Origin of the sequence: Gloeomargarita sp. SRBZ-1_bins_9 (assembly GCA_039794565.1) — a bacterium.
Taxonomy (GTDB): Bacteria; Cyanobacteriota; Cyanobacteriia; order Gloeomargaritales; family Gloeomargaritaceae; genus Gloeomargarita.
The window spans coordinates 1-112,773 of the sequence record JAUQVX010000004.1; the positions used below are offsets into that span (position 1 = coordinate 1).

General features: G+C 59.5%; 108 protein-coding genes, 3 tRNA genes, 1 other RNA gene, 1 pseudogene and 1 riboswitch (1 of these 114 only partly in view). Of the genes and pseudogenes, 50 read left to right on the forward strand and 63 right to left on the reverse strand.

The window, feature by feature from the left end; all coding sequences use genetic code 11:
- Window positions 1–360 (reverse strand): hypothetical protein (locus tag Q6L55_05310; protein ID MEN9258134.1); only part of this gene is annotated, 360 nt, incomplete at its 3' end.
- A gap of 160 nt (window positions 361–520) precedes the next feature.
- Between Q6L55_05310 and Q6L55_05315 the strand changes: the two genes are divergently transcribed.
- Window positions 521–1,738: an ABC transporter permease gene (locus Q6L55_05315; GenBank protein MEN9258135.1), complete on the forward strand. Its 1,218-nt coding sequence runs from the start codon at window positions 521–523 to the stop codon at window positions 1,736–1,738.
- Between the two features lie 3 nt (window positions 1,739–1,741).
- Window positions 1,742–2,461, forward strand: a complete 720-nt coding sequence (locus Q6L55_05320; GenBank protein ID MEN9258136.1) for an ABC transporter ATP-binding protein — start codon at window positions 1,742–1,744, stop codon at window positions 2,459–2,461.
- A gap of 74 nt (window positions 2,462–2,535) precedes the next feature.
- On the opposite strand, the gene Q6L55_05325 is transcribed toward Q6L55_05320, so the two are convergent.
- Both Q6L55_05325 and metE read right to left on the reverse strand, forming a co-directional pair.
- Window positions 2,536–2,949: a hypothetical protein gene (locus Q6L55_05325; protein ID MEN9258137.1), complete on the reverse strand. Its 414-nt coding sequence runs from the start codon at window positions 2,947–2,949 to the stop codon at window positions 2,536–2,538.
- Window positions 2,949–5,210: a 5-methyltetrahydropteroyltriglutamate--homocysteine S-methyltransferase gene (gene metE / locus Q6L55_05330; protein ID MEN9258138.1), complete on the reverse strand. Its 2,262-nt coding sequence runs from the start codon at window positions 5,208–5,210 to the stop codon at window positions 2,949–2,951. Before metE ends, Q6L55_05325 begins: the two co-directional genes overlap by 1 nt.
- 251 nt (window positions 5,211–5,461) lie before the next feature.
- A riboswitch (cobalamin riboswitch) is annotated at window positions 5,462–5,610 on the reverse strand.
- Window positions 5,611–5,700: 90 nt separating this feature from the next.
- On the opposite strand from metE, the gene Q6L55_05335 reads away from it, so the two are divergent.
- Window positions 5,701–6,645 carry an aldo/keto reductase gene (locus Q6L55_05335; protein ID MEN9258139.1) on the forward strand — a complete coding sequence of 315 codons (945 nt, stop codon included), beginning with the start codon at window positions 5,701–5,703 and terminating at the stop codon, window positions 6,643–6,645.
- A gap of 8 nt (window positions 6,646–6,653) precedes the next feature.
- On the opposite strand, the gene malQ is transcribed toward Q6L55_05335, so the two are convergent.
- Window positions 6,654–8,249, reverse strand: coding sequence for a 4-alpha-glucanotransferase (gene malQ, locus Q6L55_05340; protein MEN9258140.1), 1,596 nt, complete (start codon window positions 8,247–8,249; stop codon window positions 6,654–6,656).
- A 58-nt stretch (window positions 8,250–8,307) separates the two neighbouring features.
- Here malQ and Q6L55_05345 point away from each other — a divergent pair, with 58 nt between their 5' ends.
- Window positions 8,308–8,652, forward strand: a complete 345-nt coding sequence (locus Q6L55_05345) for a ferredoxin-thioredoxin reductase catalytic domain-containing protein (GenBank protein ID MEN9258141.1) — start codon at window positions 8,308–8,310, stop codon at window positions 8,650–8,652.
- Here Q6L55_05345 and Q6L55_05350 read toward each other — a convergent pair.
- Window positions 8,649–9,203, reverse strand: coding sequence for an SRPBCC family protein (locus Q6L55_05350; protein MEN9258142.1), 555 nt, complete (start codon window positions 9,201–9,203; stop codon window positions 8,649–8,651). The two genes, Q6L55_05345 and Q6L55_05350, sit on opposite strands and share 4 nt — an antisense overlap.
- 25 nt (window positions 9,204–9,228) lie before the next feature.
- A complete protein-coding gene (locus Q6L55_05355; protein ID MEN9258143.1) occupies window positions 9,229–9,942 on the reverse strand; it encodes a TIGR01548 family HAD-type hydrolase in 714 nt (237 codons plus the stop codon).
- 94 nt (window positions 9,943–10,036) lie between these two features.
- On the opposite strand from Q6L55_05355, the gene Q6L55_05360 reads away from it, so the two are divergent.
- The 6 genes from Q6L55_05360 (at window position 10,037) to Q6L55_05385 (ending at window position 13,717) form a co-directional block, all read left to right on the forward strand.
- Window positions 10,037–10,342: a 30S ribosomal protein PSRP-3 gene (locus Q6L55_05360; GenBank protein ID MEN9258144.1), complete on the forward strand. Its 306-nt coding sequence runs from the start codon at window positions 10,037–10,039 to the stop codon at window positions 10,340–10,342.
- A 58-nt stretch (window positions 10,343–10,400) separates the two neighbouring features.
- On the forward strand, window positions 10,401–11,363 hold the full coding sequence (locus tag Q6L55_05365) for a hypothetical protein (protein MEN9258145.1): 963 nt from the start codon (window positions 10,401–10,403) through the stop codon (window positions 11,361–11,363).
- Window positions 11,364–11,380: 17 nt separating this feature from the next.
- Window positions 11,381–11,848 carry a hypothetical protein gene (locus Q6L55_05370; GenBank protein MEN9258146.1) on the forward strand — a complete coding sequence of 156 codons (468 nt, stop codon included), beginning with the start codon at window positions 11,381–11,383 and terminating at the stop codon, window positions 11,846–11,848.
- A gap of 3 nt (window positions 11,849–11,851) precedes the next feature.
- Complete coding sequence (gene recF / locus Q6L55_05375) at window positions 11,852–12,952, forward strand: DNA replication/repair protein RecF (GenBank protein ID MEN9258147.1); 1,101 nt, start codon at window positions 11,852–11,854, stop codon at window positions 12,950–12,952.
- 40 nt (window positions 12,953–12,992) lie between these two features.
- Window positions 12,993–13,064 (forward strand) — tRNA-Asn (locus Q6L55_05380).
- 188 nt (window positions 13,065–13,252) lie between these two features.
- Window positions 13,253–13,717 (forward strand): protease complex subunit PrcB family protein, encoded by a 465-nt coding sequence (locus tag Q6L55_05385; GenBank protein MEN9258148.1) that lies wholly within the window; start codon window positions 13,253–13,255, stop codon window positions 13,715–13,717.
- Here the strand turns inward: Q6L55_05385 and Q6L55_05390 are convergent.
- From Q6L55_05390 to Q6L55_05400, 3 genes are read right to left on the reverse strand one after another with little or no spacing between them, the layout of a single operon-like run.
- Window positions 13,714–15,027, reverse strand: coding sequence for a DUF3084 domain-containing protein (locus Q6L55_05390; protein ID MEN9258149.1), 1,314 nt, complete (start codon window positions 15,025–15,027; stop codon window positions 13,714–13,716). The genes Q6L55_05385 and Q6L55_05390 overlap by 4 nt on opposite strands.
- A gap of 3 nt (window positions 15,028–15,030) precedes the next feature.
- Window positions 15,031–17,031: an NAD-dependent DNA ligase LigA gene (gene ligA, locus Q6L55_05395; protein MEN9258150.1), complete on the reverse strand. Its 2,001-nt coding sequence runs from the start codon at window positions 17,029–17,031 to the stop codon at window positions 15,031–15,033.
- Between the two features lie 37 nt (window positions 17,032–17,068).
- On the reverse strand, window positions 17,069–17,770 hold the full coding sequence (locus Q6L55_05400; protein MEN9258151.1) for an MnmC family methyltransferase: 702 nt from the start codon (window positions 17,768–17,770) through the stop codon (window positions 17,069–17,071).
- Between the two features lie 39 nt (window positions 17,771–17,809).
- Between Q6L55_05400 and prfA the strand changes: the two genes are divergently transcribed.
- Window positions 17,810–18,919 carry a peptide chain release factor 1 gene (gene prfA, locus Q6L55_05405; GenBank protein MEN9258152.1) on the forward strand — a complete coding sequence of 370 codons (1,110 nt, stop codon included), beginning with the start codon at window positions 17,810–17,812 and terminating at the stop codon, window positions 18,917–18,919.
- Here the strand turns inward: prfA and Q6L55_05410 are convergent.
- Window positions 18,916–19,926 carry a DUF389 domain-containing protein gene (locus Q6L55_05410; GenBank protein ID MEN9258153.1) on the reverse strand — a complete coding sequence of 337 codons (1,011 nt, stop codon included), beginning with the start codon at window positions 19,924–19,926 and terminating at the stop codon, window positions 18,916–18,918. The genes prfA and Q6L55_05410 overlap by 4 nt on opposite strands.
- A 44-nt stretch (window positions 19,927–19,970) precedes the next feature.
- Between Q6L55_05410 and Q6L55_05415 the strand changes: the two genes are divergently transcribed.
- Complete coding sequence (locus Q6L55_05415; protein MEN9258154.1) at window positions 19,971–20,384, forward strand: hypothetical protein; 414 nt, start codon at window positions 19,971–19,973, stop codon at window positions 20,382–20,384.
- Here Q6L55_05415 and Q6L55_05420 read toward each other — a convergent pair.
- Window positions 20,371–21,024, reverse strand: a complete 654-nt coding sequence (locus Q6L55_05420) for a RibD family protein (GenBank protein ID MEN9258155.1) — start codon at window positions 21,022–21,024, stop codon at window positions 20,371–20,373. The genes Q6L55_05415 and Q6L55_05420 overlap by 14 nt on opposite strands.
- 43 nt (window positions 21,025–21,067) lie before the next feature.
- On the opposite strand from Q6L55_05420, the gene Q6L55_05425 reads away from it, so the two are divergent.
- A complete protein-coding gene (locus Q6L55_05425) occupies window positions 21,068–22,861 on the forward strand; it encodes a proline--tRNA ligase (protein ID MEN9258156.1) in 1,794 nt (597 codons plus the stop codon).
- Here Q6L55_05425 and ileS read toward each other — a convergent pair.
- From ileS to Q6L55_05455, 6 genes are all read right to left on the reverse strand, one after another.
- Window positions 22,858–25,671, reverse strand: a complete 2,814-nt coding sequence (gene ileS / locus Q6L55_05430) for an isoleucine--tRNA ligase (GenBank protein MEN9258157.1) — start codon at window positions 25,669–25,671, stop codon at window positions 22,858–22,860. The two genes, Q6L55_05425 and ileS, sit on opposite strands and share 4 nt — an antisense overlap.
- Window positions 25,672–26,294: 623 nt before the next feature.
- Window positions 26,295–28,553, reverse strand: a complete 2,259-nt coding sequence (locus Q6L55_05435) for an EAL domain-containing protein (protein MEN9258158.1) — start codon at window positions 28,551–28,553, stop codon at window positions 26,295–26,297.
- Window positions 28,529–30,022 carry a PAS domain S-box protein gene (locus Q6L55_05440; GenBank protein ID MEN9258159.1) on the reverse strand — a complete coding sequence of 498 codons (1,494 nt, stop codon included), beginning with the start codon at window positions 30,020–30,022 and terminating at the stop codon, window positions 28,529–28,531. Before Q6L55_05440 ends, Q6L55_05435 begins: the two co-directional genes overlap by 25 nt.
- Window positions 30,023–30,090: 68 nt before the next feature.
- Window positions 30,091–31,134 (reverse strand): GDP-mannose 4,6-dehydratase, encoded by a 1,044-nt coding sequence (gene gmd / locus Q6L55_05445; GenBank protein MEN9258160.1) that lies wholly within the window; start codon window positions 31,132–31,134, stop codon window positions 30,091–30,093.
- Window positions 31,135–31,140: 6 nt separating this feature from the next.
- The gene (gene moeB / locus Q6L55_05450; protein MEN9258161.1) at window positions 31,141–32,301 is read right to left on the reverse strand and encodes a molybdopterin-synthase adenylyltransferase MoeB; all 1,161 of its coding nucleotides are present in this window, start codon (window positions 32,299–32,301) and stop codon (window positions 31,141–31,143) included.
- A 40-nt stretch (window positions 32,302–32,341) separates the two neighbouring features.
- Window positions 32,342–32,485 carry a DUF3285 domain-containing protein gene (locus Q6L55_05455; protein ID MEN9258162.1) on the reverse strand — a complete coding sequence of 48 codons (144 nt, stop codon included), beginning with the start codon at window positions 32,483–32,485 and terminating at the stop codon, window positions 32,342–32,344.
- Window positions 32,486–32,617: 132 nt separating this feature from the next.
- Here Q6L55_05455 and Q6L55_05460 point away from each other — a divergent pair, with 132 nt between their 5' ends.
- The 3 genes from Q6L55_05460 to Q6L55_05470 are packed head-to-tail and all read left to right on the forward strand — an operon-like array spanning window position 32,618 to window position 33,539.
- On the forward strand, window positions 32,618–32,815 hold the full coding sequence (locus Q6L55_05460; protein MEN9258163.1) for a DUF2997 domain-containing protein: 198 nt from the start codon (window positions 32,618–32,620) through the stop codon (window positions 32,813–32,815).
- Between the two features lie 11 nt (window positions 32,816–32,826).
- The gene (locus Q6L55_05465; GenBank protein ID MEN9258164.1) at window positions 32,827–33,213 is read left to right on the forward strand and encodes a DUF1257 domain-containing protein; all 387 of its coding nucleotides are present in this window, start codon (window positions 32,827–32,829) and stop codon (window positions 33,211–33,213) included.
- Window positions 33,213–33,539, forward strand: a complete 327-nt coding sequence (locus tag Q6L55_05470) for a ferredoxin (GenBank protein MEN9258165.1) — start codon at window positions 33,213–33,215, stop codon at window positions 33,537–33,539. The genes Q6L55_05465 and Q6L55_05470 overlap by 1 nt, the downstream gene beginning before the upstream one ends.
- Here the strand turns inward: Q6L55_05470 and Q6L55_05475 are convergent.
- On the reverse strand, window positions 33,536–34,564 hold the full coding sequence (locus tag Q6L55_05475) for an ABC transporter permease (GenBank protein ID MEN9258166.1): 1,029 nt from the start codon (window positions 34,562–34,564) through the stop codon (window positions 33,536–33,538). The genes Q6L55_05470 and Q6L55_05475 overlap by 4 nt on opposite strands.
- A 57-nt stretch (window positions 34,565–34,621) precedes the next feature.
- Between Q6L55_05475 and Q6L55_05480 the strand changes: the two genes are divergently transcribed.
- On the forward strand, window positions 34,622–35,008 hold the full coding sequence (locus Q6L55_05480) for a DUF4346 domain-containing protein (GenBank protein MEN9258167.1): 387 nt from the start codon (window positions 34,622–34,624) through the stop codon (window positions 35,006–35,008).
- Window positions 34,995–35,684, forward strand: a complete 690-nt coding sequence (gene surE, locus Q6L55_05485; protein ID MEN9258168.1) for a 5'/3'-nucleotidase SurE — start codon at window positions 34,995–34,997, stop codon at window positions 35,682–35,684. Before Q6L55_05480 ends, surE begins: the two co-directional genes overlap by 14 nt.
- On the opposite strand, the gene glgP is transcribed toward surE, so the two are convergent.
- Genes glgP through Q6L55_05505 form a run of 4 tightly spaced genes read right to left on the reverse strand, consistent with a single transcriptional unit; the run spans window position 35,681 to window position 40,701 of the window.
- Entirely contained in the window at window positions 35,681–38,236 is a 2,556-nt protein-coding gene (gene glgP, locus Q6L55_05490) for an alpha-glucan family phosphorylase (GenBank protein MEN9258169.1), read from the reverse strand. The genes surE and glgP overlap by 4 nt on opposite strands.
- Before the next feature lie 46 nt (window positions 38,237–38,282).
- Window positions 38,283–39,122: a metal ABC transporter permease gene (locus Q6L55_05495; GenBank protein ID MEN9258170.1), complete on the reverse strand. Its 840-nt coding sequence runs from the start codon at window positions 39,120–39,122 to the stop codon at window positions 38,283–38,285.
- Window positions 39,110–39,808, reverse strand: coding sequence for a metal ABC transporter ATP-binding protein (locus Q6L55_05500; protein MEN9258171.1), 699 nt, complete (start codon window positions 39,806–39,808; stop codon window positions 39,110–39,112). The genes Q6L55_05495 and Q6L55_05500 overlap by 13 nt, the downstream gene beginning before the upstream one ends.
- Entirely contained in the window at window positions 39,805–40,701 is an 897-nt protein-coding gene (locus Q6L55_05505; GenBank protein ID MEN9258172.1) for a metal ABC transporter substrate-binding protein, read from the reverse strand. The genes Q6L55_05500 and Q6L55_05505 overlap by 4 nt, the downstream gene beginning before the upstream one ends.
- A 123-nt stretch (window positions 40,702–40,824) precedes the next feature.
- Between Q6L55_05505 and Q6L55_05510 the strand changes: the two genes are divergently transcribed.
- Window positions 40,825–41,880, forward strand: coding sequence for a branched-chain amino acid ABC transporter permease (locus Q6L55_05510; protein MEN9258173.1), 1,056 nt, complete (start codon window positions 40,825–40,827; stop codon window positions 41,878–41,880).
- A gap of 27 nt (window positions 41,881–41,907) precedes the next feature.
- Here Q6L55_05510 and prfB read toward each other — a convergent pair.
- Window positions 41,908–42,948, reverse strand: a pseudogene (prfB, locus tag Q6L55_05515) (peptide chain release factor 2).
- Between the two features lie 165 nt (window positions 42,949–43,113).
- On the opposite strand from prfB, the gene Q6L55_05520 reads away from it, so the two are divergent.
- From Q6L55_05520 to bchM, 3 genes are all read left to right on the forward strand, one after another.
- Window positions 43,114–43,198 (forward strand) — tRNA-Tyr (locus Q6L55_05520).
- A 4-nt stretch (window positions 43,199–43,202) separates the two neighbouring features.
- A tRNA-Thr gene (locus Q6L55_05525) sits at window positions 43,203–43,274 on the forward strand.
- A gap of 45 nt (window positions 43,275–43,319) precedes the next feature.
- On the forward strand, window positions 43,320–44,033 hold the full coding sequence (gene bchM / locus Q6L55_05530) for a magnesium protoporphyrin IX methyltransferase (GenBank protein ID MEN9258174.1): 714 nt from the start codon (window positions 43,320–43,322) through the stop codon (window positions 44,031–44,033).
- Here the strand turns inward: bchM and tpiA are convergent.
- The gene (gene tpiA, locus Q6L55_05535; protein ID MEN9258175.1) at window positions 44,011–44,790 is read right to left on the reverse strand and encodes a triose-phosphate isomerase; all 780 of its coding nucleotides are present in this window, start codon (window positions 44,788–44,790) and stop codon (window positions 44,011–44,013) included. The genes bchM and tpiA overlap by 23 nt on opposite strands.
- An 83-nt stretch (window positions 44,791–44,873) precedes the next feature.
- Between tpiA and Q6L55_05540 the strand changes: the two genes are divergently transcribed.
- Complete coding sequence (locus Q6L55_05540; GenBank protein MEN9258176.1) at window positions 44,874–45,353, forward strand: phosphomannose isomerase type II C-terminal cupin domain; 480 nt, start codon at window positions 44,874–44,876, stop codon at window positions 45,351–45,353.
- Between the two features lie 101 nt (window positions 45,354–45,454).
- Window positions 45,455–45,856, forward strand: coding sequence for a SaoD/DsrE family protein (locus Q6L55_05545; GenBank protein ID MEN9258177.1), 402 nt, complete (start codon window positions 45,455–45,457; stop codon window positions 45,854–45,856).
- A gap of 217 nt (window positions 45,857–46,073) precedes the next feature.
- On the opposite strand, the gene Q6L55_05550 is transcribed toward Q6L55_05545, so the two are convergent.
- The 7 genes from Q6L55_05550 to apcB form a co-directional block, all read right to left on the reverse strand.
- Window positions 46,074–47,348 (reverse strand): hypothetical protein, encoded by a 1,275-nt coding sequence (locus Q6L55_05550; protein MEN9258178.1) that lies wholly within the window; start codon window positions 47,346–47,348, stop codon window positions 46,074–46,076.
- A gap of 467 nt (window positions 47,349–47,815) precedes the next feature.
- Window positions 47,816–48,508, reverse strand: coding sequence for an NnrU family protein (locus Q6L55_05555; protein ID MEN9258179.1), 693 nt, complete (start codon window positions 48,506–48,508; stop codon window positions 47,816–47,818).
- A gap of 6 nt (window positions 48,509–48,514) precedes the next feature.
- Window positions 48,515–49,810, reverse strand: coding sequence for a S41 family peptidase (locus Q6L55_05560; GenBank protein MEN9258180.1), 1,296 nt, complete (start codon window positions 49,808–49,810; stop codon window positions 48,515–48,517).
- Complete coding sequence (gene ispG / locus Q6L55_05565; protein ID MEN9258181.1) at window positions 49,807–51,054, reverse strand: (E)-4-hydroxy-3-methylbut-2-enyl-diphosphate synthase; 1,248 nt, start codon at window positions 51,052–51,054, stop codon at window positions 49,807–49,809. Before ispG ends, Q6L55_05560 begins: the two co-directional genes overlap by 4 nt.
- Window positions 51,055–51,118: 64 nt before the next feature.
- On the reverse strand, window positions 51,119–51,493 hold the full coding sequence (locus tag Q6L55_05570) for a VOC family protein (protein ID MEN9258182.1): 375 nt from the start codon (window positions 51,491–51,493) through the stop codon (window positions 51,119–51,121).
- Window positions 51,494–51,512: 19 nt separating this feature from the next.
- Window positions 51,513–52,334, reverse strand: coding sequence for a TlyA family RNA methyltransferase (locus Q6L55_05575; GenBank protein ID MEN9258183.1), 822 nt, complete (start codon window positions 52,332–52,334; stop codon window positions 51,513–51,515).
- Between the two features lie 4 nt (window positions 52,335–52,338).
- Entirely contained in the window at window positions 52,339–52,884 is a 546-nt protein-coding gene (gene apcB, locus Q6L55_05580) for an allophycocyanin subunit beta (GenBank protein ID MEN9258184.1), read from the reverse strand.
- 152 nt (window positions 52,885–53,036) lie between these two features.
- On the opposite strand from apcB, the gene glnA reads away from it, so the two are divergent.
- The gene (gene glnA / locus Q6L55_05585) at window positions 53,037–54,458 is read left to right on the forward strand and encodes a type I glutamate--ammonia ligase (protein ID MEN9258185.1); all 1,422 of its coding nucleotides are present in this window, start codon (window positions 53,037–53,039) and stop codon (window positions 54,456–54,458) included.
- A gap of 70 nt (window positions 54,459–54,528) precedes the next feature.
- On the opposite strand, the gene ruvA is transcribed toward glnA, so the two are convergent.
- Both ruvA and Q6L55_05595 read right to left on the reverse strand, forming a co-directional pair.
- Entirely contained in the window at window positions 54,529–55,131 is a 603-nt protein-coding gene (gene ruvA / locus Q6L55_05590; GenBank protein MEN9258186.1) for a Holliday junction branch migration protein RuvA, read from the reverse strand.
- The gene (locus Q6L55_05595; protein ID MEN9258187.1) at window positions 55,128–55,685 is read right to left on the reverse strand and encodes a chromophore lyase CpcT/CpeT; all 558 of its coding nucleotides are present in this window, start codon (window positions 55,683–55,685) and stop codon (window positions 55,128–55,130) included. The genes ruvA and Q6L55_05595 overlap by 4 nt, the downstream gene beginning before the upstream one ends.
- 75 nt (window positions 55,686–55,760) lie before the next feature.
- Here Q6L55_05595 and Q6L55_05600 point away from each other — a divergent pair, with 75 nt between their 5' ends.
- Window positions 55,761–57,713 carry a DICT sensory domain-containing protein gene (locus Q6L55_05600; protein ID MEN9258188.1) on the forward strand — a complete coding sequence of 651 codons (1,953 nt, stop codon included), beginning with the start codon at window positions 55,761–55,763 and terminating at the stop codon, window positions 57,711–57,713.
- Here Q6L55_05600 and Q6L55_05605 read toward each other — a convergent pair.
- Together Q6L55_05605 and Q6L55_05610 are read right to left on the reverse strand one after the other, a co-directional pair.
- Window positions 57,689–58,861, reverse strand: coding sequence for an ATP phosphoribosyltransferase regulatory subunit (locus Q6L55_05605; protein ID MEN9258189.1), 1,173 nt, complete (start codon window positions 58,859–58,861; stop codon window positions 57,689–57,691). The genes Q6L55_05600 and Q6L55_05605 overlap by 25 nt on opposite strands.
- A complete protein-coding gene (locus tag Q6L55_05610; protein MEN9258190.1) occupies window positions 58,858–59,760 on the reverse strand; it encodes a tetratricopeptide repeat protein in 903 nt (300 codons plus the stop codon). The genes Q6L55_05605 and Q6L55_05610 overlap by 4 nt, the downstream gene beginning before the upstream one ends.
- 83 nt (window positions 59,761–59,843) lie before the next feature.
- Between Q6L55_05610 and Q6L55_05615 the strand changes: the two genes are divergently transcribed.
- Together Q6L55_05615 and Q6L55_05620 are read left to right on the forward strand one after the other, a co-directional pair.
- Window positions 59,844–60,707, forward strand: a complete 864-nt coding sequence (locus Q6L55_05615; protein ID MEN9258191.1) for a PhzF family phenazine biosynthesis protein — start codon at window positions 59,844–59,846, stop codon at window positions 60,705–60,707.
- A 5-nt stretch (window positions 60,708–60,712) separates the two neighbouring features.
- The gene (locus Q6L55_05620; GenBank protein ID MEN9258192.1) at window positions 60,713–61,111 is read left to right on the forward strand and encodes a DUF4189 domain-containing protein; all 399 of its coding nucleotides are present in this window, start codon (window positions 60,713–60,715) and stop codon (window positions 61,109–61,111) included.
- On the opposite strand, the gene dnaN is transcribed toward Q6L55_05620, so the two are convergent.
- From dnaN to Q6L55_05650, 6 genes are all read right to left on the reverse strand, one after another.
- Entirely contained in the window at window positions 61,108–62,256 is a 1,149-nt protein-coding gene (dnaN, locus tag Q6L55_05625) for a DNA polymerase III subunit beta (GenBank protein ID MEN9258193.1), read from the reverse strand. The two genes, Q6L55_05620 and dnaN, sit on opposite strands and share 4 nt — an antisense overlap.
- Window positions 62,257–62,597: 341 nt before the next feature.
- The gene (thiO, locus tag Q6L55_05630; protein MEN9258194.1) at window positions 62,598–63,686 is read right to left on the reverse strand and encodes a glycine oxidase ThiO; all 1,089 of its coding nucleotides are present in this window, start codon (window positions 63,684–63,686) and stop codon (window positions 62,598–62,600) included.
- Between the two features lie 234 nt (window positions 63,687–63,920).
- Window positions 63,921–64,454 carry a type IV pilin-like G/H family protein gene (locus tag Q6L55_05635; protein MEN9258195.1) on the reverse strand — a complete coding sequence of 178 codons (534 nt, stop codon included), beginning with the start codon at window positions 64,452–64,454 and terminating at the stop codon, window positions 63,921–63,923.
- A 196-nt stretch (window positions 64,455–64,650) separates the two neighbouring features.
- Window positions 64,651–65,211 (reverse strand): L-threonylcarbamoyladenylate synthase, encoded by a 561-nt coding sequence (locus tag Q6L55_05640; GenBank protein MEN9258196.1) that lies wholly within the window; start codon window positions 65,209–65,211, stop codon window positions 64,651–64,653.
- The gene (gene prmC / locus Q6L55_05645) at window positions 65,212–66,057 is read right to left on the reverse strand and encodes a peptide chain release factor N(5)-glutamine methyltransferase (GenBank protein ID MEN9258197.1); all 846 of its coding nucleotides are present in this window, start codon (window positions 66,055–66,057) and stop codon (window positions 65,212–65,214) included.
- A complete protein-coding gene (locus Q6L55_05650; GenBank protein MEN9258198.1) occupies window positions 66,054–66,866 on the reverse strand; it encodes a Tic22 family protein in 813 nt (270 codons plus the stop codon). Before Q6L55_05650 ends, prmC begins: the two co-directional genes overlap by 4 nt.
- Window positions 66,867–67,015: 149 nt before the next feature.
- Here Q6L55_05650 and pheT point away from each other — a divergent pair, with 149 nt between their 5' ends.
- Genes pheT through Q6L55_05670 form a run of 4 tightly spaced genes read left to right on the forward strand, consistent with a single transcriptional unit; the run spans window position 67,016 to window position 73,832 of the window.
- Window positions 67,016–69,391 carry a phenylalanine--tRNA ligase subunit beta gene (gene pheT / locus Q6L55_05655; GenBank protein MEN9258199.1) on the forward strand — a complete coding sequence of 792 codons (2,376 nt, stop codon included), beginning with the start codon at window positions 67,016–67,018 and terminating at the stop codon, window positions 69,389–69,391.
- On the forward strand, window positions 69,391–70,548 hold the full coding sequence (locus Q6L55_05660) for a glycosyltransferase family 4 protein (GenBank protein ID MEN9258200.1): 1,158 nt from the start codon (window positions 69,391–69,393) through the stop codon (window positions 70,546–70,548). Before pheT ends, Q6L55_05660 begins: the two co-directional genes overlap by 1 nt.
- 8 nt (window positions 70,549–70,556) lie before the next feature.
- Window positions 70,557–72,902 (forward strand): EAL domain-containing protein, encoded by a 2,346-nt coding sequence (locus Q6L55_05665; protein MEN9258201.1) that lies wholly within the window; start codon window positions 70,557–70,559, stop codon window positions 72,900–72,902.
- Window positions 72,903–72,905: 3 nt separating this feature from the next.
- Window positions 72,906–73,832 (forward strand): NAD(+) kinase, encoded by a 927-nt coding sequence (locus tag Q6L55_05670; GenBank protein MEN9258202.1) that lies wholly within the window; start codon window positions 72,906–72,908, stop codon window positions 73,830–73,832.
- Here the strand turns inward: Q6L55_05670 and Q6L55_05675 are convergent.
- From Q6L55_05675 to murQ, 3 genes are read right to left on the reverse strand one after another with little or no spacing between them, the layout of a single operon-like run.
- A complete protein-coding gene (locus tag Q6L55_05675) occupies window positions 73,827–74,408 on the reverse strand; it encodes a pseudouridine synthase (GenBank protein ID MEN9258203.1) in 582 nt (193 codons plus the stop codon). The two genes, Q6L55_05670 and Q6L55_05675, sit on opposite strands and share 6 nt — an antisense overlap.
- Window positions 74,409–74,411: 3 nt before the next feature.
- Window positions 74,412–75,545 carry an anhydro-N-acetylmuramic acid kinase gene (locus Q6L55_05680; GenBank protein ID MEN9258204.1) on the reverse strand — a complete coding sequence of 378 codons (1,134 nt, stop codon included), beginning with the start codon at window positions 75,543–75,545 and terminating at the stop codon, window positions 74,412–74,414.
- Complete coding sequence (murQ, locus tag Q6L55_05685; protein MEN9258205.1) at window positions 75,529–76,437, reverse strand: N-acetylmuramic acid 6-phosphate etherase; 909 nt, start codon at window positions 76,435–76,437, stop codon at window positions 75,529–75,531. Before murQ ends, Q6L55_05680 begins: the two co-directional genes overlap by 17 nt.
- A 60-nt stretch (window positions 76,438–76,497) precedes the next feature.
- On the opposite strand from murQ, the gene Q6L55_05690 reads away from it, so the two are divergent.
- Together Q6L55_05690 and Q6L55_05695 are read left to right on the forward strand one after the other, a co-directional pair.
- Complete coding sequence (locus Q6L55_05690) at window positions 76,498–78,057, forward strand: FAD-binding domain-containing protein (protein MEN9258206.1); 1,560 nt, start codon at window positions 76,498–76,500, stop codon at window positions 78,055–78,057.
- A gap of 28 nt (window positions 78,058–78,085) precedes the next feature.
- The gene (locus Q6L55_05695) at window positions 78,086–78,298 is read left to right on the forward strand and encodes a hypothetical protein (GenBank protein ID MEN9258207.1); all 213 of its coding nucleotides are present in this window, start codon (window positions 78,086–78,088) and stop codon (window positions 78,296–78,298) included.
- Here the strand turns inward: Q6L55_05695 and Q6L55_05700 are convergent.
- The 3 genes from Q6L55_05700 to Q6L55_05710 form a co-directional block, all read right to left on the reverse strand.
- Window positions 78,284–78,541 carry a hypothetical protein gene (locus Q6L55_05700; GenBank protein MEN9258208.1) on the reverse strand — a complete coding sequence of 86 codons (258 nt, stop codon included), beginning with the start codon at window positions 78,539–78,541 and terminating at the stop codon, window positions 78,284–78,286. The two genes, Q6L55_05695 and Q6L55_05700, sit on opposite strands and share 15 nt — an antisense overlap.
- Before the next feature lie 174 nt (window positions 78,542–78,715).
- Window positions 78,716–79,279, reverse strand: a complete 564-nt coding sequence (locus Q6L55_05705; GenBank protein MEN9258209.1) for a rhodanese-like domain-containing protein — start codon at window positions 79,277–79,279, stop codon at window positions 78,716–78,718.
- A gap of 23 nt (window positions 79,280–79,302) precedes the next feature.
- Entirely contained in the window at window positions 79,303–79,995 is a 693-nt protein-coding gene (locus Q6L55_05710; GenBank protein ID MEN9258210.1) for an MBL fold metallo-hydrolase, read from the reverse strand.
- Between the two features lie 113 nt (window positions 79,996–80,108).
- Here Q6L55_05710 and Q6L55_05715 point away from each other — a divergent pair, with 113 nt between their 5' ends.
- Entirely contained in the window at window positions 80,109–80,441 is a 333-nt protein-coding gene (locus Q6L55_05715; GenBank protein ID MEN9258211.1) for a metalloregulator ArsR/SmtB family transcription factor, read from the forward strand.
- On the opposite strand, the gene pth is transcribed toward Q6L55_05715, so the two are convergent.
- Both pth and nrdJ read right to left on the reverse strand, forming a co-directional pair.
- Window positions 80,438–81,013 (reverse strand): aminoacyl-tRNA hydrolase, encoded by a 576-nt coding sequence (gene pth / locus Q6L55_05720; GenBank protein MEN9258212.1) that lies wholly within the window; start codon window positions 81,011–81,013, stop codon window positions 80,438–80,440. The two genes, Q6L55_05715 and pth, sit on opposite strands and share 4 nt — an antisense overlap.
- Before the next feature lie 2 nt (window positions 81,014–81,015).
- A complete protein-coding gene (gene nrdJ, locus Q6L55_05725; GenBank protein MEN9258213.1) occupies window positions 81,016–82,194 on the reverse strand; it encodes a ribonucleoside-triphosphate reductase, adenosylcobalamin-dependent in 1,179 nt (392 codons plus the stop codon).
- Window positions 82,195–82,302: 108 nt separating this feature from the next.
- On the opposite strand from nrdJ, the gene Q6L55_05730 reads away from it, so the two are divergent.
- From Q6L55_05730 to Q6L55_05760, 7 genes are all read left to right on the forward strand, one after another.
- Entirely contained in the window at window positions 82,303–82,509 is a 207-nt protein-coding gene (locus tag Q6L55_05730) for a hypothetical protein (protein ID MEN9258214.1), read from the forward strand.
- 36 nt (window positions 82,510–82,545) lie between these two features.
- Complete coding sequence (locus tag Q6L55_05735) at window positions 82,546–83,181, forward strand: DUF3318 domain-containing protein (protein MEN9258215.1); 636 nt, start codon at window positions 82,546–82,548, stop codon at window positions 83,179–83,181.
- A gap of 104 nt (window positions 83,182–83,285) precedes the next feature.
- Entirely contained in the window at window positions 83,286–84,041 is a 756-nt protein-coding gene (locus tag Q6L55_05740; protein ID MEN9258216.1) for a response regulator transcription factor, read from the forward strand.
- A 13-nt stretch (window positions 84,042–84,054) separates the two neighbouring features.
- The gene (locus tag Q6L55_05745; protein ID MEN9258217.1) at window positions 84,055–84,618 is read left to right on the forward strand and encodes a photosystem I assembly protein Ycf4; all 564 of its coding nucleotides are present in this window, start codon (window positions 84,055–84,057) and stop codon (window positions 84,616–84,618) included.
- The gene (locus Q6L55_05750; protein ID MEN9258218.1) at window positions 84,618–85,343 is read left to right on the forward strand and encodes a peptidylprolyl isomerase; all 726 of its coding nucleotides are present in this window, start codon (window positions 84,618–84,620) and stop codon (window positions 85,341–85,343) included. The genes Q6L55_05745 and Q6L55_05750 overlap by 1 nt, the downstream gene beginning before the upstream one ends.
- A gap of 1 nt (window position 85,344) precedes the next feature.
- Entirely contained in the window at window positions 85,345–85,680 is a 336-nt protein-coding gene (locus tag Q6L55_05755; GenBank protein MEN9258219.1) for a hypothetical protein, read from the forward strand.
- Window positions 85,681–85,820: 140 nt separating this feature from the next.
- Window positions 85,821–87,062 carry an LCP family protein gene (locus tag Q6L55_05760; GenBank protein MEN9258220.1) on the forward strand — a complete coding sequence of 414 codons (1,242 nt, stop codon included), beginning with the start codon at window positions 85,821–85,823 and terminating at the stop codon, window positions 87,060–87,062.
- Here the strand turns inward: Q6L55_05760 and Q6L55_05765 are convergent.
- The 6 genes from Q6L55_05765 to Q6L55_05790 form a co-directional block, all read right to left on the reverse strand.
- Complete coding sequence (locus tag Q6L55_05765) at window positions 87,059–88,972, reverse strand: right-handed parallel beta-helix repeat-containing protein (GenBank protein MEN9258221.1); 1,914 nt, start codon at window positions 88,970–88,972, stop codon at window positions 87,059–87,061. The genes Q6L55_05760 and Q6L55_05765 overlap by 4 nt on opposite strands.
- On the reverse strand, window positions 88,956–89,498 hold the full coding sequence (locus Q6L55_05770) for a hypothetical protein (protein ID MEN9258222.1): 543 nt from the start codon (window positions 89,496–89,498) through the stop codon (window positions 88,956–88,958). The genes Q6L55_05765 and Q6L55_05770 overlap by 17 nt, the downstream gene beginning before the upstream one ends.
- Before the next feature lie 294 nt (window positions 89,499–89,792).
- Window positions 89,793–90,998, reverse strand: coding sequence for an ABC transporter permease (locus Q6L55_05775; protein ID MEN9258223.1), 1,206 nt, complete (start codon window positions 90,996–90,998; stop codon window positions 89,793–89,795).
- A 47-nt stretch (window positions 90,999–91,045) separates the two neighbouring features.
- Complete coding sequence (locus Q6L55_05780; protein ID MEN9258224.1) at window positions 91,046–92,344, reverse strand: efflux RND transporter periplasmic adaptor subunit; 1,299 nt, start codon at window positions 92,342–92,344, stop codon at window positions 91,046–91,048.
- A gap of 75 nt (window positions 92,345–92,419) precedes the next feature.
- On the reverse strand, window positions 92,420–92,890 hold the full coding sequence (locus Q6L55_05785; protein MEN9258225.1) for a zf-HC2 domain-containing protein: 471 nt from the start codon (window positions 92,888–92,890) through the stop codon (window positions 92,420–92,422).
- A gap of 39 nt (window positions 92,891–92,929) precedes the next feature.
- Complete coding sequence (locus Q6L55_05790; GenBank protein ID MEN9258226.1) at window positions 92,930–93,562, reverse strand: sigma-70 family RNA polymerase sigma factor; 633 nt, start codon at window positions 93,560–93,562, stop codon at window positions 92,930–92,932.
- Window positions 93,563–93,624: 62 nt separating this feature from the next.
- Here Q6L55_05790 and Q6L55_05795 point away from each other — a divergent pair, with 62 nt between their 5' ends.
- The 3 genes from Q6L55_05795 to Q6L55_05805 all read left to right on the forward strand — a co-directional run bounded on the left by Q6L55_05795 (window position 93,625) and on the right by Q6L55_05805 (window position 99,488).
- Complete coding sequence (locus tag Q6L55_05795; GenBank protein ID MEN9258227.1) at window positions 93,625–95,040, forward strand: phospholipase D-like domain-containing protein; 1,416 nt, start codon at window positions 93,625–93,627, stop codon at window positions 95,038–95,040.
- Between the two features lie 130 nt (window positions 95,041–95,170).
- A complete protein-coding gene (locus Q6L55_05800; GenBank protein MEN9258228.1) occupies window positions 95,171–97,189 on the forward strand; it encodes a cellulose biosynthesis cyclic di-GMP-binding regulatory protein BcsB in 2,019 nt (672 codons plus the stop codon).
- Between the two features lie 4 nt (window positions 97,190–97,193).
- Window positions 97,194–99,488, forward strand: coding sequence for a glycosyltransferase (locus Q6L55_05805; protein ID MEN9258229.1), 2,295 nt, complete (start codon window positions 97,194–97,196; stop codon window positions 99,486–99,488).
- Here Q6L55_05805 and Q6L55_05810 read toward each other — a convergent pair.
- The gene (locus Q6L55_05810) at window positions 99,453–100,361 is read right to left on the reverse strand and encodes an AEC family transporter (protein ID MEN9258230.1); all 909 of its coding nucleotides are present in this window, start codon (window positions 100,359–100,361) and stop codon (window positions 99,453–99,455) included. The two genes, Q6L55_05805 and Q6L55_05810, sit on opposite strands and share 36 nt — an antisense overlap.
- A 137-nt stretch (window positions 100,362–100,498) precedes the next feature.
- On the opposite strand from Q6L55_05810, the gene Q6L55_05815 reads away from it, so the two are divergent.
- On the forward strand, window positions 100,499–100,960 hold the full coding sequence (locus Q6L55_05815; protein MEN9258231.1) for an Hsp20/alpha crystallin family protein: 462 nt from the start codon (window positions 100,499–100,501) through the stop codon (window positions 100,958–100,960).
- Between the two features lie 404 nt (window positions 100,961–101,364).
- Entirely contained in the window at window positions 101,365–102,627 is a 1,263-nt protein-coding gene (locus tag Q6L55_05820) for a competence/damage-inducible protein A (GenBank protein MEN9258232.1), read from the forward strand.
- Here Q6L55_05820 and Q6L55_05825 read toward each other — a convergent pair.
- The 3 genes from Q6L55_05825 to ssrA all read right to left on the reverse strand — a co-directional run bounded on the left by Q6L55_05825 (window position 102,598) and on the right by ssrA (window position 104,974).
- Window positions 102,598–103,890, reverse strand: a complete 1,293-nt coding sequence (locus Q6L55_05825; protein ID MEN9258233.1) for a cobyrinate a,c-diamide synthase — start codon at window positions 103,888–103,890, stop codon at window positions 102,598–102,600. The genes Q6L55_05820 and Q6L55_05825 overlap by 30 nt on opposite strands.
- A complete protein-coding gene (gene sixA, locus Q6L55_05830; GenBank protein MEN9258234.1) occupies window positions 103,891–104,385 on the reverse strand; it encodes a phosphohistidine phosphatase SixA in 495 nt (164 codons plus the stop codon). It lies immediately after the preceding gene.
- Between the two features lie 204 nt (window positions 104,386–104,589).
- Window positions 104,590–104,974, reverse strand: a transfer-messenger RNA (tmRNA) gene (ssrA, locus tag Q6L55_05835).
- Between the two features lie 103 nt (window positions 104,975–105,077).
- Here ssrA and Q6L55_05840 point away from each other — a divergent pair.
- Both Q6L55_05840 and trpE read left to right on the forward strand, forming a co-directional pair.
- Window positions 105,078–106,337 carry a PrsW family glutamic-type intramembrane protease gene (locus tag Q6L55_05840; GenBank protein MEN9258235.1) on the forward strand — a complete coding sequence of 420 codons (1,260 nt, stop codon included), beginning with the start codon at window positions 105,078–105,080 and terminating at the stop codon, window positions 106,335–106,337.
- A complete protein-coding gene (gene trpE / locus Q6L55_05845; GenBank protein ID MEN9258236.1) occupies window positions 106,334–107,803 on the forward strand; it encodes an anthranilate synthase component I in 1,470 nt (489 codons plus the stop codon). Before Q6L55_05840 ends, trpE begins: the two co-directional genes overlap by 4 nt.
- Here the strand turns inward: trpE and Q6L55_05850 are convergent.
- On the reverse strand, window positions 107,800–110,277 hold the full coding sequence (locus Q6L55_05850; protein MEN9258237.1) for a sigma 54-interacting transcriptional regulator: 2,478 nt from the start codon (window positions 110,275–110,277) through the stop codon (window positions 107,800–107,802). The genes trpE and Q6L55_05850 overlap by 4 nt on opposite strands.
- 64 nt (window positions 110,278–110,341) lie before the next feature.
- Here Q6L55_05850 and thpR point away from each other — a divergent pair, with 64 nt between their 5' ends.
- Window positions 110,342–110,926: an RNA 2',3'-cyclic phosphodiesterase gene (thpR, locus tag Q6L55_05855; protein ID MEN9258238.1), complete on the forward strand. Its 585-nt coding sequence runs from the start codon at window positions 110,342–110,344 to the stop codon at window positions 110,924–110,926.
- Here the strand turns inward: thpR and Q6L55_05860 are convergent.
- The 3 genes in view from Q6L55_05860 to Q6L55_05870 are tightly spaced (at most 60 nt apart) and all read right to left on the reverse strand, a layout consistent with a single transcriptional unit that may run on beyond the window.
- Window positions 110,916–112,019: a WD40 repeat domain-containing protein gene (locus tag Q6L55_05860; protein ID MEN9258239.1), complete on the reverse strand. Its 1,104-nt coding sequence runs from the start codon at window positions 112,017–112,019 to the stop codon at window positions 110,916–110,918. The two genes, thpR and Q6L55_05860, sit on opposite strands and share 11 nt — an antisense overlap.
- Window positions 112,020–112,079: 60 nt before the next feature.
- Window positions 112,080–112,475 (reverse strand): hypothetical protein, encoded by a 396-nt coding sequence (locus tag Q6L55_05865; GenBank protein ID MEN9258240.1) that lies wholly within the window; start codon window positions 112,473–112,475, stop codon window positions 112,080–112,082.
- Between the two features lie 2 nt (window positions 112,476–112,477).
- A protein-coding gene (locus Q6L55_05870; protein ID MEN9258241.1) for a hypothetical protein crosses the window boundary here: on the reverse strand, window positions 112,478–112,773 show its 3' end. The gene runs 619 nt beyond the window's last position; only the last 296 of its 915 coding nucleotides appear in the window; its start codon lies off the right edge, out of view — the gene reads right to left on this strand; it ends in the stop codon at window positions 112,478–112,480.

A 112,773-nucleotide genomic window follows, 5' to 3' on the forward strand; every position in this document is an offset into this window, starting at 1 on the left:
GGCCGCTTTTTGACCAATGGCAGGATTGCCCCCGGCCCCTAACCCCCGGGTCAGTTTTTGCCCAATTTGCAGCCGTTTGGCACTGGGTGAACAGTGATGGAGCGCCTGGGCATCGGTATTAATAATCCAAAACTCCACCCCCGTCAAATGGCTGTGAATCATGCGATTAACCGCGTTGCCACCGCCGCCCCCCACGCCGATAACCTTAATCCGGGCCAGGTTGCTAGGTACAATTTCGTTACTGTAAGTCACCGGTTCGCCCTGATGTGTCGGCATAGGATGTACATCCCCATTGGCCAATCGGGTTTCGTTAACGAGGGTGGCGTCATGGGCTGGTTGGTTGTCCTCCTGGATGGACATGCTCTCCCTACCGGTAGGTCGCCGCTCTAGTTGGTCAGAACCACCGTATTTATCCCTAACATATTAGAGGGTCTCTGGAAAAAAAGAAACTTCCCTATGGTTTTTTCCCTCCTTCCTGACCCCCTCACCTGCATTGTACTGATTTTGGGGTGCACCGCCGATGGACCTGCGTGAATCGTTTGCCATGGCCACCCGCACCCTGGTCGCCCACCGTTTGCGCAGCTTCCTGACGGTGCTGGGGATCGTGATCGGCAATGCCGCCGTTATCGCCATGGTGGGGGTGGGCCAGGCCGCCCAGCGCTACACCGCCGAACAATTGGCTTCCCTGGGGACCAACGTGTTGTTTGTGGTACCAGGGCGAGAGGATGCCCGCCGACGGGGGATTGAACCACCGGCCACCCTCACCTGGGAAGATGCCCAAGCCATCGCCACCCAAGTCCCCACCGTGCGCTGGGTAGCCCCCCAAATCAACGACAGCACCCTGGCGAGTTTTGGCAACCGTACCACCCCCACGACCCTGATCGGCACTGTGCCCGACTTTTTCCGGGTGCAAGATTTTGCCCTGCAACAGGGCCGGTTTTTTCAGGAACTGGATGTGCAACGGCAGGCCCGGGTGGTGGTGCTGGGGAGCGATCTGGCTGCTAAACTTTTCGGGGACCGATCGCCTGTGGGAGAGCGTATCCGGCTGCGGAACTTGAGCTTTGAAGTGATCGGGGTACTGGCACCCAAGGGGGCGTTTTTGGGAACCAACCGGGATGACGCGGCCTACATTCCCTTGACGACCATGGCCTATCAACTCACGGGTCGCCGGTCCCCCTATGGATTAACGGTGGCGTTTATTGCCGTTTCCGCCCGGGATGAAACCAGCGTGAGGGCGGCCCAGTTTCAAATCACCAACCTGTTGCGCCGACGCCATCAAATTGTGGACGAGGATGACTTCTACATCCGCACCCAGAAGGAAGCAGTGGCCATTGCCGGGAATATCACGGGGGTGCTGACGATCCTGTTGGCGGCGACAGCGGGAATTTCCCTATTGGTGGGGGGCATCGGCATTATGAACATCATGCTGGTGTCCGTGACCGAGCGCACCCAGGAAATCGGTTTGCGCAAGGCGGTGGGGGCCACGGAAGGGGACATTCTCCAGCAGTTTTTACTGGAAGCGATGGTGCTAGCGGTGGCCGGCGGGGTGTTGGGAACGCTGGTGGGCACAGCGGGCGTCCTGGGGATCGGGTTGGTCACTCCCCTGCAAACCCGGGTGTCCTGGGAAGCGGTGCTCCTGGCGGTGGGGGTTTCGGGGACGATCGGGCTGGTGTTCGGCGTGGCCCCGGCGCAACGGGCGGCCCAACTGGATCCCATTGTCGCTTTGCGGAGCACCTAAACCATGAAAGCGCCCCTGATTCGGCTGCTGAATGTGAGCAAGGTCTATGGGCTGGGGGAAAACCAGGTCCAGGCGCTGCACAACGTGTCCCTAGAGATTCAGCCGGGGGAGTACTGCGCGATTATGGGGGCGTCGGGTTCGGGCAAGTCCACCGCCATGAACATCATCGGTTGTCTGGACCGGCCCACCGCCGGCGATTACTATTTACAGGGAGAAAACGTGGCCCGTTGTTCCTCAACGGAATTGGCCTACATCCGTAACCGGCAAATCGGGTTTGTGTTTCAACAGTTTCACCTACTGCCCCAGCTAACCGCCCTGGAAAATGTGATGTTGCCCTTGATCTATGCCGGCGTCCCCCCCCGAGAACGGCAACAACGGGCGCGCTTGGCCCTGGAACAGGTGGGTCTGGGGCATCGCCTGCACAACAAACCCAACCAACTGTCGGGGGGGCAACAACAGCGGGTGGCGATCGCTCGGGCCATGGTGAACCATCCGGCTTTGCTCCTGGCCGACGAACCCACCGGCGCCTTGGATTCCCGCACCAGCCAAGAGGTGATGGATTTGTTTGCCGCATTGCACCAGCAGGGAGTCACGATTGTCATAGTCACCCACGAAGCGGACATCGCCCGTCGCGCCGAACGGATCATCTGGTTTCGCGATGGTCAGGTCTTGCACGACCACCTGCACCCCGACGATATTCACCAGGCCATCCGGGCCATGTAGTACAGGAACAATACGGACAACCGCCCCCAGCTAAGGCCCAGCAGTCCAGTTTCCCACCCTAACCAACCCCATGGTTAATCCGGCAAGCGGCAAGAGATGAGGTGAAATTCCTCTTCCCGGCGCGCTAGTTCGGCGTAGCACCGGGGGGGCGGCACCGGCAGGTTTTGCAGGTAAAAGAAGGTGGCCTGGGCACCCGCTTCCAGAAACAGCACCACCTCCCTAGTAGGGTCGTAGTGGTCCACCACCTGCAAAAAATGGGCCAGCCAGAATTGGTGGGACAGCAGGGGCATATCTGGGGTGACCAGCCAGGCCCGCAACAGGGGCAACAGCCGCGACCGGGGCACAAAGTAGGTGGGGCAATCCTCCCCCTGGCTGCGGTTGAGGGTGCAAATGACGGCCCCGCGCCCGATCTGGAGAAACCCCGCCCAGGCGTTATACCCCAGCACCAGGTGATTGGTGGTGATAAACCGGGCGTGCCCATCCCCCATCACTGGCTGGACCCCTGTACCTGCGCCCGGAGCTGTTGCGCCGCCGCCACCATGTTTTTCAGGGCGGGGATGACCTCCTCCCACCGGCGGGTTTTCAGGCCACAGTCGGGATTCACCCAGATTTGCTCCGCCGGCAGGTGGGCCAAGCCCTGTTGCAGCAGTTGCACCATCTGCTCGGTGGGGGGAATCGCTGGGCTGTGGACATCATAGACCCCGTTACCCACCTGGTGCCGGTAGCCCCCCGCCACGATCTGCATCAGGGTCTGGTTGTTGCTGCGGCTGTTTTCAATGGACAGAACATCCGCGTCCAGGCGTTGGATGTGCTCGATGATGTCCCCAAATTCCGAATAGCACATGTGGGTGTGGATTTGGGTTTCCGGACGGGCCACCCCGGCTGCCAGGCGAAAAGCATCCACCGCCCAGGTGAGATACTCATCCCACCGCTCCGGTTTCAGGGGCAGTCCTTCCCGCAGCGCCGGTTCGTCAATTTGGATCATGCGGGCACCCGCCGCCTCCAAATCTGCCACCTCGTCCCGCAGCGCCAAAGCTATCTGGAACGCCTGTTCCCGGCGGGAAATATCCGGACGGGGGAACGACCAATTCAACATGGTCACAGGTCCAGTGAGCATTCCTTTAACCGGTTTGCTCGTCAGGGACTGGGCCACTTGAAACTCCCGCACCGTCATGGGCTGGGTCCGGGCAATATCGCCGTAGATAATTGGGGGACGTACACAGCGGCTGCCGTAGCTTTGCACCCAGCCGTGCTCAGTCAAGGCAAACCCCGACAGTCGCTGGGCAAAAAATTCCACCATGTCCGTGCGCTCAAACTCCCCATGCACCAGCACATCCAGGCCAATCTCCTCCTGGTAGCGGATGCACTTGGCAATTTCGGCATCAATGGCCGCCTCGTACTCCGCCTGGGTGATCTGCCCCCGCTTAAGCTTCACCCGCAATTGACGCACCTCAGGCGTTTGGGGAAACGAACCAATGGTCGTTGTGGGCAAGGGGGGCAAAACCGGCTGGCGCGCCTTGCGTTCCTCGTAAGGCAAGGGCCGGCTAAAGTCGCTGGGTTTCAGGTTTTGCAGGCGCTCACGCACCCCTGGATTGACCGGGCGAAAACCCTCAAAGACTTGCCACCGTTGGTTTATGGCTTGGAGTTCTTTTTCCGCCTGGGTCTCCCCCTGTAACGCCTGGGCCAGCAACCGCACCTCCCCCAACTTTTGTTGGGCAAAACTCAACACCTGGTGCAAGGGCGTCGGGAGTTGAGTTTCCAGGTCCACGTCGTAGGGCACAAACTGTAGGGACGCCGACGGTTGCACCCGCAGTCGGGGAGCAAGGGATTGGAGGGTGCGCAGGGTTGCGATCACCGCCTCCGGGGAAATGGCCCAGACATTACGGGCGTCCACCACCCCGGCCCCTAGCACCTTGTCACCGGGGAAGCCGTACTGCTGTACCAGGGCCAGATTGTTTCCCCGGGTGAAATCCAAACTGAGGCCCGCCACCGGTAGTTGCACCACCCAGGGATAGGCGCTCCCCAGGTCGTCAAAGTAGGTCACCAGGTGGATGGGTAACCCCACTTGCGCCAGGGTCTGGTAGGTGGTTTGGTAGAAGGATTGATACCGGTCGGCATCTCCTAGTACCAACGCTGGTTCGTGGATTTGCACCTCCACCACCCCCAGGCGTTGCAGTTCCTCCAATAGGGAGACATAGCGCGGGGTGAGTTCCCCCAGCAACACCGCCAGGTCCACCGTTGTGCGACTCAAACGCACCAGGGTTAAGGGTCCCAACACCAGGGGCACCGCCCGTTGCCCCAACACCGTTTGCGCCCGTTGGACAGTGGTCAAAAAGTCACTGAAATCCGCTGGTTGCAGAGGAACAGTGATTTCTGGGACCAGGTAGTGGTAGTTGGTATCGAACCACTTGGTCATCTCCAGGGCCGGAACCCCCATTTGCCCCCGCGCCATGGCGAAATAGCGATCCAATCCCGCCCAATGCCGGAACCGTTCCGGGACAATGCCGAACCGCAGACTCCAGTCCAGCACCCCATCGTACAGGCTCATGTCGCCCACCCCGATGCGGTCAATCCCGGCAGCCTGTTGGGTTTGCCAGTTTTGCTGTTCAATCGCCTGCGCCGCCTGATACAGGCCCGATTCGTCCAACTGCCCTTGCCAAAAGGCTTCCAGGGCCTTTTTCAGTTCCCGCTGTTTGCCGATGCGGGGATACCCCAATGTCGCCGTTTGTACAGCTGTCCCCTGAGTCATCGTTCTCCCATCCTCTTGCCCAAAAACGACTCAATTTGCCCGGTTCCCCTGCCGACTAGCCCCCAATGCAGGGTCATTCCCAGGACAAACAAAAATCAACCGAGGCCACCTACGGCATTGGCCCCTAAACAGCCTCGATGTCAGCCGGTTTTACCATCACCCACGGGCCCGACACCGGTTCGGTTGTGGACAATCCTGACGCTGAGTAACCATCATCTGTACCTCGCAGACTAGGGTGGACAAACAAACGCCTCCAAGGGAGACGCATCGGCGGGCATCCTGACTGAGCAACCTCTCTAGGTTGGCATCACAGTTGCGGGACAGCGCCGGATTCGCACCGGACTTTCCCCCTTGCGTCTGATGGCTGGCCCCCATCAGAACCGACTAGCCACGACTATAGCACAGGCCACCACCCCCTTTCGGGCGTAATCTCCCGTTACAGATTGTTGAGTTTTGTTATACTGGGGGCCAAGGTCTGGCGGGGTGAGCGATGGCCGGGGAAACGCAGACTGCTTGTCGCCTAGGGCAGACGGAGGTACAGGTAAGTCCCTTGGGGGTGGGCACCTGGGCCTGGGGGGATACCCTGTTTTGGGACTACGGCAAGCAGTACAGCGACCAGGATTTGGCAGCAGCCTACCGGGCCAGTATTGAAGCGGGCGTCACCTTTTTTGACACGGCGGAGGTCTATGGGCTAGGGCGGTCGGAGCAACTGTTGGGGAAATTTGTACGCGAAACCGGGCGAGCCGCGGTGATTGCCACCAAGTTCATGCCCTTTCCCTGGCGGTTGTGGCCCCAGACGCTCTTGGATGCCCTACGGGCCAGTATTCAGCGGTTAGGGGTGGACTGGGTGGACCTGTATCAAATTCACTGGCCGGTGCATTTCCCGGTTTCCCTGGCCGGTTGGATGCAGGCCCTGGCGGACGCGGTAGCCCTAGGGTTGACCCGGGCAGTGGGGGTTTCCAACTACTCCCTGGTGCAGATGCAGGAGGCCTGGCGGGTGTTGGCCGACCGGGGGGTACCTCTTGCCAGCAACCAGGTGGAGTACAGCTTGGTGTGCCGGGCACCGGAGCGCAGTGGTCTGTTGCAGCGCTGTCAGGAACTGGGGATTACCCTGATTGCCTACAGTCCCTTGGGCATGGGGTTGCTCACCGGCAAGTACACGGTGGACCATCCTCCCCCTAAAGCCCGCGGGTTGCGTTTCCACCGGGAGCGGTTGCGGCAGGTGCAACCCCTACAGGGGTTACTACGGGAAATCGGCCAGCAGTACGGCAAAACCCCGGCCCAAGTGGCCTTGAATTGGGTGATTTGCAAAGGGGCACTACCCATCCCCGGGGCCAAAAATGCCCGCCAGGCCCAGGAAAATGCGGGGGCCTTGGGGTGGCGTTTGAGCGATGACGATGTGCGGGCGTTGGACCAGGCCAGCCCCAATTGGTGAGGACCGCTTCACTCGACCGCCGCTGGTTCAGGCCACTTGTGGTGGGCACGGCCATAGGTGCGGGTAAGGTGGGCCAATTTGGCGGCCAGCTCAGGGGTGAGACAGTCGGCGGTGCAACGCCATTCCCAATTGCCTCCCGTGGCCCCGGGCGCGTTCATGCGACCTTCGGGACCCAACCCCAGCACATCCTGAAACGGAATAATGCACCAGCGGGCTACGGACATCATCGCCAGGCGAATGAAATCCCAATGGATGCCCTGGGCGCTCAGGTGCCCCAAATAGCGAATCACCCGCCGTTGCGTTTCCCCATCCAACGTCTCATACCAGGCGACCGTGGTGGGGTTGTCGTGGGTGCCGGTGTAAACCACGCAGTTGGCCGTGAAATTGTAGGTCAAAAAGGGGTTATCCGGGTTGCCATCAAATCCAAATTGCAACACTTTAGTACCGGGCAGGGCAAAAGCATCCCGCAGAGCCTCCACCTCTGGGGTAATCACCCCCAAATCCTCCACGATGATGGGCAAATCCCCCAACTCCCGCTGCAACGTGCGCAACAGCTCCGCCCCTGGCGCCGGCACCCATTCCCCGTGGATGGCTGTGGTTTCCCCCTGGGGCACCCGCCAAAAGGACTCCAAACCCCGGAAGTGGTCAATGCGCACCACATCCACCAGTTGTAATAGATGCCGGAATCGTTGCACCCACCAGGCAAAACCAGTTGCCGCCAACACCTCCCAGTTATAGACCGGGTTGCCCCACAGTTGCCCCGTTTCCGTGAAGTAATCCGGGGGCACCCCCGCCATAAAGGTCACCTGGCCCGTCTCCCGGTCCACGGCAAACAACTCTGGGTGCGCCCACACATCCGCACTGTCATGGGCCACATAGATGGGTAAATCGCCGATAATGCGCACCTGCCGGTCATGGGCATACTGGCGCAGGGCCTGCCACTGATCCCAGAACAGGTACTGCAAAAAGGTATGGAATTCCTGGGCCGGTCGCACCTGGGCCTGCCAGTGGGCCAACGCCTGGGGTTCCCGCCTGGCCAGGGCCGGCTCCCACTCATACCACGGTTGCCCCCCGTGGGTCTCCTTCAGGGCCATAAACAAGCTAAAGTCTGCGAGCCAGTGGGCCTGTTGTTCGGCAAACGCCTGCAAAGCGGCCATGGCAGCGGCATCCTGCTGGAAGTAGTGCCAGGCTAACCGGAGCAAGGGCATTTTTTGCAGATAGGCCGCATCGTAATCCACCCGCCGGCTGGCCGTAGGGGGAGGGGACAGGTCCTTCGGCAACCATCCCCGCTCCTGCAAGGGTTCTAGGCTGATTAACAGGGGATTGCCCGCCATCGCCGAATAGGACAGGTAGGGGGAATTGCCGTAACCCGTTGGCCCCAGGGGCAAAATCTGCCACAGGCGCTGCTCGGCTTCCGCCAAAAAGTCAATCCACCGACGGCTGGCCGAACCCAAATCCCCAATCCCCCACCCCCCCGGCAAGGAGGTCGGATGGAGCAAAATACCGCTGCACCGAGGCCAGGTCATGGTGACCCATGTAAATAAACATTTCAATCTTACCCCGCCGGTCGGGCAATTTCTGGCGCGTCGCCCAATTCCTGGCACAATAAATGTAAACAGCGCTTATTGCTCTGATAAGTTCTGTGACCTAGCAACCCATTGGATGACGACCATGACGACGACAACGACCAACACCCTGGAGACCATGCGCAAATTTGCGGAAACCTATGCCCAGCGGACGGGAACCTACTTTTGTGTTGATTTGGGCGTGACGGCGACGGTGATCCAGGGGCTGGCCAAGCACAAGGAGGAATTGGGGGCGCCCCTGTGTCCCTGCCGCCACTATGAAGATAAGGAGGCGGAAGCCAAGCAAGGGTTCTGGAATTGTCCCTGTGTACCCATGCGGGAACGGAAGGAATGCCACTGCATGCTGTTTTTGACCCCTGACCATGATTTTGCCGGCACTGCCCAGACGATTGACCCGGAATTTTTGGCCAATCACGCTTAACCAGCAGGCCCCTTACCGGTGCTCAGGTACTGATTGGGCCAAGCCATTTCCACTTGTCGGCGGATGGCCAGCAAGTTGACCGTCACTCCCCGTTGAATCTTGTTTTCAACTAACCGCACCGGCAATCCCAGGCGTGGTCGTAGGTGGACGCTGTAAATGAGCTGGGTAGCCTGGGGCTGGGGCTGCAATTCCCACGCGCCGCGAAATGTCACAAAGTCCCCCTCAACCGCGTGAAAGTCAATGCGTTCTGGGTAATGTTCCTCGATGTCCAGCACCACCCGGGCGCGAAAGGAGCATTTCAAGAAGCGCTGGGCGCCGATTTGTTCGAGGCGAATTTTGCCCGGGGGATGGGGCAGCCGCCGGCTGAGGACCAGACTGGGGACAAAGTCGGCCAACCGCTCGTAATCGGTCAGGACCTGCCAGATTGGTTCAACGGGGGCGGGAATGGCGGTCACGGCGCGAATGCTGCGGTCCCAGGGGCTTAGTCGCACCACCTCAACCCTGACATCCCCATCCCCTGGCTGAGTCGTCGATATGGCTGCTTCCTCCATCCCCCCATCAGCCCAGATCCCCCTGCTAAGTTAGCACAACGGTCGGCGTGAGGTGGGCCAGCCGGGGTAACACCACCTGGGCGCCATGGCGTTGCAGGGTCTGGGTGTAGTCATCCGTATCCTGCACATGGGGAGGGAGAATACCGACGGCGATCCAGCGGTAGGCCGGGGCTGCCCGTCGCGCCCGCTCCACGGTCAACATGTCGGCTACCGTGTCCCCCGCATACACAACCGTTGTTCCTGGTGGGCAGCGCCATTGGTCAACCAAGGTAATCAAGCCCGTGGGGTCCGGTTTGGCCGGCGCATCCTCCATCGCCACTAAAGGGGCAGCCAATATGCCCAACCGCGCCAGGGCGTAGGCCGCTTCCCGCCGGGGCGCACCGCTAAAAAAACCCCATCGCCAGCCCTGGGCCTCCCAAGCCCCAAAGTAGTCCGCCGTGACCAGCAAGCGCTCCTGGGTAATCAAACCGGTCGGTTCCGCCCCGTCGCCCCAGTACAGGCTTTGAAAGTATTGGGTAATTTTCGAGATAGGGACGCTGATGCCCCGCCGGCGCAGCAGTTCTTGGGTGGCTTCCCAGTCATTGTTCCAGTAGCCCTCGCTTTTGAGCCGGTCAATGTCTGCCAGGCTGGGCCAGTAACGGCCTTGGGAGAAATGGGCGACCGTTGCCTGTATGGCTCGCCGGTAGGACTGACTCACATCCCGAATCACGCCGTCAATGTCGCAGACAAGTACCCCCACCCGGCCCCAGTGCCCGCACCAATGGCTAAAATTGAAGTGAATGAGCTATTCTAAACAAGCTAGCACAAATCATTCATTTCGGGAGGTGTAGCTCTTGAAATTTCAGTTGAAAGCGCTCTGGCTCCAGAAGGATGTGGGGATAGCAGTGGACCAAATTGTGGGCACCGGCAGCAGCCCCTTGACCTGTTATTTTTTCTGGCCGCGGGACAACGCCTGGGAGCAGTTGAAAAATGAGCTGGATGCCAAATCCTGGATTCCCGAAGCGGATAAAATAGAGCTGTTGAACCAAGCCACCGAACTGATCAACTATTGGGAGGAAGGCCGGGCCAATAATCGCCCTCACACCCTGCAGGAAGCCCAAGCTCGCTTTCCCCACATTGTCTTTGCCGGCAGTAATTAAACGGCTGGGTTGGTTCGGTTCCTCACCCCTGTTGTGAACCTATTTGTTGAGGTGTGTGATGACCACGGCTACCCAGGAAGCATGGTTGCCGAGGACCCTGCTGGGGGCTTTGGCCTGTTTGGATGTGGATGTGGAGCAGGAGTTGGGCCGTTGGCGGGAGGATCGCCAGCGTTGGGGACCCGGTTGGTGGGCTCAGTTCCTGGCTGACCATCCCACGCCGCCGCCGGAAACGGCCTGGACCTTTCCCCCCGCCGCGGAGGCTGATCCGACCGTTGTCGATCAAAGCGGCATGGAACTGGATAGGCCGGCCGGTGAACCCGTAGCGCCCCCAGGCCCAGATTTGGCTCCGGTCAACGCCAGCATGGTTGCGCCGCCGGATCAGGTTTCCCGTCCGGTTGAGGAGGGGTCAGGTGCTGCAGGGGAGGTCACGGAGTTGGCGTCTCGGCCTTCCTGGTCTGAGCGGTTGAACCGGGTATTTGCTCGCCGCCAAGCCGAGGGGGGTTCGAGCATGGTGGACCCCTGGGCGGAGATGTTCTCGGCATCTTTCCATCAGCCGAATCGGGCCCGGGGTTTACGACAACCCGTACTGGGTTTTGCGATTGGAGTGACGCTGGCGACCTTGGGCACGATAGCCGTTCTGGGGGTTGGGCAGCGGTCACGTACACCGGAACCGACGGCCCCGACTTTGAGTGTCCCGGCTCCCCCGCCGGAAAGTGCTGTTTTGCCATCGCCGGTGCCCAATTTGGCCCACAAGGAGCTGCCGGATTTGAGTGCTGTGCCGACGGCCAGTCCCCCTGCTACCCCTAAATCCTCGACGAATCCGGGCTTGTATTACGTGGTGATGGATTATGAAAATGAGCAGAGTCTTCTGCAGGCGCAGCGGGTGGTGCCGGAGGCGTTTGTGTGGCAATTCGATACGGGACTGAAGGTGCAGTTGGGGGCCTTTGAGCTGCGTGACCAGGCGGAGGCTTTTGTGGCAGACTTAAAGGCGAAAGGGTTGCAGGCCCGTGTTTATCCCTAAGAGTAAGAGGTGCGGCGGTGAAGTGGTGGCCCTGGGGCGGTACTCCCCATCCCGAGCAGCGGTTGGACCAGTGGTTGAGCCGGTTGCAGCGGCAGTTGCGGCAAGTTAAGCGGGCGGTGGCGGTGGTGGTGGCGACCCAACGGCGGTTGCGGCGGCAGTTGCAGCGTGCCCGTTCGCCGGAAATACGCCAAGAATTGCGGCAGGCCCTGGTCCATCAAAGTCATCATTGCCGTCGCCTGCAGCAACAACTGTGGGCCTTGGAACAGGAGGTGCAAGCGTTGCAGGCGCGCCAGGAAATGCTCACCGCCCGGATGTCAACGGCAGAGGCCCGCAAAGCTTTGCATGACCTGCGCCAGCACATTACGGAGGGCCGTTTACCCCACTTGCTGCAGGATACGGAAGACCTGGTGAATCGGTTGGAGGCGGAAGTGGAACTCCTCGACCACAGCTTGGGGGAATGCCTGCCGCCGGTGGCCGGTCGTTGAGCGGTGTATTTGCAATCGCTGCACCTGCACCATTTTCGCAACTATACCGACCAGGTGGTGACCTTCCAGGGTCAGCAGACGATTCTCATCGGGGATAATGCCCAGGGCAAGTCCAATTTACTGGAGGCGATTGTCCTGTTGGCGACTTTACATTCCCCTCGGGTGCAGCGGGACGCGGATCTGGTGCAAATGGGGCAAGCCCTGGCCCAGATTGAGGGATATATCCTGCGGCAACCGGACCCGGTGGAGCTGACCCTGGTGTTGCGGGCTTCGGGACGGCGCACCCTGGCGGTGAATCAACGGGTCCAGCGGCGACAGGTGGATTTTTGGGGATATTTACGGGCGGTTTTTTTTTCCTGTCTGGACCTGGAACTGGTGCGGGGCAGCCCTGGTCAACGGCGGGATTGGTTAGACCACATCCTGGTGCAACTGGAACCCCTGTATAGCCAGCTCCTGCAGGACTACCAGCGGGTGGTGCGACAACGGAATGCCCTGTTACGGCAAGAAACCGTCACGCCGGCCCAATTGGCCCCCTGGGATGAGCTACTGGTGCAGACCGGCGCCCGTTTGATGCATCGTCGTGCCCAGTTGATAGACCGACTCCAGCCCTTGGTCCAGACCTGGCACCAGCGGATTAGTCAAGCCGGTGAACAGCTCACTGTGGCCTATGCCCCGGCCGTGGCGGTGCGGGAGGGGGCAAGGATCCAGGAAGAATTCCGGCGGCAACTGGCAGCCAAGGCGATGGTGGAACGCCTCCAGAAGACGACGTTGGTGGGACCTCACCGGGACGAGGTCATTTTTACCTTAAACGGTCAGTTGGCCCGTCATTATGCCTCGCAAGGGCAGCAACGTACCCTGGTCTTGGCCTTGAAATTGGCGGAACTGGAACTGCTGGAAAAGGCTTTTGGGGAAACGCCCCTGTTGTTGCTGGACGATGTGCTGGCGGAACTGGACCCCAAGCGACAACGGCATCTGCTGGCGGTCATTGCCGACCGGGTGCAGACCATCATCACCACAACGGATTTAGACCGTTTTGAACCACCCTGGTTGACCCAAGCTCAGCAACTGCTGGTCCAACAGGGACGCATCTATCCTCGGGGGTAATTGTCTAACCCGGCCTGGGTTGTGTAAGATAAAAAAGCTTTCCTCAGTAGCTCAGCGGTAGAGCGGTCGGCTGTTAACCGATTGGTCCCTGGTTCGAATCCAGGCTGAGGAGTGTGGCAAGCCTTGCTAATGCCCTCGGGAGCCAAAGCGGCAGTAGGGCGGGCGATGGCACGGGTGCGGGGTGCGGCCTAAGGAACTTCCGGCGGGGGAAGGGGTCAGTGGCTATAACCGACAACCCTTGCCAATTCAGCAGGTGTAGCGATGCGATGGATCCAGTCAGTGCTTTTCTTTGGTGGTCGCGTGGGGGTCACCTGGTCCCTGCTTTTGACGGTTCCCACCCGGTCTGTTCCGTTTCAGGTGCTGAATTTGGGTCCGCCCCCCGTGACCAAACGCTGGACCCGCCAACCCCAAGTGTGGGTCTTCACCAGTGACCAGGCCTGGCAACAGTTCTGGGGAGGCCATCGGGGGATCGACCACAACGGGCAACCCCCGGCAGCACCCCCTGTGGATTTCCGACGGCAGGCGGTCATTGGGTTAACGGTCGGTGCTCGTCCGACAGGGGGTTACGGCCTGAAAATTGACCGGATTGAACGGGCAACCGGCAACCGGGGGGTGTATTGGAGGGTGCATTACACGGAGTCGGTGCCCGGCCCGAACTGTCTGGTGACCCAGGCCATCACCACGCCAACTGTGTTCATTGCCGTCCAACCCCCTGTTCCCCAGGTGCAACTCCGGGGGCGCACGGTCACCATATCCTGTCGTTAACCGGATCGCAGCACCACCTGCCCGTTTTGCACCGCCACCAGTTGGATGTCTAGGGGTCCGGCGGTATAAATGGGGCGGCGGGTCACGGACTGTACGTACACTACCCCCTTGAGGTTTTGCAATTGCTCCACAAACTGCACCAGGGCCACCTGGCTAAAAGAACCGACTTTGTTGGTCAGGGGGTCGGCCAGGATGCCGCTTTGGCGGGCGCGGACATTGGAGGCCAGGAATAAACGGTCGAGTTGATTGACAATGGCCACTTCGTCGCTGTTGTCCAGGTCAATGGGGATTTGGGCCACCACCGCCCCGGCGGGAAAAATCAACTGGTTGGGGGTGACGTCAGTAAAGACTTCCACTTCCGGTTCGCCGCTGGAGTAGTTGGCTGCCGCCAGTACCCGCACCACGTAGTCCCGCCCGGTGCTCAGGGTGTTGACCAGGTTGTTGAATTCTGTACTACTGATGCGGATGCGGGGGCCCCTAAAGGGCAGTTGGGACGAATGGAGACAGGCTTCTACCTGGCCTTGCCGCTGTCCCAAGCACCCCGCCACGCGACTGGCCTCCTGTAGGGTTTGTTGCACCACCTGCCGGGCTAACTCGGTGTTGGTAATCGAGCGCACGGTGGCCGTTGCCAGGACCTGTTCCCGCCGGATGGCCACATTGCCCTGGCGCAACTGCCCCACCTCCTGTTCCAAACGACCCCGCACTTGCTCCAGTTGGGTGATGCTGGCTTGCAATTGTTGCCCCTGGCGTTGCAGCCGTTCCGCTTGTAGGCGGGCTTGGGCCACCTGGGTTTGGGCCTGGTGCAGTTGGGCTTGCAGTTGGGCGCGGTCCTTTTTGAGTTCGGCAATTTGGGCTTCTAGAACGCGGGATTCCTGTTCAGCGCTGGCCAGTTTCGCCAGAGCTTGCTGGTAGTTGCGATTCACCTGCGCCAGTTTGGCTTCGATGGCCTGAACATTGCGCTCAGCGGCTTGCAATTGGGCTTGAGTGCGGGCCAGTTGTTGTCGAGCGGCCTCCAGTTCCGCCTGGGCTTCGTCCTTTTGCCGTTGCACCCGTTTCAGTTCAGATTGAATCTGGTTAAGCCGAAATAACCCATCCCGCAACTGCTGGTCGGCAGCAAGCAAAATCCCCAACGTAGTGGCGGAAATTACCCCCCCAGTGGCGATGGTTACCAGTACGGCGGTGGTGCGGGGCCGCAACTTGAACAAACTCAGCCGCGCCTTGCCCACCCGGGTGCCGATGCGGTCCCCCAATGCCGCAATCAGCCCTCCCAGCAGCAAAATGACAATGACCAGGGTGTAACCGGCCACCACAATTCACCCCTCGCCGACCAGGGCCAGCAATTCCGCTTCGCTGAGTAAAGGAATGCCCAACGCCTGTGCTTTTTCCAGCTTAGCACCTGCCTCCTCGCCCACGACGACGTAATCGGTATGGCGGGATACACTACCGGCTACTTTACCCCCTGCTTGTTCGATGAGGGCCTGGGCTTGGCTACGGGTCAAATGGGGGAGTTTTCCCGTCAAGACGAACACTTTGCCCCTCAGGGGGCCGGTCGTAGGCGTTGACCGCTGGCCGAGTTGTAAACCCGCCTGGCGTAATCGCTCCAGCAGCGCCTGATGGTCCGGGTCCTGGAACCACTCCCGCACCGCCTGGGCAATTTCCGGACCGATCCCGTCTATGGCGCACAGGTCCTCTAGGGTGGCCTGCTGCAACCGCTCGGCGCTGGGAAAATGGTCGGCCAGGAGTTCAGCCGTGGCCAGCCCCACATGGCGAATCCCCAGCCCATAGAGCACACGGGGCCAAGGTTTTTGCCGGGAAGCGTCAATGGCAGACACTAAATTGCTGGCAGACTTTTCCCCCCAGCCTGGGAGGCACTGCAACTGTTGGACTGTGAGGTCATAGAGATCCGCTACACTTTGCACCCAGCCCTGTTGCACCAGTTGTTGCGCCGCCTTTTCCCCCAGCCCGCGAATATCCAACGCATCCCGGCTGGCCCAGTGGATCACCTGCTCGCGCACAATGCCGGGACAACGGGGATTGACACAGCGGGTGGCGGCTTCGTCGGGCGCTTGCACCACCGGCTGACCGCACTCCGGACAGTGGGTGGGAAACCGGTAGGGTTGGGCATCGGCGGGTCGCAGCTCGGTCAATACCTCGACCACTTCCGGGATGATGTCCCCCGCTTTGCGCACCACCACCCGGTCGCCGATGTGGATGTCCAGCTCCTGAATCCGTTGGGCGTTGTGGAGGGTGGCGCGGGTCACTTGGGTGCCGGCTAAACGCACGGGCGTCAGTTCGGCCACCGGTGTCAAGGTTCCTGTACGGCCCACTTGCACCGTCACACCCACCAGGGTGGCCACCGCCGTCTCCGGAGGAAATTTCCAGGCAATGGCCCAGCGCGGCGACTTTTGCGTATAGCCCAACCGGGTTTGCATGGCCCCGTGATTGAGCTTGACCACTACCCCATCTGTTCCATAGGACAGCTCGGACCGTTTTGCCGTCCAGGTCTGGTAGTAGCGGGCTACGGCCTCCAGGTCGCTACACACCTGAAAGTGAGGATTGATGCGAAACCCCCAGGTGGCCAGTTGCCATAGCACGTCCTTCTGCGTGGGCAGGTCCACCCCTTGACCCACCCCGTAGGCAAAGAAATCCAAACGGCGCTGGGCGACAATGCGGGGGTCAAGTTGGCGGAGGGTCCCGGCGGCAGCATTGCGGGGATTGGCAAAAGGAGGTTCGCCCTGGGCCTGGCGTTGGCGGTTCAATTCCTCAAAGACGGGGCGGGGTAAAAAGGCTTCGCCGCGAATTTCTACCCTCTCTGGCGGGTTATCGGTCAGCAGGCGTAAGGGAATGCTCCGAATGGTGCGCACGTTGGCGGTGATGTCTTCACCCGTGACCCCGTCCCCCCGGGTGGCTCCCCAAACCAACAGCCCCCGTTCGTAGTAGAGATTCAAGGCCAGACCGTCAATTTTCAGTTCGCAGATATAGAGGTCTTCCGGGAGGGGGTCAGGCCAGAGTTTGCGCCAGCGTTCCTCCCAGGTCTGCATATCTGCCAATTCAAAGGCGTTGTCCAGGCTGTAGAGGGGAGTAGGGTGCGTTATGGGAGGAAAACCCTCGCTGGGCTGGTCGCCAACGCGCTGCGTAGGACTGTCGGGGGTGATCCATTGGGGGTATTGGGTTTCCAGTTCCACCAGTTCCCGGTAGAGCTGGTCGTAGACCTCGTCCGGCAGGATGGGGTCATCCAAAACGTAGTAGGCATGGGCAGCCCGCTGGAGCAGTTCCCGCAACTGTTGCATCCGTTGTTGCGCTACCTCAGGCATACAAGGTAATTCCCCCTGCTGTGCCGTTGTTTTTATCCTACTCACCCCGCAGCGCCCAGGTGCACTCCTTTTTACCCCCGAATCCCGCCCGCCGCTGCACCCAAAATCCACAGGCGGTCAAGGCCCGCTTCAGGTTCCCGGTGCTGGCGTAGGTGCTGAACAGACAAAAGGGAGCAGCATAGTGCCGAATCAACTGGGTCAAAAAGCCTTCCTGCCACAAATCCGGCGAGGTTTTGGCGCTGTAGGCGTCGAATAAAATGCCGTGAATTTGTCCTTGCCAGGCGGGGAGCACCTCCACGGCGGCGTGCAGCTCTAGGGCCTGTGGCAGCCACCGGCGCACCCGGGGCATCTGTTGGGGATAATCCCGGTGAAATTGGGCATCCCGCAGGCGATAGAGACCGTCGAGGGGGGTCGGCTGCCCCTGGGACCACTGTCGGAAGTTCTCCCGCCAGTAAGTTTCGGCCTCAAAGCTGAGGATGCGGCAGGTGTCACTGCGGCCTAACCGCAGCCATTCGCAGGCAATCAGGACTTCGATATAGCCCAGGCCCAGGCCCACGACCAAAAAACGGGGATGTTGGCAGCGGGCCAGCACCGCCCGAATTGCCTCCCCATAGACGTATTGGGTTTCCTGATAGGCCCCGCCCCGATGGTGCATACATTCCTGCTGGGGGCTGGTCAGGTCGCGGATAGTGGGGCTGCCATCGGCGGTCAGGACCAGGGCAAACCGCTGGGTCTCCATGGGTTAGAATGAGTAAACGCCGAGCAGCATTTCCATCCTATGGCAGAAGCCTACCTGCTGGAGAAACTCAAGGCCATTGAGAGCACCTATCAGGATTTAGACCGGCAACTGGCGGACCCGGCGGTGGTGAGCAACCCCCAGGAGTTGCAGCGCATTAGCAAGGCCCGGGCCACGATGGAACCGATCGTCAGTACGTTTCACGCCTGGAAGGCCACCCAGCGAGAACTGCTCGACGCCCAGCAGCTCTACCGGGAATCGGCCCGCGACCCGGAATTTCAGGCCGTTGTTCAGCAGGAGGTGGAAGTGCTGAGCCAGCGCCTGGCCCAACTGGAACAGGAATTGAAAATCCTGCTGCTCCCCCAGGACCCCAACGACGAGAAAAACATCATGCTGGAAATCCGGGCGGGGGCTGGCGGAGATGAGGCAGGCATTTGGGCCGGTGACCTGATGCGTATGTACACCCGTTATGCCGAGCGCCAGGGGTGGAAAGTGCGGCTGGTGAGCGAATCGCCGGCGGAAGCGGGGGGCTTCAAGGAAGTAGTGCTGGAAATCGAAGGGGACCGGGTCTATAGCAAGCTGAAATTTGAGGCGGGAACCCACCGGGTGCAGCGGGTGCCAGTAACGGAAGCGGCCGGCCGGGTGCATACCTCTACGGCAACGGTGGCGGTGATGCCGGAGGTGGACGAGGTGACGGTGGAAATCAACCCCAACGACATCGAAATCACCACGGCCCGGTCGGGGGGCGCCGGTGGGCAAAACGTCAACAAAGTCGAAACAGCGGTGCATTTGTTCCACAAGCCGACGGGGATTCACATCCACTGTCAAGAAGAGCGCAGCCAACACAAAAACAAAGAACGGGCCTTACAACTCCTGCGGGCCAAACTCTATGACATGCAATTGCAGGCCCAACAGGAATCGGTGAGTTCCCTGCGGCGTTCCCAGGTGGGGACGGGTGCCCGTTCGGAAAAAATTCGCACCTACAACTACAAAGACAACCGGGTAACAGACCACCGCCTGAACCAGAACTTTGAACTGGACCGGGTGCTAGAGGGGGAACTGGAGGCCATCATCGAAGCCTGTATAGTCAAAGACCAGCAGGAACGGTTGGCGGCCTTGGCGGCTGAGAGTGTCAATGGGGGGAGCAGTTAGTTGACGGGGCTATCCACAACGGCCACTCCGTCCGAGCGCACTTCCGTCACCGCGTTGACGTCAAGCACCAGCACAAACCGCTGTCCCATCTTACGCGCTAGAAACTCCTCCAGCAATTTCACCTGGTAGGGCGTAATGGTCTCCGGCGTCCGCACCGTTAAATGGGTTTCCGGTGGGTTTTTGTACCAGTCGGTGCGAATCCGCAGCAATTCCACCCTTTGAAACGTCACCGTTCCCCGCAGGAGGGCCCGGCGAATGGCCGCTTCCAGGCGGTTTTGGCGGGTCAGTTCCCAGAAACTCATCCCCAGGGGAATCAGCAACAGGCTGGTTAAAAAGGTGGCGACCGACAGCACCCGGCGAGCCTTGTACCAGGGGGTATAACCGGCCAGGACAAAAGCCACCATACAGGCCAACGCAATACCCAACAAATTGGTCAGAAACAGCAAAAAGGCTCCCCAACTCAAGCGCCAGTCGGCTTGGGAAAGGCCCAGCCCCACCACACAAATCGGCGGCATCAGGGCGACAGCAATCGCCGTTCCCGGCAGCGTGGGCGACACCTTGGGTTCTATACGCGCGTAACCGCAGATACCGCCGGCAGCTATGGCAATCCCCAAGTCCAAAAGATTCGGGGTTGAGCGGGCAAGAATTTCACTGCCAAACTGGGGCAAACTGACAATGATGCCGATGAACCAAGACAGTCCCACCGCCAACAGGAACCCTACCCCCAGCGAGACAACAGCTTTGCGAAACAGGAGCACATCCCCGGTCAAAGCCCCAAAGGCCAGACCCCGGATAGGCATCATCAAGGGCGCCACTACCATCGCTCCGATAATGACGGCAGCGCTATTGGTGAGCAACCCCAGGGTGGCAATCACACAGGAGCCGATCACCAGCACCACGTAGGGGCCATCCAGTACCGATTCGGCGTACACCTCCTGGCGAATGGCCTGCAACTCCTCGATCTCCGCCAGGGTACGCGGGCCGTGCCATCGCTGGAACCAGGACATGGTCACCTTCCCTCCGTTTGTTGCCTTATGATAGAGCAAATGCGATGGAACCAGCGATGCGGGTGTGGGCAGAGATTGCACGGCTTTTGGCACCTCCGGGGTATAAGCGCTTAGCCAGCCAAGTTGTTCGGCGCCTGACGACACCACCGTCCCCTAAGCCATTCCCAGAATCCCTAATTCGTGACCAACTGGCCCGCACCATCCCCGGTAGCCAGACCGAAGTACCTACCCCCTATGGCCGTATTGACATCCTCACCCCCACAGAAATCATCGAGGTCAAGCGGGCCAGCCAGTGGAAACAGGCCATTGGGCAGGTGCAAATCTACGCCCGGGCTTATCCCCATCACCGGCTGCGCATTCACCTCTTTGGCCCGGTTAAAAACAAGAAACTCATTCGCCAAACCTGCCGAGACCAGGGCATCCGTTGTACTTTTGCAGAAGAGATCACGGGTATTTGACCCGGTAGTGCAGAAATAACTCCTGGTCTACGCGTTCACAAGTGAGCAACTCCAGGGCAAGGGGCTGGGGCAAGCCAGGGCCATCCACGAGGGTTGGGGCCGTCGCACCGCCTACCAACAGGGGGCACAGAGTCAGCCACAGGTCGTCAATGACCCCGGCAGCGAGTAAATCCGCCAATAACTCGCCCCCCCCCAGCACAGCAATGCGGCGCAACCCCAGGGCAGCAAATTCCGCCAGCAGCGCCAGCCAGGTCTGATCCCACCACACCCGGGCAAAGACTGGCTCTGTCTGCCACCGCTGCGCCCCCAGTTGGGTCGTCACCAACCAACGTGCCAAGGGTTGTCGAAAAAAGGCCATATCCCGGTCTAGGTCACCGCTGCGACTGCAAATGATGTGTAGGGTTTGCGGGGGTTTTCCCTGACGTTGGCGCCAAGCTAACAGGGCTTCGTTGTGAACCAACATGCCACTGCCATAGGCCCGCAACGTTTGAGCGCCCATGAGGACTGCATCGCTGTGGGCCACTTGGCGTTCCAGGTGCGCCCGGTCGGCGGGAGAACCAAAGTGAGCCGCACCCCGCTGTACATCGGCAATTTTGCCGTCTGCCGTCATAGCCAGAACTGCCGTCATCTGGGGGCGCATGGGGTACGTTAAGATAGAAAGCCATATTGATTCTAGGGAATCTATGCGTTGCTCGCGGCTGTTGCTGGTGACCCTACGCGAGGACCCGGCAGAAGCAGAAATTATCAGCCACAAATTGCTCCTGCGGGCAGGGTACATCCGGCGGGTCAGTGCGGGGATTTATGTGTATTTGCCGTTGATGTGGCGGGTGCTGCAAAAGATCATGCAGATTGTGCGGGAAGAAATGGATGCCGCCGGCGCGCAGGAATGCCTATTACCCCAGTTGCAACCCGCCAGTTTGTGGCAAGAATCGGGGCGCTGGGAAACCTATACCAAGGGCGAAGGGATTATGTTTACCCTGACGGACCGGCAACAGCGGGAAATGGGCCTGGGACCAACCCACGAAGAAGTGATCACCGATGTCGCCCGCCAATTGATCCGCTCCTACCGGCAATTGCCCCTGAACCTCTATCAGATCCAGACCAAGTTTCGGGATGAAATTCGCCCTCGTTTTGGCCTGATGCGGGGCCGGGAATTCATTATGAAGGACGCCTATTCCTTCGATGCTGATGAGGAAGGCATGCGCCGGTCCTATGAGAAGATGTACCACGCTTACTGCCGTATTTTGGAGCGGTGTGGGTTGGCGTACCGCCCGGTGCAAGCCGACAGTGGGGCGATTGGGGGTTCCGCTTCCCAAGAATTTATGGTCCTAGCGCCAGCGGGGGAAGACGAGGTGCTCTATACCCCAGATGGCCAGTACGCCGCCAACGTGGAAAAAGCGGTTTCCCTGCCCCCTGACCCGGCGCCCTCCCCCTTTACCCAGGCCGAACAAAGATACACCCCCCATACCCCAACCATCGAAGCCCTGTGCGCCTACCTGAATTGCTCACCCACCCAAGTCGTCAAAAATGTGATGTATCAGGCCATTTTGGACACGGGACTTGTGGTGCTGGTGCTGGTGAGTATACGCGGCGACCAGGAGGTCAATGCGGTGAAATTGACCAACGAAATCACGCGCCGGGCACCGACTCTGGGGGGACAGCGGGTTTTGAAGCTGATGCCGGCCGAGCAAGACCATCCAGACGCCTGGGCAGCTCAACCGTTGCCCTGGGGTTACATCGGACCGGACCTACCCGATACCTACCTCAAAAAAGACCCCAACATTTACCCCCACTTCCTACGTTTGCTGGACCAAACCGTGGCACCCCTCAAAAACTTTGTCACCGGCGCCAATCGGGTGGATTATCACTGGGTGGGGGCCAACTGGGGTCAGGAATTTCCGGCCATCACGGCTACCGTAGATGTGCGCAAAGCCCAGGCGGGTGACCGCGCCCTCCATGACCCCCAGCAAACCCTGCACAGCGCCCGCGCCATCGAAGTCGGACATATTTTTCAACTGGGCACCAAGTATTCTGCCGCCATGGGCGCCACCTACACCAACGAGCAAGGGCAGGAAGTTCCCCTAGTCATGGGGTGTTATGGCCTGGGGGTCTCCCGCTTGGCCCAAGCCGCCGTTGAACAATCCCACGACAGCGATGGCATGATTTGGCCGCCCGCCATTGCTCCATATCTGGTGATCATCTCCGTACCCAACATGCAGGATGCGCACCAGGTCGCCGTCGCCGAAAAGCTCTACCAGGACCTGCAAAAAGCCGGGATGGACGTACTGCTGGATGACCGACCCGAGCGCGCCGGTGTGAAATTCAAAGACGCCGATTTGATTGGCATCCCCTACCGGGTGGTACCGGGGCGTTCCCTGGCCAACAACCAAGTAGAAATCATTACCCGCAAGGACCACGCGACAGAATTGGTGGCCCTGGAAAACGTTATCACCTTTTTCCAGACCCGACGCCCCTAGAATTGCCCGGCCAGCGCCTGGACACACCGTTCGCAAAGCTCGGGATGTTGGGGGTCCTGGCCCACCCGCTCCGAGTAATTCCAACAGCGTTGACACTTGCGCCCGGCCGCCGGTTGCATCTCCACCTGCCAGCGCTGCCCCGGTTCACCCGGCTCCACCCGCACCTGCGACACCAGGAATAAATAGCACAGTTCGTCCACGCCGTTGCTGGGGGTATTGAGCGCCTGCAAGCGGGCCAACCATTCCGGGTCGCCAACCCGCAGGATGATCTGCGCCTCCAACGACGAGCCGATGGTTTTTGCCGCCCGCGCCCCCTCCAACACCCGATTCACCTCCGCCCGCAGGTCCCGCCACTGCTCCCAGACCTGGGCCAATTCCGGTTGCCGCCACTGCTCCGGCACCTCCGGCCAACGGGTCAAAAACACCGATTTTGCCCCCGGGTCATAGGGCATAAATTGCCAAATGTCCTCGGCCAAATGACACAAAACCGGCGCAATGAGCTTGGCTAATGTCTCCAGCGTTATCGCCAGCACCGTTTGACAACTGCGCCGCCGGTAACCCTTGGGCGTACTGATATACAGCCGGTCCTTGGCAATATCCAAGTAAAAACTGGACAAATCCACCACACAAAAATTCTGGATCGTCTGGAAAAAGCGATAGAACTCGTACTGGGCAAACGCCTGGGTCACCGTTTCCACCACCTCCGCCAACCGGTGCAGCAGGTAGCGGTCCAACGCCGGCAACTCACCGTAGGCCATCGCCTCCGTCCGGGGGTCAAAGTCGTAAAGATTCCCCAGCAGAAAACGGGCCGTATTGCGAATCTTGCGGTAGATGTCCGCCATTTGGTTGAGAATAGTGCGACCCAAAGGCACATCATCAGCGTAGTTGACCGAAGCCACCCACAGGCGCAACACATCCGCACCGTAGGCCGGTTCCGTTTGGGGATTTTTGCCGCCGTTGATCACCACCAGCGGGTCCACCACATTCCCCAGGGACTTGCTCATCTTGCGCCCCTGCTCATCCAGGACAAAACCGTGGGTGAGCACCTGTTTATAGGGGGCCTTTCCCCGCACCGCCACCGAGGTCAGCAAGCTGGACTGGAACCATCCCCGGTGCTGGTCCGAACCTTCCAGATACAAATCCGCCTGGTCCGCCAATCCCCGCGCCTGCAACACCGCTGCCCAGGATGACCCCGAATCAAACCAGACATCCATCGTGTCGGTGCCCTTGCGGTAGGTGCGCCCATTGTGGCGATAGGCCGGGGGCAGCAACTCCTCCACCGGTGCCGTCCACCAAATGTCCGAACCGTGCTGGCGAATCAAGTCCCGCACATGGGCAATCGTCTCCCCATTCAGCAGGGGTTCATCCGTTTCCATGTCATAGAAAACCGGGATGGGCACCCCCCAGGCCCGCTGTCGCGAAATGCACCAGTCCGTCCGCTCTTGCACCATAGCTGTGATGCGGTTTTCCCCCTGGGGCGGAATCCACCGGACCTGGCGAATCGCCTGCAACGCCAACTCCCGAAACCCACTCACCGAAGCGAACCACTGGGCCGTCGCCCGGAAAATTGTGGGTTTTTTAGTGCGCCAGTCGTAGGGGTATTTGTGGGTGTAGGGTTCATGCTTAACCAGCAGTCCCCTTTGCCGCAGCGCCTCGATAATCGCCTGGTTACCCTCCTGGAGTACAAACAGTCCGGCGAACTCCCCCGCCTCTGGGGTAAAGCACCCGGCTTCATCCACCGGCGACAGCAAGGGCAACCCGTACTTTTGCCCCACCTGATAGTCCTCCAGACCATGCCCCGGCGCCGTGTGCACCAGTCCCGTCCCCGACTCCACCGTGACATGCTCCCCCAACACCACCACGCCCTGCCGGTCAAACAGGGGATGTTGGTAGTGGCAAAACTCCAGCACCTTGCCCGGAAACCTGCGCGTTACGGTCACCTCCTGCCCCACCACCCCCTGCCATTTCTCCACCAGCGCCGCCGCCACGATTACCGGGGGATAGGACCCACTGGTGACCACGGCATAGGTGACCTCTGGATGCACCGCCACCGCCAGATTCCCCGGCAACGTCCAGGGCGTCGTCGTCCAGATGGCCAGGTATGGCCTTTCCCCATCCCCCACTGCCGCTTGGGCTGCCGGCGTCAATTCCGTCAGGGGCATCAGGGCATAGATACTAGGGGACACATGGCCATCGGGATACTCCAATTCCGCCTCCGCCAGGGCCGTGCGCGAACTGGGACTCCAATGCACCGGTTTCAGGCCCCGATAGATATACCCCTTGAGCGCCATTTGCCCAAACACCTCGACCTGGGCCGCTTCATAGGCCGGGTCCAGCGTCAGATAGGCCTGCTCCCAATCCCCCCAGACCCCACAACGCTGAAAACTCCGTTTCTGGCGCTCCACCGCCTCCAGGGCATAAGCTTTCGCCTTCTGGCGCAGTTCGATGGGTGTGAGTTTTTGCCGTACCTCGGCGGGCAACTCCTGCAACACCTTCAGTTCAATGGGCAATCCGTGGCAATCCCAACCCGGCACAAAGGGCGTGGAATACCCCCGTAGCCGATAGAACTTGTTAATGATGTCCTTGAGGATTTTGTTGAGTGTGGTGCCCATGTGAATATCCCCGTTGGCGTAGGGGGGGCCATCGTGCAGGACAAAGGTGGGGGCCTGGGGGTCTTGCGCCTGGGGAATCCCTTCCCGTTGCCAAAAGGCTTGAATCTCCGGTTCCCGCACCGTGGCATTGGCCCGCATGGGAAAGTTCGTCTGCGGCAGATTCAGCGTGTGTTTGTAATCCCCCCCCAGTTCGGTCATAGGCCCTGCTGCTGATCACTCAACATCTTTTCATTCTAACGAGGGGCGGGTCCCCCTGGTCAGGGATAAAAATGCTCCGCAGCACCGATCCCTCAGAATCTCCTGGCCATTGGCCCTGGATGCCCCCCACAAATGCCATATTTTCACCTCTGAACCAAACCATTAAATATTTGCATATTTCTTTCAGGAAGAAATCAACTCTCGGCAAAAACTACCGGTGCAAAGGAGGTTCAACCATGGGCAAATGGTCAAGAGATTATTAGCTATAGGCACTACTAGCAGCGCCAACCAGTTTATCCCAGGGGAGTTCCCCTTGTGCCCTGCGTTATTTCAGTCTTGAACCCCAGAAAGAAATTGCTGGTCTGTGGGTCGAGCCTGGTCAGTATTGGGTTTATGTGGGGGGGGAACGCTCACCCAACAGTTGGCGCAAATCAGGACCCTATTGACTAGGTGGTGAAAGTTTATCCCGATGGCCCAGCCGGCGTCCGTCCTTTCCGGAAGGCGGCTGCCTTACGCTATGCCCATGGCTCATTCCAGCGGATTTTTTCGGTCACCCTCTGCCCCAACTAACTTTTGTAGCTGGGAATACGAAATTGCCGCGTCACTGGCGCTATTGTATTGCTCTAGCGTAAGCTATTCCAACCCTCCGATTGACGATCTGGTGTGGTCCCTGTGGGGGCCTTTTTTGTTTCCAGCGCGAATCGGGCCGTTAATTCCCCTGCTGGCAAGGGGGGACCTACCCAATAGCCCTGTAAGCCATCACAACCCCAATCCTGGAGAAGGTGAGCCTGTTGTTGCGTTTCCACCCCAACGGCAATGGTGCACATGCCTAAACTCTGGGCCAACAGGACCGTGGCCTGCACCAGCAGTTGCGCGTGGGTTAGTTTGGTCAAGGGGGCGATGATGGCCGGATGGAACTTCAACGTTTTGACCCAGGATAGGCACCCTTGAGCTGTTGCTCCCCCACCCCAGCCATGGATGCTGAGGCCGATGCCCAGGTCCTGGATGCTTTGCAACCAGCGGGGGTCCGCTTGCATCATGACCTCCTCGTTCATTTCCAACTGCAACTGCTGGGGAGGGAATCCGGCGCCCTTGAGTAGGTCTGCTAAGCGAGCGGCAAAATCGGCCTGCTGGAGGGAACAGGTTGATAAATTGACAAACAGCATCCACTCTGCCGGCCACTGCTGCATTTGGGTCACAGCTGTGGTCAACACCCACCAGTCTAATTCCCCCAGCAGCCCCGCCGCCGCCACATCCCCTAAGAAGGAGTCCGGCGCCAAAATCCCTTGTTGGGGGTGATACCAACGGACCAGCGCCTCCACCCCTAACACCCGCCCATCGGCAACGGTCACCACCGGCTGATAGTGCACTTGCAATTGTCCCTCCGCCAAGGCAGTGCGAATGGCCGAATCGGTAGGGGCGGAACGGTACATGTCCGTCGTAAACACCACCCACTGGGATCGGCCTTGATTTTTCGCTTGGTACATGGCCTTATCCGCATCCTGCAACATTTGCTCCGGGGTTTCGTAGTGGGGATGGCCGTAAACGACACCCATGCTGGCCTGCACGGCAACCATCTGCCCCGCTAGCGTTAGGGGTTGGGCAATGATCTGTTGCAACTGGGTCAAGCGGCCGGGCAACTGTTCAGGGGTCAAAGCATGGAGGATCAGGGCAAACTCATCCCCCCCGAGACGGGCCACCATATCCCCTGTCGGTAGGGCAGACTGCAACCGCCGGGCAATGGTGACGAGTAATTCATCGCCATACAAATGCCCCAGGCGGTCATTAATTTCCTTGAAGCGGTCGAGGTCCAGGAAAACTAGGACAAAGGGTGGATACCTCCCCTGTTGGCAGTGGGCCAGGGCCTGGAGCAGGCGTTCCAAAAACAACCGGCGATTGGGCAAACCTGTGAGCGGATCATGGAACGCCTTGTGTAGCAGTTGCACTTCGACTAATTTTTTCTCGGTGATGTCCCGGCCAATCCCCTGGATTTCCTGCAACCCTCCTTGACCATCGAAAAAACCCTGTACTGTCCATTCGTACCACTGCTCCGGCAGACCCACCAGCCGACATTCCAGGGTGAAGGTAGGCCGATCGGGGGTTAACGACCGCAAGTGGGCTAAAAACCGTTGTTGGTCTTCTGCACAAAATGGGTGGACAAAGGGGCGGTGCAATAACTGGGCTTCGCTGCGTCCGGCATAGCGACAAAAGGCCGGATTGACAAAAGTTAACTCCCCATCTGCCCTGGCCCGATAAATCAACTCCGTTTGATGGGTCACCACCGTGCGCAGGCATTCTTCCCTAGCTTGCAGCGTCTGGAGCAGATGCATTTGATCGGTGATATCCAGGGATACTCCCACCACCCGCGCCGGTTGTCCCTCGCCGTCACGCAATAACTGACTGATGGACTGCAACCACCGCCAGTTACCATCAGCGGTGCGCACCCGGTACCGCTCCTTGGCCTTATCTCGCTCCCCCCGCAAATACTGCTGCCGAATGCGAAGCAGCTGGGGCAGGTCCTCAGGATGAACCAGCTGCAGGGGCGCTGAACCGGTTAATCGCATGGTCTGGGGTTCGTCAGGGGGGTACAAACCAGGGTCATGGGTGTAACGGGTAATTTCCATGATGTCCTTGGCTACATCCCACTCCCAGATGAGGAGTCCCGCCGTCTGGGCCGCTAGTTTCAAGCGGGTTTCACTTTCCTGGAGGGATTGCTGGGCCACCACCTGATCCGTCAAGTCCACCAGTTGGGACAAGAACAGGAGGGGTCTCCCAGCCGAGTCCCGAGCAATGGCCACCTTACTCAGGCGAATGTAGCGCAGGTCCTGGGACGGCAGTTGCAGGCGCAGTTCCAGGGTCAGCTGGGGAATTTTGCCGGCCAACAAACGGTTATTAGCGGTGACATACCATACCGCCCCCGATCCTCAGGATGGATAAAGTGAACGCACTCCTCCGACAGCAGCGACGCGGTATCTTGGCGGAGCAATTGCCCCATCGCCGCATTCACCCGCAGAAAGCGCCCCTCCGTGTCTGTGATGGACATGGGGATGGGGGAACGCTCAAAAGCCAACTGGAACTGCTCCAGACTCTGGCGCAACGCCCGGTTAATTCGCCACTTTTCCGTCACATCCTGGACCGTTATGTACAGCAGCCGCTGACCTCGGATCACCAGGGCTTGACCGTAGCAGGCCAGATGCAGTAATCCGCCGTCCCGGTGCCACACCCGCAACTCCTCGGGGACCCGGTCCACACATCCCTGTATCCAGCGCTGGTAGGCTCGGCGTAGCTTGCGACGGTCGGCCGCATGGACCAAACGCAGCAAACCTTTAGGCGATAGGCGGAGCAATTCCGTCCGGCTGTAACCCAGGATGTGGCACAGGGCCGTATTCACCAACCGCACCCGCCGGTCCTGAAAAATAGCCATCCCCAGGGGTACCGCTTCCAAGAAAACCTGGTCATCGTTTTTGGGCCGCACCGCACTTTGCAGTAACCGTCGCCCCTGCCAGGTCAACACCCGCGCCGTAATTTCCACAGGGATCACCTGTCCATCCCGTCGTTGCATCCGCGCCGATACTGCCATAGTCCCCCCGGCCTGCACCCACTGGCAGAAATCACGCTGGGCCGTCGCCTGTTCCCAGGGGGGATGACACTCCCACTGGCAACGGCCTATCAGCTCCGCCGGGGGATAGCCCAGTAACGCCTCCAGCTGGGGATTGACCTCCAGAATTTCCCCCGTCTGGGCATCACTGAGCAAAATCCCATCGCTGGCCGACGCGAACAGATGCCGGTATTTCGCCTCAGTTTCCCCCAACGCCCGTCTCAGGTGCCATTGCCGCAGCGCTTGGGCCACCGCGGTCCCCACCGAAGCCAGTAGGTGAGCTTCCGTTGTCTGCCACTGGCGCACCTGGACGCAATCGTCAAACCCGATGAACCCGTACAACTCTTCACCCGCTAGCAGGGGCACCACCAGGATACTCACAATGCCCTGCATCGCCAGACAGTCCCGCTCCGGTGGGGGGAAATCGGCCACAGCGCCGTAAATTGCCTGCCCCCGCTGTAGGGTCGCCAGCCAGTGGTCAAAGCCATTAGCCCGGTAATCAAAATTCTGTAACTGGGCATTATGGCGCTCTGGCTTGATTCCCGGCGCGCACCATTCCGCCACCTGGGATGCCAGCACCTGTCCCTGGCCCCCCCAATGATGCTCAAAAATATACACCCGTGACACCCCCACCGTTTCCCCCAGCACCTGGAGAATGGGGTCATACAAAAGGCGGGGGTTTTCGGCAGCCAGCAACCAATTTTGGATTTGGACAATGGCCCGTAATGCCGCTTCCGAGGACTGGTGGTGCATCAGGGGGAGGGCTAGACCTTGTCAACCGTTATTGGTTGCACGATAGCACAGACGGATACTGCCCGGCCTTAATCGCTCAACCCTGGCAGGTACACCCGGTGACCGGCAGCCCTGAGGGTTAACTCCTGGCGCGCCAATTCCAAATCATGTTCCACCATCATCCGCACCAGTTGGGGAAACGTGCAGCGCGGTTGCCAGCCCAATCTCTCCCGGGCCTTGGTGGCATCCCCCAACAGGTGGTCCACCTCCGTTGGCCGGAAATACCGGGTGTCAATTTTGACATAATCCCGCCAGTCCAGCCCCACCAGGCCAAAGGCCGCTTCTAAAAACTCCTGCACCGAATGGGCTTCCCCCGTGGCAATCACGTAGTCATCCGGCTCCGGCTGCTGCAACATCAGCCACATGGCCTCTACGTAGTCCCCCGCAAACCCCCAGTCTCGCTTGGCCGCCAAATTGCCCAAATACAACGCCTGTTGCAACCCCACCTTGATCCGCCCCACCGCCCGGGTAATTTTGCGCGTTACGAAGGTTTCCCCCCGGCGCGGGCTTTCGTGGTTAAACAAAATGCCATTGCAAATAAACATCCCGTAGGCCTCCCGGTAGTTGACGCAGAACCAGTAGGCCGCCACCTTGGCCACGGCGTAGGGACTACGGGGATAAAACGGCGTTTTTTCATGCTGCGGCGGTGGCGAGGCCCCGAACATTTCCGACGAACCCGCCTGGTAAAACTTCACCCGTCGCCCTGAGGTCTGCTCGTAGTCCCGCACCGCCTCCAGCAGACGCAACGTACCCGTGGCCACCGCATCCGCCGTGTACTCCGGTTGGGCAAACGACACCTTCACGTGGGATTGTGCCCCCAAGTTGTAGACCTCATCGGGCTGGACCAGCTCCAACACGCGGCGTAGGCCCGTGCCATCCGTCAAATCCCCGTAGTGCAAAAACAGGCGCGCCTGGGGGTCATGGGGGTCCCGATACAGATGGTCAATCCGGCTGGTGTTAAAAAGGGACGCCCGCCGGACAATCCCATGCACCACATAGCCCTTCTGGAGCAAAAACTCCGCCAGGTAAGAACCATCCTGACCCGTAATCCCCGTAATCAGCGCTTTTTTCATCCCCTGCTAGTACTGCGGCACAGTCGGGTCAATCTCCCGGCTCCAGGCCAGAATCCCGCCTTTGACGTTCATCCCCACCCGGCCCGTTTTTTGCTTGATCAAATGCAGGGCCTTCAAGGACCGACCACCCGACTTGCAATGCACCACCAATTGCTGGTCCTCCCGCCACAGTTGCAGCAGTTTTTCCAAACCCGGCCCCTGCTCCAACTCTGACAAGGGAATCAACACCGATCCGTCAATGTGGGCCACCTCGTACTCGCCGGGGTTGCGCACATCCACCAGCAAGGTCCGCTCCGGTTGGGTAGTCAACAACCTGTGCAGCTCCTGCACCGTGATTTCCGGGATTTCTGCCTGCATCTGTTGGGTTTGCTGCCGCGCCTGGGTCACCCCACAAAACTGCTCATAGTCTATCAATTCTTTAATCACCGGGCGGTGGGGATGGGGCCGCAGCTTCAACTCCCGAAACTTCATCTTTAGGGCATCGTAAATCAGCAAGCGCCCGCTCAGGGTCTCCCCGATCCCTAGGATGATTTTGAGCACCTCCGTCGCCTGCAGCGCCCCAATCACCCCCGGGAGCACCCCCAAAACCCCCCCTTCGGCGCAAGAGGGCACATCCCCTGGCGGCGGCGGTTCGGGGAACAAATCCCGGTAGGTCGGCCCCCCCTGGTAGTTAAACACCGACACCTGCCCCTCAAACCACAAAATCGAACCGTACACAAACGGTTTGTTCAGCAGGGTGCAGGCATCGTTGATCAAATAGCGGGTGGGGAAATTATCCGTCCCGTCCACCACCACGTCGTAGGGGCGAATAATGTCCAAGGCGTTGGCAGCCGTCAGTTGGGTTTCATACAGGTCCACCTGGCAATGGGGATTGAGCTGGGCGATGCGGTCTTTGGCCGACTGGGCCTTGGACTGCCCCACCCGGTCCACGCTGTGAATAATCTGCCGCTGGAGGTTGGAAATGTCCACCGTATCGAAATCCACAATACCGATCCGGCCAATACCGGCTGCCGCCAAGTACAACAGCACCGGCGAACCCAGACCCCCCGTCCCCACACACAACACCTTGGCTGCCTTCAGTTTCTTCTGCCCAGCCACCCCCACCCCCGGCAACAACAGGTGTCGCGAATACCGTTCGTATTCTGCCTGGGTCAGTTCCACGGTCATCCCTTGCCCACCACCAACGCGCCAATTTTCATAGGATAAATCAACGGGTCAAATAGGCCAAGCCCACCAGCACCCCTAGCAATCCCAGACTGGTTAAGGTAAAGTGCCATAGGGACTTACGCCCTTGGCGCACCATATTCCGCATCGCCAACCGTACATAACTGGGGGGACGCTTTTCCACCATAGAACCCAGGGTACGTTATCGCCTCGTCCTTTCCAGTCTAGCCTAGCCGGGCATTATTAAGAATTACAAAGCCCCTGTCATTCCATCTCGGGTTCGTTACAATTTGAGGTAACTCGGTGGGGGAGCGACTCGATGGAGACGCTAGAGTTTGTCATTCGCCCGGACGGTCGGGTGGAGGTATGGGTGCAGGGGATTCCCGGTGCAGCCTGTATGCAGGTTTCCCAGGCCATCGAGGAGCAGTTGGGGGTCGTCACCCAGCGGGAATGGACGGCGGAGTATTTCCAGACGGTCGTCACCCAGCCGCAGCAACAGGATGTCCACGTGCGTTAAAGGTGGTTTTTATGTCTCACTTCAGCACCATCCAAACCAGCCTACGGCAAAAAGAAGCGCTCACAGCGGCCCTCACGCGGTTGGGTTACGCCTATCAAACAGGGCCGTTGCCGGTGCGGGGCTACCGGGGGCAAACCCAGTTGGCGGAGATCGTCATTCCCCAAGCCAACGGCTACGACATTGGGTTTGTGTGGGACGGCCAGCAGTACAACTTGGTGGCGGATTTGCACTACTGGCAACAACCCCTGAGCGTGGAGGGTTTTCTGCGGCAGGTGCGCCAGCAATACGCCTATGAGGTGGTGGTGGCCCAGACCCAGCAACAGGGATTCCAGGTGACGGAAACGCAAAAGCTCAGTGACGGTTCGCTACGGCTGGTGGTGCAACGCTGGGCGGCCTGATGGAACGGACGGGATTCGAGCCAGAACTAGGGGGGCAGTGGCGGCAAAAGGCGGTTTATGTGGATGAGGCCGTCTGTATCGGCTGTAAACATTGTGCCCATGTGGCCCGCAACACCTTCTACATCGAACCGGACTATGGCCGCTCTCGGGTGATCAACCAAGACGGGGACCCGGAATATTTGATTCAAGAAGCGATAGACACTTGCCCGGTGGACTGTATCCATTGGGTGAGCTACCGGGACCTGCAACGGCTAGAGGCAGCCCGCGCTCAGCAAAAGCTTTTACCGGTAGGCTACCCCCGGGCCATGCAACGGAGCGCCAGCTAAAGTTCGATGCGGGGGTCGAGTAGGGCAGTAACCAGGTCCACGGCGATGCTGAGCACCACCACCACCACGCCCAGAAACACCACAATACCCTGCACAGTGGGATAATCCCGTAGGTTAATGGCTTCGTAGAGACGTTGGGCCAGCCCCGGCCAGGAGAAGGTTACTTCGGTGACGATGGCCCCCCCCAACAGGGACGCCAGGGTCAATCCCAGCAGAGCTACCACCGGAATCAGAGCGTTAGGTACCACATGGCGTTGGAAAATCCGGTGCTGGGGAATGCCCCGCGCCCGTGCCGCCTCCACGTAATCCCCTTGCCAACTTGCTCGCACCTGCACCCGCATCATCCGTTCCAGGACACCGCTGATGACTATCCCCAATGTCAGGGCTGGTAAGGCCAGGTGATGCAGCGCCAGGCCCAGTTGTCGCCAGTTCCCCGCCAGCAGACTATCGAGGATGTACAACCCGGTGGGGCCAGCCGGTGGTGCTTCCTGCACCGGAAACCGTGTTCCTAGGGGAAACCACCCCCAGGCCACGCTCAGCCCTAGTTGCAACAGCATCCCCAACCAGAACAGGGGCACGGCATAGCTAATGATGCTAAACAACTTGCCGCCGATGGCCAGGGGACTGCCCGGTGCACTGCTGCCCGTCACCACCCCCAACCCCAAACCGATGACCATGGCCACCAGAAAGCCAGCTAGGGCCAGTTCCACCGTCGCCGGCAAATAGGCAGCGATAATATCGGTCACCGGTCGGCCCGGTTCGCTCAAGGAGGTGCCCAGATCGCCCCGCAACAGTTGCCCCAGATAGCGCAGGTATTGCACCGCTAAGGGTTGGTCCAGACCCAACTGCACCCGCAAGGCCTCCTTCACCACCGCCGGCGCCCGCCCGCCGTAAATGGCATCCACCGGGTCCCCAGGCGTAGCCCGCAGCAGCAGAAACACCACCGTCACCACCGTCCAGAGCATCAGCGGTGCCAACAACAGACGCAAAAGTAAGTAATCGCGCAAACGTTGCCAGCGCCCCACAGTTGTCCCCTCCAGCCGTCACAATAGAAAAATAGTGCACGGATGCACCTGCAAACCATGACCAACTGGGCCGATCAAATCCGGTTGATTGACGAAAACCTGTCCAAACGGCACCTCGACCTCGACCCGGCGGGTTATTTCATTATCTACATAGACCCCCAAGAAGGCTACATTTACGCCAAGTGGTTTACGAATGTGATCAACGAGCGGGGTTTAGCGGTGGACCCGGAGACCGGCAAACCCATTCCGGCGCGGGGAGGACCACCCCGTCAACCTGCCCACGTCTTTCGCGGCCGCACCGCCAAGGAACTCTGCGTCCAGATTTTTGAGCAATGCACGGAGTTTCAGCCGGTGAGCCAACTCAGCCACGCGGCATACCTCGGGCGGGAACTGATGCGGGCAGAGATGGCCCTGGTGCAGGGCAAACCCTATGTCCAGGACTGACCCGCAGATTCTACTCACCAACGACGACGGCATTGATGCGCCAGGGTTACAGGTGTTGCGGCAGGTTTTGCCCCAGGCGCTGGTGGCGGCTCCCGTGCAGGAGTGGTCCGGTTGTGGGCATCAGATCACGACGCGACAACCCATTCCCGTCAGCCAACCCCAGCCCCACTGTTATGCCGTCCAGGGCACCCCCGTGGACTGCGTGCGCTTGGCCCTGGCCCACTGGCAACCCCAAACCAAGTGGGTGATCGCTGGCATCAACCAGGGCGCCAACTTGGGGGTGGACATCTACGCCTCGGGGACCGTAGCCGCCGTGCGCGAAGCCGCCTTGCATCGGATTCCGGCCATTGCCCTATCCCAGTACCAACGGCGGGGGCAACCGGTGGACTGGGAACGCACCCGGCACTGGTTAGAGCAAGTCTTGACCCTACTGCTCCAGAAACCCGAACCCGGCAGTTTTTGGAACGTCAACTTTCCCCACCTCGACGCCGACAGCCCCGAGCCGGAGATGGTGTTTTGTTCCCCCTGTACCCAGCCGTTGCCCATCCAGTACGCCCTCACCCCGACCGGTTACCTCTACCAGGGGGTGTACCACCAGCGCCCCAGCGACCCCTGTAGCGACGTGGCCGTGTGTTTAGGGGGCCAGATTGCCATCAGCCAAATACGGGTGTGCTAACTGCTCCAGTGCACCAATCCCAATTCAAAGGGGTCGCTCATGTCCGGGTGTCGCGGCAGGATGCGCACGGCAAACCCCTGCAACCCACTACTGCCATAGCGCACCTCGCCCCGGTAGCAACAACTCCCATCCGCCTGCCGGTCCTGGTAGGTCATGGGGGTGACCTCACCAACGGGAATTAGCCCGCTATCATCCACCGTTCCCTGGTAGAGCTGCACCTGCACCTCCTCCGGTTGCAACACCCCCAGGTCAAGGCGCACCGTGACGGCAATCGGTTCGTTGACCCGCACCTCCTTGGGCGCTTCCGCCACTACCTCCAAAATCTTGATGTCGTACCAGTGCTGGAAAACCCGGGCCTTCCAAGCCGCCAGCGCCTTAGCCTTAGCGTAGTTTTGCTCCGCCAGCTGATACCCCCGGTCGCTCACCGGGAAATAGGCCCGTTCCGCGTACTCCCGCACCATGCGCTCCGTGTTGAACCGGGGAGTATTCAGGCGAATCGCCGCCTTCATCTTGGCTATCCACTCCCGGGGTAAACCCTCCTGGTCCCGTTGGTAGTAAAGCGGCACCACATCCTCCTCCAGGATTTGATACAGGGCGTTAGCTTCGATTTCGTCCTGTAGGGCCGTATCGGCGTATTCCTCACCGCGACCGATGGGCCAGCCAGTGTTAACGTAATCCGCCTCCGCCCACCACCCGTCGAGCGTGCTCAGGCTGGGGACCCCGTTCATAGCCGCCTTCATGCCACTAGTGCCGGACGCCTCCCGCGGTCGTCGGGGCGTGTTCAACCAGACATCGCACCCCGCCACCATCAACCGGGCCAGGTGAATGTCGTAGTTGGGGACAAACACGATTTGCCGCTCCAGGCCGTGTTCTTTGGCAAAGTGCACAATGGCGCGGATCATCTCCTTGCCGGGGTGGTCCTTGGGGTGGGCTTTACCGGCAAAGATAAACTGGATGGAGCGCTGCCGGTCTGAAAGCAACTTGAGCAACCGTTCAGGCGACTGCAGCAACAACGTAGCCCGCTTGTAGGTGGCAAACCGCCGGGCAAAACCAATCGTCAGCGCTTCCGGGTCCAGCACCTCCCGGGTTTTGCGGATTTCTGCCTGGGAAGCCCCCCGTTCCTCCAGCGCCCGCCGCAACCGCTCCCGGATGTGCAGGATCATCTGCATCTTGGCCCGGTCATGGATGCGCCAGAGTTCCTCGTCGGGGATGGTATCTATCCGCTGCCATTCCGGGGCATCCGCCGACAAGGCCCACCAGTCCGGTCCGATATAGCGCTGGTAGAGATTTTGCATAACCGGGGCGACGCAACTGCGGGCATGCACCCCGTTGGTAATGGCGTGAATCGGCACCTCGTGCTGGGGCGTCGGTCCCCACAACGAACCGAACATCTGGCGGCTGACCCGGGCGTGCAGTTGACTCACCCCATTGACAAAGCCGGCCATGCGAATCGCGAAGATGGCCATGTTGAAGGGGGCTTGAAAATCCCCCGTGTGTTCCCGCCCCAAAGAAAGAAACTCCTGCTCCGACAGACCCAAAATTTCCCGGTAGCGCCCGAGGTAATACAGGATTTTGTCCGGGGGAAACAGGTCAATGCCTGCCGGCACCGGTGTGTGGGTGGTAAAGACCTGGCTGGCGCGCACCGCCTCCTTCGCTGCAGCAAAATCCAACCCCTGTTCCTCCACCAGTTCCCGCATCCGTTCCAGGGACAAAAAGGCCGAGTGTCCCTCGTTCATGTGATAGACCGAAGGTCGCAGCCCCAACGCCCGCAGCGCCTTGACCCCCCCAATCCCCAACAGGATTTCCTGGTGGATGCGCACGTCAATATCACCGCCATAGAGCTGGTCCGTGATGTCCTGGTCGTAGGGATTATTGGGGGGAATGTTGGTATCGAGCAAATACAGGGGCACCCGACCAATATCCACCCGCCAAATTCGGGCATAGACCACCCGTTGGGGAAAAATCACCTCAATACGCAACTCCGACCCATCCGGGCGACGCTCCAGCTGCAGCGGCAAATTGTAGAAGTCATTGATGGGGTAACGCTCCTGTTGCCAGCCATCCGGGGTGAGATATTGCTGGAAATAGCCCTGCTGGTAGAGCAACCCTACCCCCACCAAAGGCAGTCCCAGGTCACTAGCGGACTTGAGATGGTCCCCCGCCAGCACCCCCAACCCCCCCGAGTAAATTGGCAGCGCCGTCGTCAAGCCAAATTCCGCCGAAAAGTAGGCATAGCAATCCTTGGGGTGGCCGCGTTGACGCTCATACCAGGTACGTTCCCGCCGATAGCCCTCGAACTCCTGCTGTGCCCGTTCCAAGTGGGCCAAAAACCCATCATCCTGGGCCGCCGCCTGCAACCGCTCCTGGCTAATCGTCCCCAACATCAACACCGGGTTATAGCGGCTGCTTTCCCACAGTTCCGGGTCCAACCGACGAAACAATTCCTTGACCTCATCGCTCCAGTCCCAGTACAGGTTGTAGGCCAAGGCCCGCAATGGTTCCAGCACCGGCGGCAAACTCGGCGAAACCTTAAACGTGCGAACAGGACGCATGGTTGTTCCACCCGCGCGCGACTGCTTTTAGTCTAGCCAGCCCCCGTCAAGACCGCCCGATTTTTAAGACCCCCTTTAGACCCAGCGCCCCGAAAAACAGCAGCGTTTGGGCCAAGACAATACAGCCCCCCGTGGACGCATCCAGGTAATAGCTGGTGTAGGTTCCGAGAACACTGGCGGCCACCCCAACCCCCATTGCCCCCAGCACCATAGCGTCAAACCCTCTAGTCACCAGAGCCGCCGTCGCCCCCGGCGTTACCAACATCGCCACCACCAGCACCACCCCCACCGCCTGCATCGCCACCACAATCGTCAGCGCCAACAGCGTCAGCAACAGGTACTGCAGCCGCTCCACCTGTAGGCCAATGGTGCGGGCATAAACCGGGTCAAAACAGCACAGCAACAAATCCCGCCGACGCGCCAGCACGATCCCCAGCGTGACCCCACCGATGACCACCGTCTGCCAGACCTGAGCCGCCCCCATCCCCAGCAGGTTGCCAAACAAAACGTGTTGCAACTCCACCGACCCCGGTGTGCGGGAAACCAGCACCAGCCCCAGGGCAAAAAACCCCGTAAACACCACCCCAATCACCGTGTCTTCCCTAAGCCGCGTGTGTTGTTGCAGCCAGCCCATCAGCCAGACCGCCCCCAGGCCAAACCCCAGCGCCCCCAGCACCAGCGGCCAGCGCAATCCATAGGCCAGGACAATCCCCGGCGTCACCGCATGGCTCACCGCATCCCCCAACAGCGCCCACCCCCGCACCGTCACCAAACAGGACAAAGCCCCGCACACCAGCCCCACCAGCGCCCCCACCGCCAGGGCCTGCACCATGAAGTCATACCGCCAAGGTTCCAGCAACCACTGCCCCACAGCTAGGCCGCCCATAGGCTCTCCCACACCGGTTGGAGATCGGTTGGCGTCCCATCGGCCAGGACCGTCTGTTGGAGCAGCACCACCCGGTCACAGAGTGCCGCCACCATGGGCCTATCATGACTGGCGATCAGGACCGTTTGGCCCCGGTGTCGCCCTTGCCGCAGCCACTGCACCAGCACCCGTTCCGTCGGCCCATCCACCCCGTTAAACGGCTCATCCAAAAGTAGAACCGGGGCCTGTTGCGCCAACGCCCTCGCCAGAAAAACCCGTTTGCGTTGTCCCCCCGACAGTTCCGCAAGGGGCCGGTGCCGCCATGCCCACAACCCCACCTGCTGCAAACTAGCTTGCACCACTTGGCGGTCCCGGGGGCCTAGCAGGCGTAGCCCGTTTAGGTGGCCGTAGCGCCCCATCATCACCACCTCCTGCACCGTCAGCGGGCAAGGCCCATCCACCGGTTCCGTTTGGGGAACATAAGCCAGCCAACCCCGCTTTTGCACCACCTCCACCGGCATCCCCCCAACCCGCACCTGCCCCCGCCAGGGTGACACCAATCCCCCAATCGCTTTCAGCAGGGTGGACTTTCCCCCCCCATTTGGCCCCACCAACCCCAGCACCACCCCCGGCGGCACCCGTAAATGCACATCCCGCAGGGCCAAGTGGTTGCCATAGGTCACCGTCACGCCATCCAGGACAATCATGGGCTGTTCTCCAGCGACACAGCAAAACCCTCGGCAATCGTGCGCAGGTTATGGGCCAGCAATTCCAGGTAAGTGGGGGCCGGCCCATTCGGCGGCGTCAAAGAATCCACGAATAAAATCCCCCCAAAACGCGCCCCCGTTGCCCGCGCCACCTGCTGTTGCACCTGAGGATTCACCGTACTTTCACAAAACACCACCGGGATTTGCCGCGCCCGCACCTGGTCTATCACCCGGCCAATGTGTTGAGGCGTGCCCTCCTGATCGGCGTTGCTTGCCCACAGATACAGGTGCTGCCAGCCATAGTCCCGCGCCCAGTAGTAAAACGCCCCCTCGCAGGTCACCAAATACCGCTGCTGGGGAGAAATCACCGCCGTCAACTGCTGAAACTTTTGGTCAAAGGCCCGAAACTGCTGCTGCAACCGCTGAGCATTTTGCTGATACCAAGGGGCGTTCGCCGGGTCTATTTGACTCAGGGCCTGGCGGATGTTTTCCACATAAACCTCGGCCAGTCGGGGGGAGAGCCAAGCATGGGGGTCCGGCTGGTCCGGTGCCAGGAAAATCGGGGTAATGCCGGCGCTGACCGTGACCCGGGGCACCGACCGTAACGGCTGGTCTAACCGCTGCACCCACCGCTCCAGACCCAACCCGTTTTCCAGGATCAACCGCGCCTGCTGTAGCCGGGCCATCCCCCGCGGCGTCGGTTCGTAGCCGTGAATCTCCACCCCCGGCGGCACTAGGGATTCCACCCGCACCCGCTCCCCCCCCACCTGCTGGGCCATATCCGCCACAATGGTGAACGTCGCCACCACCAAGCGTTCCTGAGCTGCCGGCGCCCCGCATCCCGCCACCCCCACCAACACCCATAACCCCACTAACCCAGCCAGCCGTCGCATCCCCTTTCATAATCCTTTCATGATTCCCAGTCTACCACAAGTCAGCGCTATTTTTCACAATCCTTTCATGATTTGGGGCGGGGGGAGAGCGGGCTAGAATGGGAGGGTGGCGATGGGAGTGGCATGGTCAACTATCTCATTTTTTTGGCCTTGAACACGGGGATTTTTGCCCTGTTTAGTTTGGGGTTGAATTTGCAGTGGGGGGTAACAGGGCTAATTAATTTCGGCCATGTGGCGTTTATGACCCTAGGGGCCTATGCCACGGTGTTGTTGACCTTGCAGGGGGTAGCCTGGTTTTGGGCGATGGTTGTCGGGATCGGGTTGGCCAGTCTGTTGGCTCTCATCCTGGGATTGACGACCCTGCGGTTGCGGGAAGACTACTTAGCGATTCTCACCATTGGTGTGTCGGAACTGCTGCGTTTGGTGGCCCTCAACGAGCAGTGGTTGACCCGGGGGCCCCTGGGGTTATTCAGCTATCCGTTGCCCTGGCAAGGGGAGTGGAGTCGTTGGCTGGCGGTGGTGCTCTGGACGGTGCTGTTTGGCGTGAGCTTGCGGCAACTGAGCTATGGCTGGCGGGTGCCTTTACGCTTGCAGCGGGCCTTGGCCGGGACGGCGATGGCGTTGGTGATAGCGCTCTATGGGGCGGGCTTGGTGGCTTTGGCTCAGGGGGACTACAAGGTGCGGTTGCTGGTGTTGTTGGCAGCGGCCCTGGTCGGGACGTTTCTGTTGCTGGAGCGGTTGAGCCATTCCCCCTGGGGCCGTCTGCTCAAGGGGATTCGCGAAGACGAAGTGGCGGTACAGGCCCTGGGCAAAAACGTCTTCATCTACAAGCTCCACAGTTTGGTGTTGGGGGGAATGATTGGGGGCTTGAGCGGTGCCTTCTATGCTTGGCAGTTGACCTTTATCAACCCAGAATCCTTCGTGCCCTTGATCACGTTTCAGGCCTGGATGATTGTGATTATTGGGGGGGGTGGCAACCACGCCGGGACGTTACTGGGGGCCTTGATTTTTTGGCTGTACGACTCAGTGACCCGTTTTGTGCTGCCGGTGCTGCTGCCGTTGGATGGGGCGCGCCTGGGGGCATTGCGGGTGATGGTCATCGGGTTGCTGCTGATTCTGGTGCTGGTGTGGCGACCCCAGGGGCTGCTGGGGAAAAAAGAAGAGCTGATTCTCCATTGAACAACTGCCTCGGCAAGGGAACACATCCTAATTATTGGTAGTCCCACCCTGGCGCAGATAGCTCTGGATAAATAGGTCCAAATCCCCGTTGAGTACGCCCTCTACATCAGGTGTTTCCACCTTAGTGCGCACATCTTTCACCAAGCGGTAGGGGTCAAACACATAGTTGCGAATTTGGTTCCCCCAGGTGGCGGCCACCGCATCCCCGCGAATTTGGGCAATTTCTTGTAGGCGTTGTTCCTGGAGGATGACCAGCAATTTGGCCTTCAAAATGGCCAGGGCTTTTTGCTTGTTTTGCAGTTGGGAGCGCTCCTGGGTGCAGCGTACCGAAAGTCCAGTAGGGATATGGACAATCCGCACCGCCGTTTCCACCTTGTTGACGTTCTGGCCCCCCTTGCCGCCCGCCCGGGAGGTAGTAATTTCCAGATCGCTTTCGGGGATTTCCACTTCGGAGATGGTTTGGTCCGGAAGGATGGGCATCACCTCGACCCCCGCAAAGCTGGTCTGGCGTTTGCCATTGGCATTAAAGGGGGAAATGCGCACCAACCGATGGGTCCCCTTTTCGCCCTTGAGGTAACCGTAGGCGTAGCGCCCCTCAATTTCCAACGTTGCCGACTTGATGCCTGCCTCTTCCCCTTCGGAAAGGTCCGTCAAACGCACCTTGTAACCCTGGCGTTCCCCCCAGCGCATATACATCCGCAGCAGCATTTCCGCCCAGTCTTGGGCATCTGTCCCCCCGGCGCCGGCGTTAATCGTCACCACCGCCCCTTCCTGGTCGTAGGGTCCCGCTAGGAGCTGCTCCAGTTCCCAGCGGTTGAGTTCCCGGTCAAGCTGGCCCAGGGTTTGGACCGCCTCTGCCCAGAGGGCCTCATCCGGCTCCACGGCCAGCAGCTCCACGATGGTCTGACAATCGTCTATCTGCCGTTGCCAGCGCTGAAGTTGATCCAGGCGAGTTTTGGCGTCATTGAGGGCCTGCAGCGTGGCCTGGGCGCGTTCGGGGTCTTGCCAAAAATCCGCTTGCCCTGCCGTGTGCTCCAGGTCCTGTAACCGGGCCGTTAAGGCGGCGGGGTCAAAGGTAGTCCCGGGCGTGGCCCAGGCGCGTGCGTAGGTCGTCTAATTGGCGCTTGAGTTCGCTCAGTTCCATAGCGGTTCCCTTGTCCCCAAGACCTTTCAATATACCATGCTAGTCGGGCCAGGGGGTGAATGTGATAGGATAAAGACCTGGTGATTTGCGGGTCGGTGCCCGAGTGGTTAATGGGGGCGGACTGTAAATCCGCTGGCTCTGCCTACGCTGGTTCGAATCCAGCCCGGCCCACCACCGCGCCCGTGTAGCTCAGTGGTAGAGCACACCCTTGGTAAGGGTGAGGCCACGAGTTCAATCCTCGTCACGGGCTTTTTTGCGGTATAGTGTTACAGGGTTTTTGTGAAAGGGCAGGGCTATGGTTTCCCTTCCCCCAGCCGAGGAGAAGGCAATTGTCAAGGACTATTTTGACGGCGTTGGGTTTGAGCGCTGGCGCAACATTTACGGCACTGGCCAGGTCAACCGGGTGCAGGCGGACATCCGCGCTGGGCATCAACGGACGATTGATACGGTATTGAGTTGGCTGCCTGGGGATTTAACCGGCGTGACTGTGGCGGATGTGGGCTGTGGGGTCGGCAGTTTGGCCTTGCCGCTGGCGGAACGGGGGGCCAACGTTTGGGCCAGCGATATTGCCGTCAAGATGGTGCAGGAGGCGCAAAACCAGGCCCGGCGACGGCGCAACCCCCAGGGGCAATTCCTGGACCACAACATTGTGTTTGTGGTGGCGGATTTAGAGGAATTGCGGGGCAAGTACGATGTGGTGATTTGTCTGGATGTGCTTATTCATTACCCGGCGGCCCGTGCCCGGCAGATGTTGCGCCATTTGGCCCAGTGCGCCCACCAGCGTTTGATTTTCAGCTTTGCCCCCCAAACCCCCTTTTATAGCCTGCTGAAAAAAATCGGCGGTTTATTTCCTGGCGCCAGCAAAACCACCCGTGCCTACCTCCACCCCGAACCCCTCATGGTACAGACCCTGACGGAGTTAGGCTGGCAGCTACAAAACCGCACCCAAATCAGTACCCGGTTTTACTTTGCACGGGTGCTGGACTTCAGCCGACCGGCTGGTAGTTGACAATGCGGGCGAAGCTGTGGGGGTCTAAGCTGGCGCTACCGACCAGTACCCCGTCAATTTCGGGCATGGCCATCAGCTCATCAATGTTATCGGGCTTGACGGAACCCCCGTAGAGAATCTGCACCTGGTCGGGTGTTTGCTGGGCCACTTGTTGCAGCAGGGTCACCTCCTTGCGAATCAGGCCAATGACTCGGTTGGCCTCCTCCGCCGGACAGGTGTTGCCGGTGCCGATTGCCCAGATGGGTTCATAGGCGATGATCAACCGGGCCACCTGCACCCCTACCAGGGCTTGGGCCAGTTGCGCTAGGATGTGGGCTTCCGTCAATCCCTGCTGCCGTTGCTCCAGGGTCTCGCCGACACACAGGATGGGGGTCAGACCATGGCGTTGGGCAGCCTTGAGGCGGAGATTCACCCGTTCGTCCGTTTCGCCAAAATACTGACGGCGCTCGCTGTGGCCGATGATCACGTAGCGCACCCCCAAATCCGTCAACATGGGCGGGCTAATTTCCCCGGTATAGGCCCCTTCATCTTCCCAGTGGACGTTCTGGGCACCCAGGGCGATGCCGGTGGGGAGCAATTTCTCCGCCAGGGCCTCCAGGGCTGTAAAGGGGGCGCACAGCACCACATCCCGGTCGGTTCCCGCCACCAATGGAGCGAAGGCTTGTACGTAGGCTAGGGCCTCACGCCGGGTTTTGTACATCTTCCAGTTGCCCGCAATCACCGCCATCGTTGCCGCCTGATCCTGCAAAAATTCCATGTTTAGCTAGTTTACGCCAATTGGGTACCGGTGCGTTGAAGCCCCCCGGGTATAATCGGTAATGTCCTGTCCATCCTACCCCCATGAACCCCAACCCTCGGAACACGGTGCCCCCCATACCCGGCAAGCGCACGACCGTCCCACCTATGCCCACAGCGGCTGGCCTGCCCCCAGCACCGGCGACCGAATTACGGCCCTGGGGCAGTTTTACGGTTTTGGAAGAAGGCAAAAACTACAAAATCAAACGCATTGAAGTCAAACCGGGGCACCGATTGAGCTTACAAATGCACTACCACCGCAGCGAGCATTGGATTGTCGTCTCCGGTACGGCCAAGGTCACCTGCGGCGATAAGGAACTCCTGCTCAACACGAATGAATCAACCTTTGTCCCCCCCTGCACCCCCCACCGTTTGGAAAATCCTGGTTTGATTGACCTGGTGCTGATCGAAGTGCAAAACGGCCAGTACCTTGGGGAAGACGACATCGTCCGTTTTCAGGATGATTACGCCCGGGCACCCAAACCCACCCCTGAAGCCGATAGCAGCCACCCACCAAGCAGTTAACGTTGGGAGCCTGACCACAGAGGGCGTTCACCGTTCTCCCTTGACGTCTTTTATGAGAATCATTATCATTCTCAGACGAAGATGAAGGGATAGGTGTGCGGATGAAGGTGGCATACGTGTTTACCCACCCCCGTTGCGGGACGTACAAGCTAGGGCAAATGATTCTGCCCCAGTTAGAAGCCGGGGTGCATGGGGCGCAGGTGGTGGCGATGTTCTTCTTTGATGACAATTGTTTTGTTTTGCGGAAAGGAGACCCTATCGGGGAGCGCCTAGCTAAGGTTGCCCAGGATCAGAACATTCTGCTGATGATGTGTGACATGTGTGCCCTGGAACGCAATCTTGCGGAAGGGGAACCCCGCTGGTGCTATCCCGACGGTACAGGACGCACTGAACCGGCTCTTTGTAAGCCCAAAGATACGGTCGCGGGAGTCATGGTGGGCTGTTTCCCTGATTTTTACGCAGCTTTCCAGGACAACCCGCCTGACCAGGTCATCACCCTATAGGGGCGACTTCTGGATCTAGGATAGATCCGTAAACCTCGGGGGGGCCAAAATCCTAGGGGGTTCACCAAGTCTCAAGCTCTTCATCCGGGTATGCAGGCTTTTCCAGGCGCGGGGGAGTTCCCAAGGCTGGTTGGGCATTACCTACCAGGACATGGACCTGCGGATCAGGCGGGGCGATAAGGGGAATGTGTTGGTCCCGGCACGCGTTTAATGGGCTTTAACACCCGTTAGGACGACAACCCGGATTCACCTGATCTCGCCGCTCAAAACGTGAGGGATCGGGATTCCCACCTGTTGTAGCGGGTTCAAAACCAGGATTGACCACCGGCGCAAGAGGGCCAATGGTTAAGCGGGGCACTGAAGCTGGATCTTGGTAATCTCCATCCGGGTTGACCTGTGCCCCCGGTCGTGGGTTTTCCCGAAGTTGCTCCACCACCGACTTGGGACGCAAATGTTCCAGTCCAGGAACTATCTCCCAAATAGCTGGCCCGTCACCGCAGGGGTCATCGGGAGCGCAGTTGCGGGTTATGCCTCTTCGTCGTTCATCCCGGGCTATAAACTCCCACACTAATAGATCATCTAGAGGTAGATCACTTTGTTGTCTGCCAGTTCTAGTTTCACCGGTGTTGGGATCGTGGTAAGTGCCTCTATTTTCCCAAGATACGTCAGTACGGCCACTAGGAGTGGTAATGAGGGTTCCACGAGACTCAACGGTAAAGGTGCGGCCATCCTGGGCAACGACAGTTGAATGGCGCACTGTTCCTCTGTCATCCCGGGTTGTCCAGGATGTGATTTTGTAGGTGTAGCCATCGGGAGAAGTATAAATCCGACTGTTGACTTGACTGTCTCCACTACTCTGTTTTGCCCCACCACCATCCATCAGCAAACTGTCCTGGCTTGGCATTCCCGGACGCAGGCCATTACCGTTGTAGCGGGAATTGCGCCCACTGCGGGAGCGGGAGTTGAGGTCTTCCTGCAATCCGAATAAGGGGTCATCGTGCTGGTTGCGGGGATCGCCTTGTCGGGAACGGGGATTACCCAAATTCTCCCGATTGCGGTCGAGGGGATTCTCCCGTGTCCCTTCGGGTAAGACATTGGTGGCTTCCCGTACCTGATTCAAAGCGTTCTGCACCTGCTGAGCCTCGGCTCCCCGGCGGGCGGCTTCCGGGATGTCTCCGAAGATGCGCGGGTCGATCTGTAAAATCCGTTCCTGCCCCACTGCGCCCGGCACACCGGCGGGATTGGCATTGCCACTGTTAAATAGGTTGTGGTGCATATTGGGATTGACATTGGGCATCGTTGTCCCCCCCGTGTTCGCCGGTTTGGAATCTTGGGGAATGGGGGGCACCGGCGGAGGTAAATTGATAGGTTGATTCGTCGGCGGGGGCTGCACTGTCGTTTGCAGGGTTTTGATCTGAGCTTTGGCCGGTAGGGTGAGATTCCCAGCCAATAACGTCGCCAAAATCAAGGATGAAAGGGTCGTTTGCCGCATGAACGCTACTCCTAGAAATGGTCGGCTCTAAGGCTGATACTTCTGATGGTAGGGCGATATTTTTCAGTTGATAATTACAACGATCACATCCGGCTATTGATCTCAATCACATATCTTTGCTGGCGGACACTGACCTATGGATGACTTTATTCATGCAAGCGGGGAGGAGATTTTTTAGCGGATGCAGAAATTACAGAGAACCAACATCGGGAGATGCCCCCCCTGCGACCGCTAATCACCAATTTTTAGAGGCACCCCTAAAACACCCCCTGCACGCTCAAGAGTAACCGAGGTATTTGTTCAAAATTGGGTGCAAATTTACTCAAAGGGAATGCCAATTCTAAACGTATTTGCCACAGTCCAAATTCTACTGAGGCTAATTCCCAATTTCCTGGTTCTGCAAGCGTTAGTTTTTTTTCAAAGTTTCAAGCGCTTTATCCTGGTATGCCAGATTCAAACGTAAAGCTTCACCAGGGCAATTGTTCTGCCCACAACCACATCTGCGGATGGAGCCAATACACCAGTACAACAAACACGGCAACTCCCACGTAAGCTGGACGGATAAATTCAGAGAGCACGAGTTTTTGCTTACCCTCCCAAATGGCCTTGAAAGGGATAACCGATGTCTGTGCTTTTAAGAGAGGGAATTCCTCAGGATAGCGCTGCCCCCACCGCCGGTCTCCATGCCATACCCCAAACAGGTGATAGGCAATCAAACCCAGGGATGTCACCAGCGTAAAAGAGCTACCAATCCACAATGTATGGGCTATACACCACAGGGTTTGCCCCACCATTTGGGGATGACGACAGATGCGCATAATGCCCTGGGTATAAAGATGCACCTGGGGTTTTTGAATCGCTGTAATCTCCCCGAGATTAAACGTCGCTGGATAGAGAAATAAAAAGGAAATCACGCTGAAAACGGTCACCAGCATTCGTATCCCCGGTACATCTTGCACCTGCCATAATTGCACCCCGTCGTAGCGATGCTTCAAAAAGTAGGCCAGCATGGGTACAGCCACCAGTAGGCTCAAACTGGCAAACAGCACCCGATACCCCCGCGCCCCCAAAAACTTTTCCCCCGACGGTCGTAAGGCCGCCAACCCACTATGCACGACGGCAAAGCCCAGTAACCACCCCAAAATTATCAGATGGGACATACCCGGTTAACGCACTGAACCCCGCTGCACGGGCGTTCCCTTGCGTACGATCTCCGTTAGCACATCCAACGCCCGGGCAAATTGGGGGTCTGCTGGTGTGCCAATGGCCCGATCCCGAATGATTTTTTCCCGCTGCTCATCCGTGAGACTGATTTCCACATCCGGCTTGATGCCCTCTTTGTTAATGTCTCGGCCACTAGGCGTCAGGTAGCGCGCAATCGTAATCGCCACACCCGAACCGTCCTGTAACTCCCGCACCGACTGCACCAGACCCTTGCCAAAGGTCTTCGTGCCCACCAGCACCGCCCGGCGATTGTCCTGCAAGGCCCCGGCCAAGATTTCACTGGCGCTGGCCGAACCCCCATCCACAAGAACCACCAAGGGCCGCTGGGTCAGGGAACGACGGGCCGCCTCATACCGTTCCGCTTCCCCCGCACGGGTCACCGTCGAAACAATCGTTCCTCGGTCTAGCCACATACGGGCAATCTCGATACTCGCTTGCAACAGGCCCCCGGGATTGGACCGCAAATCCAGGATGTAGCCGATCACCCCCTGTTCCTCTAGCTTGCGGATGGCCTGCCGCATATCCTGGGGCGCATTGGCGTTGAACTGGGTCATGCGGATATAGCCCACCTTCCCCGCCGGCGTCTCCCGCACCTCATGGCGCACCGCGTGTAGCTCAATCCGTTCCCGTTTCAGGGTAAACGTCAGCAACTGGCCACCTCGCTCGATCAGCAACGTCACCGTCGTGCCCGGTTTACCGCGGATCAGGGACACCGCCTCATTGATGTCCATGCCCTTGGTACTCCGTCCGTCAATGGCAACAATGTAATCCTGGGCCAAAATCCCCGCTCGCGCCGCCGGGGTATCTTCGATGGGGGCAATCACCACCAGCCGGTCGGTCTTTTCTTCCTGGGCCAGTTGAATCCCCACCCCATGCAACTCCCCCGACGTATCCATCCGTAAATTGGCGAATTGTTTGGGGTCCATAAAGCGGGTGTAAGGGTCCCCTAACTTTTCCAGCATCTCCCGGATGGCCTTGTAGGCTTCCTCCCGGCTGCTGTACTCCCGACTGAGGTACTGCTGGCGGATTTGCCTCCAGTTGGTCCGGTTAAAGGACGGATCCACGTAGTCCTGGTAAATCAGTTGCCAGACCTCATCCACCAACTGCTTGGGACTTTCTTTCAGGCTGGCCCAGCTTTGCCTACCTACCCCGGTGGCCAACAGACCCACCACTGCTGTCGCCGTTGCCCCAATGGCTACTCCCCGTGTCCATTGCCGTGACCCGTGCTGCTGTATCATGGTGTATCCCCCTCTGTCGCTGTCTCCCTGGGCGGATCGACCCAACGGCCATCCGCTTTGATGAGATTGATCAGTTCGGTGACCCCCTCGGCTTCAGGAACCCGCTTGATTTCCTCCCGCCCCCGATAAAGGGCGATCACCCCCGGCGTCTTGCCGACGTAACCGTAATCCGCATCCGCCATTTCCCCCGGCCCGTTGACAATACACCCCATCACGGCAATGTTTAAGCCAGTTAGGTGCTTTGTCGCTTCCCGGACCTTGTGCAAAACCTCCTCCAAATTGAACAACGTGCGGCCGCAGGAGGGGCAGGCCACGTATTCCACCATCGTCCGGCGCAACCCCAGGGCCTGCAAAATACTGTAGCATACCGGAATTTCCTTTTCCGGGGCCTCGGTCAAGGACACCCGAATGGTATCACCGATCCCTTCGGCCAGCAGGGTGGCAATCCCCGCCGTGGACTTGATCCGCCCGTACTCCCCGTCGCCGGCTTCCGTAACCCCCAAGTGAATCGGGTAGTCCATCCCCAGCTCATCCATGCGCTTGACCATCAACCGGTTGGCGGCCAGCATCACCGGCACCCGGGACGCCTTGAGGGAAATCACCAGATTGCGAAAATCCAACGACTCGCAAATGCGGATAAATTCCAGGGCCGACTCCACCATCCCCTGCGGCGTATCCCCATAGGTAAACAGCATCCGCTCCGACAGGGAACCATGGTTGACCCCGATGCGCATGGCCTTGCCTTCTTCCTTAAGAAACTTCACCAGGGGCGCTAGGGTCTCCCGGATTTTTTCGGCAATTTCATCAAATTCCGCCTGGGTGTATTCCGTGCGGTTGGGCTTGGGTTTCTCAAACACATACAGCCCCGGATTGATGCGCACCTTGTGGACGTGTTTGGCCACCTCCAGGGCAATTTTCATACCGTTGTGGTGCACATCGGCCACCAGGGGCACATCCATGTATTCCTTTTGCAGTTTCTTGCGAATCTCGGCTACAGCGTGGGCATGGGCCAGACTGGGCACCGTCACCCGCACAATTTCACAGCCCATCCGGTGCAGGCGCTCAATCGCCTTGGCCGAGGCCTCCACATCCAAGGTGTCTTCGTTAATCATGGACTGGACCACGACCGGATGGTCGCCACCGATGGTCACGTTACCCACCTGCACGGGCCGGGTGCGCCGCCGAGGAAAGGTGAGGGGTAAATCCGGGTAGGGGGTGGCTACGGATTTGTCCAGGGTCTGCATAGGGCTGGGGATGGATACACCGCTTGCCTTCCATTCTAGTGCCTGGGATGGCGGGGGGGGAAGGTCAGGCCTGGTTCAGCTCTAGGATATGGCCGTCCGGGTCCTGGGTAAACAACGCTGCCCGGCCCGAGGTGCTCTTGCGCACGGGATAACCGGCGTGGATCAGCTCCCGCTCCGCCTGGTGCAAATCGGCAACGGCCAATGCCAAGTGGGGGTTGCGGCCCCAGCGATGGGGATCAGGGCGTTCGGGATGGGCATGGGGCTGGACAATCAAATGGATTTGCACACCGCCGATTTCATACCAGATACCGGGGAAGTCCAAGCTCCGGGGCACCGGTTGCAGACCCAACACCCCTTCGTAAAACGCCTGCGCCCGCTTTAGGTCCCGCACGGTGATGGCGGTATGCAAATAGGCGGTGAGTTTCACAGTTCCGGCCATGGCGAGGGCATTCTTAATTTTAGTGACGATCTCCCCCGCTCCGGCTATCCTCTGTAACAACCCGTTGCAGGTGGACCGGCCAGTCTAACGGAGCAGGTGGATGGTCCAGGCGCAACCACAACAAAAACTCCCGGTTACCAGCAGGTCCCAACAGGGGGGAAGCCGTTAAACCATGCACCTGCCAACCCAAGGTCATGGCCGCCTGGGCGACGGTTTGAATGGCCTGGGCTTGGGCCTGGGGGGAGCGCACCACGCCGCCTTTACCCACCTGTTGTCGGCCCACCTCAAATTGGGGTTTAACCAAAATCACTAACTCCCGCGGGGGCAACAGCAGGTCCCAGACCGCCGGCAGCACCTTGGTCACGGAAATAAACGACAAATCCAACACCCCCAAATCGGGCCAGGGGTCGCCGGGGGCATAGAGCTGTTCGGGCCGGAGATACCGTAGGTTGGTGCGCTCTAGTACTTTAACGCGGGGGTCTTGCCGCAGGGACCAGGCCACCTGCCCGTAGCCCACATCCACCCCATACACCCGCCGCGCCCCCGCCTGGAGCAGGCAATCCGTAAATCCACCGCTGGAAATCCCCCCATCCAGGGCCACCCGGTCGGTCACCTGAATATGGAACGCGCGGAGGGCATGGGCCAATTTCTCCCCACCCCGGGAAACGTAGGGCGACCGAGACTGCACGGTAATTTGGCTATCTACGGCCACCCAGGCTCCCGGTTTGTCCACCACCTGGTGGTTGACCTGCACCCAACCGGCCTGAATCGCCCGCCGTGCCTGCTCCCGGGTGGGGAAATGGCCTTGGGCCACCAGCAGGGTATCCAGCCGCTCCTTCAAGCCCCTATACGTCTTGCTCGCTCAAGCCCTGGGCCAGATAGTCAAAGGGTTCGGCGATGAAGTCTCCGGTGATCCCCGCCTGGGCGGCCATGGCTTGCACCTTTTCCTTAAGAATCTGAATGCCCCGCACCGATGGCCCCAAGGGAACCCCTAAGGAATTATAGGTCTCCCGCAGCCCCTCCAACACCCGTTCGTCTAGCACATCGTTGTTGCCTGCTACCAAAGCATAGCTGGCATAGCGCAGGAAGTAGTCCATATCCCGCAGGCAAGTGGCATAGCGACGGGTGGTGTAGGCATTGCCCCCCGGACGAATCAGCTCCGGTTGCTCGGTAAAGAGTTCAGACGCGGCGGCCCGGACAAGATTGGCGGCTTCGGCGGTAATCATCCGGGCGACCTGGACCCGCGCCATGCCGGTCTGGAAATAGGCCTGTAAAGCATCTATGCCGTTGCGGTCCAAATACCGTCCGGCTAAGTCATAACGGGCGATTAAACTGGTGATAGCATCTCGCATGGCGTTTTCGGCTTGGGAATCCAGCCAATAGATTACCACGAGAACTGGTTAGGCCGCCGGTTCGTTGCACTTCTGTAACCATTTGGCCCCCGCTAGCTGGGAAATGGTATCTCAGGATACAAACACACCGGGCGATTGCTGCCTAAGATTGGCCCATCGTGGACGGAATTGCAAGTTCAGGAGCAGCACTGATGGCAAAGACGGCGGAAGATGTCTTGCGGATGATCCGGGACCAAAACATCCGCATGGTGGACCTGAAGTTTGTGGACATGCTGGGGGTGTGGCAACACTGTAGTTACGCCAGCGAGCTGATTGACGAGAATACCTTTGCGGTGGGGATGCCCTTCGACGGGTCGAGTATCCGGGGTTGGAAAAGCATCAACGAATCGGACATGCTCATGCGCCCCGACCCGGCGACGGCCTGGATTGACCCGTTTATGGCCGAACCTACCCTGAGCATGATCTGCACGATTTGGGAACCCCGTACGGGGAGCACCTACGGGCGTTGTCCGCGGGCCATTGCTCAGCGCGCCGCCGATTACCTGATCAGCACCGGGATCGGGGATGTGGCCTACTTCGGCCCGGAGGCGGAGTTTTTCGTGTTTGACGATGTGCGCTTTGATCAGCAGGAGTTCGAGTGCTATTATCACGTGGACTCCATCGAGGGGCGCTGGAACAGCGGTCGGGTGGAAGAGGGGGGCAACCTGGGCTACAAACCCCGCTATAAGGAGGGCTATTTCCCGGTGGGGCCGACGGATACCCTCCAGGATTTGCGTACGGAGATGTTGTTGACGATGGCGGCCTGTGGGGTGCCCATTGAAAAACATCACCACGAGGTGGCCACAGGTGGGCAGTGCGAATTGGGGTTCCGGTTCTCCCCGTTGGTGACGGCGGCAGATTATCTGATGACCTACAAGTATGTGATTAAAAATGTGGCGCGGCGGCGGGGGAAAACGGCGACTTTTATGCCCAAGCCCCTGTTCAACGACAACGGGTCGGGGATGCACACCCACCAATCCCTGTGGAAGGACGGCCAGCCTCTGTTCGCTGGGGATAAGTACGCCGGGTTGAGTCAAACGGCCTTATGGTATATTGGCGGCCTGCTTAAGCATGCACCGGCGATTTTGGCGTTTACCAATCCCACCACCAATTCCTACAAGCGGTTGGTGCCGGGGTTTGAGGCGCCGGTGAACCTGGCCTACTCCCAGGGGAACCGTTCGGCGGCAATTCGCATTCCGGTGACGGGGGATAATCCTAAGGCCAAGCGGCTGGAGTTCCGTTGTCCGGACGCCATGAGCAACCCTTACCTGGCCTTCTCGGCGATGATGATGGCGGGCCTGGATGGGATCAAAAACCAAATTGACCCGGGCGAGCCGCTGGATAAGAACATCTACGAACTGACGCCGGAGGAGTTGGCCCAGATTCCTTCCACACCGGGTTCGCTAGAGGATGCCCTGGCGGCCCTGGAACAGGACCACGAGTTTCTGCTGGCGGGCGGGGTGTTCTCGGAGGACTTTATCGAGAACTGGATCACCTGGAAGCTGGACAATGAGGTGAACCCCCTGCGTCTGCGGCCCCATCCCTACGAGTTTGCCCTCTACTACGACGGTTAAGGGCCGAGCGTCAGCCGTGATGGCAACCTCCCACAGATGGTCCCCCCTGAGAAGTGGGGGTTTTTTGTTCTTAGCTCAACAGGCGAATGGCCTGGCGAATCCAGACTTCCGCCTCCTGGGTTTGCTGGCACTGGGGGTCCTGGGGCAGCTGGGCCAAGGCCTGGGCAATTTCGCTGGGGGTATAGCCGAGGGCACCTAGGGTTAGGGTGATTTCCTCCTGGAGGGCGGGGGGGATGGTGGGGGTGGTTGTCGTCCCTGACCACTGCTGTAGGGGTTGGCGCAACTCCAGGGTTAGACGCTGGGCGGTCTTGGGGCCGATGCCGGGGGTTTGGCTAAGGAGGGCGGTGTTGCCGTTGACGATCGCCTGCACCAGTTGGTCCGGCGTCCAGGTGTCCAGCAGCGTCAGGGCCAGTTGGGGACCCACGCCGTTGACCCGCAACAGGTGCCGGAATAAATCCCGCTCGGTCGGGGTAGCGAAACCGTACAGCCACAGGTGCTCTTCGCGGCATTGGAGATGGGTAAACAGGTGGGCATCCTGGCTGGGGGTTAGGGTCTGGGCGCACCGTTGCCCCACCTGGACCTCCCAACCTACCCCCTGCACTAGCAAGGTCACCAGCCACCGGCCCGCTGCCGAGTTGACGGCTAAGACTTGGCCCTGGAGATAACCAATCATTCCCGCTTGTGAAATATATACGGTCCCATGAGTGCACCCCACAGGGCTTGGCCGGTTTGGGGGTCGAGGCCCCGGTCGTAGCTGATAAAGGTGGTGGCATTCACCCGCCAGCCGATGTCCACCTGCCGTTTCTGCCCCTGGTACTCAAATTCACAACGGTGGTTGGGCCGCAGGTGAGCCCGGAATTCCCCGTTTGTGTAGCTCACATCCAACACACATCCGGGCAAGGGATGGACATCCCCATCCGTCAGATGGATGAGCCGCTCCGGTTGCCGACCGCAGCCGCGCCAGCGTTCCGGCTCCCGACAGGCGTAATACTGTACGTTGTCGGTACGGAGAACCAGCACCCGTTGCCGGTAAGGTCGATCGGGGGTCAGGGCATTGGCCTGCTCGATGAATAATGCTGGTTGGCCCTCCACCCCCCGGGGAATGACCCGGTGCCACAACCACAAATGCACATACCAGGCCGGTTCCGCCAGGGCCTGCGCCCGATTGTCATACCACCCCGGTAACCAGGCCCACAGGGTTTGTAATTCTTGAGTAGAAATACTCATTTTTTAGGGGATGGAGCCGGAGAGGGGACGAGATCTTCTATCGTTAAAAATACAACGGTGCATGGCCGGTTGGGCATGGAGTTCCTTCCTTCCCTGTTGCAGGATGTACTACAGGCGCATCCCCATCTGCGGCCCCAAATTTATTTCAAAGCGTCCCTGACGGCCCTGTCCCATGCCATGGAGGACCAGGTCCTGGGGAGCCAGGATGACCCGCTGGTGATTGCCAATTTTCAAAAGGAGCGTTACTACCGGCAGGAGACCCGGCGCTACCGGCAATTAGCCCAGTACAGTTCCCAGGTGTATGTGTTGGCAGCACCGGAGACGGATTTTGCCCAAGTGCGGGAACCCTACGAAACGATTGCCTTTCACCCGGACGATCCCCTAGCCCAGGAGTGGCACCTGGTGGTGATCGGCAGCCATTACGCCGCCTGTTTGGTGTGCCGGGAACGCCCTAGCGAATCGCCCCTGATGGACCAGGCCCGCCGGTTTGAGGGGATTTGGACGTTTGACCGGGCGGTGAGCCAGACGGCGGCCCGCTTATTGCTCCAGCGCATCCTCCGCTACCAACCCCAGTTGCAGGGGAAGGTGAACCGGGTGCTGGAGCGCTACACGCTAACTACGCCGGCAACGGAGTCCCTGCCCGGCATCCATCCCGGCCCCTTTGTGGAGCGCCTGGTGACCTACCTACAATCCAGCCAGTACAAAATTCTCAAGGCCTACCGCGCCCTCAGCGATCAGGAACGGCAACAACGGTTGGTCAATGTGATCACCAGCGCCATTCGCCGCACCCTCAACCCGGAAGAAATTTTCCCAATTGCCGTGCAGGAGCTGGGCCAGACCTTCCAGGAATGCCGCTGCATTTTGTATCGCTGTCGCTCTCACCATACGTCGGCCCGCATCGAGTATGAGTACACGGCGCCGGGGGTGCCCCCCTTGAAGGGAGTGGACTGGCCTCTGGGCGACAATCCCCTGTTTCGCTTGGCCATTGGGCGGGATAGGGCCATCGGGTTAAACGATGTGGCCACCGCACCGGAGTTGCAGGGGTATGAGGCGTTACGCCAATTGTTGCAGCGGTACCGGGTGCGGTCGTGGCTCATGGCCCCCATTATCCACCAGGGAATGTTAATGGGGATGCTGGAGTTGCACCACTGCGGCGCCAAGCCCTATCCCTGGCGGGAGGTGGATTTGGCCCTGGTGACGGCGATTGCCAACCAGGTGGGGCTAGCGGTGGTGCAGGCCCAAGCCTACAAAAGTCTGGAGGAACTCAACCAGCAGTTGGCCGCCCTGGACCGCACCCGCACCAATTTGATTGCCATCATCGGCCACGAGTTGCGCACGCCCCTGTCCACCATTCAGGTGTGTTTGGAAAGTTTGGCCACAGAACCGGCAATGCCCCCGGCCATCCGGCAGGAAATGCTGAATGCGGCGATGGCGGACGCGGAACGGCTGCACAAGTTGATTCAGGACTTTCTCACCCTGTCGCGCCTGGAAAGCGGGCGGGTGCAGTGGCAAGCGGAAGCCATCACCCTGTCGGAATGTGTGGAGCTGGCCTTGGCCCAGTTGCGTTCCCATCGCCAGTGCTTGCCCCAGATTCAGGTGGAGTTGCCGGCGGATTTGCCTCTGTTGCGCACCGATGGGGAAGGGATTGTGGAGGTGCTGGTCAAGCTCCTGGACAACGCTTGCAAATTTACCGGGCCGGAGGGACAGGTGACCATCCGGGCGCAGGTGGTGGAGGGGAAGATGCTGGAAGTGGTGGTGGCGGACACGGGGCGGGGCATCGAACCCAGTCAATTGCAGGCCGTTTTTGACCGCTTCTACCAGGAGGAGGAGGCCCTGCGGCGCACGGTGGGGGGGACCGGCCTGGGTTTGGCCATCTGCCGGCAAATCGTGTCCGGGTTGGGGGGACAAATCTGGGCGGAATCGGCAGGCCGGGGCAAGGGCAGCAAATTTCACTTCACCATCCCCCTGCGCCCCGATACCAGCGGACCCTCCCTGGCGGAAACTCAACAGACCGGTTCGGGGGGCTGAAGGTGGGCTTGGCCCTGAGCGTCAATCCACACCCGTTGGCGACAGGGTCGGGGCGATAGGGGGTCGAGACCCAGTTCCACCCGTAGCTGGGGATGCTGCCGGCGCAAGTGCTGGGCATAGTCTAGGGCGGCCCGATAGGCTGTGGCATCCAGCGGGATCACCAGCCAATCCGCCGGGGCGGTTTCCTGGGGCAGTACACCCAAGGGCAGGAGCTGTTGGTAGAGCACCTCCAGGTTGAAGGAAAAGCCGATACCGGGTACGGCCTTGTTTTCCGGGTGATAGGCGGCAATTAGGTCGTCATAGCGCCCCCCTTGGCCCACTAACTGCACCGTATGGCCCTGGGTCACCGCGACCTGGAACACAATCCCGGTGTAGTAATCCCAGGGCTGCACCAGGCTCAGGTCCAATACCAGGGGAAAGTCCCTCGGCAAAAGATCCACCAGGTTTTGGAGATGGTCCAACCGCTGCCGCTGGGCCGTCGGCAATTCCCAGGTGCTTAGATAGGACAGCACGGCAGGGGGTTCCCCCCGTAGGTCCAACCAGGCCAACGCTCGCTCGCGCCAGGGTGGGGGCAACTGTTGCAGGGCGACCCGGTCCAACCGCACCAGGCTGTGCCGAACCAGGGGTTGCCAGGCGGCAGGAAAATGGTCAATCCAGGCGTGGGTCAGCCCCGCTTCCCCCAGAATCAGCCGCCAGGGAGGGAGTTGCAGGGAGGTTAAAGCATCCTGGATCAGTCGCAAAATTTCGGCATCCGCCAGGATACCCCCTGCCCCCAACAATTCCACGCCGACTTGATAAAACTCCTGGCAGTGTCCCCGCTGGGGATGGAGGCGAAACACGTTGGCGACATAGTACAGGCGTTGGGGATGGGGAATCCGGCTCCAGCGGCTGGCTACCACCCGGGCAATGGATGCGGTGACATCCGGGCGCAGGCCATAGACCCCGTCCCGATCCTGGATTTGCACCACCCATTCCGGGCACACCCGTCCCCCCGCTACCAGGGTGTCCAAGCGCTCCAGGGTAGGGGTCACCACCTGTTGATAGCCCCAGCGATGGAAAGTCGCTTGCAGCCGCTCCCGAATCCAGGTTTTTTGGAGGACTTCCAGAGGTAGGAGGTCGCGGCTACCGGTGGGGGGCGCAAACGTCATTTGCCGAACAGACCGAATAACCCCCTCTTCTTCGGCGCAGCTTTGGCCTTGGTCTCATTCTCCTTGGCCTGCTTCGCCAGGAGTTTGTCCACCGCCTCTAAGCCCTGGAGGGCACGGCTGTTACCTGGGTCCCGTTTCAGCGCCCGCTCAAAGTGAATCTTGGCCATCTTCAACTGGTTGGTCTGTAAATAGATGTAACCCTTGAGGCTCAAGCAGCGGGGGTCGCCACTGTCCAGTTTGAGGGCGTCGTCCAATTCCCGCAGGGCCGCCGAATAGTTCTTCAAACGCACCAACTCCTCCGCCCGGTTATAGAACTGGTCCAAGAAAGAGGGCCGCTGGGAAGTGGGGGGTGGGGCCGGCGTTGGGGAAGGGGTAGTTGCGGCGGGGGCCGTCTCTCCCGTACGGTTGACCAAGGGCACCGTATTCCCGGCGTACTGCCAGCGCAACAGGGCCAAGTTCAATTCGCTGATTTCGTTGATGATGGATATTGTCTCGTGGGGGACGGCAAACTGGCGCTCGGCCAACTGTTGCAGGGTTTCCCGGTAATAGGCCTCCGGATCAGGCTGGCGGTTCAGTAAATTGGCAGCTTCCGTTTCAAAGGTCAGGGTTTCCTGGGCCACCCGCTGGCCGATGAGCTTAAGGATGAGATGGTGCTCGGCGCGGACTTTGTCGTCAAAGAGTTTCTCGTAGGCAGGATTGACCAGACGCGATAGGATTTGGGCCGCCAGTTGCCGGTCTTCCTCGCTCAGGTGGCTGGTGGTATCCGGGTGTAGGGCGCGGGCCACCCGCATGTAGCGCCGACGAATGTCCTGGGGTCCGGCATCCAAAGGCACCCCCAAAATCGCATGGTAGTCTGTTTGCTGATAGCGTCCCAAGCCCTTGCTGATGGTCAGGTCCATAGATGTGGCGGCCTATTTGATCTCATTAGTATAGCGCAGAGAACTTGTAGGATTTAGGGGGCGTCCTTTGCGGGAACTGACCAATGACTGACCCTATTCTACTGTACCAGGTGGATGCCTTCACCCGGCGGCTTTTTGCAGGGAATCCGGCAGCCGTCTGTGTATTGACCCAGGCCCTTCCCCGGGAACTATGTCAGGCGATTGCCCAGGAAAATCAGTTGTCGGAAACGGCATTTATCCAACGCCGGGGCGAGGGTTATGCCATCCGTTGGTTTACCCCGACTTGCGAAGTGGACCTGTGCGGCCATGCCACCCTGGCAGCGGCCTACGTAGTAGGGGAATTTCTAGAACCCGGTTGCCCGGTCGTCCGGTTTGCCAGTCGGCAGGAACAATTACAGGTGCGTCGTCAGGGGGATGGGTGGGAGTTGGATTTTCCCCGTTGGTCCTTGACTCCGGCTACGGCCCCAGCCCCTTTGGTCAGCGGTTTAGGGATCACTCCCCAAGAAGTTTGGCAAACCCCGCGCGATTTACTGGTCGTAGTCCCCAGCGCCGAGCAGGTACAAAGCCTGCAACCCAACCTGGACCAACTGGCCCAATTGGATAGCCTAGGGGTCATCGTCACCGCGCCAGGTCGGCAGGGGGTGGATTTTGTGTCCCGCTTTTTTGCGCCGCGCCTGGGGATTCCCGAGGACCCGGTGACCGGTTCAGCCCATTGTGCCCTGGCCCCCTACTGGAGCGACCGCCTGGGGAAAACCGCCCTCTACGCCCGGCAACTATCGGCGCGGGGTGGGGAACTCTGGTGCCGGGTCACCCCCGATCGGGTGTTGATCCGGGGGAGCGCCGTTTGTTACCTGAGTGGGCAAATTCATTTACCCGAATCAACAGGCGCTTGGGAACTTTTTGGGTCTGATAGACGACCGGGATGGCAACCGATCCAAGGGGAGTGAAGTTTATGTCTAAACCGACATGGCGGCGCTGGTGGCCCTGGACGCTGGGCTTAACTTTGGGTTTGGCGGCCTTACCCATACTGCGGGTTCAAGCCCAAGCGGATACCCATGGGGCAATTGCCTGGTCCCGCCGGACTAACGCCCAAGGGTACGCCTGGGGTTATCGCAGCCGGTTTGGAGCGGAAAGCCGGGCGTTGCAGGAGTGTGAGGCGCGGTCGGGGTTCGGGGATTGCCAGGTGGTGGTGTGGTTTCGCAATGCCTGCGGGTCCATTGCGGAAACGGCGGATGGTTCCGTTGGTTACGCCTGGGCTGGAACAAGGGCTGCTGCCCAATCCCGGGCGCTGGAGGCGTGCCGGCGCTATGGGGTTTGCCGGGTGGCTCGCACCTTCTGCTCCTACGATTAACCCCGCAGCTGAATGGGCATGACCAGATAGAGCATCTGCGTTTCCCCTAGGGGGGCAAAGATCACTGGCGCGGTGGCTGAGTTGAGTTGAATCTGCACCTGGGAAGCGTTCATGGCCTTGAGACCCTCCAGGATATAGCGCACGTTAAAGGCCACCTCCAGGGCCTCTCCCTCAATTTCAGCCGCCAGTTGCTCCCGTCCCTGGCCGAGTTCACCCCCTTCGGTTGTTAGGGTCAGGTTGTCCAGGTCCAGGACAAACTTCACCACGTTGCGCCCCCCCACTATTACCGCCAACCGTTCCAGGGCCTGCATCAAGCTTTCCCGGTCCACCAACACCCGCCGGGCAAAGGTCTTGGGCAATAACTGCCGGTAATTGGGGTACATCCCGTCGAGTAGGCGTGTTACCAACCGCTGCTGCCATCCATTCCCGGACGGCGCCGGCAAGCGAAAATCTGCCTGGTGCGGTTCCAGAGCCAACTGCAAAAACTCCCCCTCGTACTTGCCCAGGAGCCGTTCCACCTCCCGCAAGGCCCGCGCCGGAATCGTGGCTTGCACCGGAGCTTGGCTGGTTGTCAAAGCGGTTTCCACTATCGCCAGGCGGTGGCCATCGGTAGCAGCAAACTCCAGGACATCTTCGCGGATTTGCAGGTGCACACCGGTGAGAATCTGCTTGGTTTCATCGGCGCTGGCGGCAAACAACACCCCCCGCAACCCCTGCAAAAATGCTTCCCGTTCCAGAGCGATAGGCGGAGCCGTAACGGCAGGGAGCACGGGAAAATCGGCAGCTGCCAAGCCGGAGATCTGGTATGGCCCGGCTAGGGTATCTTTTTTGCCATCCCGGTTGCAGAACGCCCGCAACGTCACTTGTAGCTGTTCGGCCCGCACATCTACATCCGCATCGGGAAAACGGGCAATCAAACTTTCCAGCGTCTTGGCCGGCAAGGTAATGCTGCCCGGTTCATGGACCTGCGCCGGCATCCAGCTTTGCAAGTACAAGCTCTGGTCAAAAGCACTCAGCAGAATTTGGTCCTCTTTAGCCTCTAACAAGACGTGGGCCAGGATAGGGTTGGTAGGACGGTTGGCAACGGCGCGACTGATAAGACCAAGATGACTGCTAAGGTCCTTTTGCCCACAGGTCCAGTGCATAGCGCCAGTGTAACCGATCGTTGCGCCCCCCGACTAGCCCCTACTACTACTACTACCGATCATAAGTACTTTTATTAGATCAGTAGTAGTAGGGCCTGTGGATATGTGGATAACTCCTGTGGACAGCCGATGGGACGGGCGTTTGCCGTTGGGCCGCCTGTGGATAACCTGTGGATAACCTGTGGATAAAATCCCAACTTATCCACAACCCCGGTTTTTTATCCACAGCTGGCCCCGACTTATCCCCAAATCATCCACAGCCCTGGCCCGAGTTATCCACAGATTTTCCCGACTTATCCACAAGTTATCCACAGCCTCTCCCCTCTAAACTGTAATAATTCTTAACAATTGGTAAGGGTCGGGGTTGGGTTACATGGTTCCAGGGCTGTGCCGAAGCGTTCCCAGCGGCAAAAGTGCAAGTTATCTGGCCAGGGGCAGCCGTTGAGGTAGTCCCTGATGACGTCGGCGGTGATGGGGGCCAGCAGGATGCCGTTGCGGTAGTGGCCGGTGGCGAAGGTGAGGTTGGGCCAGGGGCTGGGACCCAAGATGGGGAATTCGTCGGGGGTCAGGGGGCGGTAACCCCACCAGGTTTCCACCAGGGGCCAGTCCCGCAGGGGGGGGTAGGTGGCCATGGCTTGTTGCAACAGGGTCTGCAGACCGCCGGCGGTGACCCCGTCTTGGAAACCGACATCTTCGCTGGTGGCCCCCACTACCAATTGCCCATCCCGCCGGGGAATCAGGTAAGCCGGGCCAAACACCACCTGGCGCAGGGGCAAGGTGTCTCTGGGCATTCGCAGAGCCAACATCTGTCCCTTGCGGGGATAGACGGGGAGGTTGAGGAGCTTATGGGTCCAGGCGCCGGTGGCCAAGATGTAATGATCCGCCTGATAGATGGCTGAGGGGGTGGTGACCTGGCTGATCCGACCCTGGGTCTGGTGAATTTGGATGACGGGTTCCGCCGGCCTCAATTGCACACCCAGGGCTTGGGCGGCTCGTTGCAGCAGGTGGATCAGGCGGCGGTTGTCCACTTGGCCGTTGTCGGGATACCACCAGGCGCCGATGAATTGTTCACCCAAACCAGGTTGGCGGCTATCCAGCGCTGAGCGGTCCAGCCAAATCCCCGTGTGGTTGCCGGGGGCAGGGGTGGTCACGGGCGCCAGGATGCCGCAGGGCCAGTAGCCCGCCGATGCACCGGTGAGCTGTTCCAGTTCTTGTATCCAGGTGGGGTAACGTTGGAGGCTGGCCTGGCAAAGGTCGCGCATGGGTCCAGGGGGGAGTTGTTCAGCACCTGGTGCCAGCATACCTCCCGCCGCTGTGGCTGCCTTACCAGGAAAACCCGCGTCCAGAACAATCACCCGCCTTTGGCCTTGGGCCAGCGCAACTGCAATGCTCAGCCCAATCATGCCCCCGCCGAGGATGCAAACGTCCATGCCTGCTGCGTTAACTCGACCGTCTTTCATCCTAGCCGACCGTCGAGTGGCCTAGGGTGGCAATAGGACTACGACCAGGCGGGTGTTTAGTTGTTGACCGTCCCGATAGCCCAGTCCAGATACTGCTCCAGCAGCGATGACATGAGCCTAGAAAAAGTAAAGAGCGGTCTTGTGAGGAACCGCCCTTGAGCGTTGATTTAGGCCAGGAAGCAACTTGTTGATACCCGTGCAACGTTAGGGATTGCCAACACGGATGGTATTACTACCGCAAGCCTCAGCACTAGTCGGCTGATTAGGGGTATCTGTACCAGGAGTTGTGGCTTCACACAGAATACCGGCCATCTCCCGGTTCGTCTCACCTTCGACAGTTACATTCTTCACCTCAGCAGCGGCGGCATAGCCTTTTAAGTCATTGGATTTGCTCGTGGCGGTAGCCGTAACGAGGTCAGAGGTACTAGTACTGTTGCTTTGTTCGTATGTGTAGTTCTTCGTGTCCGTTGGCATCCCTAGTGCCAGGTCGGTCCAGCTCGCCGAAAATTTGTTGTAATTTTCCCGAAAGGCCTTTTGACCACGCACCCAAGCGCTCAGGGTGTTCCGCGCTTCCGCTTGCTTGGCCTTGGCGGATTGGGACAGGAAAGAAGGCAGGGCGATCGCCGCCAGGATGCCGATGATCACAATCACCACCAGCAACTCAATCAGGGTGAAGCCCTCATCGGCTTTCTTCTTGGCCAAGTGCTGCAACAGTTTCGCCTTCAGATTCGCAGACATGATGACACACTCCTACTATTGAACAGTTTAGGTTTGGGTAAACGGAGCCTCATTGACCCCATGCCTAACTTACCCAGCCCCATCTTTGGACCGATCAGACCTGACGATTGTTTTTTCCTATGTGACATGGCGCACTTTGTCAGTCAAAGGCGTTACCGTTTCTCAATTGCCCGCAACCTCACGGTATAAGCGCCCATTATACCCGCACCGTTCCCTGGCGCAACACGTGCCAGCGCCCCCCTTGCCAGGTAATGACGGTGGAGGGCTGACCTGAACCCCGATTTTCTGCCTGGAGGACGTACACGTCGGGAAATTGGGCATGAATTTCGGCGGCGGTCAGTAGGGGGGACTGGCCAGATAGGTTGGCGCTGGTGGTGGCTAAAACGCCCACCTGCTGGAGTAGGCTCAAGGCTAGGGGATGGTCGGGAATGCGCAACCCAAGGGTGCCGGTCTGTTGGGGGTTAATGGCGGGGGTCACCCGGTCGCTGGCAGGTAGCACGATGGTCAAGGCACCGGGCCAATGGCGCTGGGCCAATTCCTGCCAAGGGATGTCGGGTGCGGGGGCAATCCAGGGGAGAAACAGGTCAGGGGTGGGCGCCATGAGAATTAAAGGCTTGTCGGGGGGACGGCGCTTGCAGGCGTAGATTTTGGCCCCCTGCTCAGGCAGCACGGCCAACGCCGGTACGGTATCGGTGGGGAAACTCACCACGTGCCCCGCCCGCGCCGCTAGGACCAAACTGGGAAAGCTCACCAACATTTACCCGATCCAACGCGCCAACACAAACCGGTCGTGCCCAGCCCAGTCGCGAAATACCTGGATGTCTCGATAGCCGCCCTGTTCGGTCAGGAAGTGCACCACGGCGGTTGTTTGCCCGCTCATGGTTTCCACGGCCCACAGTCCCCCGGGTTGCAAATACAGCGGCGCTGTTGTTACCAAGTATCGCAAAGGCTGGAGACCGTCGGGACCCCCGTCGAGGGCCAATTGGGGTTCGTGCTGCACCTCGGGGGGCAGGGTGGCCAAAAGAGCGCTGGGAATGTAAGGGGGGTTGCTCACCATCCCCTGGAGCTGTCCTTGCAGGTGCGATAAGGGATCAAACCAGTTTCCCCGGTGCAAAATGAGCCGTTTTTCCAGTCCTAGATGCCGAGCGTTGGCTTGGGCAATGTGTAAGGCCATTTCACTGCAATCCACCCCGTGCATGGTGATCCCGGGCAACAGGCGCAGTAATCCCAGGGCAATGGCACCGCTGCCTATGCCCAGGTCAGCCCAGTGACTAGTGGTTAACCCCCAACGCTTGGCCCACTGCGCTGCTAGGTCCACCAGCAGTTCCGTTTCCGGGCGGGGGACCAATACGCCGGGGGTCACCAACAGTTCCATGTCCCGCCAGGTGGTTCGCCCCACTAAATACTGCACCGGCTCCCGGGTCTGGAGATAACGCTGCCACAGGGATGTCAGTTGGGGGAGAAACTCACTACCGGTGGCTTGGCCCCAGCGCAGGGTGAGGGTGTCCCAACCCGTTACACACCGCACCAGCCAGTCCAATTCCGGCGCGAACTCTGGATGCTGTTGCCGTTGTTGCTGCCACCAGTCCCGTAGGGTGATCACTGGGGTGATTGGGGTTGAGGAGCGGGTGCTGCTGGGGGTTGCGGTGGACGATTCCCCTGCTGTTGCTGGACAAAACGGATGGCACTACTGGCGGGTACGAAATAGATTTGCCGCAGTTGGGGGTCGTTTTTCTGCTCCATGAGGGCCACTAACTGGTCCAGGCTGCTGACCCGGATTTTGGCGGATTCGGCAATTTTGGGGTCCCGCTTGCGCAACTCCGCCAAGAACCCCTCCACATCTTGCCGGCTAAAGAACATGGGCGCCACTTCTTCTTTGTTGCCCTTTTGGTCCTGAACCTGGATGGTCAACTGGCCCTGCTGGGGACCGCCGGTGATGAAAAACAAAGGAATCCCCGGAAACCGGTCCAATTTTTGCCCTTCCGCTTGCAGGATTTTGAGGGCTGCTTCCTGTTGGGCTTTGTCGGGCTGAAAACTCACCTCCAACTTTTCATCCTTCTGGGCGGCCTTGGCCAGTTCGTAGGCTTTGTCCAGGCCCACCACTTGCACCCGCGCCCCTTTGACCGCATCGGGGTTTTGGCTTTGCACCTGCTTCAGGGCGTTTTGGGCGTCCTGGGGGTTGAAAAAGAAAAAGGTGACCACCTTCTCTTTGTTACCTTCTTTGACGGTGGCCGTGAGAATTTGCTTGCCGCTGCCGTCAATAAGAGTAAATACGGGTACAGTCTGCAACTGTTCGGCGATTTGTTTGGTCGGCATGCCCTGGGCCAGCACGGGTGACACCTGGAGCGGCAACCCCATCACCGGCCCCAACAGCAATCCCAAGGCCAACCCACCGCGAATTAACCCTTTCATCCTCACTCCTTGCCTTAATGCGGCTGCTTCATGCAACAACCATCCAACCTGATATGCGCAGGACGTTTCTGATCGGCTGGTTGGTTCCCATTAACTATACCAAAACCCGGCTTCTATAATAAGCATTGGCTCTGGGTGGCAGGAAAACGATGCGCATTTCCCTGAACTGGTTGCGGGAGCTGGTGGATTTGCCGGCGGCAGTCACGGTGGAGGAGGTGGCGGAACGGCTGACGATGGCGGGTTTTGAGGTGGAGGCGATCGAAGACCGGCGCACCTGGGCCGAAGGGGTGGTGGTGGGCCGTGTTCTACAGCGGGAACCCCATCCCCAGGCGGATAAGTTAAGTGTGTGCCAGGTGGATGTAGGGCAAGGGGAACCGCTGACGATTGTCTGCGGGGCGGCCAATGTGCGGGCGGAAGTCTATGTCCCGGTGGCCCTGGTGGGTACCTATCTCCCTGGCATTGGCCTCAAAATTGAGCGGGCGAATAAGCGGGGGGTGGAGTCGGCCGGGATGATTTGCTCCCTGGCGGAACTGGGGCTGGAAAAAAGTTCTCCCGGAATCCACATCTTCACGGAGCCAGATGTGCAGGTGGGCCAGGATGTGCGACCGCTGCTGGGATTGGATGATGTGATTTTGCAGGTGGCCTCCACGGCTAATCGGGGGGATGCCCTAAGTATGGTGGGGATAGCCCGGGAGGTGGCAGCCTTGTTTGGGGTGTCTGTACGGTTGCCGCCGGTTGCCGCTGTCTCTCCACCGGCTAGCCAAGTGCAATTGGCCATTGCTGAGGCCAACCATTGCCCGGTGTATTGGGGGACGGAGTTGACGGGGGTGCAAATTGGTCCGTCTCCTCGCTGGCTGCGGCAACGGCTGGAAAAGGCTGGGATTCGCTCCCTCAATAACGTGGTGGACATCACCAATTACGTACTGCTGGAGTGGGGCCAACCCCTCCATGCCTTCGACGCGGATGCATTGCGCCAGGGCGATAAGTCTCTAACGTTGGGGGTGCGCTTGGCCCGGGCGGGCGAAACCCTGAAAACGCTGGATGACCAACTGCGGACGTTGACGCCCCAGGCTTTGGTGATTACGGCAAATGACCGACCGGTGGCCCTGGCTGGGGTGATGGGGGGAGCAGATACAGAGGTGACGGACCAAACGGGCAATGTGATTTTGGAGGCGGCGATTTTTGACCCGGCAACGGTGCGACGCTCAGCTCGGTCGGTGGGCTTGCGCACGGAGGCCTCGGCGCGCTATGAGCGGGGGGTGAACCCGGCGGATGTGGAGTTGGCTTGGGGACGGGCGGTGGAACTGCTACAGACCTATGCCGGGGCGCAGGTGGTGGGGGTGGCTCGGTGGGACCGGCGCGAGCGGCAACCGCGGGTGATTGCACTGCGCTGGCAACGGGTCCAGGGGGTGCTGGGGGATTTGGCGGCAGGGGCGCTGACGGAAACCCAGGTGGAAAAAACCTTGACGGCGCTGGGGTTTGGTCTGGTGCGGGAAACGACGGGTTGGCGGGTGACGGTGCCCCCTCACCGCTGGCGGGATGTGGAGCAGGAGGTGGACCTGATCGAAGAGGTGGCCCGGTTGGCGGGGTATGATCAGTTCGCTAACACGTTGCCGGGGACTGCTCAGGTGGGCGGTTACCCCCCTGCTGAACAGGTGCGCCAGCGCGTGCGGGAACTGTGTCGCGGCTATGGCCTGCATGAACTGATGCACTATTCCCTGGTGAAGACGGGGGACCTGCAGCTTAGCAATCCCCTGCTGGCGGAATACAGCGCCCTGCGGCGGGATTTGTTTGAGGGGTTGCTCCAGGCTTATACCTATAACATCCAGCAGAGGAACGGGCCGCTGTGGGGCTTTGAACTGGGTCGGGTGTTTGTGCGCCAGGGGACAACGGAGCGGGAGTTTGAACAATTGGGGGCCATTTGGGGGGGGACCCGGGAACACTGGCTGCGCAAAGACCCCCTGGGCTGGTACGAGGCTAAGGGGATGGTGGAGGGCATCTTGGCGGGGCTGCGGCTGACGGTGGACTGGCAACGCTACAAGGATGACCCCCGTTTCCATCCGGGACGCACGGCGCTGCTGCAACTGGAGGGACAACCGTTGGGGGTGTTTGGGCAGGTGCATCCCCAGGTGTGTCAGGCCCAGGAGATTCCCGAGCCGGTGTATGTGCTGCTACTGGATATGGAGTGTTTGACCCCGGCGGCGCTGCAAAGGCCCTGGACCCGTTTTCAGCCCTATTCCCCCTATCCGGCGGCGGACCGGGATTTGGCCCTGTTTGCTGATAGGGAGCTACCGGTGGCGGATTTGGTGCGGGTGATGCGCCAGGCGGGGGGAGAGCTGCTCCAGCAGGTGTGGCTGTTTGATGAGTACCGGGGTGAGGGGGTGCCGCCGGGACAGCGGAGTTTGGCCTTTCGCCTGGTCTATCGGGCGCCGGACCGCACCTTGACGGATACGGAGGTGGAGGCACTCCAGGAACGGGTGCGTCAGGCGTTGCGGCAAACCTATCCGGTGACGCTGCGCAGTTGATGCGGGTGTGTATTGTCACGGGTATTTTTCCACCGGATGTGGGGGGACCGGCGACCTACGTACCGCTCATCGCCCGGGGATTGCAGGCGCTAGGGCATCAGGTGCAGGTGGTTACTAGCAGCGAACCGGAGCATTTGACCCAGCCCGAAGCCTGGGATTTTCCGGTGGTGCGTCTGAATCGGCGGGTGCCCTGGAGCGTGCGCAGTGTTTATTATCAATGGCGCTTGGCCCCCTACATTGCTGCGGCCGATGTGGTGTATGTAAACGGGTTGCTGTGGGAGGCGGCCCAGGTGTGTCGGCGCTCTGGGAAACCCTGGGTGGCTAAGGTGGTGGGGGATAGCACTTGGGAGCGGGCGGTGCGCCGGGGTTGGACCACCGTTGACCTGGAGACGTTTCAAGGGCCGCAGTTTGACCTGCGCATTCGCCTGTTTCGCCACTGGCGTAATCAAGCGCTCCGCCAGGCCCAGCGGGTGATTGTCCCAAGTCAGTACTTGGCCCGTCTGGTGCAGGGGTGGGGGGTGCCACCGGAAAAAATTACCGTGATTTACAACGCCATTACGTTGCCGGAGGTGCTCCCGCTGGTGGTCAATCCCCTGAAGACGCGCTACCGGGTGATAACGGCGGGGCGTTTGGTGCCCTGGAAAGGAGTAGATGACATCCTGACGGCTATCGCTCCCTTGCCGGAGGTGGGGCTGGTGATTGTTGGTACAGGGCCAGAGGAGGCGCGCTTAACCCAGCAGGTGCAAGCTTGGCAGTTGACTGGGCGGGTGTGGTTGGCAGGGCAAAAATCCCTACCGGAATTGCTGGCACTGATGGGAACGTGTGATCTCTTTGTATTGAATTCCACCTATGAGGGCCTGCCCCATGTGGTGCTGGAGGCGATGGCGGTGGGGGTGCCGGTGGTGGCCACAGCCGTAGGGGGGACGCCGGAGTTAATCCGAGACGGTGACAACGGTCGGTTGCTGCCCCCTGGGCGTCCGGACCTGCTGCGCCAGGTGATTTGGGAGTGTCTAACCCAGCCAGCGCAACGGGAGCACTATCGCCAAAACGCCTACAAGACCCTGACCCACTTCCAGCTCCCGACAATGGTCCAACGCTGCGCGGAACTACTGATGGCGGCGGCAACCCGGCAGGGGTACACTGGAAGGGGTCATTAGCATAGCCGGTGCGCTACAGACAGTTCCTCAAGGGGATCAAGAAGCGATTGGGTCGGAAACATCGTAGTCTGGCTGTAGCTACGCTGCAACCGGTGGCGCTAATTCTGGTCACCGCTGTTTTTGTATTCGCGTTTCTCAGTTGGCGTTTGGTTTCCTGGCAGTTGGATGCTTTTGATGCGGCCTCCTACCGGCAGGATGTGCAGCGGGTGAGCGCCGTATTACGCCGGGATGCCGATGTGATGCTGGGGTTTGTCCGGGACTATGCCACTTGGGATGAGATCTACGACTATGTCCGCGGTCAAAACGGTCAGTTTGTCGAAAAAAACTTTACACTTTCCACCCTGTCCCAACTGCATTTCCATGGCGCGGCCATCGTGGGTGAGACGGGACGGGTCTGGACGGCATTCACCTGGGATGACCAGGGCCGTAGGCAACCTTTGCCGCCAACCGTTTTGCAGTGGCTGGTGCAGGAGGCTCGACGTGGCGCTCACCGACCGGCAGCCCATTATTTTTTGTGGCTGGGGCAGCGGCCTGTGGCTATTGCGGCGGCGCCGGTTACCGACACCCAAAATCAAAAGTCGGGTCAGGCGCGGTTTTATCTGCTGCGTTATTTGGATGGTCCCTACCATGCCCTCATTCAACAGCTCACGGCCACATCTTTTGTTTTTACAGGGGAAACGGGGTTGCAGGTCGTGCGCCGGGGCGAAATGTGGATGGTCCATCAAAGGATGGCGCCGGGGATGGAGATTTGTGTCCAGGGGAAGACGCGCCTAGCTGGACAGCGACAGTTGATGGGTTGGCTGTTCCTGCTCAATGGGGGATTGCTGGTGCTGGTGTGTTTGGGGGGCACCTACTGGGTGTGGCAAAAACGGGTTTTGCGGCGGTTGAGTTTATTTGCCGACCGGGCGGTGGCCGCGCGGGAAACCCAGGATGTGCATATCCGCTGGCCGGTGCAAGGGGAGGACGAGTTGGACCACCTGGCCAGGGCGCTCAATCAATTGCAAGCCACCTTGGCCCGGCACCAGGCTGAACTCCAACAGTTGGTCTACTACGACAGCCTAACGGGGTTAGCCAATCGGCGTTTTTTATTGGACTATCTCAACCAACTACCGGCCAGCCCCAGCGTCCATGCCCTGATGCTGCTGGATTTGGACCATTTCAAGAAAGTGAACGATGCCAACGGCCACCTGCGGGGGGATGAGTTGCTTGTGGAGGTGGGAAACCGGCTGCGGCAAACTATGCCAGCGGAAGCCTTGGTGGCCCGTTTGGGGGGAGATGAGTTTGTCGTGGTTTTGCCCGAGGTGGCCCCTGAGACGACCACAGCCGCCACCATCGCCCGGCAAATCGCCCAGACCATCCTAGAGACGCTGGCGAAACCGTTTTTTTGCCCCTACGGCGAGTACGGTCTCACCGCCAGTATTGGCATCACCCTTTTTCGGACGCCGCTGGAGGATGTATACACCCTGTTGCAGCAGGCGGATGCCGCGATGTACCGCAGTAAGGCCACCGGTCGTAACCGGTCTTCCCTGTTTCATCCCCAGTTGCAGGTGCACATCCAGCGCCGCGCCCATCTGGAACAGGACCTGTCAGCTGCCCTGGAAAAGGGGCAATTGACCATCCACTACCAGCCCCAGGTGACCGACGACCACCGGTTGTGGGGGGTTGAGGCCCTGGTGCGCTGGCGGCATCCCCATCAGGGCTGGGTCCCACCGGCTGCGTTCATCCCGGTGGCCGAGGACAATGGTTTGATGGTTCCCCTAGGCAATTGGGTACTCACAGCGGCCTGCACCCAATTGGCACGCTGGGCGGATCACCCCGTCCTAAGCCAAGGGGATATGGCGGTCAATGTCAGCGCCCGACAGGTCCACCAGCCGGATTTTGTCCCCCAGCTGCTGACCATCCTGGAGCATACCGGCGCCAATCCCCACCGACTGGTCCTGGAGTTGACTGAGACGGTGATGCTGGAGGACCTGGACCGGGTGGGCCAGAAACTTAAGCAGCTGCGGGCGGCGGGGGTGCGCTTGGCCCTTGATGACTTTGGCCTGGGGTACTCCGCCTTGCGCTATTTGAAACGCCTGCCTTTAAGCCAACTTAAAATTGACCGCCTTTTTGTGCGCCATGTGCTGGAGAACCCCCATGACCAGGCGATTGTCCGCATGATCCTGGCCCTGGGGGAAACCCTGCATTTGGATGTACTCGCCGAGGGCGTTGAACAAGAGGGCCAGCGGGATTTCCTGGTCGCGCAGGGGTGTCGGATTTACCAGGGGTATTTATTTGCTCCGCCCTTGCCGGTGGAGGAGCTGGAGACCTGGGTGGCGCAACGTGCCATGATGGGAAAGGGGGTGGAGCAGTGACCGGTGCAGCTCAGGCAAGTCATTATCACCTACAAGGCCCACGACCCGGAAAGTAAGCAGTGGGCTATCCGCTGTGAGCAGGAGTTGAGGGCGCAGGGGGTGCGGGTGTTGTTAGGCCCCAGTGGCCCCAAGGACAACCCCTATCCGGTCTTTCTGGCCTCGGCCAATCAGGGCATTGATTTGGCGTTGGTACTGGGGGGCGATGGCACGGCGTTGGGGGCGGCACGACACTTGGCCAGCGAAGGCATCCCCATCCTGGCGGTCAATATTGGGGGGCGCTTGGGGTTTCTGACGGAACCGGCGGAGGTGTTGCGCAACACGCAAGCAGTCTGGGAACGCCTGCGGGCAGACCAGTACGCCGTCCAGAAACGTATGATGGTCCAGGCGCAACTGTTTGAGGGCAACGCACGACCAGGCCAACCGGCTAGCGAGGTGTTCTGGGCCTTGAACGAAATGGCCGTTAAACCCGCCAGCGTGGACCGGCTGCCGACCTGCGTGCTGGAGGTGGAAATTGACGGCGAACTGGTGGACCAGTACCAGGGGGATGGTTTGATCGTGGCGACGCCCACCGGTTCAACGTCCTACACCTTGTCGGCGGGGGGGTCCATCCTCCACCCCGGTATGGAAGCGTTAGCGGTGGTCCCCATCTGTCCCTTGAGCCTTTCCAGCCGCCCCCTGATCCTGCCGCCGGCTTTCGTGGTGAGCATTTGGCCGTTGCAGGACCGGGACCTGAACACCAAGTTGTGGATGGATGGAGTTTTGGCCACCAGCATTTGGCCGGGCCAACGGGTGGATGTGCGCCGGGCGCCACGGGATGCCCACTTCATCATCCTCCAGGAAAACTACTCCTACTACCGCATCCTGCGGGAAAAGTTGCAGTGGGCCGGTGCCCTGGTCCCCTATCCCAACAACCACCGGGTGACCTCATAGCCGAGTCAGCTGCCCCAGTTGCTGTCGTTCGGCGGGGGTGAGTTCGCGCCAGCATCCCGGCGGCAAATCCCCGAGCTGCAACGGTCCAATGGCCACCCGCACCAACCGCAACGTGGGATACCCCACCGCCGCCGTCATCCGCCGCACCTGGCGATTGCGCCCCTCCCGCAGGGTGATTTGCAACCAACTGGTTGGAATGGCCCGCCGAAACCGAATCGGGGGGTCCCGGGGCGGCAGGGTCGGTTCCTGGGCCAGGAAGACCACCTCGGCCGGACGGGTGCGGTAACCCCGGATGACCACCCCCTGGCGCAACTGCTCCAGCACCGCCGGCGTCGGGATGCCCTCCACCTGGACCCAGTAGGTGCGGGGGTGACCGTAGCGGGGGTCGGTCAGGCGATGTTGCAGACGGCCATCGTTGGTAAGCAGCAGCAGCCCTTCACTGTCGTAGTCCAACCGCCCCACCGGATAGACCTCCGGAATCGGAATAAAATCCTTGAGCGTCCGGCGGCCTTGGTCATCCCGAAACTGGCACAACACCCGGTAAGGCTTGTGAAACAGGAGATAACGATACGCCATGCACTACAACTCAGTGATCTTGCCCAGGAGTACAGCCCGTTGCGCCCCCGTAACCGCCGGGATATTGGTCGGACGACCGTCAATCCGTTCCGCCGCTAGAATGGCAAACGCCAGGGCCTCTTTACTGTCGGGGTCAATGCCGTAAATGCTGCTAGAGTGGATTGGGATGGGGGCAAACAAATCTTGCAAATGCTGCAGCAAAACCGGGTTATGCACCCCCCCACCGCTAACGATGACTTCCGTTACCTCCTGCTGGGGACGCACCCAGCGCCGGTACTGGGCAACAATGGCCGCCGCCGTGAAGTAGGTCACCGTTGCGAACAGGTCATACCAGGACTGGGGCGAGCCGGGGTTGACGTAGTTCACCAGCTCCTGCACAAACCCAGCGCCAAACTGTTCCCGCCCGGCCGATTTGGGGGGTGGTTGCGCCAGAAACGGATGGGCCATCAGGTGATCCAACCAAGCCTGTCGCAGCTGTCCCTGCTTCGCCCACTGCCCATCCCGGTCGCAGCGCTGTTGTCCCCGGGTAAACAGGGCCGCCAACTCATCCAACACCATATTGGCCGGGCCGCAGTCAAAAGCCAAGTGGGCCTGCCCTGCCACCACCAGGGTGCAATTGGCAATTCCCCCCAAATTCAACGCCAACACCGGTCGTTGCAGGTGCCCCAACAGCCGGGCATCCACATAGGGCACCAAGGGCGCGCCACATCCCCCCACCGCCACATCGTGGATACGAAAATCCGACACCACCGGACAGCCGAACCGCGCCGCCAGGAAAGCCGGTTCCCCCAGTTGCAACGTCACCCGCTGGTGCTCGTGATAGACCGTCTGGCCGTGACTGCCGATCAAATGCACCTCGGTGGGGAAATCCGCCAACACCTGGGCCAACGCCTCCGCAAAGGCCTCCCCAATCTGCCGGTGCCAGTGGGCAATTTGCGCCAGATTCCCGGATGACTGCAGCAACGCCCAGCGCAGAGATGGGGGATAGGGCACCGTACGGGCCGTCAACCAACGACACTGCCAGGGTTGCCGGTGGATTTCACACAAACACACATCAATACCATCCATGGACGTCCCCGACAGCAAACCCGCCACGATGCGTTTGTCCAGCCTTTGCACATCAGCCAATCGCCACATCCCCGATTACCCGGCGCAAATGGCCCTGGGCCGCCGCCAGTAATTGTTGGGCCTCGGCAAAACCCACCTGCCGATGATGCATCACCACCGCCGTTTTCACCTGTCCTTGGGCCTGCACCAGCAATTGGTAGGCCGCCTCCCGCTCCAACCCCGTCAAATACTGCACAAACCGCGTCCCCCGATCCCACAACTTTTGGTTGGTCGCCCGCAAATCCACCATCAGATTGCCGTAGACCTTACCCAGCTTCACCATCACCGCCGTGCTGAGCATATTGAGCACCAATTTGGTGGCCGTTCCCGCCTTCAGGCGCGTCGAACCGGTGAGAATTTCCGGCCCAACCGGTAAAACAATCGCCTGGTCCACCCTCACCCATTGCGCCCCCTCGGGATTGCAGGTGATGAAAATTGTAGGACTGCCCAAGGCCTGGGCGTACTCCAAACCCGCCAGCACGTAGGGCGTTGTAGAACCGGCAGCGATCCCACACAGCACATCGCCCTGGCGGAAGCCCCGCGCCTGTATGTCCCGGATGGCCTGCTCCCGGTCGTCTTCTGCCCCCTCCACCGCCTGTTTAAGCGCCCGGTCCCCCCCGGCAATAATCCCCTGGACCATCTCCGGGTCGGTGGAAAACGTGGGGGGACATTCAGCCGCATCCAGAACCCCCAAACGTCCGCTGGTGCCCGCCCCCAGGTAAAACAGGCGATGTCCCTGGGCCAACTGCTGCCCGATGATCTCCACCGCCCGGGCAATGGACGGAATGGCCCGTTCCACCACCAAGGGCACCTGCTGGTCTGCCCGGTTCATCAGACGCAGCATGTCCTCAACCGAACATCGGTCCAGATAGGTGCTCTCCGGATGCCGCTGCTCCGTCAACAAATGCCCCCGGTCAACCATAGGCCCCTGGTTGCTCGCCGCCATCCCTTTATGATAGGGGTGAAGGGTTGCGGTTGCCGGATGCCCCCGATTAATTTGGTTTGGTTTCGCCGGGATTTGCGCCTGGGGGATAACGAAATCGTGTGGCGGGGCAGCCAGGGCCTAATCCTCCCTTTTTTCGTCATTGACCCCTGGTTTTACCGGCAACCGGAAATCAGCGCCCATCGCGTGCAGTTTTTGTGGGAATCCCTGGCGGATTTAGACTGGCAACTGCGACAGCGGGGCAGTCAGCTTTATATCTTTTTGGGCCCCAGCATAGCCGTGATCCAGACCTTGACCCAGGAACTGTTGACCCAGGGGTACATACCCCACCTATGGTTCAACCGGGACATCCAGGTGACCTACGGACTAGAACGGGACCGGGCCATTGTGCAGTTCTACCGCGAACGTCATTTGCCCATTACGGAAGGCACCAACTTTTTCCTGAACCCCAACGGTCACGGGGACGATTGGCTGGAGAAGTACTACGCCTACCAAAACCAACCCCTGTATCCCACGCCCGAACGGTTGACGACCCCCCCGCTCACCCTGACCACCCCCCAAATCCCCCTAGCGGATATTGCCAAAACGTTCAACCTCCCCTGTGCACCCAACCCCTGGTTCAAGGGCGGTGCATCCCAAGCGCAAGCCACCCTGCAATCTTTTTTAGAGCGGCGCTTTTGGGGCTATCACTGGAAACTTTCTCGTCCCTGGTTAGCCCAGCAGGGGGCCACCTCCCACCTCTCGCCCCATTTGACCTTCGGCACGATTAGCAACCGCCAGGTGTACCAGGCCGTGCAGCAAAAACGCCGCGCCTACCCCGACCATCACCGGGCCGTTTTATCCCTGCGGGCCTTTCGAGACCGGTTACGCTGGCGCGATGCCGCTAGTCAACGCCTCTACGACAACCCCCAGTTGGTCCATCGCAATCTCTACCCCGAATTCGACGACTGGTACACCGACGCCCCCCTATCGCCCGAGAAACAGGAGCTGTTTTGGCGCTGGCAACAAGGGTTGACCGGTTTTCCCCTGGTGGATGCCAGCATGCGCCAATTGCGGCACATGGGGTGGATGAACTTTCGCATGCGGGCTATGTGCGCCACCTTTTTGACCATCAACTGCGGCATTTCTTGGCACCACGGCGCCCGCCACTACATGCAGTATTTAATCGACGGGGACCTGGCGATTGACCACTGGCAATGGCAAAGCCAAGCGGGGATTACCAACCCCTTAGCGCCCGGTTTTCGCATCTACAACCCCGAACGCAACGCCCGCGAGCGGGATGAAAACTGGCAATTTATCCACTACTGGGTGCCGGAGCTGCGCGCCATTGGTCCGGACGATTGGGGTAAAGTTTCCCTGGCCCATTACCCCCCACCCATGCTGGACTGGGCGCAAACCCGACAACACCATGGCGCCATCATCCAGGGCATCCGCGCCCGTATCCGCCAACGCCTGTATCGCGAACAGGGACCCGAACTCACCCGCGCCCAACAGACCCAAACCGCCATCCAACGCTATCACCAGCGCTGGCAACGCTATTACCAACAGGCCGCCGGCGTGCAGCAGTTGTCCCTGGATTGGGGTCCTTGGCCGGAATAGGGGGCGCGCTAGGATGGGGGTTCAGTCCATGGTGACCCTGCAACTGCGGCAATTAGCAATTCCCCCGGGTCAATGGCTGGTGATTCACGGGTTGGACTGGGCAGAATTGGAAGCCATCTTGACCGAGCTAGGGGAAAAGCGCCGGAGCCGCATTGCCTACCGCGATGGCGTGCTGGAGATACGCATGCCCTTACCGGAAGGCGACATCATCAAATTATGGCCAGTTTCACAGGCAGCTTAGCCAGCAGCACCAGCGCCGGGACAATGGCAAAACCACCCCGCCGGTCAAGAGACCCACCAACAGCAACCAGCAGTAGGGACAAACCGGGGGCACATAAGGGGCGGCCAAGTCCGGTTCGGGGGGACGCCGCCGGATCATCAAGACCGCCGCCACCAGCATCACCACCGCAAACAACGTCATCTGTAACGCATCGGTGACCCAGGGCAACGCCGCCAGACGCGCTCCCCCATAGGCCCCCACCATCGTCGCCAGGCCACCTGCCCCCGGCGTAGATAAGGAACCGCCCCCAGCAGGCTCACCGCACCCACCACCACCAGGGTCATGGGGACAGCCGTTTTCGGTGGAATGCCAACACCGAACCACCGTCCCCCAACAACCCCAAACTCAGGCCGATGAGCACCGCCAGGGCATAACCCCCTAGGACTGCCATGTTTGGCCCACCCGCTGGTTATAGGGCAACTTGGCCAAGAGCATCCCCAGGGCGCAGGTATTGGTCACGCCGGCGAATACCAGCCCCGCCCCCACAAACCCGCTCAGCAGCAGGAACCAAGGCGAGACCGTCGCCCCCAGGATCGTCCCCAGCAACACCAGAGACCCGGCCACAATTTGCACCTGCCGGAACAGGCTAATCGGCGCTTTCGGATTGCGCTCCACCGGATAACCGGCGTCCTTCCAGGCCAAGATACCCCCTTGCAGATGGGTCACCTGCTCGCACCCGGCGGCCAACAGTTGCTGCGCTGCCCGATAGGAACGGTTCCCCGACTGGCAGTACAACACCAGAACCTTGTCCTCCGGGCACTTAATTTCTGCCGGGTTGAGCTTGGACAGGGGATGACAGACCGCTCCCGGAATCCGCTCTCCTGCGTACTCCGCCGGTTCTCGCACATCCACCAGCCATACCCGTCCGGCCTCCCACTCCGCCTTCAGCGTCGCCGGGTCCCAGCACCGCAACCCAGGCAACGTCGTTTGCGCTTGAGTCATCGCTTTCCTCCTCCTTGGCGCGGTTACACCGTCACTAGACCGCAGCGTTCGTTCGCCGGCACCGCTTCAGCAATCTTCTTCGGATCCGGCAGGTTCAGGCTGTTCATGATGGCAATAAACTCATCCCGAGACTTGCCGGCCAACCGCGGGTTCCAGCGCTTTTCCTCCCCAATGGTCGAAACCGTATGACCCCGGTAGTCATGCCCCGGATACACCAGCGTTTCATCCGGCAAGGTAAACAGCCGCTGGGTAATGGAATCATAGAGCTGACCAGGGTTGCCGCTTTGGAAATCCGTCCGGCCACAACCCCGGATAAACAAGGAATCCCCCGTCAACAGGTGCGTGCCGTTGACCAGATAGGCCATGTGACTGTCCGTATGCCCCAGGGTAGCAATCGCCTGAATCGAGACCTTCCCCACCTGGAGCACCTCACCATCGGCAATGAACCGGTCGGCGCACTCCGCCTTGGCCCCCACCGGCATCACCGTCTGACACCCGGTGACCTCCCGCAGCTTGCCGGCACCAGTAATATGGTCGGCATGGACGTGGGTCTCCAGGGCATAGCGCAGGGTCAGCCCTAACTCCCGCAACAACTGCACATCCCGCTCCACCTGCTCCAGGACCGAATCTACTAGCGCCGCCTCCTTCGTCTCCGGATCGGCAATCAGATAGCTGTAGGTCCAGGTCTCCCGGTCGTATAACTGCCGAAATAGCATCACTCTTGCCCTCCTATGTGGCACCACTAGTTTTTAGTGTATAACCATATAATAATTTATACAAGCGACAAGTGGGTTATGCTGGGATTAAGGCAGTGATGGCGGGACAGTGTATGGCGACAATGTCAGTGGCCGTGCTCGAGCAGGTGGCGGACTACTTTAAGGTTCTGTCGGAGGTCAGCCGGTTGCAAGTGCTGTGTACCCTTAAAGACGGCCCCAAAAACGTCACCGAAATCATGGCGGCGACGGGGTTAGGCCAGGCCAACGTCTCCAAGCACCTAAAAATTCTCACCCAGGCGGGGATGGTGCAGCGGCAGCCCCAGGGGGTGCAGGTGTACTACCAAATCAGCGACCCCATCATCCTGCCCATGTGCGAGCTGGTGTGTCAGGGGTTGCAGAACCGGTTGCAGGCCCAACTGCAGACCTTTGAAGCTACGCGGACCTAGGGCGTAGGCAGCACCCAGGTATTGGCCACATTCATGGTCCGTTCCAAGCCCTGTTGTTGTATGAGATCCACCACGCGCACCACTTCCCCTAGCAAACGGGGCAGCAGGGCCTCCTGTTCCGGCGGGAAAGGTGCCAGCACGTAATGGGCGCTGTCTCCCCCCAGCGGACGACCGATGCCGATGCGCAGGCGGGGAAATTCCTGAGTACCCAAGTGAGCGATGATGGACTTGATCCCGTTGTGACCGCCGGCCGACCCCTGGGCCCGCAACCGCAGCCGACCAAAGGGCAAATCCAAGTCGTCATAAATCACCAGAATTTCCCGAGGGGTGAACTGAAACCAGCGACAAACGGCGTGGACCGCTAACCCCGACTGGTTCATATAGGTACTGGGCTTGAGCAGCAGAACCTCCGGCCCCTCGGCTATCCAGCCATGCCACTGGCTTTTTTCCCGCCAGGTGACTCCCCAGTGGTGCGCCAGGGCTTCTACTGCCCGAAACCCCACATTGTGCCGTGTGCGCTCGTACCTGGCCCCCGGATTCCCCAACCCCACCACCAAACGCAAGGGGGTCATCGCTAGCCGGTAGCCGGCGGTGAACTGGGAGTTGCACAGGTCATCCCTTCACAGGCTGCCACCTCCGGCGCCAGGGGCATTTGGGGCTGGTCGTACTGCCGCAACAGCGCTCCAAAATCATCGGATTTCCGCCGGCGCAACACCGCCTGCATCAATTCCTCGTAACGGTCCTTGCTGATGGGTTCAAAGGGCAGTCGCGGAAAGGTTTGCAGGGCGTCGAAGCGGGCCAGGAGCGCTGCGCTGATATAGCCTTCATCCTGGTGAATGGCCCGGTAAATCCGCTCGGCCAGCGGCTCAATCTCCTGCTCGCGAAACTCAATCGTGGCCGAGGTGTTGTGGGTGGTGTAGTGACGCTGCACGTTCATGTAGAAATCAAATTGGGCCAGGGCGCTGAACCGGCTGATGTCCACCCCCGCCTCGTCGGCAATATCCGCCCAGGAGACCGCCACCGGAATTTCCACCAGCCATTCCCTGCAGCGGGGGTCAAAGGGGTCATTGAGCAATTGCCCCTGATCATCCTTATCCGCCTGTCCCGGCACCACGCTGTAGCCGTAGTCCATGCAGGCCAAGGCCACCGGGTCATTTTTGGCAAAGGTAATGCGGCGGATATAACGCTGGGCCTTGGGGGGATGCCAACCCGGGGAGGCATTGGTTAGCAAGCTTTTGGTTCCTGCCGGTTGCACCGTTGTACAGCGATTGGGCCGCCGCAGGCCATGCCGGTCGCAGTAATCCCACACCACCCGGTGGACCACCCCTTGCCAAAAGGTCAAGTAGTCCGCTTCTTTCTGGCGAAACCTCACCCCCAAATCGTCATCCGGTCGGCCGGCAGCCCACCACTGCAGCCACACTTTGCCAAAGGCATGCACAAAGAAATCAAACAGCCCCGTAAACGACACGCCGACGATGGGGTCAATTGCCCTAGAGTACTGAAATCGGGGTTCCACAAACCGGTGATGCAACAAGGCGGCCACCGTCAATGCCCCCGCCGTAAAGGCCTTTTCCTGCTCCTCCAAGTTGTGGGGATCAATTTGGTTCAGGTGAATTTCCGCCAGGTTACAGTGAAAGTCGGCGCCGATGATTTCCCCGCAGGGATTTAGCCCATAACGACTCATGCGGTGGTCTAGTTCCGCCTCTAGGGTCCTGTCTGTCAGGTTCAGGAAACGTTCCGGGGCTTGGGTCATCGTTGTTCGTTCAGCGCTCAACGTAGGACATGATACCACTCTCGCTCCCCCAGCCATTTTAGCTATGATGAAATCATCAGGGATGTGAACGAAGGCCGGGTAACCAGGATGACAACCCTGAGGATTGTACTCAGCGACCAGGTACTGGAACCGGAGGTGATTTGTCAAAGTTGTCCCCTGGCGAGTCAGATGGGAACGCCGCGCTGGTCGGGAGGACGCCTAGGCTGTGGTCATCCAGCACAACGCACCGAAGCGCAAGAGCCGCTGGCCTTTGAATGTGTCATGGGATTTCGTGTTGTTGCCCTCCGCTCCTGAATTACCATAGTCACCAGCGCCACGGAGTGCCGACCTATGCCTAACTACAGTGCCGCGACCGACGCCTACCAGGGGGAATTCCGCCGTCTGCAGGGGTTATTGCCCATGGAGATGCGGGGCTGGGTGACGGTGGTGCCCAGTACAGCTATGAACCCCCCAGTGATCACCAGCGAAGAGGTGGACAAAGACCAGGTGGAAATCCAAATCGATCCGGTGCGGTGGGAGCAACTGGCCATTGACCAGCGCAATTTGCTCTTCTGGCATGAGGTGGCCCGTATCCAGAGCGATACCTTGCCTAAGGAGGGCTGGGAGATGGCGGCCCTGGCCATTGGTTTGGGGGGTACCGTCGGGGAACTGTGGGTGCAGGATACCCTACTGCTGCTTTTATCCCTGGGGCTAACGGGGTTTGCCGGGTATCGGCTGTGGCGGCGGCACCAGAAACAAAACGCCCTCAAGTGGGCTATCCAGGCCGATGAACGGGCTATTCAACTGGCGACCCAACACGGTTACACCCTGCCAGCGGCCTACAAGAGCCTGGGAAGCGCCCTGAAACTCCTGGCAGAACAAACCCCCAACAAGAACTTACGTCGGCGTTACGAAGCACGATTGGATGCCCTGAAACGGAGCGCCCAGCGGGCTAAACAAGCTAGTCAGGGCCGTTCCCGGGCCTAACTGCCGGGATTGCCTTGACAACCCCCTATAATAGGATTGAGCAGACCCACGGGACTGGGTAATGCTTTTGCCTATAAGAAAGTTGTTTTTGTTGCTGCTTTATTATGCCACGGATTTTAGTGATTGATGATGATGCCGCCATTACAGAATTGGTGAAGGTGAATCTGGAATTGGCGGGTTATGATGTTAGCGAAGCCAATGATGGGGTCAAGGGACAGGCCCTGGCGATTCAGTTAATGCCGGATTTAATCATGCTGGATTTGATGTTGCCGCGGGTGGATGGGTTGACCCTATGCCAGCGGCTGCGGCGGGATGAACGGACCAGTCACATTCCCATCTTGATGCTGACCGCCCTGAGCCAGACCCAGGACAAGGTGGAGGGCTTTAACGCCGGCGCCGACGATTACCTAACCAAACCGTTTGAGGTGCAGGAGATGCTGGCGCGGGTGCGGGCCTTATTGCGGCGCGCCGACCGGATTCCTCAGGCGGCCCACGGTGAAATTCTCAGCTACGGCCCTTTGACCTTGATCCCGGAGCGGTTTGAGGCGATTTGGTTTGACAAGACGATCAAGCTGACCCATTTGGAATTCGACCTACTGCATTGTTTATTGCAACGCCACGGGCAAACGGTGTCACCCAGCGACATCCTCAGGGAGGTGTGGGGGTACGACCCGGACGATGACATTGAGACCATCCGGGTACATGTACGGCATTTGCGCACCAAGCTAGAGCCGGACCCCCGCCATCCCAAGTACATCAAAACGGTCTACGGGGCGGGTTATTGCCTGGAACTGCCACCTACGGATGGTAAACTGCCCACGGGCCGGCCGGAGACCACAGCATCTCCGCCCCAAACCTGATAGGATAGGGATTATGGCGACGGAAACGGTCACGCCGACGTGCTACCGGGAGAGCATTCAGGGTGCGCGCCGCTGGAGCAATTACTGGTGGGCAACAGTGACCGGTCTGGGGGGGCTCGGATTTGTGCTGGCGGGAATTTCCAGTTATACCCACGTGAATTTGCTACCCTTTGCCGACCCGACCCAGTTGTTATTTATTCCCCAGGGGATCGTGATGGGGGCCTACGGGGTGGCGGGTCTGCTGTTGAGCGGCTTTTTGTGGCTGTTGATTCTCTGGGACGTGGGGGGCGGCTACAACGAATTTGATAAGGAAAAGCAGCGGGTGACGATTTTCCGCTGGGGCTGGCCGGGAAAAAACCGGCGGGTGGAATTGACCTATGACCTGGGGGAGGTGCAAGCGATCCGGGTGGCGGTTAGGGATAATTTCCTTAATCCCCGGCGGGCGTTGTATCTGCGGCTGCGGGGCAAGCGGGATATTCCCCTGACCCAGGTGGGGCGACCGATGGCCCTGGCGGAACTGGAGGAGCGGGCGGCCCGGTTGGCCCGGTTTTTGGGGGTGCCGGTGGAGGGCTTGTGATGGGGCGCGTGTGGCTGTTGGCTTTTGTGCTATTGTGGCTGATGGGTTGCCAGGCTAACGCCGACAGCCCGACTCTCCCCCAACAACCGTCGGAGCCGGTAGCGATGACCTCTACCAACTGCAACATTCCCCCGGAGCTGGTGCAACCATTGCGGGGTTATCCCTGCTTGAACGGTAAGGCCACGGTCGAGCTGGTGGTAAACGGCCAGAGCATTCTCCTGGAGGTGAATGGGGAGGACGCGCCCATTACGGCGGGGAATTTTGTGGATTTGGTGCAGCGGGGTTTTTACGACAATTTGACGTTTCACCGGGTGGTGCGGGAACCGCAGCCATTTGTGGTGCAGGGGGGGGACCCCAAAGGCAATGGCACGGGTGGGTTTGTGGACCCCCAGACCAAGCGGGAACGGGTCATTCCCCTAGAAATCAAACCGGAGGGGGCGACCCAGGCGCTTTATGGGCGTACCTTCCCGGAGCAGAATATTCGCCAGGCGCCCAAGTTGCGTCACCGGCGGGGAGCAGTGGCCATGGCCCGTTCCCCAAACCCGAATTCCGCTTCGTCCCAGTTCTACATCACGCTGGCGGAGACGAGCTTTTTAGATGGGAACTATGCGGTCTTTGGTTATGTGACCAAGGGGATGGAGGTGGTGGACCAGATTCAGCAGGGGGACCGAATCACCCGGGCGCGGGTGGTGCAGGGGGCGGAAAACTTGACCACGGTGCAGTGAGATGCAACCGGTTTCCCGGCTGAGGCTAGTGGTGTACTTACTGCCGGTGGTGGGGCTGGTGCCGGCGCTGGTGAATCTGGCGACGAATCGTGGCCGTTCGGTGCAGGAACGGGAGTTGAGCCGGACCGTCATTACACTTACGGGGTTATGGCTGGTGGCCTATGGGGCGTTGGGGATGGCCGCGCAGCAGGAGTCCTTGGCCCTACCGGCGTTGCTGGTCAATAGCCTAACGACGTCGGTCTATTTCATCCTGCAGGTGTGGCTGACGGTGCGGGTCTGGCGGGGGGAATCGCCGTCTCTGCCGGGGCTGGCCCGTCTGGCCCGTCGTTTACCTTGAGGGGGAATTTGCGTTAGACTGGCCTTTAATGGGGGAGAAGGTCTGTGTCGGTTACACCTACACCAACTCGTATTGCACCGGTCAAAGCGCGGCCTAGGCGAAGGGGGGGTTGGGGTCTGGCCCTATTTACCCTCCTGGCGGTGAGTTCGGCGGCGGTGGGGGGTGGCTTGGCCTGGTTTTTGCACAGCACGCCCCTGCAACAGCGTTGGTTGAGCCAGGAGGAGGCGAAAACCTTTTTTGGGGAACCCCTGACCGGTGGTTTTTGGGGGGTACCGGAATTGCGACGCCCGGTGCATGTCCTGTTTCTGGGAATTAAGGTGCTGTCGCTGGATGCCCAGGCGGGTTACTATAAGCGGGTCAATGATTTTGAGGGGTTGACCGACACGATGATGTTGTTGCGGTTTGACCCCACGACTGACACGGTGACGATTCTGTCCCTGCCCCGGGATACCCAGGTGCTGATCAAAAATGACCCCTACAGCAAGTTAAACGAGGCCAACGCCAGAGGTGGTCCTGCGTTAGCGGCGGAGACGGTCAGCGCCCTGTTGGGGGGAGTCCCCATTGACCGGTATGTGCGGGTAAATCCGATGGCCATTGAAGCCCTGGTGGATGCCATCGGCGGTATTACGATCAACGTGCCTAGGGAACTGAAATACCAAGACGACAGCCAGCATCTCTACATCCATCTCCGGCCGGGACCCCAAAGGCTCAATGGCAGACAGGCGTTGCATTTTCTCCTGTATCGTCAGGACGGGCTGGGGGACATTGGCCGGATTCAACGGCAGCAGATGTTTATGCGGGCTTTTCAGGAGCAGGCCTTAACCCCCCAAACCCTGACCCGGTTGCCCCAGATTTTGGCCGTCATCAAGGAATATGTGGACACCAACCTTACGGGGGAAGAATTGGTGGCCCTGGTGCGGTTTGTTCAGCAGACGCCGCGGGAGAAACTCCAGATGCTCCTCTTGCCGGGCCAATTTGGGGGCAGCGGTCGCCTGGCCAGCTATTGGATTCCCGACCCTACCCGCATCCAGCAGATGGCCGTCCAACACTTTGGCCTAGAGGCAGCACCGCCTCTACAAAAGGACATCAGTTTTGCCCAGTTAGAGGTCGTACTGCAAGACAGCACCGGCGACCGGGACGCGATTCCGGCTTTGACGGAGCATCTGTTGCGGGCGGGTTACCGGCGGCTCTATCGCGAGGTCCCCTGGCACGAGACGCTCAACCAAACGGTGATCATTGCCCAGCAGGGGAACCTCCAGGCGGCGCAGGCGGTGCGGGATGCTTTGGGGTTTGGGGAAGTGCGAGTTGATAGCACCGGCATCCTCAATTCCGATGTCACGGTGCGAATTGGCCGAGATTGGCGATTCTATCTCAAGAATTAGGGGAAAGTACAGATGGCCGTTGGTACTTGTACCGAGTTACTCTGAACTTGGAAACGACTATCAGCGCTTACATTGGCTATATTTCCCTGAGCCTCGAGAGCAGACCGTAGGCCAGAGCTATTAGCTGCTACTGGTAGTGGGCTGGTAATGCCGAAAAGTTGGAGATTGGCTGTTGCTGCATTCCGTCGTAAACGGAAATCCTTGGCAATGGCAGGATTCTGCGAGCGGTTGAATTGGATTTGGAGACACATGGTTGAGTTGTTATCGGCACGGCCCAAAACACCCGCATCCCGACCGGTTGCCGTATTTGTGACCACGTTATTAACTAAGGTGGCATTTAATCGAGACGTGCCTTCAGAACGCAAGAAAATACCCGCATCACCACCAGAGCCACCGCTTGCATTGACCGTGTTTCCTTGAACTACGGCATTGAGTTGGCCCCCCTGCTCAGTGCGTAAACGGATGCCATCTTGACCGGCATTGGTTATAGTATTATTTCGCAGCTCGACATCAGCTTGAGCTGTGTTAGCGGCCAGTAAGCCACCATCATCATCAAGGCGGACATCAATACCCCGTCCCCCCACATTACTGATAGAGTTGTTCGTAATCGTAATACCGCTGACGGTTACACCATCAATGGTTACTGATGAGCGGAAGTTAGAATTTTCTCGTGGTCGGATGTGAATACCGTTATCACCGACATTACTAATTGCATTATTGCCGATAAGGGCCGCTACATTGTTACTACCTATGCCACCAAAGCTAATCGCCTTATCCGGAAATTGATTGATAGTATTATTAAGAATCTGCACGATAGCATGGGCACCTGTACCAAAATTGAAGTCAATCCCGTCGGCACCGCCCGTAGCTCCTGGAGCTGTGACCGTATTACCCGTCACCAGATAGCGACCGAAGGCCGGGCCACTGCAAGCTATGAAGGGAGCGCCACTGCGACACAAATTAATCTCGATACCATCAACTTCCGTTGCTCCTGCCGGAACCGTGACCGTATTACCCTGCATAACCGCGTTAATGTTCCCCTGGGAGTTGGTCAAGAAAATAGCCCCATTAAAATCTGCAAAAGCACCTATGTTAGAACGGGTACCCATAACAGTATTGTTGATAATTTCAGCTCTACCCTGCACATTCTCTAGATAGATACCTTCACCCAAGGCGTTATTGACTACATTATGTAGAATGCGTATATTTTCAGAGCCGACAGCGGCAATACCTCGACGACCTGGCGTACCACCAACGGGTAATGTATCGGTAATTTGCACCTCAAAACCGGCCAAGGTGGTATTGCTCCCTAGGGTAATGACCGCCTGACCACTAGCCAAATTACCCGGCCCGAAGGTTCCTTGCACCACCGGTCGTACATCACCGGCTATAGCGGGAATCGTGATGGTGCGTATAGGGTTAAAGCGAGTACGCACCGGTAATGGGTAGTTGACGGCACTAGAAAAGACTTGGGTGCCTGACGGAACAGTAAAAGGTGCTAAGCCTGTGTTATTACCGGAGCGCACATAAACCAAGGAGTTATTCCCGTTCGCTGCGGCGTTCAAGGCAGGTTGTATCGTACCAAAGGGGTTCTCTGCGGTTCCATTTCCCCCCGCTGCCCCAACAACAACATGGAAAACTTCGTAGGGTTGACCGTCCGGTCCCCGTGCAATAATGTCATCACGAATACGCTGCTGTTCTATCGTAATGGCATTTCGGCGTGTAGGTAAAGCTCCTAACTGTTGTACAAAACTTGCCGTTGCTAAAGACAAGGTCCCGTCTGGAAGTTCTAGAGGTTGGTGGCCTGCCTGAGCGAGTAGAGTTTGTATAGTTGCTGTAGTTGCTGGTGCAGTCCGTCTGATGCCTGCCCATTCCGTGAGATGGATACCAATACTAAACAAAACCATCATGTTGTAGGGCTAGACTGCCGGAAATACCTTCTCTGATAGCCTGCAAGCCACCGCGAATACCTAGGGCATTGTCACTGCGTTCCGCAGTTAAAAAATACCCCCCCATAAAGGGGCGTAGGTAACCTTTTTCATGCAAGGGTATGATACGCCCCACCTCTATATCAAAACCATACATGGCAGCATCAAAAAAATTTATGCCCTCTAAGAACAAGCGATTTCCCCTAAATGGTACCCTCGCTAGTCCCAGAATCTGCTCACCAGTTTGGCGACGTGACCTGCCAACAGGAATATAGCCATTAAGATTAACGTTCCATAGATCGAATGCTGTTTCAAATCCTAAACCGATTTGGTGATAGAAATGGCCATTATACTCCCTTCCATCCCAACTAATATAGCCCCCGAATAAACGACGATTTTCTAAATCATAGACCCTCTGACCTAGAATGAAATTGCCGCCCAACTCACCAGTATCAAAAATATTAAAGATTGGTGCGATGTAGGTTATGTTTCCCGGACGTTGCCCCAAGGGCAAGAAGCTCTCAATACTGGTAAAACCAACCGTTCCCCCAGACCGATTGGTATAACGTAACCCTGCAGATGGTAAAAACCTTATATCGCTTACCCTGGTTTGGGCCTGGGCAGTTACGCCCAAAAACACCTGCAGTAGGGATAGCCCAACTCCAAGAAACCTCCTCCAGAAAACCATGCGTTTTAATTTCTTCCCTCACACCACCAAAGTGATATGGTGCCACAAACTCAACCTCACAGCTTTAATGAAGAATTATTTTCGAGTTAAGAGTGATTTAAGATGGTAGCTCATCTACTCAGTGCGCAGGGCCACGATGGGGTCCAACCGGGCGGCATACTGGGCAGGGGCCACACCGGCGACCAAACCGACGACCGCAGACAGGAGCAAGGCGGCAGTGATGGCCCAGGGCGCTAACACAAAGGGAATATTGAGAAGTTGGGCGGCTCCCCAGGCGGCCAGAATACCCAGCAGCAAACCCACCAGACCGCCGCATAGGGACACGAGAATGGCTTCAGTGAGAAATTGATGGAGGATTGCCCCTTCGGTCGCCCCCACCGCCTTGCGGATGCCGATTTCCCGGGTGCGCTCCACCACGGACACCAGCATGATATTGGCAATGCCGATGCCCCCCACGACGAGGGAGATGGCCGCAATGGCACCCACCATCACCGTCAGCAGGCCGGTTATTGCCGTAAAAGCGCTGATGATGTCCCCCTGGTTGTTGATGCGAAAGTCATCCGGCTGGGGCGGGTAGATGTTGTGGCGGATGCGCAAAAGGTTCGTGATTTGGAATTGGGCCGCCTCCATCTCCGATTCATCCGGTACTTGCACCCAGAAGCCACTGATGGCAATGCCCTGGAGCGCGTTTTGCCCCACAATGCGGGCGGCCATGTTCTTGAGGGGAATAAACACCTGGTCATCCTGGTCAAAGCCGCCGGTAGTGCCCTTGGGCGCCAGCACCCCAATCACCTCGTAGCGGTCCCCTTGAATCCGTACCGATTTCCCCAAGGGAGATTCCCGGCCAAACAGGTCCCGCGCCACCGTCGCCCCCAGGACCACCACCGATTGGGCCGTTTCTAACTCGGTGGGGGTAAACACCCGCCCTTGATCCACCGTAAACTGGCGCACCTCCCAGAAGTGTTCATCCACGCCGTTGACCAGGGTCAGGGTGTTTTCTGTGCCGTAGGTGACCTGGCGTTGTCGCGTCAGATAGGGAGCTACCGCTTGCACCGAGGGCGCTTGTGTTGCTACCGCCTGGGCATCCTCCAGCGTCAAGGTACTCACGGCTGTCACCGCTTGGGCAATGCCCCGCACCCGGGGGGGAGCCGCCTGCACCTGCAGGAGATTGGTGCCTAGATTTTGAATTTCCTGCGCCGTAGCTTGTTGCACCCCTTGTCCCACGGCTGTTACGATAATCACCGACGCAATGCCGATGACCACCCCCAGCATGGTCAAAAACGCCCGTAAGCGCCGCGCCCCCAGGGAACGCCAGGCCATGGCTAAAACGTCCAACCAGCTCAGCGATGGCGGTTGTGGCTTCCACATCAGCGGCGGGGCGGTCCTCCCAATCCGGGGATCAACGGCGCTAATTGGGTACGGGGACGTTCACCCCGGGGGAAACTTAGCAAGACCCGGTCGCCGGGTTTGAGGCCTTCCTTGACTTGGGTTTTGTCCCCCACGCTGACGCCTGTACGGATGGGTTGAAACTGGGGCGGATCGGTGGCCAGAAATACCCCCGTACGGCGTTCACGGCGCACAATGGCAACCGTCGGCACCACCAGGGCATCCTTAAGCGTTCCCACCTGAAACACGACCGACGTATTCATCCCAGCCCGTAGTTTTTGGTCGGGGTCCTGTACCGCCAACCGTACCTCAAAACTGTTGACGTTCTGTTCAATCACCGACTGCACGGCAATTTGCACCACCCGTCCCGTGAAAGGGGTTTCGGGATAGGCATCGGCAATGATCTTGGCGGTCTGGCCGAGGCGCAACTGGGGCAAGACCGTTTCTGGAACCTTGGCTACCACCTGATTGGGTCCTGCCAGGGCTAGCACCGATGATGACGTGGCTGAGGCCACCGTACTCCCAGAAGTCGTAGGGGTGACAAATGCCCCGGGTTCGGCGTAAATCCGGCTGACGATACCGCCAAAGGGCGCCCGCAGCACCGTGTCATTCAACTGGGACTGCACCACTTGGAGCACACCTTGGGCCTGGAGCAGCTGCGCCCGTGCTTGGGCAATGTCCTCTCGGCGGAATCCCTCTTGCAGCAAAGCCAGTGCCTGTTGGGCTTGCTGAAGTCGCGCCTGGAGCTGGTCCCGTTCCGTGCGGGTCCGGTCTAACTCTTGCTGGGAGATGGCTCCTTGGGCAAATAACGTTTGGTTACGCTGGAGATTCAATTGGGCCTGTTGCAGCGCTGCTTGAATTTCCGCCACCTGGGCTTGCGCCTGGGCAATCTCCTGCTGCCGGTTGCCGGCCAGGAGTCGTTGTAGATTAGCTTGCGCCCCTTGGACTTGGGCCTGGGCTTGGATCAGTTGCCCCCGCAGGTTACTGTCGTCCATAAGGGCCAGGATTTGACCTGCCACCACCCGGTCCCCCTCCCGCACCCGCAGTTCCCGGACGATACCGGCATTTTTGGGGCTGATATTAATCGTGCGTTCTGGGCGGACTTCCCCGTTCACCTGGACGGTCACTGGCAGGGTTTCCTGGGTCACCACCGCAGTTTTGACGGCCGGTTGCCTAGCGGGTCGAGGGCGTCCCTGCCACCACCAAATCCCACCGGTGATGACTACGGCTGCTCCCACCAGCGGTATCCAGCCTTTAGCCTGCTTGACCCGTTTGAACACGGTTGACCCACCTCAACCCCCCTTGTATTCTAGACTGCCGTAGCCGCTTTGGGGTTCAGCGAATCCAGTGCAGGTTTAATCCCGGATTTGCTCCCGCAGTTGGGCCGGGATGGTCACCGGTGGTTGCTCCAGGGTGATGCGTAAAGCCCGTTGGGGATTGCGCAGGGTGGCCGTGCTGACCGATGGGCTAGGTTGCTGGGCCAATTCGGGGGTCGGCGTACGGGTCACCAGACCGGAAAGGACACCCCCTACCAGGGCCGAAGCCGCCACCAGTAGGCCACTCCAAACCAGTCGCTTACGGGCGCGCCGGGTTATACGGGTCAATACGCCGGTCACCACTTCATCCACGGGCATCCCCGGTGTGGGGGCGGGCAATTCCTGACAAAGCTCGTGCAATTGCACCAATTGACGGTATAGACGCTGCGCCTCCGGGTCCGTAGCCAGCCAATGTTCGACCAAAGCCCGTTCTTCAGGACTGACTTCCCCGTCCACATAGGCGCTGAGCAGTTCAAACCGGTCGAGGGACTCATGACGTGTGGTTAACATAGGCGGAAGCGGCACACCCGCTACTAATATGGCACAAAACTAGCTGTCTAAGTAGGGTTTCAGTTGGCTCTGTAAACGCGCCCGCGCCCGGGCAATCCGGGACTTCACCGTTCCCAAGGAGGTTCCGGTAATCTCGGCAATTTCCTCATAGGCCAAGCCCTCTAGCTCCCGCAAGATAATGGTGGTGCGAAACACCTCGGGCAGCTCAGCAATGGCCCGTTGCAGGCGCTCGTAAAACTCTTGGGTGGCTAAGTCGTCACTGGGGCCGGGGTGGTCGCAGGGCAGGTCCCAATCCACGTCGGTATGGCCCATCTGGCGGGGCGCATCCAAAGAGACGGTCATTCGCTGGCGTTTGCGACGGCGCAGCTCGTCGTAAAACAGATTCGTGGCAATCCGGCTTAACCAACTCCTAAACTTCTTAGGGTCTTGCAGTCGCTTAATATGACGGTAGGCGCGCACCCACACCTCCTGGACCAAATCCGCCCGGTCTGGCCAGTCGGCCGCCAGATGGTACAGGAGACGCTCCACGTGGGTCTGATGGCGACGCACCAGTTCCGTGAAGGCAGCACGGTCAGGCTGTAACCCCTGTTGGCAACGGCAGACCAACTCCTCGGTGGTGAGTTTGCCCACAGGCACAGACGGCACCTCAAAACGGGACCACGCAGCAGACAACGGTGGATGCATGGGTGAGCCTAAGTCGTTCAGTATCTACCTGGCCACTGAGTAGAGACGTCATGACCTGGCCCAAGTTCCTGCGAGTTATTCCCATCTTAATCCTGGCGGTGGCCCCCTTTGGCTGTGGGTTACGCCCCAAAGTCCGCCCCTTGCCCCAGGACCCCATGATCCAGGCCTATTTCAACCAATCCGAAGCCGCCACCTACCGCGACCCCTACCGCACAAAGGTCCCCGAACGCTATGGGGATAATTTCGAAGCCATCATTCTGCGGGAGATCGAAAATGCCACCCGCTCGATTGATGTGGCCGTGCAGGAAATTCGCTTGCCCTTGGTGGCCAAAGCCCTGGTGCAAAAACACCAAGCGGGCGTACGGGTACGGGTCATCTTGGAAAACAGTTACAACGTAGCTTTGAGTCAGTTGACCGAAGCCCAAGTGGATGAACTCAATCCCCATAGCCGCAGCCGTTATGAAGAGGTCTTCCAACTCATGGACACCAATGGGGATGGCCGCCTCAGCCAAGAGGAAATCAACAATGGCGACGCCATTATCATCTTCCAAAACGGGAATGTACCTCTGATTGACGATACGGCCGATGGGTCCAAAGGCAGTGGCTTGATGCACCATAAATTCATGGTCTTTGATGAACGGCGGGTGCTGGTCACCTCGGCCAATTTCACCACCAGTGATATGCATGGAGATTTTGGTTCCCCGGAAAGCCGAGGTAACCCCAATTCCCTTCTGCTAATTGACAGCCCGGAGGTGGCGCGGTTGTTTGTGGAGGAATTTAACATCATGTGGGGGGATGGACCGGGTGGGCTACCGGATAGCCGCTTTGGCATTCAGAAACCCCTGCGCCCGCCCCAGACCCTGAACGTGGGCAATGGCCGTCTTACGGTGATGTTTTCGCCGGCCCGCCGCCGCCAGTGGCACCAAAGCACCAACGCCCTGATTGCCGAAACCCTCAGCCAAGCCCAACGTAGCATTGACCTGGCCTTATTCGTGTTTTCTGAGCAACCGTTGGTGGATGTGATGGAACCCCTGCACAACAAAGGTGTGCGCATTCGGGCTTTGATTGAACCAGATTTTGCCTATAAGTACTACAGCGAGACGCTGGATATGTGGGGGTTGGCGCTGCCCCGCAAAGGCACCTGCAAATACGAACCCAATAACGCCCCCTGGCGCAATCCCGCCCGCGAAGTCGGTGTTCCCAAACTGCCAAAAGGGGACCGGTTGCACCATAAATTCGGCCTGATTGACAACTACATCGTTATTGTGGGTTCCCACAACTGGACGCCGGCGGCCAACCACAACAACGATGAAACCCTCCTGGTGATTCGCAACGCTACGGTGGCTGCCCATTTCCAGCGGGAATTTGAACGTTTGATGCGAAATGCCCAGCTGGGGCCGCCGGGATGGTTGCTCCGGGCGGTCAAGGAGGCGGACCGGAATTGCGGTCGCGTGGTAGGTCCTTGAGCAATTGGCTAGGGTTAGGGGATAATAACCGCAGGGTCAACGGAATAAGTTCCAAGCTCCTCCGCTGCAAAAGTAAACTCGCGTCCAGGGACGATGGCGGATCTGAGAATCTAAGGAGGGGCAGCAGAGTATGAGACGATGGCAGTGGTTGGTTGCGGTTGTGGTGGGCACGAACTTGCTTGCCAGTTCCCTGCCCGGCCAAGCCCAATTGGTTCCGAGACGACAACGGCAAAGGGTTGCGCGCCAACAACCAGCGGTGGTCGCCGCTACCCAGAACCAACCGAATTTGCCTAGACGGGTGATTTCCCTGCAGCAATTGGGCTATACCCGCCCGGTAGTCCTGCGCGGCCCCAACCCGGAATTCGGGGTGAGTATTCCCATCCATGGTCGTGGTCTGGATGTCCAACAGAGTTTTGTGCAGTTAGAATTGGCCCCTTCGCCAGTGCTCAAAGGGGATTCTACCGTGCGGATTCTGGTCAATGGACGACCGGAGCGAGTGATCCCGGTGAAGGAGTTGATCCCCCAAAAAACGGTGCGTATACCGTTGCGGATGCCGCCGCCTGGGGAACGGTTTATTTCGGTGGGGATCGAAGGGTTTTTGCGGATTTCCCAGGATTTTTGCCAAGATGCCATCTCGGGAAACCTGTTTTTGACGGTGGGGGAAAATAGTTTTTTCCAACTGGTGCCCACCGCTACGGATAACTCCATCTATGCTTGGTTTCGTCCCACCTACCGGCGGGTGGTGATGGCGGTTCCGCCCCAAATGGACCAGGCTACAACCCAGGCAGCCCTGTGGCTATATAGCCTGCTGAACTATCACTGGCGCGACACGCGGGTGCCGGTGCAGTGGGTGACGGGGGCACCGGGGGCGGTGGATGAGGCTACAGACGCACTGGTGGTGCTGCATCAGGAGACCCCAGCACCCGACCTACAACGCCAGGGGAATCGTCTGCGGGTGCAGGCCCGACCGGAGGTGGTGCGTTCCCTGGCGCAACTGCGACCGGACTTGGTGGCGCCAACGGTGCAGGTGAGGGCTGCGGACTTGCCTAGGCCGGACCGTCCCCGTAACCGACGGTCGTTTGCGGAGTTGGGCTGGCCGGAAACGGCGAAAACGGGGGTGGGTGTCCAGAGCTTTCGGTTGACGTTTGACCTGGCCCAGTTGGGGGGACGACCCCGGGATTTGGTCCTGGCGTTACGGTCGCGGTTTAGTCAACGCAGCGAGCGGGACCGGGCAACCATGCGGGCGCAGATTTTTTTCAACGGCGCCTTGGTCAACAGCTTCAACGTGGGCACCGACACCCAGCTCCATGTCACGTTGCCGTTGCCGGAGCGTCGTCTGCAGCGGGTGAATAACCTGGATGTGTTGTTTGTGCCGGATGACCCGGGGAATTGCCTGGCGCCCCGACCGGTGACGGTGCAGGTGCTGGGAGAGTCCTACCTGGATTGGAGCGATTACCAACCCCCCAAAGGTACCCTGGCCGATGTGCCCCAGGCGTTTTTAGGGGAAGGGCAGGTGGTGGTAGATACGGACAATCCGGCGTTGGTGGCGGGCACGGCCCAGGTGTTGGGGATGCTCAGCCGCTTGGCCAGACGGCCCCTACTGCCCCAGGTGCTACCGGCACAGGAGATTGGCAACTGGAACAATCTACCGGGGCGACCGGCCTGGCGGTTGGTGGGCGCAGGACCCCAAACCCCCTTCAATAGCCCGATTCGCTTGGCACAGGATTTCACCATCATCAATCCCGCGAATCAGCAGCCCCTGTTGCAGGCCCGGTTGGGGGTGAGTATTGGCCTGTTGCAGGCGTTTTTGCACCAGGGAACGCCGACGCTGTGGTTGTCCTGGTGGGGGGATAGGCCGGAGGTGGCAGCTCAGACCGGTGCGACCCTAGCTGACCCCATCGCCAGTTGGGGCAATCAACTCCAGGGGAATGTGGTGACGGTGACGCCCCAGGGTCAGTTGGAGATGTGGGATTTGAGTGGTGAAACGGTGCAGGTGACCTACCCGACTGAGCTAAATTGGTGGTTGATCCTGCGCCGGTATCGCTGGGTATTCCTCGTCCTGTTTTTGGCCTTCGGTGCCCTGGTAGCCTGGCGATTGTACCAACGACTGGGTCAGCCTCCCAAAGCACCCACGCCCCCTACCCCTTAAGCCCATGCGCTCCTTCGACCCTGCGGTTTTGGTGACGGCTGGCTTGCTCACCCCTGACCAATGGGCCCAGGTGCAACAGCGATTACAGGATTGTACCCTGCGGGATGCGCTCAAGGAACTCGGCATTAGCGAGAATGCCTATATTACAGCCCGGGCCAGAATGACCCACGAAATGCTACTGCGGGAATGGTTGCAGGACCACCGGTTGGATTTGGGCCTAAGTCAGGTGCGCCCGCCCCACTACTGGAGTCAAGTGGAGCTTTTCCCTTGCGCTTGGCAGGATGATCGCACCCTGGCAGTGGCGGTCACCGACGGGAGTTATCCCCACGCCCAGACCATCGTGGCGACCATTTGGCCCTGTGCCCAGGTGTCCCCTTTGCTAGCAACCAGCACCGAAATTGGGCGTTTGGTGGTGCATTTGCATCTGGGGCAAAAGCTGGTGCAGGCGGGTATGGTGACCCCCCAGCAGTGGCAGGAGGTGGTGGACATCTGCCGGCGCAACGGTTCCCCCATCGGTCAGGTGCTCACCCGCTTGGATTACGTAAAGCCACAGGCCTTGTTACAGGTTCTGGTGGAACTCACGGGCTGCCCTAGCTACTCCCAGCTCATCGGCACGCCGGCCTGGTCCATGGATGAGCATCTGGTACGGCAGTTTGACCCCCAGGTGATGGCACGGCGGTTGTTTGTGCCTTTGCACTGGGTTGATGAGCGCACACTGCTGGTGATGGTGCAAGACCCTTTGGATATGGGGGTCAATGGGGAAATTCACCGGCGATTTCCGGGGGTGGAAATCACTAAAGTCCTGGGCACAGAAAGCGATGTGACCTATTTACTGGATGGGGTGTTTCGCCGGTTGTGGAGTTGGCAGGCGGTGTATCGGTTGCTGGCCCGCTCTCCCCGGGAATCGGCAGCCCAGGTTTTCACGCCGGCCCAAATCCTTTGCCTGTACAGTTTGGGGGTACTGTTGGTTGGGGGATTGCTGCACCACCCATCCCTCACTTTGTCTATTGTTCTGTCGGTGATCAACTTGTTTTACATCGCTGCCATTGGGTTCAAGTTGTTGTTGAGTTTGGTGGGGTCGGTGGACCGCAAACAGTACATTTCCCTCGAGGAAATTGCCCAGCTCAAAGACGAGGAACTCCCGGTTTACACCATCCTGGTGCCTGTCTATAACGAGCCGGCCATCGTCTCCATGTTGATTAAGGGGTTAGGGCAACTGGATTACCCCAAGGAAAAACTCGATGTTTTACTGCTACTGGAAGAGAATGACCGGGTGACGATTGAAGCGGCCAAGGCTGCCCATCCCCCCCGCTATATCCGTTTCATCTACATCCCCGACAGTCAGCCCAAAACCAAACCCAAGGCCTGCAATTACGGTTTGGCCTTTGCCCAAGGCCAATATCTCACCATCTACGACGCGGAGGATATCCCGGACCCGGACCAGCTCAAAAAAGCCATCATTGCTTTTCGCAAGGGTCCCCCCAATCTGGTTTGTGTGCAGGCGGCGCTCAATTATTTCAACCGGGACGAAAACTTTTTGACCCGCATGTTTACCCTGGAGTATTCCTACTGGTTTGACTATTTACTGCCGGGGCTGGACCGGTTGGGCCTGCCGATTCCTTTGGGGGGCACCAGCAATCATTTCCGCACGGACCGGTTGTTGGAGTTGGGGGGTTGGGACCCGTTTAATGTGACGGAGGATGCGGATTTGGGGATTCGCGCCAGCCAGCGGGGGTATCGGGTGGGGGTGATTGATTCGACGACCTACGAAGAAGCTAACTGTCGCCTGAAAAACTGGATTCGCCAACGCTCCCGCTGGATTAAGGGCTATATGCAAACCTGGCTGGTGCATAACCGCAATCCCTGGCGTTCGTTGCGTACGTTGGGATTAGGGAACTGGCTGGCCTATCAGTTTTTTGTGGGGGGGACGGTGGTGTGTTTTTTGAGCAATCCCCTGCTGTGGTTGCTGTTTATTTATGCGGCGATTTCCCGCGCCCCCTGGCTGGAACAACTGTTTCCTGGCTGGATTTTGTACGTTTCCCTGTTTAATTTGCTCCTGGGCAACAGCATCGGTATTTATCTGAACATGATCGCGGTGTTTCGCCGGAAATACTACAGTTTGACTCCCTACGCGCTGCTAAATCCGGTGTACTGGTTATTGCATTCGGCGGCGGCCTATATGGCCCTTTGGCAACTGTTTACCAAGCCCTTTTACTGGGAAAAGACGATTCACGGCCTGAGCAAATTCACCCAGCATGCCCCCCTAGCCAAAGCACCACAACCACAGGGGCACGGTTAACAAAACACCGGCGGTGGTCAGGGCGATGGTGGCCGCCAGAATGTCCCGGTCTAGTTCGTATTCTTCAGCAAAGATCAAGGTGGCGATGGCAGTAGGCATCCCGGCCATGAGGACCACCGCCAGACGTTCCCCGTCTTGTACCTGGGCGAGGGTGAGCGCCAATCCCACCAGCAGGGGCATGACCCCAATGCGCATCAGGGCCGGCCAGGCAGCCAGTCGCCAACTGCCGTTCCATCCCACCTGATACAACCGCCAACCGGTGAGTACAAAGGCTGCACCGATGACCACTGGCACCGACTGGTCTAACGCCGTCTCCAACCAGCCGGGAAACAGCAGCGGGCGGCACAGGTAACTTAAGGCGAAGGCCCAGAGGGTCGGAGTGAGCAGTAGCTTTTTCCAGTCGTAGGCCGTTGCCGTCTGCCGCGCGCCAAAATACCCCGCCACCCAAATCCCAATCCCGTAGGTGCCCAGGAGATTATTGGTCAAGCTGTAGCTCACCACCCAGTCCCAGGCGTGGCTATCCACCAGTCCCGGCGCGATCCCCAGCCCCACAAACCCCGTATTCACCAGGGTACCGGCCAGCACCAGGCTCCCCTGCTGGGCAATAGAGAGTTTGGCGGACCACCAGCGCACCCCCAGCCACATCAGCGCCAGATTCCCACAAATGACCGCCAGCGCCAGCAGGGGCACCACCCACACCAGCCCGTCAAAGTCCGTATGGCGCACCAGGGCGAAAATTTGCAGCGGCACCCCCACCCAGTACAAGGTGCGCCCCAACAGATGGGGGAATGACTCCGGCAGCCACCGTTGCGTCAGGAGTCCCAGCCCCGTCCAGAGCACAAACGGCGTGTAAACGTGGATGACCGACTCCATGCAACGTTCGGTTATTGCCCGCTCCAATTACGGTTTCTGCGGCTGCGTCTCACGCTTGGGCTGCTCCAGAATAAGATTAGCAGGTCAAAGGTGTCAACCGATGACCATGCCAAACTGTCAAATAGGAGGTGAGGGCTATGGCTTTGGTACGCTGGGTTGACCCGTTCCGGGAATTGGAAATCATGCGGCGGCAGATGGACCGGTTGTTTGACGAAATGCTGCGCCGCGACGACGACACGCAAGTGAACCGGGGGGTGGATTGGGTGCCGGCGGTGGAGTTGCAAGACACGCCTGACGCCCTGATCCTGAAGGCGGAAATTCCCGGTGTCAAAAAAGAAGACCTGGATGTGAGCGTCACGCGGGAAGCCGTGCAAATTGCCGGTGAACACCGCTTTGAAAAACGGGAAGAAAGCAAGGGCGCGGTGCGGACGGAATTGCGCTATGGCCGGTTCCAACGGGTGATCCCCTTGCCCGTACCGGTGGCGCACGACCAAACCAAGGCGGAATACCGCGATGGCATCTTGACCCTGACCTTGCCCAAGGCTCCGGAAGTCAAGACCCAAGTGTTCAAACCCCAACTGACCGAGGCCCAAAGCTAATCTATCCGTTTGACTCCCTGCCGGTTGCCAGCCCCCGGGAAGGGGGATTTTTTTTATTGGCCCCGGTTTATAATTTGCGCCGCAGGTAGCTACCAGACCGGCAGGGGCAAATCAACTCTTGGCTAAGACTGTCGGATGCCTTCAGGACTCCCATAAATTTGCCCTTTTTGTGCAGGTAAGGCCGAGATAGAGCAAGTCCTTCCCCTAACCAATAGTGGCGCAACGACTGTCAGTTTTGCTGGGCCACATTCATGGTTGATGCGCGTTGTTTCCCCTGGCCACATCTCAAGTTAATCCCACGGCAAACGGACCGACAAATTCTTGCTGGATAAACACGGTTGATAGCCAGGGTAGACAACTGTGGGATAATTTTACTGTGGTTGCCATAGGAGCAAGGCCTTTCCATGAGCACCAAAAGTGCAGAAATTATTGCCATCGGTACGGAATTACTGCTGGGGGAAATTACCAACACCAATGCCCAATTTTTGGCCCAGGAGTTGGCCGCCTTGGGTATTCCCCACTATTTCCAAACGGTCGTCGGCGACAATATCGAGCGTATTCATCAGGTGCTGGACTACGCCACCCGGCGCTCCCAATTGATTCTCTGCACCGGCGGTTTGGGTCCCACGCCCGATGACTTGACCACGGAGGCCATCGCCCAGTTTTTCCAGACGCCCCTGGTGGAACATCCAGACATCTTTGCCGAGATTCAGGCCAAGTACGCCCGCCGGGGACTGCTTACCCCAGAAAACAACCGCAAGCAGGCCCTTTTACCCCAGGGCGCCCAAGTCATCCCTAACCCCCGGGGTACGGCACCCGGCATGATCTGGTCCCCCCGCCCTGAGGTCACCATCATGACCTTTCCAGGGGTTCCCAGCGAGTTGCAGGCCATGTGGCGGGAAACGGCGGTGCCCTACTTACACCAACACGGCTGGGTGACCCAGGTGTTTTTGAGCCGCAATCTCCGGTTTTGGGGGATTTCTGAAGCGGCGCTGGCAGAAAAGGTGCGGGATTTTTTTGACCTGACGAACCCGACGGTGGCTCCCTATGCGGGTAAGGGGGAAACGCGGCTGCGGATTACGGCGCGAGCTAAAGACCGGGAAACGGCCCTGGCCTTGATTGCTCCGGTCGAGCAGCAGTTGCGGGAGCGGGTGGGGGCGGACTGCTACGGGGCGGATGAGGAGACGCTGGCCCAGGTGGTGGGGCGGCTACTGCAGGAACGACAGGAAACCCTGGCGGTGGCGGAATCCTGTACCGGGGGGTTGTTAGGGGCCATGATCACCGATGTGCCGGGAAGTTCGGCCTATTTTCAGGGGGGAATCGTGGCCTATGCTAATGCGGTCAAGGAACAACTGCTCCAGGTACCAGCGACGGTGCTGGCCACCCAGGGAGCCGTCAGTGCAGCAACCGCAGCGGCGATGGCCAAGGGGGTACGGGAACGGCTGGGAACCACCTGGGGCCTAAGCATGACGGGCATTGCTGGACCAGGGGGAGCTACAGCAACCAAACCGGTGGGGCTGGTGTACATCGGGTTGGCGGGGCCGGCGGGACTGGTGCAGTCTTGGGAACATCGCTTTAGCCCGGAGCGGGGCCGTGATTGGATTCGCCACCTGAGCGCCTGTCAAGCCCTAGACCACCTACGGCGCGTATTGCTGCACCCGGTCTAAAAACCGTTGGACTTGGGTAGGACATCCCCCCCAATGGCAGTGGAGGTAAGAAGCATGCAGGGTGGCATGGCCGTAGCAGGGTTCGGCTGTCCCACCGGTGACCTGAGAGTAATGAAACTCATGTCCCACCAGGGTTTCTCCCCAGCTGACAAAACAGGTGTCCCGATTGACCAGTACACGTCGGTAACCCAGAGTTAGGCGCTGGGTCATGGCGGTGGTAATGGGTAAAGCCCCCACCATCGGCCAGGTGCGCCCGGAGAGGTCCGTCAGGCTCTGGCCCAGCACCATCAACCCCCCACACTCCCCATAGACCGGCAATCCCTGGGCAATCCGCCGCCGCAGGTCACAGCAAACGTCCCTTTGACTGCTTAAGGCTTCGGCATAGAGTTCGGGATAGCCACCCCCCAGCAACAACCCATGGACGTCCGGGGGCAAGGGTCCGTCCTGAAGGGGACTCCAAAACCTGAGGGTGACGCCCGCTGCCTGCAACAGAGCCAAGCCATCGTCGTAGTAGAAACAAAAGGCGGCATCGCGGGCGATCGCCAAGGTCACGGGTTTCTGGCAATGGAGGGTCGGCCAGGGGGGATGGCTCAAACCCCGGGGGGAAACCTGGAGCAACGGTCGCAGCCGGTCCCAGTCAAAACAGGTTTGGCCGCAGTGGACCAGGGCAGCGCGCCAGGGAGTTAAATCGGCGGCTTCCAGGGGAGTAACCAGCCCCAGGTGGCGTTCCGGGCGGTGTAGGGCATCCCAGCGGCGACATTCCCCCAGGATGGGAACACCCAACGGCTCCAAGGCTTGGCGTAGTAATTGGCTGTGACGGTCACCGGCCACCCGGTTGAGCACTACCCCGGCGATGGATACGGCAGGGTCCCAACTGCGATAACCGTGCACCACAGCGGCCACCGAACCTGCTAACCGCTGGCAATCCACCACCAACACCACCGGCAAATTCAACAGCCGAGCGATGTCAGCCGTACTGCTGGGGCCGTCAAACAACCCCATTACCCCTTCGACTAGGGCATAGGATGCATCGCGGGTGTGATAGGCGTAACAGCGTTGGACGTAGGCTGGCGACGTGAGCAGAACATCCAAGTTGGGGCAGGGGCGTTGGGTGATCCAGCGGTGCCACAGGGGGTCGAGATAATCCGGTCCCATCTTAAACGACTGCACCTTTTCCCCTTGGGCCGTCAAAGCGGCTAATATCGCCAGAGTAACCGTAGTTTTACCAACACTACTGCGCTCTCCAGCCAGGATTAAACCCATTTAATCTACTAACACCTTGGGGGGCAGCAACCACAGCAGTTGCGCTTGCCCCACCGGCGACCCCTGATCTGGCAACTCCAGCAGGACCACACCCGCTTTTTTCAACACCAGCTTGTCCCGTGCTTCCCCCCAGACCAACCGCTCGGCCCAGTGTCCTAAATCCGGCTGATGTCCCACCAGCGCTACCGGCCCTCCCCCCTGGTCCAACCATTCCTGCCACCAGGTCAACCATTGGTGCCAATCCCCATCCGGCTGCAGGGCTTCGTGGACCACCGGCATCGGCCCCATGCCCGCTTCGTGACAAATCACTGCCGTCTGACTGGCCCGCAGGTAGGGACTCGTCAAAATCACGTCCACCTGCACCCCTAACTCCACTAGCCGTTGGGCCACCGCCCGCGTTTTCTTGTAACCTTCCTTGGTTAAGACCCGCTGACTGTCGGGCTGGTCTGGCTCCGGCTCCTGGGCAATCCCGTGACGAATCAGGTAGAGTTTCATAGCCCCAATTTTAACCCAGGGACGCCACCTGCAAACCCAGAACTAACCGATCAACCGGTAACGGGCCTGTACCCTGGGGCCTGATCAACAAATTAAAGAAAAAACATCAATAACACCCGTTTCAGGTTACGGACCAGCAACTGAGCGAATAAGCATCGCTGGCCAAGGACAACTGGATACTGCAATCAGCCTTGGGGTGGGTGTTCATGGAGCCGAGCGGAATCGAACCGCTGTCCGCATCGGGTAGTAGCGTCCGAATCGTTCACAGGCTTAGGTGTCTTCACCCAGACACCAGGGGCCGATTTTGTCCCAAACCGACCAGGGGTTCACGGTTAACCCTTGGCTAACAGGCAACCGTGCAAATCCTGTTAGCGCAACCGTTGGGGATCACTCATGGCTTAACGGTGTCACCATGAGCGGCTCGAGGTCGTCCTACTGACCCTTAGGCAGCCACAACGGCCGCTTTACGAGCAAAAGGAACGATGTTGTTCGCACTTACGCGCTTGAGCCTGGATTTACGAGCAGTGCTCATGCTCGGCCTGCATCATCGGAGGCGCGTTCGCCGACACGTCGAAGCCATTACGGCCCCCTGTCTAACTGTATTCTAGCTTGTCAGAGATAAAGGTGGCCAGCTTGGAACGGGGGTGGTTAACCGGCCATAATGGAGCCAGGGAAACGTCTTGGGGTCGCCTGTGGGTTTCATTGTTTTGGAGTGGCAAGAGGAGGGTCGCCAGCACCGCCGCCAGATTCCTTTATCTGACCCGACGGTGGTGATTCGCTTGGGCCGTGACCCCAGCCAGTGTGATGTGGTGTTTACCGACCCGACGGTTTCCGGGTTGCAGGCGGAAATGACAACGGACGGTCGGAGGGTCTTCTTGCGTTGTTTACGGGTGTCCAACCCGCCTTGGGTGGATGGGCAACGCTTAGGGTCAACCCCGGTGCCCCTGCGCAATGGGAGTGTGATTCGCCTGGGACGGACGGTGGTGCAGGTGACCCTGGTGGGTCCAGAACCGGTACAGCCGGCAGGGGGGACGGATTTGAGCTTGAGTCAGTTGATCCCGGTGGTGGGCAGTGGTCAGGCGCTGGCCCGCAAGGCCCACTTGATACCGGCCACGGTAGCTGTCGTTGGGGTGATTGCGCTTTTTGCCACCATCGGCAACCCGCTGCTGTTTAATGCTTGCTTGGCCTTTTTGCTGGGAGCAGGTGGGTTTTACTTCATTTACCAGCTCTGCGGGAAAGCCAAGCCCTGGTGGGCCATTACCTTGGTTGCCCTGTTGACGGTTGTACTGCTGCTAAGCCCGGTTTGGCACATTTTGGCATTTATTTTTCGGGGTATTCTTCCTGGCCAGATTGACCCCAGTAACCGCAGTTTTGCCGCCCAGTTGATTTCCCATTTTTTTGGGGCGGGGTTGTTGGAGGAGTTGATCAAGGCGCTGCCGATTGGTCTGTTTTGGTGGCTGGGACGACGGCTGGCTCCCCCGGCGCGCTCCCGGGTGGGGGTGGTAGAACCCTTGGATGGCATTATCTACGGGGCGGCGTCGGCCTTGGGCTTTACCTGGCTGGAGACGATGGGGGAGTATGTGCCGGGGATCATCCAGCAGGTGGGGCAACAGGCGGGTCCAGCGGTGGGGGAACTGGTGGGGTTGCAGTTGTTGATCCCGCGCATTTTGGGGTCGGTGGTGGGTCACATGGCCTATAGCGGCTATGTGGGCTATGGCATTGGCCTGGCGGCGCTCAAACCCAGGTACGCCGGGATGGTGATTCCTACGGCCTATGGCCTGGCGTCCCTGGTGCATGCCCTGTGGAATGCGTCGGATACGATTGGGGTGTGGGCGGCAGCGGTGGTGGGTATCTTGGCCTATGTGATGCTTTCAGCGGCGATTCTCAAGGCACGCCAACTGTCGCCCCACCGGGAGGAGAATTTCGCCACAACCTTGGCCCGCCGTCCATGACCACCTGGGAGACGTTTCAGCGGCTGAGTGAGCGGGGGAATTTTATCCCCGTGTATGGGGTGCTGCCGGCGGATGTGGATACGCCTGTGTCGGCCTGGTACCGGGTGTGTTGCGGCCAGCCCTATAGCTTCCTGCTGGAGTCGGTGGAGGGGGGCGAGCGCATCGGACGTTATAGCTTGTTGGGGTGTGACCCGCTGTGGGTGCTGACGGCTTGGGGGGACCGCTGTGAGCAGGTGTTCCGGGATGGGACGAGGCGGGTTTGGCAGGGGTCGCCCTTTGCGGTGATTCCCCAATGTCTGGCGCCCTATCAACCGGTGACGTTGCCGGAGTTGCCGCCGGGGTTGGGGGGACTGTTTGGGTTTTGGGGTTATGAACTCATCCGCTGGCTGGAACCGACGGTGCCGGTGGTGACCCAAGGGGAGTTGCCGGATGGCTGCTGGCTGCAAATGGACCACCTGCTGGTGTTTGACCAGGTGCGGCGCCAGATTTGGGTGGTGGCCTACGGGGATACCCGCCAGACGGATGTGCGCACGGCCTATGAACAGGCCCAGGGGAAGGTGCAGGAGTTGATCGCCCGGCTAGAAAAACCGCTGCCGCCGGAGGTGACCCGCCTGGTGTGGCAGCCCAACGCCCGCACCTTGGACCTCCACAGCGATACCACGCCCGAGGCGTTTCAGGCAGCGGTGCGCCAGGCCAAGGACTACATCCACCGGGGGGATATTTTTCAGGTGGTGCTTTCCCAGGAGTTGCGCACACCCTATAGCGGGGACCCGTTTTTGCTCTATCGCTCCCTGCGGCTGGTGAATCCATCGCCTTACATGGCCTTTTTCCAATTCGGGGATTGGCAGTTGGTGGGGTCGAGTCCGGAGGTGATGGTGAAAACGGAGGGTCGCCTGGTAACGGTGCGCCCGATTGCCGGTACCCGTCCGCGGGGGGCTACCCCGGAAGCGGATGCCCAGTTGGCGGAGGAACTGCGCCGGGACCCGAAGGAGGTGGCGGAACACGTAATGCTGGTGGATTTGGCCCGTAATGACCTGGGGCGGGTGGCCCAACGGGGAACGGTACGGGTGGACGAAATGATGGTGATCGAGCGCTACTCCCACGTGATGCACCTGGTAAGCAATGTGGTGGCGACGTTGGCGCCCGAGTACACCGCTTGGGATGCCCTGAAGGCCTGTTTTCCCGCCGGCACGGTCAGCGGCGCCCCCAAGATTCGGGCCATGCAAATCATCTATGAGCTAGAGCACCGGCGGCGGGGGCCTTATGCGGGTTGCTATGGCTACTACGACTTTGAGGGGCAGTTGAATACGGCCATTACCCTGCGGACGATGGTGGTGCATCGGGGGTGGGTGCGGGTACGGGCCGGCGCCGGCGTGGTGGCGGATTCCGACCCCCAGCGGGAGTATCAGGAGACCTGGAATAAGGCCAAGGGGTTACTGGCGGCCATCGCGGCCCTGGGGAATTAGGTCTTGATGAGCCAGGTCAAGGCGGCGGCCATGGCCAGAATACCCACCTGATGGGGCCAGAGGGACGCCAGGGGCAGGCGGCTGATTCGGTGGCTGAGCCATAGGCTGGCCAGGGTGCTTCCCCCGAGGGCTGCCGACTGCAGAAAACCGATCACCGCCGGATGGGCCTGCCAAGCGGGTAAAGGCACCCCTGTCACACCAAAGGTGGCCAATGTCACCGGCAAAAGGTGACCCGCTTCCCCCAACCCCAAGGGCAGGTAGTAGGCCAGGTTAGCGCCCAGCACCAGGGGCAAGTAGCTGTAGGCCAAGGACAGGAAGGGGGTGGGGCGGCCTAGCGCTTGCTGCACCCGATGCCAGAACCACACCAGACCACCGGGTAAGGCCAAGGCGGCAATGGCGATGACTCCTTGAGCGGGTCGTCCGGCGGGCGTTAACTCCCACCACTGTTCCAGCAAAGGTAACCGGTGCAGCACCACCGCCCCCAGCAGCAGCAACAACAGGCACACTTCGGCGGCGCTGGCTTCCTGGGTGGTCCACAGGTCAATGCCGGGCGGGCGCAGGTTCAGCTCCACCGAGCGATGGGGGCAGGCCTTCAGGCAGGTCATGCACAGGACGCAGTTGCGGTTGTCCGCCAGTTGGGCCGGATGGGAGTACAGGGGACAGCCGCCGGTGGCTTGCCCTTCCCCCAACGCCGGACCCCCCTTGTAGCACGAATAGGTGGTGCATTTGGCGGCGCACACCCCCTGCTGCGAGCGCAACTCAGTTATGGACAACTTGGCAAACAGGCCGTTCATTCCCCCAATGGGGCACAGGTAGCGACACCAAAACCGCCGCTCATAAATTTGGGAGCACATCACCGCCCCCGCCGTAATCAGCACCAACAACCAACTGGAGAGATAGGCGGTGTTGGGCAAATCCCAGAGTTCTTCCCACAGCAGGATCAGGGCAAACAGGGCCAACAAAAACCAGCCCCCCCACTTTTCCGCCAGCGGTCGCGGCCAGGGACGCAGCTTGCGGGGCCAGAGCTTCAGGGATAGCCTTTGCAGCAGCTCCCCATAAATCATGAAGGGACAGACGGCGCACCAGATGCGTCCCAAAAAGGGAAACAACACCAGCGATACCGGCCACCACCAGGCCCAAAACAGGTGGAGGGTCACATTGTGGGCGCGGTCCTGGGGCCCCCAAAAACCAATGGCCACAATTACTGGAAACAGCCACAGGGTGAGACCGTAGTTTAAGGCATCGGGCCACCAGGGACTGCGCAAAAAACGCCGTAGCCAGGGGTAGGCCTGGAGGAGGTTCCAGCGCCAGCGTCGTTGGCGAGCACGCTCCGGCCAAAACACTTCTTCGGTTAAAACGGCAGCCCCTTCCGCCTGGAGCAGTGCCCGCTCCACTAAGCTGGCCAACTCCCGCAAATTGCCGGGAAAGTCGTAGCTTTGCAGGCGGCGCAGGGCTTCGGGGGCCACCCGGGGCTTGGATAACCCTTTTTGGCGGCAGTAGCGGGCGATGTAGTAATGCACCCAGGCTTCGATATCCGCTTTGCACACCCGCAAGGGAGGCACTTTGATGACATGGCCCACTAGGTCCCGACAATCGCAGGTTTTGGTCTCGGCAATCAGGATCAACCGTCCCTGAAGCGGGCGGGAGACCACCGGTCCATCTCCCACCGGGTTATAGCGTCCTTCCGCCACCAGGCGTCGCAGTTGCAAGTACAGATGCCCGGGCCATTCGTGGACGTTGTTGAGAATGAGGGTACCCTGCCCCAGCCAATCCAGCAGTCCCGGTTTACCCCCAGCTTTTCCGAATAGCTCCGCGCCTGTGGGTGACAACATCCCACAGTTGAATTTGATCAGGGGCTGGCGCCGGTCGGGGGAGCCATAGTGAATCAGGGCGGCAATGTTGTCCTTTTCCAAACCGGGTTCCCCAAAAATCAGCACGGGGCGCCGGTCGCGGGTGGCTTGTTTGATAGCCTGGCGCAACCGCACCGCATAGCGACTGTGACCTACAATGCCCTGTTTCACCCGGGGCACCAAGTAGGGACGCAGGACAGCTTGCCGTTCCTGCTCGTAGGTTAGGCGCGTGGCGGCATCGGGAAAGGGTAGGGGCTGCCCTAGTTCGGGAAACTGCTGGACCAGGGCCAAGAAAGGCTCCCGCGCCAGGGTCCAAAGTTCCCCATCCGTCAGGGCCACCACCGTCTGCCGTGCCGGCTGGTCCAGGAGCAGTTCCTGCCAGGGGAAAACAGCGCCCGGGAGCAAGCACAGGGGCGGTAGACCCCCTTGGGCGGACCAGGTTTCACACCGTCCCGACCGCAGGATGTACAGGTGGGTGACCGGTTGACCTTCTAGGGCCAGGCATTGTTGAGCGGCATACCGTTCCACCTGTAGGGCTTGGGCAATGGCTTCTAAAGCCGGGGTGGGCAACGCTGCCAGAAACGTAACAGTTTTTAGCCAGGCCAGACGCTCATCAATAGTCATGGCGCATAGTCCCCGGGTTATTAATTCCTACGATAGACGTACTACCAACAGCCCGATCACCGCAATGATGACTACACCAGCAACCACTGCTCAGGATGGCCCCCTACGTACCTTTTTGGCCATTCCCCCGGATGCGGCAGCACGAGCCTATCTCATGCACCACCATCAGCGGCTGCGGGCGGCCACTGGGAGTGACCACGTGCGTTGGGTCCAACCGGAACAGTGGCATTTGACCGTGCGCTTTTTAGGGGATTTACGGCCAGCCCAGATTGAGGCTTTGATCGCAGCCCTGAATCAACAGGGGGTGCCGAGTACCCTGTCTTTAACCCTGACACCGCCCCAGGTTTTCCCCAACCGACGTCAGGCCCGGGTGATTGCCTGTCGGGTGCCCACCACGGCTGAGTTACAGGACCTGGTGCGTCGCACTGACCACTGCTTGCAGGCCATTGGTTTCCCCCCCGAAACCCGACCCTGGCGGGGCCATATCACCTTAGGGCGGCTGCGGAACCCCACCACTGTGCCTTCCCACCTGGCCTCCCCAAGACAACCCATCCCGTGGCAAGCCCAGGCCCTGGTGCTCTACCACAGCACCTTGACCCCGCAAGGTCCCCAGTATCGGGTTATGGCCGCCTGGTCATTTAGGGGGTAATCGCCCAGAGTTTGACCGTTTTATCAACGCTGCCGCTGGCCAGGAGTCGTCCGTCGGGGCTAAAGCTGATGCCATAGACCCAACCGGTGTGACCTTCCAATTGGGCGATTTCCCGACCCTGGCGCAAATCCCATAGGCGGATCACGTGGTCACGGCCGGCGCTGGCCACCCATTTTTCGTTAGGGTGCAGGGCAACAGTGAAAATCTCGCCGATATGGCCGGTCAAGGTGTGAACTACCTGGCGGGTGTTGAGATTCCAGTAGCGCAAGGTGGCATCCCGGCTGACACTGACAAAAGCTTGACCATCAGGGGCAAAGGCCAACCAGTTGACATCACTGGTATGTCCAGTGAAGGTGTGATGCAGTCGGCCATCGCGCCACCAGCGGATAGTTTGGTCCACACTGGCGCTGAGCAGGTCCTTGCCATCAGGGCTAAAGGCAACGTAAAGCACAATATTGTCATGCCCTTTAAGGATTTGGAGAGGGCGGCCATCAAGGTGCCATAGGCGTACGGTGCGGTCGTAACTGGCGCTGGCGAAGCGGTCCCCTTGGGGATGGATGGCAATGGCTGTTACCCAATAACCATGACCCCGTAACGTTTGTTGCTCCCGACCGGTTGTCAAATCCCAGATTTTGATCAACTTGTCCTTGCCGCCGCTAATGGCCGTGCGTCCATCGGGGGTGACGGCCAGCCCCAGCACCTCCTCCCTATGACCCACTAGCGTACGCACCGCCTGACCCGTGGTCACCTCCCACACCCGGATGGTCTTGTCTTCACTGGCGCTAAGCAAGTAGCGGCCGTCGGGGGTAAACACCACCGTATTGATGTAACCTGTGTGACCGGTCAGCGTTGCCTGCAGGCGGGCTGGCGTGGCCTTGGCAGCGGGTTGGGTTGCTAGGGGTCCAAAGTGGCGGGTGTACCCATAACCCAGGCCACCCAGGAGCACCAACCCTAGGCCCCATCCCACTAGCCCCCAGGGAAACCGCCGCTTTTGCAGGGCAAAATTACAGATTTCACAACGCAGCGCCTGGGCGGGATTGCGGTCGTAACCACAACGGGGGCAGCGGCGGTAGGGGTCAGCTCCTAAGGTCATGCCCATCTCCACAACCAACTATACCTGTAGTGTAGTTGTCCCGCCCGAATTCTTAAGAAGTTACAGTTCCCAAACGTGATCGGGGTTGGCCAACTGGGCCTGCACCTTTTGCAAATCTCCTAAATCCTTAAACGGCGCATTTTGGGCCAGGGTGATGAGGGTTTGTAAAAGGGCGGGCAACTGCTCGTTATCGCCCCGGGCCACCGCACAGTCTATCTGGGTCAGCAGGACTTGACAAATCTGACGGCGCTCAGCCAAGACCTGTTCGAGATAACCCAACAACAATTGACGCTTGGTAGCGATTTCGGCCAGGACAGCTTTTTCCCAAGCAGCAATCTGTTGGCGGCGCGTCACTTCCCGCTCGTAGAGGTTTTGATAGTCCTGATAGGCGGCGACCAGCCCATGCACCAGACTCAGCAGGTTAGATAGAGCAGCTGGAGCGTTTGGCGGAAACATCCCTAAGAGAGCTGCTGGGCATCCAGGAGGGGGGATTGCAGCAGTTCCACCAGCCCTTTGACCAGCAGAACGGCCTGCTGAAATACCACCGCATCCTGGGGCGGGTTGAATCCCCTCTCAATGGCCTGTTCCGGTTGGTCAAGGGCTTGTTGGCTGCTTTGATCCAGCTGTTGCACCAAGGCCATGAGTTCCCGGATACGCGGCTGAACGTCCGTTTGGAGCAAGTGGATGTAGGTCTCCATTTGGGCGATAGCGACCTGTACTTGCGCCGCATACTGCCGAGCTTGGGTGAGGGCTT

What these genes read in the sequence shown, in the direction of transcription:
- Q6L55_05465 (MEN9258164.1), top strand. Translation starts at nt 32,827, where the DNA reads ATGTCTCACTTCAGCACCATCCAAACCAGCCTACGGCAAAAAGAAGCG.
- Q6L55_05795 (MEN9258227.1), top strand. Translation starts at nt 93,625, where the DNA reads ATGACCTGGCCCAAGTTCCTGCGAGTTATTCCCATCTTAATCCTGGCG.
- Q6L55_05570 (MEN9258182.1), bottom strand. Translation starts at nt 51,493, where the DNA reads ATGGCCGGAACTGTGAAACTCACCGCCTATTTGCATACCGCCATCACC.
- Q6L55_05345 (MEN9258141.1), top strand. Translation starts at nt 8,308, where the DNA reads ATGACGACCATGACGACGACAACGACCAACACCCTGGAGACCATGCGC.
- Q6L55_05460 (MEN9258163.1), top strand. Translation starts at nt 32,618, where the DNA reads ATGGAGACGCTAGAGTTTGTCATTCGCCCGGACGGTCGGGTGGAGGTA.
- thiO (MEN9258194.1), bottom strand. Translation starts at nt 63,686, where the DNA reads ATGGACGTTTGCATCCTCGGCGGGGGCATGATTGGGCTGAGCATTGCA.
- metE (MEN9258138.1), bottom strand. Translation starts at nt 5,210, where the DNA reads ATGACTCAGGGGACAGCTGTACAAACGGCGACATTGGGGTATCCCCGC.
- Q6L55_05315 (MEN9258135.1), top strand. Translation starts at nt 521, where the DNA reads ATGGACCTGCGTGAATCGTTTGCCATGGCCACCCGCACCCTGGTCGCC.
- ispG (MEN9258181.1), bottom strand. Translation starts at nt 51,054, where the DNA reads ATGCAGACCCTGGACAAATCCGTAGCCACCCCCTACCCGGATTTACCC.
- Q6L55_05805 (MEN9258229.1), top strand. Translation starts at nt 97,194, where the DNA reads ATGCGCTCCTTCGACCCTGCGGTTTTGGTGACGGCTGGCTTGCTCACC.
- Q6L55_05775 (MEN9258223.1), bottom strand. Translation starts at nt 90,998, where the DNA reads ATGGCCTGGCGTTCCCTGGGGGCGCGGCGCTTACGGGCGTTTTTGACC.
- Q6L55_05660 (MEN9258200.1), top strand. Translation starts at nt 69,391, where the DNA reads ATGCGGGTGTGTATTGTCACGGGTATTTTTCCACCGGATGTGGGGGGA.
- Q6L55_05470 (MEN9258165.1), top strand. Translation starts at nt 33,213, where the DNA reads ATGGAACGGACGGGATTCGAGCCAGAACTAGGGGGGCAGTGGCGGCAA.
- Q6L55_05785 (MEN9258225.1), bottom strand. Translation starts at nt 92,890, where the DNA reads ATGTTAACCACACGTCATGAGTCCCTCGACCGGTTTGAACTGCTCAGC.
- Q6L55_05695 (MEN9258207.1), top strand. Translation starts at nt 78,086, where the DNA reads ATGGTGACCCTGCAACTGCGGCAATTAGCAATTCCCCCGGGTCAATGG.
- dnaN (MEN9258193.1), bottom strand. Translation starts at nt 62,256, where the DNA reads ATGCACTGGACCTGTGGGCAAAAGGACCTTAGCAGTCATCTTGGTCTT.
- Q6L55_05620 (MEN9258192.1), top strand. Translation starts at nt 60,713, where the DNA reads ATGTCTAAACCGACATGGCGGCGCTGGTGGCCCTGGACGCTGGGCTTA.
- Q6L55_05730 (MEN9258214.1), top strand. Translation starts at nt 82,303, where the DNA reads ATGACAACCCTGAGGATTGTACTCAGCGACCAGGTACTGGAACCGGAG.
- prfA (MEN9258152.1), top strand. Translation starts at nt 17,810, where the DNA reads ATGGCAGAAGCCTACCTGCTGGAGAAACTCAAGGCCATTGAGAGCACC.
- Q6L55_05850 (MEN9258237.1), bottom strand. Translation starts at nt 110,277, where the DNA reads ATGACTATTGATGAGCGTCTGGCCTGGCTAAAAACTGTTACGTTTCTG.
- Q6L55_05350 (MEN9258142.1), bottom strand. Translation starts at nt 9,203, where the DNA reads ATGGAGGAAGCAGCCATATCGACGACTCAGCCAGGGGATGGGGATGTC.
- Q6L55_05420 (MEN9258155.1), bottom strand. Translation starts at nt 21,024, where the DNA reads ATGCGCCCCCAGATGACGGCAGTTCTGGCTATGACGGCAGACGGCAAA.
- Q6L55_05815 (MEN9258231.1), top strand. Translation starts at nt 100,499, where the DNA reads ATGGCTTTGGTACGCTGGGTTGACCCGTTCCGGGAATTGGAAATCATG.
- Q6L55_05455 (MEN9258162.1), bottom strand. Translation starts at nt 32,485, where the DNA reads ATGGTGGAAAAGCGTCCCCCCAGTTATGTACGGTTGGCGATGCGGAAT.
- Q6L55_05615 (MEN9258191.1), top strand. Translation starts at nt 59,844, where the DNA reads ATGACTGACCCTATTCTACTGTACCAGGTGGATGCCTTCACCCGGCGG.
- Q6L55_05595 (MEN9258187.1), bottom strand. Translation starts at nt 55,685, where the DNA reads ATGAGTATTTCTACTCAAGAATTACAAACCCTGTGGGCCTGGTTACCG.
- pth (MEN9258212.1), bottom strand. Translation starts at nt 81,013, where the DNA reads ATGACCCCCTTGCGTTTGGTGGTGGGGTTGGGGAATCCGGGGGCCAGG.
- Q6L55_05540 (MEN9258176.1), top strand. Translation starts at nt 44,874, where the DNA reads ATGAACCCCAACCCTCGGAACACGGTGCCCCCCATACCCGGCAAGCGC.
- Q6L55_05365 (MEN9258145.1), top strand. Translation starts at nt 10,401, where the DNA reads ATGACCACGGCTACCCAGGAAGCATGGTTGCCGAGGACCCTGCTGGGG.
- trpE (MEN9258236.1), top strand. Translation starts at nt 106,334, where the DNA reads ATGACCACCTGGGAGACGTTTCAGCGGCTGAGTGAGCGGGGGAATTTT.
- Q6L55_05745 (MEN9258217.1), top strand. Translation starts at nt 84,055, where the DNA reads ATGGCGACGGAAACGGTCACGCCGACGTGCTACCGGGAGAGCATTCAG.
- Q6L55_05505 (MEN9258172.1), bottom strand. Translation starts at nt 40,701, where the DNA reads ATGCGACGGCTGGCTGGGTTAGTGGGGTTATGGGTGTTGGTGGGGGTG.
- nrdJ (MEN9258213.1), bottom strand. Translation starts at nt 82,194, where the DNA reads ATGACCCAAGCCCCGGAACGTTTCCTGAACCTGACAGACAGGACCCTA.
- Q6L55_05690 (MEN9258206.1), top strand. Translation starts at nt 76,498, where the DNA reads ATGCCCCCGATTAATTTGGTTTGGTTTCGCCGGGATTTGCGCCTGGGG.
- glnA (MEN9258185.1), top strand. Translation starts at nt 53,037, where the DNA reads ATGGCAAAGACGGCGGAAGATGTCTTGCGGATGATCCGGGACCAAAAC.
- moeB (MEN9258161.1), bottom strand. Translation starts at nt 32,301, where the DNA reads ATGACCGTGGAACTGACCCAGGCAGAATACGAACGGTATTCGCGACAC.
- Q6L55_05750 (MEN9258218.1), top strand. Translation starts at nt 84,618, where the DNA reads ATGGGGCGCGTGTGGCTGTTGGCTTTTGTGCTATTGTGGCTGATGGGT.
- Q6L55_05765 (MEN9258221.1), bottom strand. Translation starts at nt 88,972, where the DNA reads ATGATGGTTTTGTTTAGTATTGGTATCCATCTCACGGAATGGGCAGGC.
- Q6L55_05610 (MEN9258190.1), bottom strand. Translation starts at nt 59,760, where the DNA reads ATGGACCTGACCATCAGCAAGGGCTTGGGACGCTATCAGCAAACAGAC.
- Q6L55_05495 (MEN9258170.1), bottom strand. Translation starts at nt 39,122, where the DNA reads ATGGGCGGCCTAGCTGTGGGGCAGTGGTTGCTGGAACCTTGGCGGTAT.
- glgP (MEN9258169.1), bottom strand. Translation starts at nt 38,236, where the DNA reads ATGCGTCCTGTTCGCACGTTTAAGGTTTCGCCGAGTTTGCCGCCGGTG.
- bchM (MEN9258174.1), top strand. Translation starts at nt 43,320, where the DNA reads ATGGTTTCCCTTCCCCCAGCCGAGGAGAAGGCAATTGTCAAGGACTAT.
- Q6L55_05440 (MEN9258159.1), bottom strand. Translation starts at nt 30,022, where the DNA reads ATGCACCACCAGTCCTCGGAAGCGGCATTACGGGCCATTGTCCAAATC.
- ruvA (MEN9258186.1), bottom strand. Translation starts at nt 55,131, where the DNA reads ATGATTGGTTATCTCCAGGGCCAAGTCTTAGCCGTCAACTCGGCAGCG.
- pheT (MEN9258199.1), top strand. Translation starts at nt 67,016, where the DNA reads ATGCGCATTTCCCTGAACTGGTTGCGGGAGCTGGTGGATTTGCCGGCG.
- sixA (MEN9258234.1), bottom strand. Translation starts at nt 104,385, where the DNA reads ATGAAACTCTACCTGATTCGTCACGGGATTGCCCAGGAGCCGGAGCCA.
- Q6L55_05320 (MEN9258136.1), top strand. Translation starts at nt 1,742, where the DNA reads ATGAAAGCGCCCCTGATTCGGCTGCTGAATGTGAGCAAGGTCTATGGG.
- Q6L55_05715 (MEN9258211.1), top strand. Translation starts at nt 80,109, where the DNA reads ATGGCGACAATGTCAGTGGCCGTGCTCGAGCAGGTGGCGGACTACTTT.
- Q6L55_05425 (MEN9258156.1), top strand. Translation starts at nt 21,068, where the DNA reads ATGCGTTGCTCGCGGCTGTTGCTGGTGACCCTACGCGAGGACCCGGCA.
- Q6L55_05640 (MEN9258196.1), bottom strand. Translation starts at nt 65,211, where the DNA reads ATGTTGGTGAGCTTTCCCAGTTTGGTCCTAGCGGCGCGGGCGGGGCAC.
- Q6L55_05555 (MEN9258179.1), bottom strand. Translation starts at nt 48,508, where the DNA reads ATGTCCCATCTGATAATTTTGGGGTGGTTACTGGGCTTTGCCGTCGTG.
- Q6L55_05800 (MEN9258228.1), top strand. Translation starts at nt 95,171, where the DNA reads ATGAGACGATGGCAGTGGTTGGTTGCGGTTGTGGTGGGCACGAACTTG.
- gmd (MEN9258160.1), bottom strand. Translation starts at nt 31,134, where the DNA reads ATGAAAAAAGCGCTGATTACGGGGATTACGGGTCAGGATGGTTCTTAC.
- Q6L55_05865 (MEN9258240.1), bottom strand. Translation starts at nt 112,475, where the DNA reads ATGTTTCCGCCAAACGCTCCAGCTGCTCTATCTAACCTGCTGAGTCTG.
- Q6L55_05550 (MEN9258178.1), bottom strand. Translation starts at nt 47,348, where the DNA reads ATGCGGCAAACGACCCTTTCATCCTTGATTTTGGCGACGTTATTGGCT.
- tpiA (MEN9258175.1), bottom strand. Translation starts at nt 44,790, where the DNA reads ATGGAATTTTTGCAGGATCAGGCGGCAACGATGGCGGTGATTGCGGGC.
- Q6L55_05545 (MEN9258177.1), top strand. Translation starts at nt 45,455, where the DNA reads ATGAAGGTGGCATACGTGTTTACCCACCCCCGTTGCGGGACGTACAAG.
- Q6L55_05325 (MEN9258137.1), bottom strand. Translation starts at nt 2,949, where the DNA reads ATGGGGGATGGGCACGCCCGGTTTATCACCACCAATCACCTGGTGCTG.
- Q6L55_05755 (MEN9258219.1), top strand. Translation starts at nt 85,345, where the DNA reads ATGCAACCGGTTTCCCGGCTGAGGCTAGTGGTGTACTTACTGCCGGTG.
- Q6L55_05705 (MEN9258209.1), bottom strand. Translation starts at nt 79,279, where the DNA reads ATGACTCAAGCGCAAACGACGTTGCCTGGGTTGCGGTGCTGGGACCCG.
- murQ (MEN9258205.1), bottom strand. Translation starts at nt 76,437, where the DNA reads ATGGTTGACCGGGGGCATTTGTTGACGGAGCAGCGGCATCCGGAGAGC.
- Q6L55_05415 (MEN9258154.1), top strand. Translation starts at nt 19,971, where the DNA reads ATGGAACCAGCGATGCGGGTGTGGGCAGAGATTGCACGGCTTTTGGCA.
- Q6L55_05510 (MEN9258173.1), top strand. Translation starts at nt 40,825, where the DNA reads ATGGTCAACTATCTCATTTTTTTGGCCTTGAACACGGGGATTTTTGCC.
- Q6L55_05605 (MEN9258189.1), bottom strand. Translation starts at nt 58,861, where the DNA reads ATGACGTTTGCGCCCCCCACCGGTAGCCGCGACCTCCTACCTCTGGAA.
- Q6L55_05410 (MEN9258153.1), bottom strand. Translation starts at nt 19,926, where the DNA reads ATGTCCTGGTTCCAGCGATGGCACGGCCCGCGTACCCTGGCGGAGATC.
- Q6L55_05600 (MEN9258188.1), top strand. Translation starts at nt 55,761, where the DNA reads ATGGAGTTCCTTCCTTCCCTGTTGCAGGATGTACTACAGGCGCATCCC.
- Q6L55_05675 (MEN9258203.1), bottom strand. Translation starts at nt 74,408, where the DNA reads ATGGCGTATCGTTATCTCCTGTTTCACAAGCCTTACCGGGTGTTGTGC.
- Q6L55_05860 (MEN9258239.1), bottom strand. Translation starts at nt 112,019, where the DNA reads ATGACCTTAGGAGCTGACCCCTACCGCCGCTGCCCCCGTTGTGGTTAC.
- Q6L55_05700 (MEN9258208.1), bottom strand. Translation starts at nt 78,541, where the DNA reads ATGGTGGGGGCCTATGGGGGAGCGCGTCTGGCGGCGTTGCCCTGGGTC.
- Q6L55_05400 (MEN9258151.1), bottom strand. Translation starts at nt 17,770, where the DNA reads ATGGAGACCCAGCGGTTTGCCCTGGTCCTGACCGCCGATGGCAGCCCC.
- thpR (MEN9258238.1), top strand. Translation starts at nt 110,342, where the DNA reads ATGATGACTACACCAGCAACCACTGCTCAGGATGGCCCCCTACGTACC.
- ileS (MEN9258157.1), bottom strand. Translation starts at nt 25,671, where the DNA reads ATGACCGAACTGGGGGGGGATTACAAACACACGCTGAATCTGCCGCAG.
- Q6L55_05335 (MEN9258139.1), top strand. Translation starts at nt 5,701, where the DNA reads ATGGCCGGGGAAACGCAGACTGCTTGTCGCCTAGGGCAGACGGAGGTA.
- Q6L55_05560 (MEN9258180.1), bottom strand. Translation starts at nt 49,810, where the DNA reads ATGATACAGCAGCACGGGTCACGGCAATGGACACGGGGAGTAGCCATT.
- Q6L55_05810 (MEN9258230.1), bottom strand. Translation starts at nt 100,361, where the DNA reads ATGGAGTCGGTCATCCACGTTTACACGCCGTTTGTGCTCTGGACGGGG.
- Q6L55_05740 (MEN9258216.1), top strand. Translation starts at nt 83,286, where the DNA reads ATGCCACGGATTTTAGTGATTGATGATGATGCCGCCATTACAGAATTG.
- Q6L55_05825 (MEN9258233.1), bottom strand. Translation starts at nt 103,890, where the DNA reads ATGGGTTTAATCCTGGCTGGAGAGCGCAGTAGTGTTGGTAAAACTACG.
- Q6L55_05710 (MEN9258210.1), bottom strand. Translation starts at nt 79,995, where the DNA reads ATGCTATTTCGGCAGTTATACGACCGGGAGACCTGGACCTACAGCTAT.
- Q6L55_05635 (MEN9258195.1), bottom strand. Translation starts at nt 64,454, where the DNA reads ATGTCTGCGAATCTGAAGGCGAAACTGTTGCAGCACTTGGCCAAGAAG.
- Q6L55_05480 (MEN9258167.1), top strand. Translation starts at nt 34,622, where the DNA reads ATGACCAACTGGGCCGATCAAATCCGGTTGATTGACGAAAACCTGTCC.
- Q6L55_05650 (MEN9258198.1), bottom strand. Translation starts at nt 66,866, where the DNA reads ATGAAAGGGTTAATTCGCGGTGGGTTGGCCTTGGGATTGCTGTTGGGG.
- surE (MEN9258168.1), top strand. Translation starts at nt 34,995, where the DNA reads ATGTCCAGGACTGACCCGCAGATTCTACTCACCAACGACGACGGCATT.
- Q6L55_05500 (MEN9258171.1), bottom strand. Translation starts at nt 39,808, where the DNA reads ATGATTGTCCTGGATGGCGTGACGGTGACCTATGGCAACCACTTGGCC.
- Q6L55_05735 (MEN9258215.1), top strand. Translation starts at nt 82,546, where the DNA reads ATGCCTAACTACAGTGCCGCGACCGACGCCTACCAGGGGGAATTCCGC.
- Q6L55_05820 (MEN9258232.1), top strand. Translation starts at nt 101,365, where the DNA reads ATGAGCACCAAAAGTGCAGAAATTATTGCCATCGGTACGGAATTACTG.
- ligA (MEN9258150.1), bottom strand. Translation starts at nt 17,031, where the DNA reads ATGCCTGAGGTAGCGCAACAACGGATGCAACAGTTGCGGGAACTGCTC.
- Q6L55_05680 (MEN9258204.1), bottom strand. Translation starts at nt 75,545, where the DNA reads ATGTGGCGATTGGCTGATGTGCAAAGGCTGGACAAACGCATCGTGGCG.